Annotated in this window: 73 protein-coding genes, 1 pseudogene and 1 riboswitch (1 of these 75 only partly in view); of the genes and pseudogenes, 12 read left to right on the top strand and 62 right to left on the bottom strand. The window is 35.3% G+C overall.

Translation table 11 applies throughout. From position 1 onward, the window contains the following. Positions 1-481 precede the first annotated feature (481 nt). On the top strand, positions 482-847 hold the full coding sequence (locus Q5760_RS10395; protein WP_428912111.1) for a hypothetical protein: 366 nt from the start codon (positions 482-484) through the stop codon (positions 845-847). 794 nt (positions 848-1641) lie between these two features. Here Q5760_RS10395 and Q5760_RS10390 read toward each other — a convergent pair. The 3 genes from Q5760_RS10390 to Q5760_RS10380 all read right to left on the bottom strand — a co-directional run bounded on the left by Q5760_RS10390 (position 1642) and on the right by Q5760_RS10380 (position 2983). Then, a complete protein-coding gene (locus Q5760_RS10390; protein WP_428912110.1) occupies positions 1642-2067 on the bottom strand; it encodes an RND transporter in 426 nt (141 codons plus the stop codon). Between the two features lie 323 nt (positions 2068-2390). Continuing rightward, positions 2391-2765, bottom strand: a complete 375-nt coding sequence (locus Q5760_RS10385; RefSeq protein ID WP_428912109.1) for an ATP-binding protein — start codon at positions 2763-2765, stop codon at positions 2391-2393. Continuing rightward, a complete protein-coding gene (locus Q5760_RS10380) occupies positions 2726-2983 on the bottom strand; it encodes a histidine kinase dimerization/phospho-acceptor domain-containing protein (RefSeq protein WP_428912108.1) in 258 nt (85 codons plus the stop codon). The genes Q5760_RS10385 and Q5760_RS10380 overlap by 40 nt, the downstream gene beginning before the upstream one ends. A 1221-nt stretch (positions 2984-4204) precedes the next feature. Here Q5760_RS10380 and Q5760_RS10375 point away from each other — a divergent pair. After that, positions 4205-4810, top strand: a complete 606-nt coding sequence (locus Q5760_RS10375; protein WP_428912107.1) for a hypothetical protein — start codon at positions 4205-4207, stop codon at positions 4808-4810. Between the two features lie 166 nt (positions 4811-4976). Here Q5760_RS10375 and Q5760_RS10370 read toward each other — a convergent pair whose 3' ends face one another. The 9 genes from Q5760_RS10370 to Q5760_RS10330 all read right to left on the bottom strand — a co-directional run bounded on the left by Q5760_RS10370 (position 4977) and on the right by Q5760_RS10330 (position 13237). Continuing rightward, positions 4977-5084, bottom strand: coding sequence for a biotin/lipoyl-binding protein (locus Q5760_RS10370; RefSeq protein WP_428912106.1), 108 nt, complete (start codon positions 5082-5084; stop codon positions 4977-4979). Between the two features lie 45 nt (positions 5085-5129). After that, positions 5130-5342 (bottom strand): hypothetical protein, encoded by a 213-nt coding sequence (locus tag Q5760_RS10365; protein ID WP_428912105.1) that lies wholly within the window; start codon positions 5340-5342, stop codon positions 5130-5132. A 338-nt stretch (positions 5343-5680) separates the two neighbouring features. Next, positions 5681-6934, bottom strand: coding sequence for a Zn-dependent hydrolase (locus tag Q5760_RS10360; protein WP_428912104.1), 1254 nt, complete (start codon positions 6932-6934; stop codon positions 5681-5683). Continuing rightward, the gene (locus Q5760_RS10355) at positions 6927-8543 is read right to left on the bottom strand and encodes an amidohydrolase (RefSeq protein WP_428912103.1); all 1617 of its coding nucleotides are present in this window, start codon (positions 8541-8543) and stop codon (positions 6927-6929) included. The genes Q5760_RS10360 and Q5760_RS10355 overlap by 8 nt, the downstream gene beginning before the upstream one ends. 33 nt (positions 8544-8576) lie before the next feature. Further along, complete coding sequence (locus Q5760_RS10350; RefSeq protein WP_428912102.1) at positions 8577-9923, bottom strand: TRAP transporter large permease; 1347 nt, start codon at positions 9921-9923, stop codon at positions 8577-8579. A gap of 2 nt (positions 9924-9925) precedes the next feature. Beyond that, complete coding sequence (locus tag Q5760_RS10345; RefSeq protein WP_428912101.1) at positions 9926-10411, bottom strand: TRAP transporter small permease; 486 nt, start codon at positions 10409-10411, stop codon at positions 9926-9928. Between the two features lie 40 nt (positions 10412-10451). Beyond that, entirely contained in the window at positions 10452-11480 is a 1029-nt protein-coding gene (locus Q5760_RS10340; RefSeq protein ID WP_428912100.1) for a DctP family TRAP transporter solute-binding subunit, read from the bottom strand. Positions 11481-11497: 17 nt separating this feature from the next. After that, a complete protein-coding gene (locus Q5760_RS10335; protein ID WP_428912099.1) occupies positions 11498-12256 on the bottom strand; it encodes a class II aldolase/adducin family protein in 759 nt (252 codons plus the stop codon). Positions 12257-12280: 24 nt separating this feature from the next. Further along, entirely contained in the window at positions 12281-13237 is a 957-nt protein-coding gene (locus Q5760_RS10330; protein ID WP_428912098.1) for a D-2-hydroxyacid dehydrogenase, read from the bottom strand. A gap of 300 nt (positions 13238-13537) precedes the next feature. Between Q5760_RS10330 and Q5760_RS10325 the strand changes: the two genes are divergently transcribed. After that, positions 13538-14944: a sigma-54 interaction domain-containing protein gene (locus tag Q5760_RS10325; protein ID WP_428912097.1), complete on the top strand. Its 1407-nt coding sequence runs from the start codon at positions 13538-13540 to the stop codon at positions 14942-14944. Between the two features lie 184 nt (positions 14945-15128). Here Q5760_RS10325 and Q5760_RS10320 read toward each other — a convergent pair whose 3' ends face one another. The 10 genes and pseudogenes from Q5760_RS10320 to Q5760_RS10275 form a co-directional block, all read right to left on the bottom strand. Further along, positions 15129-16541, bottom strand: coding sequence for an amidase (locus tag Q5760_RS10320; RefSeq protein WP_428912096.1), 1413 nt, complete (start codon positions 16539-16541; stop codon positions 15129-15131). 94 nt (positions 16542-16635) lie between these two features. Next, positions 16636-17571: a cyclase family protein gene (locus tag Q5760_RS10315; protein ID WP_428912095.1), complete on the bottom strand. Its 936-nt coding sequence runs from the start codon at positions 17569-17571 to the stop codon at positions 16636-16638. Positions 17572-17758: 187 nt separating this feature from the next. Then, positions 17759-19765: a hydantoinase B/oxoprolinase family protein gene (locus Q5760_RS10310; RefSeq protein ID WP_428912094.1), complete on the bottom strand. Its 2007-nt coding sequence runs from the start codon at positions 19763-19765 to the stop codon at positions 17759-17761. 25 nt (positions 19766-19790) lie between these two features. Continuing rightward, a complete protein-coding gene (locus tag Q5760_RS10305; protein WP_428912093.1) occupies positions 19791-21824 on the bottom strand; it encodes a hydantoinase/oxoprolinase family protein in 2034 nt (677 codons plus the stop codon). 95 nt (positions 21825-21919) lie between these two features. Continuing rightward, the gene (locus Q5760_RS10300) at positions 21920-23440 is read right to left on the bottom strand and encodes an NCS1 family transporter (protein WP_428912092.1); all 1521 of its coding nucleotides are present in this window, start codon (positions 23438-23440) and stop codon (positions 21920-21922) included. A gap of 101 nt (positions 23441-23541) precedes the next feature. Continuing rightward, positions 23542-25014, bottom strand: coding sequence for an alpha-ketoglutaric semialdehyde dehydrogenase GucD (gene gucD, locus Q5760_RS10295; protein ID WP_428912091.1), 1473 nt, complete (start codon positions 25012-25014; stop codon positions 23542-23544). 281 nt (positions 25015-25295) lie between these two features. Further along, positions 25296-26429: an alanine dehydrogenase gene (ald, locus tag Q5760_RS10290; RefSeq protein WP_428912090.1), complete on the bottom strand. Its 1134-nt coding sequence runs from the start codon at positions 26427-26429 to the stop codon at positions 25296-25298. Between the two features lie 29 nt (positions 26430-26458). Continuing rightward, on the bottom strand, positions 26459-27841 hold the full coding sequence (locus Q5760_RS10285; RefSeq protein WP_428912089.1) for an aspartate aminotransferase family protein: 1383 nt from the start codon (positions 27839-27841) through the stop codon (positions 26459-26461). 448 nt (positions 27842-28289) lie between these two features. After that, positions 28290-28719: pseudogene (locus Q5760_RS10280) on the bottom strand (DDE-type integrase/transposase/recombinase); the annotation flags it as partial. Positions 28720-28759: 40 nt separating this feature from the next. Beyond that, positions 28760-28972 carry a hypothetical protein gene (locus Q5760_RS10275; protein ID WP_428912088.1) on the bottom strand — a complete coding sequence of 71 codons (213 nt, stop codon included), beginning with the start codon at positions 28970-28972 and terminating at the stop codon, positions 28760-28762. A gap of 149 nt (positions 28973-29121) precedes the next feature. On the opposite strand from Q5760_RS10275, the gene Q5760_RS10270 reads away from it, so the two are divergent. Continuing rightward, positions 29122-30540, top strand: a complete 1419-nt coding sequence (locus Q5760_RS10270; RefSeq protein WP_428912087.1) for a sigma-54 interaction domain-containing protein — start codon at positions 29122-29124, stop codon at positions 30538-30540. 253 nt (positions 30541-30793) lie between these two features. Here Q5760_RS10270 and Q5760_RS10265 read toward each other — a convergent pair whose 3' ends face one another. The 16 genes from Q5760_RS10265 to drmA form a co-directional block, all read right to left on the bottom strand. Then, positions 30794-32098 carry a (Fe-S)-binding protein gene (locus Q5760_RS10265; protein ID WP_428912086.1) on the bottom strand — a complete coding sequence of 435 codons (1305 nt, stop codon included), beginning with the start codon at positions 32096-32098 and terminating at the stop codon, positions 30794-30796. 1 nt (position 32099) lies between these two features. Further along, positions 32100-33443 (bottom strand): FAD-binding oxidoreductase, encoded by a 1344-nt coding sequence (locus Q5760_RS10260; RefSeq protein WP_428912543.1) that lies wholly within the window; start codon positions 33441-33443, stop codon positions 32100-32102. Between the two features lie 101 nt (positions 33444-33544). Beyond that, positions 33545-34246: a FadR/GntR family transcriptional regulator gene (locus tag Q5760_RS10255; RefSeq protein WP_428912085.1), complete on the bottom strand. Its 702-nt coding sequence runs from the start codon at positions 34244-34246 to the stop codon at positions 33545-33547. 271 nt (positions 34247-34517) lie between these two features. After that, positions 34518-39953, bottom strand: a complete 5436-nt coding sequence (locus tag Q5760_RS10250; RefSeq protein WP_428912084.1) for an ATP-binding protein — start codon at positions 39951-39953, stop codon at positions 34518-34520. 4 nt (positions 39954-39957) lie between these two features. Then, the gene (locus Q5760_RS10245; protein ID WP_428912083.1) at positions 39958-41520 is read right to left on the bottom strand and encodes a hypothetical protein; all 1563 of its coding nucleotides are present in this window, start codon (positions 41518-41520) and stop codon (positions 39958-39960) included. Further along, a complete protein-coding gene (locus tag Q5760_RS10240; protein WP_428912082.1) occupies positions 41495-45583 on the bottom strand; it encodes a protein kinase domain-containing protein in 4089 nt (1362 codons plus the stop codon). Before Q5760_RS10240 ends, Q5760_RS10245 begins: the two co-directional genes overlap by 26 nt. 3 nt (positions 45584-45586) lie before the next feature. Then, positions 45587-49519 carry a hypothetical protein gene (locus Q5760_RS10235; RefSeq protein ID WP_428912081.1) on the bottom strand — a complete coding sequence of 1311 codons (3933 nt, stop codon included), beginning with the start codon at positions 49517-49519 and terminating at the stop codon, positions 45587-45589. A gap of 17 nt (positions 49520-49536) precedes the next feature. Next, positions 49537-50307 (bottom strand): hypothetical protein, encoded by a 771-nt coding sequence (locus Q5760_RS10230; protein ID WP_428912080.1) that lies wholly within the window; start codon positions 50305-50307, stop codon positions 49537-49539. Positions 50308-50804: 497 nt separating this feature from the next. Continuing rightward, positions 50805-51038, bottom strand: a complete 234-nt coding sequence (locus Q5760_RS10225) for a hypothetical protein (protein WP_428912079.1) — start codon at positions 51036-51038, stop codon at positions 50805-50807. Positions 51039-51044: 6 nt separating this feature from the next. Further along, complete coding sequence (locus tag Q5760_RS10220) at positions 51045-51287, bottom strand: hypothetical protein (protein ID WP_428912078.1); 243 nt, start codon at positions 51285-51287, stop codon at positions 51045-51047. A gap of 1227 nt (positions 51288-52514) precedes the next feature. Next, on the bottom strand, positions 52515-53660 hold the full coding sequence (locus Q5760_RS10215; RefSeq protein WP_428912077.1) for a hypothetical protein: 1146 nt from the start codon (positions 53658-53660) through the stop codon (positions 52515-52517). Position 53661: 1 nt separating this feature from the next. Further along, positions 53662-55857 carry an ATP-binding protein gene (locus Q5760_RS10210; protein WP_428912076.1) on the bottom strand — a complete coding sequence of 732 codons (2196 nt, stop codon included), beginning with the start codon at positions 55855-55857 and terminating at the stop codon, positions 53662-53664. A gap of 438 nt (positions 55858-56295) precedes the next feature. Beyond that, the gene (locus Q5760_RS10205) at positions 56296-57741 is read right to left on the bottom strand and encodes a DNA cytosine methyltransferase (protein WP_428912075.1); all 1446 of its coding nucleotides are present in this window, start codon (positions 57739-57741) and stop codon (positions 56296-56298) included. A 71-nt stretch (positions 57742-57812) separates the two neighbouring features. Then, positions 57813-58595, bottom strand: a complete 783-nt coding sequence (locus Q5760_RS10200; protein WP_428912074.1) for a phospholipase D-like domain-containing protein — start codon at positions 58593-58595, stop codon at positions 57813-57815. After that, a complete protein-coding gene (gene drmB / locus Q5760_RS10195; protein WP_428912073.1) occupies positions 58588-60387 on the bottom strand; it encodes a DrmB family protein in 1800 nt (599 codons plus the stop codon). The genes Q5760_RS10200 and drmB overlap by 8 nt, the downstream gene beginning before the upstream one ends. A gap of 5 nt (positions 60388-60392) precedes the next feature. Then, positions 60393-63743, bottom strand: coding sequence for a DISARM system helicase DrmA (drmA, locus tag Q5760_RS10190; RefSeq protein ID WP_428912072.1), 3351 nt, complete (start codon positions 63741-63743; stop codon positions 60393-60395). A 129-nt stretch (positions 63744-63872) separates the two neighbouring features. On the opposite strand from drmA, the gene Q5760_RS10185 reads away from it, so the two are divergent. Next, positions 63873-65699, top strand: a complete 1827-nt coding sequence (locus tag Q5760_RS10185) for an ATP-dependent helicase (RefSeq protein WP_428912071.1) — start codon at positions 63873-63875, stop codon at positions 65697-65699. Next, a complete protein-coding gene (locus Q5760_RS10180) occupies positions 65590-67167 on the top strand; it encodes a 3'-5' exonuclease (protein WP_428912070.1) in 1578 nt (525 codons plus the stop codon). Before Q5760_RS10185 ends, Q5760_RS10180 begins: the two co-directional genes overlap by 110 nt. 352 nt (positions 67168-67519) lie before the next feature. Here Q5760_RS10180 and Q5760_RS10175 read toward each other — a convergent pair whose 3' ends face one another. The 14 genes from Q5760_RS10175 to Q5760_RS10110 all read right to left on the bottom strand — a co-directional run bounded on the left by Q5760_RS10175 (position 67520) and on the right by Q5760_RS10110 (position 95324). Then, positions 67520-70681 (bottom strand): DEAD/DEAH box helicase, encoded by a 3162-nt coding sequence (locus Q5760_RS10175; RefSeq protein ID WP_428912069.1) that lies wholly within the window; start codon positions 70679-70681, stop codon positions 67520-67522. Between the two features lie 57 nt (positions 70682-70738). Further along, on the bottom strand, positions 70739-73246 hold the full coding sequence (gene pglZ, locus Q5760_RS10170; protein ID WP_428912068.1) for a BREX-1 system phosphatase PglZ type A: 2508 nt from the start codon (positions 73244-73246) through the stop codon (positions 70739-70741). A 157-nt stretch (positions 73247-73403) separates the two neighbouring features. Further along, positions 73404-76892, bottom strand: a complete 3489-nt coding sequence (pglX, locus tag Q5760_RS10165; RefSeq protein ID WP_428912067.1) for a BREX-1 system adenine-specific DNA-methyltransferase PglX — start codon at positions 76890-76892, stop codon at positions 73404-73406. A gap of 87 nt (positions 76893-76979) precedes the next feature. Beyond that, positions 76980-79085, bottom strand: a complete 2106-nt coding sequence (gene pglX / locus Q5760_RS10160) for a BREX-1 system adenine-specific DNA-methyltransferase PglX (RefSeq protein WP_428912066.1) — start codon at positions 79083-79085, stop codon at positions 76980-76982. Further along, the gene (pglX, locus tag Q5760_RS10155) at positions 79082-80500 is read right to left on the bottom strand and encodes a BREX-1 system adenine-specific DNA-methyltransferase PglX (RefSeq protein WP_428912065.1); all 1419 of its coding nucleotides are present in this window, start codon (positions 80498-80500) and stop codon (positions 79082-79084) included. The genes pglX (Q5760_RS10160) and pglX (Q5760_RS10155) overlap by 4 nt, the downstream gene beginning before the upstream one ends. A 51-nt stretch (positions 80501-80551) precedes the next feature. Beyond that, positions 80552-84127, bottom strand: coding sequence for a BREX system P-loop protein BrxC (gene brxC / locus Q5760_RS10150; RefSeq protein WP_428912064.1), 3576 nt, complete (start codon positions 84125-84127; stop codon positions 80552-80554). A gap of 14 nt (positions 84128-84141) precedes the next feature. Further along, positions 84142-84687 carry a DUF1788 domain-containing protein gene (locus Q5760_RS10145; RefSeq protein WP_428912063.1) on the bottom strand — a complete coding sequence of 182 codons (546 nt, stop codon included), beginning with the start codon at positions 84685-84687 and terminating at the stop codon, positions 84142-84144. Positions 84688-84698: 11 nt separating this feature from the next. Next, positions 84699-85292, bottom strand: a complete 594-nt coding sequence (locus tag Q5760_RS10140; RefSeq protein ID WP_428912062.1) for a DUF1819 family protein — start codon at positions 85290-85292, stop codon at positions 84699-84701. Between the two features lie 351 nt (positions 85293-85643). Further along, positions 85644-87851 carry a Z1 domain-containing protein gene (locus tag Q5760_RS10135; RefSeq protein ID WP_428912061.1) on the bottom strand — a complete coding sequence of 736 codons (2208 nt, stop codon included), beginning with the start codon at positions 87849-87851 and terminating at the stop codon, positions 85644-85646. Between the two features lie 30 nt (positions 87852-87881). After that, positions 87882-88658, bottom strand: coding sequence for a hypothetical protein (locus tag Q5760_RS10130; protein ID WP_428912060.1), 777 nt, complete (start codon positions 88656-88658; stop codon positions 87882-87884). 155 nt (positions 88659-88813) lie between these two features. After that, entirely contained in the window at positions 88814-91507 is a 2694-nt protein-coding gene (locus Q5760_RS10125; RefSeq protein ID WP_428912059.1) for a DEAD/DEAH box helicase, read from the bottom strand. Between the two features lie 14 nt (positions 91508-91521). Further along, the gene (locus Q5760_RS10120; protein WP_428912058.1) at positions 91522-92715 is read right to left on the bottom strand and encodes an EH signature domain-containing protein; all 1194 of its coding nucleotides are present in this window, start codon (positions 92713-92715) and stop codon (positions 91522-91524) included. After that, positions 92708-93412, bottom strand: coding sequence for an OmpA family protein (locus Q5760_RS10115; RefSeq protein WP_428912057.1), 705 nt, complete (start codon positions 93410-93412; stop codon positions 92708-92710). Before Q5760_RS10115 ends, Q5760_RS10120 begins: the two co-directional genes overlap by 8 nt. Positions 93413-93431: 19 nt before the next feature. After that, the gene (locus Q5760_RS10110) at positions 93432-95324 is read right to left on the bottom strand and encodes a hypothetical protein (RefSeq protein ID WP_428912056.1); all 1893 of its coding nucleotides are present in this window, start codon (positions 95322-95324) and stop codon (positions 93432-93434) included. 916 nt (positions 95325-96240) lie between these two features. Here Q5760_RS10110 and Q5760_RS10105 point away from each other — a divergent pair. After that, positions 96241-98355, top strand: coding sequence for a zinc-ribbon domain-containing protein (locus Q5760_RS10105; RefSeq protein WP_428912055.1), 2115 nt, complete (start codon positions 96241-96243; stop codon positions 98353-98355). A 308-nt stretch (positions 98356-98663) separates the two neighbouring features. Here the strand turns inward: Q5760_RS10105 and Q5760_RS10100 are convergent, their stop codons facing one another. Next, positions 98664-102332 carry an AAA family ATPase gene (locus Q5760_RS10100; protein WP_428912054.1) on the bottom strand — a complete coding sequence of 1223 codons (3669 nt, stop codon included), beginning with the start codon at positions 102330-102332 and terminating at the stop codon, positions 98664-98666. 303 nt (positions 102333-102635) lie between these two features. Here Q5760_RS10100 and Q5760_RS10095 point away from each other — a divergent pair, with 303 nt between their 5' ends. Next, entirely contained in the window at positions 102636-102848 is a 213-nt protein-coding gene (locus tag Q5760_RS10095; protein ID WP_428912542.1) for a competence protein ComK, read from the top strand. Positions 102849-103313: 465 nt separating this feature from the next. On the opposite strand, the gene Q5760_RS10090 is transcribed toward Q5760_RS10095, so the two are convergent. The 6 genes from Q5760_RS10090 to Q5760_RS10065 all read right to left on the bottom strand — a co-directional run bounded on the left by Q5760_RS10090 (position 103314) and on the right by Q5760_RS10065 (position 108728). Then, positions 103314-104045, bottom strand: a complete 732-nt coding sequence (locus tag Q5760_RS10090; protein WP_428912053.1) for a hypothetical protein — start codon at positions 104043-104045, stop codon at positions 103314-103316. Between the two features lie 548 nt (positions 104046-104593). Beyond that, positions 104594-105814, bottom strand: coding sequence for a hypothetical protein (locus Q5760_RS10085; RefSeq protein WP_428912052.1), 1221 nt, complete (start codon positions 105812-105814; stop codon positions 104594-104596). 70 nt (positions 105815-105884) lie between these two features. Then, positions 105885-106085, bottom strand: coding sequence for a hypothetical protein (locus Q5760_RS10080; protein WP_428912051.1), 201 nt, complete (start codon positions 106083-106085; stop codon positions 105885-105887). Beyond that, a complete protein-coding gene (locus Q5760_RS10075; protein ID WP_428912050.1) occupies positions 106086-106937 on the bottom strand; it encodes a hypothetical protein in 852 nt (283 codons plus the stop codon). Positions 106938-107008: 71 nt separating this feature from the next. Then, positions 107009-107905, bottom strand: a complete 897-nt coding sequence (locus Q5760_RS10070) for an HNH endonuclease (protein ID WP_428912049.1) — start codon at positions 107903-107905, stop codon at positions 107009-107011. 188 nt (positions 107906-108093) lie between these two features. Beyond that, a riboswitch (cyclic di-GMP riboswitch) is annotated at positions 108094-108180 on the bottom strand. A gap of 155 nt (positions 108181-108335) precedes the next feature. Beyond that, positions 108336-108728 carry a hypothetical protein gene (locus tag Q5760_RS10065; protein WP_428912048.1) on the bottom strand — a complete coding sequence of 131 codons (393 nt, stop codon included), beginning with the start codon at positions 108726-108728 and terminating at the stop codon, positions 108336-108338. A gap of 202 nt (positions 108729-108930) precedes the next feature. Here Q5760_RS10065 and Q5760_RS10060 point away from each other — a divergent pair, with 202 nt between their 5' ends. From Q5760_RS10060 to Q5760_RS10050, 3 genes are all read left to right on the top strand, one after another. After that, entirely contained in the window at positions 108931-109350 is a 420-nt protein-coding gene (locus Q5760_RS10060) for a MarR family winged helix-turn-helix transcriptional regulator (RefSeq protein ID WP_428912047.1), read from the top strand. A gap of 290 nt (positions 109351-109640) precedes the next feature. After that, entirely contained in the window at positions 109641-110681 is a 1041-nt protein-coding gene (locus tag Q5760_RS10055; RefSeq protein WP_428912046.1) for an LLM class flavin-dependent oxidoreductase, read from the top strand. A gap of 32 nt (positions 110682-110713) precedes the next feature. Further along, positions 110714-112039, top strand: coding sequence for an NtaA/DmoA family FMN-dependent monooxygenase (locus Q5760_RS10050; RefSeq protein WP_428912045.1), 1326 nt, complete (start codon positions 110714-110716; stop codon positions 112037-112039). 254 nt (positions 112040-112293) lie between these two features. Here the strand turns inward: Q5760_RS10050 and Q5760_RS10045 are convergent, their stop codons facing one another. Further along, positions 112294-112593, bottom strand: a complete 300-nt coding sequence (locus Q5760_RS10045) for a hypothetical protein (protein ID WP_428912044.1) — start codon at positions 112591-112593, stop codon at positions 112294-112296. A gap of 142 nt (positions 112594-112735) precedes the next feature. Here Q5760_RS10045 and Q5760_RS10040 point away from each other — a divergent pair, with 142 nt between their 5' ends. Then, positions 112736-113512 carry an NERD domain-containing protein gene (locus Q5760_RS10040; RefSeq protein ID WP_428912043.1) on the top strand — a complete coding sequence of 259 codons (777 nt, stop codon included), beginning with the start codon at positions 112736-112738 and terminating at the stop codon, positions 113510-113512. Positions 113513-113769: 257 nt separating this feature from the next. Here the strand turns inward: Q5760_RS10040 and Q5760_RS10035 are convergent, their stop codons facing one another. After that, positions 113770-114765, bottom strand: coding sequence for a L,D-transpeptidase family protein (locus Q5760_RS10035; protein ID WP_428912042.1), 996 nt, complete (start codon positions 114763-114765; stop codon positions 113770-113772). Between the two features lie 472 nt (positions 114766-115237). Further along, positions 115238-115343, bottom strand: the 3' portion of a protein-coding gene (locus Q5760_RS10030) for an enoyl-CoA hydratase/isomerase family protein (protein ID WP_428912541.1). 956 nt of this gene lie beyond the right edge of the window; only the last 106 of its 1062 coding nucleotides appear in the window; the start codon falls outside the window, past its right edge; its stop codon occupies positions 115238-115240.

Here is a 115343-nt window from a genome sequence, read left to right as displayed (position 1 = left end):
TTAAAAACCTGATTCTGTATTGACTTTCACCGTAACATTTTCAATATGTAACGATACAACAACGTTTTAATATAATCTAGCTATGTATAACTTTTTTGCACTCTGGAAAAACACTGGTATTTATTTCTATGTTTATTTTGAAGTTAAAGCCATAAATGATCGTTAATGGAATTTTCTTAGGGTTCCTAATAGGTATTCTCTTATAAAAGAATATGGCCCTTAATGAAAACAGACGTTTTGTGCTAGGTTTGGCAAAAAAGCGGCGTAATAGGTTCTGTATGAGTATTACCCTCTTCCCTTATATTTTTTGAATAAATGGAATACTAGGTATCAGGGACTGATTAACAAATCAATGAAAATATACATTTTTGGCGTTTTGTTTGTTGGACTCTTTCCTCACATGACCATAAATAGGGATGATTTGTCCAATCCTTTAAATAAGGATGAGCATAATTTATCCAGGAAAGGGGGGAACGATAATATGGAAAAAGATAAAAGACAGAATCCAGTTTCAGAGCATGAATCGGACATGTTATCCACTTTTATGTTCAGGCATAAAAGACAGAGACGAGCACCGTTAAAAATAGAAGAAACAGAGGATAATCAAACGTCATCCATTATAAGACCTCAAAGACCCGACTGGATTTTAGGACATCGTAGAAAAGAACCGATACATCAAACGAAGGATCCCGAAAATCAAATTGAGCAGCTCCTTAACGGAGTAGACCAAAAATTACTTTTTGAAACCATAGATAGGGCCGCTGCTTTCATAAAAAATATGAAACCTTTGTTAGAAGAAATAAAGCCACATTTAAATTCAATGATGACCAAATTCACAAAGAAATAACTTATACAATTTAAACTTAAATATATTAGTTGAATGCATTGGAATCAACCGATTTAAAAAAAGAGGGGCATCCAACCTTAAGTATCGTTATAGGGGAGAAACACACGGAATAACAGAACTATTAGTAGACCGAATCACTATGATTAGGTCACTTTTTATTCCCTTTATATCAATATTTAGTGATTTAAACATATTTCAAAAATGCCCACTTATTCCCTATTTTCTGTATTTTTTCAGCTTTTTACGAGAGTTAAAATAGCGATTTTCAATGTTCAACAATTATTATAACTTAGAGAAATCCTGAAGAATATTATTCTGCTTCTTTCATAGGTGAAACGAATATGCTTAATCTATTTCTCCATAATCCCACATTTTATACCCAAGGAAATGTACCTTCTGGCAATTCAAATACTCTTTGTTCTAGAGGGCTAATTGGTTTACTTAATTCTTTACAACCTGTGAAAAAGTAGCTCGGTGTATGGTAACTGTTCTTCCTGTATCATTAAAGTAAATAAACTTCATGTCATTATCCCCTCCTTAAAGCAACCGATTGTTGAATAATAGTATGCACCACTCTTAAATTAACCTGCCCGTTAGTCGAATAAGAAAAAGGATTGCCGCGGCAACCCCATTTTTTAACATAAGCACCCGATAGTTTAAGTACATTTTTTCACAAACATTTAACAGGGATGCTACCCCGTTACTTTAATAAAAAGAATGCTGTATATGATAGCCTGGTTCGATAAATATTGCTACCCATTAGCAGAAGGTTGTTTTTAAAGTAATTCAAATGATTAACTCTTATTTGTAGTCTTGAGACGTTGTATAAGAAAAGAAATTGAATAAGAACTTATTAAAATCACCCCTATTAGGAAAGCGATAAAGAATCCAATCATCCCCTGTATACCAACCCATCCAATCGTAAATGTAAGAAAAAATAATACATAGCAAAAACCAACCAGAATGATAGTAATAGGAACGTTGAACGGGAATAATCGTTTCCAACCTATTGCTAAAAAAACAGAAATAATCAGTATGGCAATCGAGATAATAATATGGAGTGTCCCCCAACGGAATCCCACACGAGACTGCGCATCTTCACCAAAAGCAGGTGTATTGTATAGGTCGTATAATGTGACAATTGCAGTAATAACCGCCGTCAATACAACTATTATGAAAATACTCCAGTTTATAATTTTCAGGTTAGTTTTATTCTTCATTTAATCCCCTCTAACTCCCTCCCAATTGTCCTAACTACCAAAAAGTAATTGATTCATTTAATATAACTTCAACAAAAAAGGAACTTCTCCTTCTTCGAAAAAACTACCCTATAGTTTAAGTACAACCTTTCACAAACACCACACTAGCATTACCTTAAGTATTCAATTTTTCCTGAGTTCCTTCCTCCATTAAATGGTCCTATAGCTAAAGAAGGCGCATTTCTTTTTCCTTAAATGCACCCGATTATGGAGGATCTCTTTGTTGAATAGAAGCGTTGTACTTCCCAGTCAATGACTTTGTTCGTTAGTGGTGAGACTTTAAGTTAATTAAATGGAAGCGTGAGTGTAAAAAGGCTTCCTTCCCCTTTTTGACTTTCGACATGAATAGAACCTTGATGAGTTTTCATAATATAATTCATGATGGAAAGACCCAATCCTGATCCACTACTTTGTTTTTTAGTTCTTGACTTTTCACCGCGAAAAAAAGGATTAAAAATGTTTGAGATATTTTCCTCATCAATCCCTTGACCATCATCTTTCACTTTTACAATAAGATGGTTATTTGTTTGTTCGACTTCAATCAATTCAAGATTCGTCTCATTTCGAATCAAATCAAATTTCATTTTTTCCAACATCTCTTCAATGTAATATTTTACATTCACAACTTCTTTATGAAGGGGAAGTTCGTATATTTCCATTTTCGAGTATTCGAAATTAAATAATCTAAGTGATTTGATTTATCATGAATAACTCTCAGATACCTTTCACGCATTTCTTGATCCCTTGCTACCCCATCTAGTAAACCTTCAACATAGCCCTTTATTGAAGATAAAGGTGTTCGCAAGTCAAAAAATGGGGTCCGTCCCCCGCCACGGCAATCCTTTACTTCACCGTGGGACTGAGCCAATGGGCTCATATTTCTTATTTTATTAGGAGCTGGATGCAGAAACGTTACAGTCGATCACGATTCAAACTACTAGGATTCAAATCTAATTATTCGAATATGATTCAATTAGCTGATGGGTAATTTGGAGTGCTTACAAATAATTAGGACGATGCGTATCAAAAAATGAAAGTTTATTATTTCGATAAAGAAAAGAAAGAGGTTATCTATATCAATGAAAGAGTCCTAAACGTTATGGTTAGATAAGAATATGGTGGTTGTTTTTGCCCATCCCCCCGATAAGCTGGAATAAGGGATCTTTCCGAAAAGTTCATCCTCGTTAAATAAAGAATGGGCGCTATCTTATGCAAGAATAGCTCCCTTTTCTTGCATAACTAATGATTTAACTAGCTGACATTTTGGAAGGTCAAAGACTTATTAAAGCCTGAACACTTATTGAACATTAGCACCTGGCTTTAATAACAAATACGATTTAACATAAGTTTAGTGAATAGATTTAAAATGACCTAAGATACTCGATTGCCGTCTCAGCATATATCTCGGCAGATTCTACTAAGTCCTCCACTGAAACCCGCTCATCGTAACCCTTGTCTGCGACAATGTTTCCTTTGTTCCACCCTGGATGAAACCTGGATTGTAAGAGGGACGATAGAGTAAATGTGACAGTAAAGGATTTCCTAGACGATTAGATAGGAACCACTCCGTATTGTACAAAAGTTGACAAAGTTCCGCTGTTTCACTTTTAGTGCAAATCTTAGGAGATATGGTTTAAATGAGAAAAAATTGAAACTTTTTCCCTTTATTTAACTATCTATTTTATGGGGATCCCTTACCAACCCTACCCATTGTTCCAAAATGAAACACAAGAACCGTCCCCATGTTTCTAAAGATAGAAAAATTACTTCTTTCACTAACCTAATTTCATAATCAAGGCAATACTCCTCTAATATACAATTTGAGTTGGGATTTATCGTACTGTTATCAAAAGCCTGGGAACTTTATAAATCTGATAATTGGTAACTTTCCATAATAATAAATTAAAGCTAATTCTATTAATATATGAAAGATAGCAAAAAGAAAAAATTCGGCTTCTGCACCGCCTTCACCCGTTGTGTACATATGTATATCTTCTATATTTTCCCCAAGCGAACTATATTAGCGAACAAAGTGTCATAAATCTATGGTAATATAATTTTTGTTGCGATACTTACTTCTTAGGGGGAATAACACAAAATGAAACAATTTATAGGAATTATTCTTGCTGGGGCAATGTCTTTATCCATGGGGACACAAGCGTTTGCTGCTGGCACAAACAACGGAAATCATTACGGATGGGAGAAAGGCAAACACAACCCACACAAATCCGTGGTCACTTCCGGTTTAAACAATGGAAATCACTACGGGTGGGAGAAAGGTAAGCACAACCCACATAAATCCGACGTAACACCACCTGAAAATGTTGAAGAGACAGTTTCTTATGATCATCTAATTTTTGGAGTAACTGACGAGGCTATCTCTTTAGATAAGCATAGAGTAGATTTAATGGCTGATGAGTCCACTATTCAAGCCATTGAGGTAGACTTCAATAGTGGTTCAAACACTGCTTACTTAGATATTATTGGTATCCAAGTATTAGATGGACAGTTAGTTTATGTAGTCTCTAATGACATTAATCCCAATAACTTTCCAGCATCATCAGAAGCAGCTCATTTATTAGTAAATGCTTTAGGTTATGAGCAATTACACTTCATGTTACCTCAAGAATTTGAAATTTCTTCTCTATTCTATGTAGAAGGTGCTAGTGTTTTTATGTCTGACTATAAACAACCCTTATTATAAATTATGATACGTAGCAAAGGAGGGCAATTTCCCTCCTTTGATTCTTGTCGATATCAAGCCTTTGTTTCCTTATTTATTCCCTTTGTAAGATTTTTTTGCATGATGATCATATATAGATATAGCACACATTGAAATCTTTCAGGTATTCTATATAAATTAAACTAATTTAGTCATCAACTTTAATCACAAGAATCGGATCGCCTTTCTTCACCGCTTGACCATTAAGTACCAAAATATCCAAAATTTGACCCTTAGCCCCAGCTTTAATATTCATTAGGTCAAATACGAATCCACGATCTAATTTAGCAACGATTGAATTTTAAGAGACTATCTGACCGCTCTTTATAAACCATTTATCTTTTTGAATTGAGGGTGCAAACATACGAGGTTTAGGGTCCTCAATTAGAACGTATGCTTCATCTTCTGTTGCTCTTACAATGTGATAATTACCATTATAAGTCTTTACTCGGGCATTTGCCTCTGCTTTCACTAAAATATAAGCAAATTCCTCAGCTTTCTCTACTGTTGTCATAGATAGAATGGTAATAGGTGCCTGATCAACTAAAGTCTTTGCTTCCTTAAGTTTTATATCCTAAGATTTCACTAACAGCTTTTATTACATTTATTTTAGAATCTCCGCTACTTGTCTTCAATAAGAAAAAGCCATTCTCCTTTTTGAAGAATAGCACCCATAATCCTAGAAGGTCGTCAAGTGCCTTCCTTGACTGCCTTCTAGGGTTATGAAACACTTGTAGGATGATGAGAAGGAGAAAGAACTCAGTCCTTGTCAGCACTGAGTTCTTTAAGAAAATCCGAAAATATATTGTCTACTTTTGGGATCGTAACGCACTATGACAGAGAAATAATGATTTATATGTTAACATTACTAACCGTAGCTATTTTTTGAACTACATTCAAAAGAAGATTTGCTCCTTTTTCAATATATTCCGTTTTTGTATATTCCTCTTGGCAGTGGCTTTTCCCATCAACACTTGGGACAAAGATCATTGCTGTGTCCGTCATATCACTAATATATTTAGCATCATGACCTGCACCACTAACCATCTTTTTATATTGGTAACCCAATCGCTTTGCTTCCTCTGTTAAATGAATTATTAATTCATCTGAAAAATCAGTTGAATTCGTTTCCCAAATTTCCTTCATTTCAATCTGAACCTGTTCAATGATCGCTATTGTACTTAATCTTTGCCGGATCTCCGACATTAATTGCTTTCGGATTTGGTTATCTGGATGTCTTATATCAATGGAAAACGTAACCTCACCAGGTACACAATTGATTGAATTAGGGCTAATTGAGATGCAGCCAACCGTTATTGTTGATTCGTTGTCTTGTTCCAAAATAAGTCGATTGCTATCTGTGATCATTTTGGCAGCAGTCAATAATGCATCTTTTCTCATAGACATCGGGGTTGGGCCTGCATGATCCGATTGTCCAATAACCTTTACCTCCAACCAATTCATCCCCTGAATTCCTGTTACAATACCAATGTCCAAATTTTCCCGTTCGAGAACAGGACCCTGCTCAATATGCAATTCAATATAACAGAAAATATCCTTTAATCGATCTTTTTCGTTGCCTTCGTAGCCAATCCGTTTTAATTCTTGCTCAAAGGTCTTTCCATCCTTATCTTGACGACTGAAAATAAAGGACTTATCAAATATTCCCGAAAGACCACCAGACCCCATAATAGGAGGTGCAAAACGTGCGCCTTCCTCATTCGTAAATGAAACGATCTCCACTGGACGATTTAGTTCAATTTTATTATCATTTAAGGTTCGGATAACTTCTAATGCGGACAAAACACCAAGAATTCCATCATAACATCCGCCTTCTGGTTGAGTATCAAGATGGGAACCAATTAGAATAGGAGGTGCTTCAGGATTTTGTGCTTTTGTTCTTCCATAAATATTTCCAAAATCATCTATACGTACATGTAGATCTGATTGCTTCAACCATTCGACAAAAAGATCCCGCATTTGCTTATCTTCATCTGTTAGTGCTAAGCGACGAATTCCTCCTTTTGGAAGACTGCCGATCTTGGCACTTGCATCTATTGTTTGCATTAATCGATTCAAATTAATAGACAGCTTTTTATCACCCATGTTGAAACTTCCTTTCCCTTTGATAGACAACTTCCCCATTAATCATCGTCATCTCTACTTCTGTATTTTTTACTTCTTCAGCACTAAACTCCATAAAGTTCGCAGGCAATACGACTAAGTCTGCTAGTTTCCCAACCTCTAATGTACCTTTAATATTTTCATCGAATGCAGAAAATGCTGCAAAAACCGTATATGTTTCAACAGCTTCATATAAGCTGAGTCTTTGCTCAGGTAAATAAACGGATTTACTTTTTGTTTCTCTACTCATTGCCGCATAGATTCCCTCCAATGGAGAAAAATTAACAACAGGACTGTCTGAACTACCAGCTGGCTTAAGACCTGCATCATAAAACGATTTGCTTGCAAATACATGATCGTATATAGGTTTGTCTAGAATCTTCATGTAGGTATCTCCCATCTCATAGACTAATCCGTATTGAGGTACTGGGATTACACCAAGTGACTTCATTTTTTGAATAATTTTCTCATTGGTAATAGCAGCATGTTCAATTCGATGACGATGATCTCTACGAGGGTACATTTGCAATGCACTTTCAAAGATAGAAAGAACCTTTTCTATGGCAACATCCCCCATTGCATGAACTGCAACTTGATATCCTGCTTTGTGTGCTTCTAATATTTTCTTTTCGAGCTCATCATCAGAATATTTGTAAATCCCATAATTATCTTCTGAATGTAAGTACTTGACAGATACAGCCGCAGTTTGTCCGCCCATGGATCCATCACAAAATAGCTTAACTGATCCTACTTTTAAACCATCATTTCCAAAATTTCCTTGAAGTTTTATAGCATTTAGATGCTCAAAAAAGTCTGTTAGAATCATAGCGTATGTTCGAACGTTAATTTTTTTATTAGCATATAATTGTTGTAATACTTTAAACTCAACCAGTGTACCTGTAAAAAAGCCTAATCCTGCTTCATGTACACTTGTTATCCCTTTTTTGACGTACTCTCTATCAGCTATTAACGCCATATCTTCGAGCATTTTTTCTGTATAAGGAGGCATAACATTTTTAACAAGATCCAATGCCTTTTCTTTAATAACTCCTGTAAGTCTTCCTTGTTGATCTTTTTCTATAAGACCTCCTTCTACATAAGTATTTTCTGTAATCCCTGCCAGTTTTAAAGCTTTTTCATTGAGAACAGCCTCATGCAAACAGTATCTTCCGATATACACTGGATTTTCTATATCATTCAAATCCTTTTGACTTAATGGGTTATCATCGGAAAAGTTTGATTCATTGTAACCCCAACCAATGATCCAATCATTCGGTTTACTTTCGTTTACCCGTTTTTTAACAGCATCAAGTACTTCAGCTGATGTGGAAAAGCCACAGTTAATATTTAACAAATTAAAGCCCGTGTTAAAAATATGCTGATGCGCATCAATAAAGCCTGGGAGTACTGTTTTTCCTTCTAAATTAATGATTTCAGTATTTATTCCTTTGTAACCTGAAATGTATTTTTCGTTTCCTAATGCTAAGATTTTGCCATCTTTTAAGGCAATAGCCTCAAAAGTGCTTTTCTTATCGTCAATTGACACAATTAATCCATTATATAGAATTTTATCAGCAAATATATCTTTCATCTTCTGCTAAATCCTCCATCTTAAGAGTTATGATTAATTAGTCAAACCTGGTAAAAATGTAGAGAAAAATGGAACATAACTTAATATGAATAATACAAGTAACATGACAAGGAAAAATGGTATTGCTGCAACTGCTATTTTTTCAATCGAAATATTACCTATTGCTGAAGCGACAAACAAATTGACACCAACAGGTGGTGTAATAAATCCGATGGCAAGTGCAGTAACAAGAATAACACCAAAATGAACAGGGTCGATCCCAACTTGTGTAACGATTGGAAGTAAAATAGGAGTCAAAATTACGATAGCAGCTATTGTATCTAGGAAGGCTCCAACAACTAACAGGAACAAAATAATCAAGAATAGAATTACATATATATTCGATGAGAATCCAAGGATTAGATCAGCCACTTGTTGTGGGATTTGCTCTATATTTAATACATAAGCAAATGCAATGGATAAACCAATCATATATAATGTGGCACCTGTGACTTGGATCGTTTCTAGTGCACTATCATATATATCTCTCCAACTTAGTTCTTTGTGTATAAACTTTCCTACGATTAAACCGTACACAATGGCAATTGCTGCTGATTCTGTAGGTGTGAAAACGCCCCCATAAATACCACCTAAAATGATGATTGGTGTAAGTAGCGCCCACTTAGCTTCATAAGAGGTTTTTAGAACATGTTTGAAATCTATTCTTTTCATATTCATTTGTTCAATTGTTGCTGATGTTTCCTCAACCGTAATGGTTTGGTCTATGATACTCTCAGAATATTTTTTTACCTTTTTTCTAATGATAAAGTACGAAGCAATCATTAAGGAAAAACCTATCATTAATCCAGGAATAATCCCTGCTAGAAATAGACTTCCGATTGAAACACTACCAACAACTCCATATAAAACGAGCGGTATACTAGGAGGGATGATAACCCCAATCGCTCCTGCTGATGCGGTTAATGCAGCAGCAAAACCACGTCCGTACCTCTCTTTATCCATTGCAGGGATCATAAAAGAACCGATGGCAGCAACGGTTGCTGGACCAGAGCCTGAAATAGCTGCGAAAAACATACATGTCAAAACCGTTACCATAGCTAAACCGCCGACTATAAACCCTACTAATGAACTAGCAAAATCTAGTAATCTTTTGGAAACCCCACCTTTTCCCATTAAGATTCCTGCCATCATAAAAAATGGGATGGCCATGATTGGAAAAGAGTCTAGAGATGTAAATACTTTTTGGGTTAACGTCATTAAAGGGATACCATCCGTAAAGAAAATTGCAGTTATCAAGGTAGACAAACCAATAGCAATTCCAATGGGGACACTTAATGCAATAAGTAAGAAAAGCGATACAAATAGAGCAATTGTCGCCAACTCTACACCTCCCTTTCATCCGCATTAGGCTTAAAAATATAGATAGCTTGTTGAATTAATCTTAAGGCCATTAAGCTACCACCAATTGGCACTGCTAGATATACAATCCACATAGGAATTTCGTTAGAAGGACTTGTTTGCCCAGTTGCAAAAAGATTTGAGATTAACTCTGTGCCGTTCAGAACAAGAAATAATGCAAAGAGAAACCATATAAGTAATGTTATTAATTCTATGACCTTTTTTCCGGTTTCATTGACTATGTTTTTTACAAGTTCCACTCTTATGTGTTTTTGTGTTCGTACTGTGTACGCTGCACCGATCCAAGCTATCCAGATTAAAATATATCTGGATAGCTCTTCACTCCAACCAAAAGAGTAACTAATTACATACCTAGAAATCACTTGTAAGAAAACCAAAGTAACAATGAGTAATAATGAAGCAACCAAAATCCATTCTTCAATTTTTGCATCCCTAATTTTTTTACTCATTAACTGTCCTCCTGGTTAAACATTCTAAGGTCTGCCTCGATTATTCATCCACAGCTTCTACCGCTAAATCCATATACTCTTTACCAATTTTATCCGTATATTCATCATAAATTGGTTGTAGATGTTCTCTAAATTTCTGCTTGTCCTCTTTAGAAAGTACATTCACTTCAATTCCAGCTTCTTTCAATACTTCAAGCTTCTCTGTATCTTGTTGGAAGGCTAATTCCCTTTGAAGCTTGGACATTGCTTTTGCTTCAGCAACAAAAATTTCTTGTAAATCCGCTGGAATAGAATCAAATTTCTCTTTGTTAATAACCGTAATGAGCGGAGCATACGTTTGATCCCCAATTGTTAAATATTTTTGAACTTCATAGAATTTCATCGAATAAATTAACGAAATGGGGCTGTCCATTCCATCAAATGTGTTTTGCTGTAAGGCAGAGTATGTTTCTCCAAAGGCAAGAGGAGAAGAATTTGCACCCATTAAATCAAAAGCATCTTGATATAATTTATTTTCAATAACGCGAAACTTCAATCCTTCAAAGTCACTTGGTTCTTTAATTGGTCGAACATTGTTCGTATATTGGCGGAAACCATTTTCACCATACCCGAGCCCTACAAGTTTTTGGTCAGGTAATAATTCATCTAACTTATCGCCAAGCCCTCCGTCCAATGCTTTGTGTGCCTCATCTCTACTCGGAAAAAGAAATGGCAAATCAAATACCATAAACGCAGGCTCGAAGCTTGCTAATGTTGGTGTAGCTACCATTGTCATATCGATATTCCCTAACTGTGTCGCTTCTACCGCTTCACGATCAGAAGCATATAATTGTGCATTTGGAAATATTTGCAGCTCAATTTTACCATCTGTTTTCTCTGCTAATTTTTCTTTAAAATCTAACAATGCTAGATTTGATGCATGCTCTTCAGGAACAGCATGGGTTATTTTGAGAACCACTTTATCTGAAGTATCACCGCCAGATGTAGACTCTCCTGATGAACATGCTGTTAAAAATATTGCTAATAATAGGGAAAATGATAGAATCTTAACTATTTTAATAAGTTTCATAATATACACCTCTTCTATTAATTTAGTAAATCAGGTTCTTGCTTAAGGATTCTTTCCCACATTGGTTCAAAATTAATTTTTGCATATGTTGTGCCAACTTGCCCTCTCGTTTTAATGGCTTCTTGATGATCGATTTTTATTGGCTTTCCTGCTGCTTCAGCCAATAATTGTGCTTGACATGCGCGTTCCATTGAGATAAACCACCAAACTGCTTCTTCTACTGATTTCCCCACAGTTAGTAGCCCATGGTTTCGAAGGATAACGGCTTTATAATTTTTTAATGCTGATGCAATTCGATCTCCTTCTTCTGTATCTAAGACGACACCCGTATAGTCATCAAACAAACCATGGTCCTCGTAAAATGCACAAGCATCCTGTGTAATAGGTTCAAGTAGCCTTCCTAATGTTGAAAAGCTTTTTCCATAAATAGAGTGAGAATGGGCAGCAGCAATTACATCTGGCCGTGCTTCATGTATTCTTGAGTGAATGGCAAATGCAGCTCTATTGATCGGCTTATTTCCTTCGACTACTGTTCCTTTGTCATTTGCTAACACTAAATCTGAAACTTTAATTTGACTAAAATCCATCGCGTATGGATTAACCCAAAAATGATCTGGATATTCAGGGTCTCTTGCCGTTATATGACCAGCAACTCCCATATCAAAATCATATTTAGCAAAAAGACGGAAGGATGCCGCTAACCTCTCTTTCCTATACTGACGCTCTTCTTCAATTGTTCTTTGTTCTTTCGCTAGAGAAATGTTTTGGTTTTCCACTTGTTACATCTCCTTTACATAACATTAGAACCCTCTATCAAAATCAATATAATATGGGGGTTGTTCATTCTTTTGAAACGCACTAAAATTTAATAAAAATTTATCCATAGCTCTTTCATAATAATTTTTTGTTCGTGCTGCCATATGAGGAGTAAGAAGTAAATTTGGCGCACCCCATAATGGATTATCTTTTGGCAATGGTTCTTCATCGAAGACATCCAAAGCTGCTCCACTGATATCTCCATTTTCAAGACTGGTTATCAAATCTTCATTATTAATAAGGGGACCACGTCCTAAATTAATTAAATATGCACTTTTCTTCATGAGAGATAATTCATTTTTACTTATGCAATGATGCGTAGCTGGGGTTGCAGGTAGTAATAAGATGATATAGTCACTTTCTTTTAAAACCATTTCTTTATTATTCATTGAATACATTTCATCAAATGGTGGCTTTTGGATTCCATTTGTATTTATACCAATTACATGCATTCCGAAATCACGGCACCTTTCGGCAATTGCCACACCTACTGTACCTGCACCAAAGATCGAAACTGTTTTACCATACAACTCTTCATCATATCCAGTACGATCCCAAACTCTTTTGGCTTTATTTGTGTTATATTTCTGAATGTTTTTCGTGAAATATAACATCGTGCTTATTACATGTTCAGTCATCGGAATTCCATGAATCCCCTTAATATTAGTAAGCATTACATTTCTCTTTCTAAGTTCTTCTATCGGCACCTTCTCTGTACCTGATTGAAAAACTTGGATCCATTTTAATGAAGGCATTCTATTAAGAGCTTTTTCTGTAATATCAGACCCGTATGTGATCCATATTTCGACTTTTTCCAAAGGTAATCTATTTACAGGATTTAAGAAATCTTCCTCTACTAATACTTCCATGGGCTGGACAAATCTAGTAAGTTTAAGAAACTCTTTTTCAGGTAATTTGTCTGGTAGAGAAACTAAAAGCATGTATTCACCTCCTAAAGTATTTAATACTAGTAATGCAATTACTATGCCAATAATTTAGTGTGTTTTATTTAAAACAAGACCTATATTTAAGTGTTTTCATTTATTTTGATATCTAAATTACAACAATTGAACCGAAAACGATTCAAAAAAAATGCAAAAGAGACTCAAAAAAACCACTTCAAATGCACAATTTTCTGAATATTTTTATTTTGATTCTTTACCGACTCATATTTTATGCTAGAATGTTAATAGAATATTAAATTTATTATTTTATTTTTAATATGAAAGGAGATTGTAAGTTTGACAATAGAAAATATTCCCTTTTCACCCAAAAATTTTGAACGAATACTAAACTCGATTACTGATGGGATTCTTATCTCTGATGGAAAAGGAAAAGCTTTATGGGCTAATGAATATTGTTTGAATGCAATAAACAAAACTAAAGAGGAGATTATTGGCAAATACGCTGAGGAACTAGAGGAAAAAGGGATTTTTAAACCGTCTATAACGAATATGGTACTTACTGAAAAAGCCATGGTCAGTAGTGTGCAATTAACAGAGAATAACGGAAAATTCATGGTTTCTGGGCACCCCATTAAAAATCAACAGGGAGAAATTGATTTAGTTATCACGCATGCTCGAGATATAACGGGTACAGTCCGAACTACTACAAAATTAGAAGAGATGCAAGTACTGTTAAAAAAATATAGTATGGAAATTATGAAGATGAGAAATATTAGCAAAAAAGAGGAAACGAATAATTTCTTTATTGGGAAAAGTAAAACATTTCATTCAACATTTAATCTGATAAATAAAGCAGCTTTAGTAGATACGACTGTACTTATAACAGGAGAAACAGGAACTGGTAAGAGTGTGATTGCTGGAAGAATTCATCAATTGAGCGAACGAAATAATATGCCCTTTGTTGAGATTAACTGTAGCGCTTTACCAGAATCTTTGATCGAATCGGAACTATTTGGATATAAAAGAGGAGCATTTACTGGAGCCAACAAAGAAGGAAAAGTAGGCTTATTAAAAATGGCTGATAAAGGCACTTTATTTCTTGATGAGATTGGAGAACTTCCTATCCATTTACAGGCTAAATTTTTACAGTTTTTACAACAAAAGAAATTCACCCCTATTGGAGATACCACATCCTATTCAGTCGATATCAGGATTCTCGCAGCTACAAATAAAAATTTACATGAATTGGTACAAGAAGGTAAATTTCGTTCAGACTTATTTTACAGACTGAATGTACTACCAATAAATGTACCCTCTCTAAGAGATAGACAAGAAGATCTCTTTTACTTACTTCAACTTAACTTAGATAAATTCAATAAGAAACATAATTGCCACTGTAAACCAACTCATCAAGTCATTGAAGCCTTACAAAATTATGATTGGCCTGGTAATATTCGTGAACTTGAAAACCTTATAGAACGTTTAGTCATAACTACTTCAACCAACGAAATAACGATAGAACATCTTCCATCTTACATACTAAACACGCAAAAAAAATCTAACCATTTATTGGAACTAGGAAAAGGAAAAACTTTAACAAGTACACTCGATGAAATTGAGCGAAATATTATTGAGGAAACCTATAAAAAATATCAAACAACAAGAAGAACAGCCATTGAACTGGGGATTAGTCAATCTTTATTGATGAGACGACTTAAAAAATATAATTTAACAAAAATATAAGAAACAAACAGACTGCGGAAACATTCGATAAATTCGACCTCTCTGCAGTCTGATTGGTTTAAAATATAGTTTTAAAAACCTTGAAGCGATTGCCATGTTTCCGAAACACTTTTCTTTTTTACGGGATCAATTTTAAATACATTCTCCTACTAATGTTCGTTCTTCTCGTACACCATAATTATTTTTAGAGTGGTAGAAAGTTATACTTTTTCTCAAATGCAGATGCAAAACGGTACAATGTACTCTCATCAAACCATTTACCTATAAGTTGCAAACCAACGGGTAATCCTGATTTAGATATACCACAAGGAATGGATAGACCAGGTAAACCAAGTAAATTAAATGGACCTGTAAAACTATTTAGTACAAGACTTATATGAAGAATCGAACCATTTCTACTTACTTCCCGTTGTCCAATGTCCGTAGGCAATATTGGGACAGTTGGTGTAAGGAGTATATCTACCTTTGATAGAACTTTACGAAAATCTTTCATGGCTTGCTGTTTTACTTTTTGCGCTTCAATATATTGTACTGCATGAATGTCACTACCTGTAAGAAGCCGCGTTTTCACTTCATCATCCCATTCTTCAGGGAATTTTTGTAAATTCTCTTTGTGAACGGCATACGCTTCACTTTTTAAAGTGATCCTGAATGCTTCCAATATGGGATTCATATCTGGAATTTCAATTCTTTTAATATGCGCTCTCAACCTTTGAAAAGTTTGAATTGACTTTTCATAATGAAAATTAATTTCCTCATCCTCTGCTTGAAAAAAAGGTGTATCTGGAATGCCTATGTTTAAGCCTTCGATACCTTTCTCTAAATTTGCAGTAAAGTCTATTTTATCCGTGTATTGTGAGTGTGGATCAAGATCATCAAAACCTGATAAAGTATTCATCATGATTGCATTATCTTCCACAGTTTTTGTCATAGGTCCAACCGTATCCATTGTCCAACTAAGCGGATAGACTCCATGTTTGCTTACTCTTCCATATGTGGGTTTTAATCCTACAATGCCATTAAATGATGACGGAATCCGTACCGAACCCCCTGTATCGGTACCAAGGGCAGCAAAACATAGGGATGAAGCAACAGCAACTGCTGAACCACTACTTGAACCACCTGATATTTTTGACGGGTTGTAAACATTCTTAACAGGACCATAAAAGGAACGTTCACCTGTAGTTCCATAAGCAAATTGATGTGTATTCACTTTACCTAATATTACCGCTCCAGCCTCTTTCAATTTACTTACAACGGTTGCATTATAGGATGGTCGAAAGTTTTGGTAAATTTCAGATCCCATTGTTGTGATGATGTTTTCAGTATAAATTAAATCCTTTATAGCAATTGGGATACCGTGTAATGTACTTTTAAAATTACCTAACATAATTTCTTTTTCCGCCTGCTTTGCCTGTATAGGGGCCTCTTCCTTACAAATTGTAATATAAGCATTGATTTCTGGATTCTTCGACTCAATCCGGTCTAACAATTTTTGAGTTACTTCCACTGGAGAGACCTGTTTCTCTCGATAAGCAAGGGACACTGTTCTTAAGTCCTTAAACAATAAGTTATTGTTGTTTTCGTTTGTTTTCACTCAGATCTCTCCTATTTTCCTAATTATTTTATTCGAATTTTAGTCATGAAAAAAAAGGTGTTCTACAAATTGTTTCAACACCTTTCAAATGATTTTATTTTTTAATAGCAAACACAATAGGCTGTAATGGGGCACCTGTTGCACCTACAAGTGGCATGGCTTTTCCGATAAATCCAACCTCATATATCTGTTCTTTTGCTAGGTCTTCTAGCCATAACATTTCGATAATCGGAATTCCTACTTCAGAGAATAAATACGTATGAACTGGAAAATAATTGTCTTTTTCAGGTGATGGTGCTTGCTCTAACGCTATATTGTCACCACCGAGAATCATTGCCCCTAAACCAGCTAAATATTCTGCTCCTTCAATGTTTAGCCCTGGTGAGTTATTTGTAAACTTTTCACGATCAGGCCAAACATTCATTCTTCCTGTACGAATCATGACAATATCACCTTCTTGTATGGAAACCCCCTGTTTCTCCATTGTTTCAAGAAGATCATCTTGGCCAATTCCATAGCTATCAGGTAACATGTCAACACCTTTTGCACCAGCAACATCTAATAATACAGCTCTTGCAATAATTATCGGAAAATTTTCAGGGCCACACTTATTCCAATGTCTACTACCAAGGTGTTGTGCTTCGTTAAAACCATTCCAGATTTCTCCTCTATATCCAAAATGGTTAAATGTATCAATATGAGTACCGCAATGAGTGTACATGGAGATTGCGTCCCCTGAATAACCAATAAGCTCCTTCCCTTCTTGGGTGGCACTCATTAATTCATCATGGGTATTTCCTGAAGGATTATGTGTCATCCAAATTTGATAGGGAGGATCTCCCGCTGCTGTCCACGAAGGCATTCCCATAAAATAGTTGACTGTTAAATCAAACGTTCTCGACATGTCGATGGAGGACATTACTTTTTCGCGAGATTCAGGAGTGATTAAATTTAAACGACCGATCTCATCTTCGGGACCCCATGGACTAACACTAACTTTTAATTGGCGAGTATGAACAAATTCACACATAATTTATCACCCCTCATTAAATTTAGAAACGTTACATATTAGATTGTGGAAAACACAAAGCTTAGATCGAAGTAAGATAGTCTACAAAACCACTTTATTAACAAACTAAAGGTGCCAGCTGTCATACATTTTTGAGGACTGGGCTGACACCAATAGAATTGAAAGGTTCTAGATTAAGCGATTGTTATTATTCCCAGTGAGCTAATGTTCTTTTACGCATCATTTCACGGTTTTGTTCGGTTGACTTTCTTAAAATAGTGTTCGTTTTTAAATCTAAGACAATTCCATAACGACGAATTAAATCTAAATGGTCTACTTCACCTTTTAAATACATCTCATATACTTTATCTACATCTTCTTTTAACCATTGCTTTCTATGCTTTCGAATGTATTCACGAGCTTCTTTTGTTGCTTCTAAATCGATTTCAAATTGATCTAGGTCACGATCAATTTCTTTAATTACAACACCATAGTCTTTTCTAGCTCTTTCAATCGAAACATATTCATCGATAACATCCTCCAACACATCTTGAATATCTCTTTTAAGAGGATCACCCAAACCTCCACCTCCAGCAGATGGACGGGTAAACATATCACCATCTTTTAATTTGACATTGGAGAAGACGGTGCCCAAAAATTGCTTTTCTTCATCCTTTGGGTGTAGCCATACACCATGTGGAATAGATGGAAGTCCTCCGAAGATCCCCCATGTTACAGAACGAGAACGGTCACAACAATAAGACATAACCGTATTTTCTATATTCTGTAATACACCTCCTTTTTCGACACCACAGCCTCCACGGTATTGTCCTGGACCTGCAGAGTCTGTTAATATCTCTAATTTTGTTGTCGAAACAGGACTTAATCTTTCTTGCCCTTCACTTGGCTGAATCATCATTCCTAAACCAAATACAGCTGTTAAAGCGTTCGCGCCATCCCGATCAATTCTGCCTCCATGTCCACCAGGCATCCAATCATACCACATGAAATATTGATCATTATATCCTTCTCGCTTGTCATTTCCACCTACTAGTAAGTATTCTAAATTAAAGGAACATGCTAAAGCTCTTTCAGGCATGATATAGGACCATAGTTCAAAGCAGGAGTTCATGATCTTTTCATATGCACCTGAACAAAATCCCGTCACCGCGATTGGCCATGGGGCATTTACCACCGAGTTTTCTGGTAAATACGTATGAACCACTCGATAAAAACCTGAATTTAACGGGATATCTGGAAAGAATGTTTTTGTCCCTGCATATGTCGCGGAAAGGGCTGCACCAAAACCTGAATTTAAAAAGATACTAATATATGGATGGGATCCACTTAAATCATAAAAAATCTCATCATCTTTTATCGTCATTTTAACCTTAATTGGAATTAATCCATCCCCTATTTCTGGATCCATGTCAATGAAGTCTGTTGTTTCCCATGTACCATTAGGAAGCTTTTTGACTTTTTCCCTTGCCATAAATTCTACATAATCTTGCACTTCATCAAAAGCAGTTAAAATGGTATCAATGCCATATTTCTCCACTAACTGTAAAAGTTGAGTTTCTCCTACTTTTGTAGCTACCGCTTGTGAACGTAAATCCCCTAAACGTTCTTCTGGAATACGCATATTGGCAACAAGCATATTGGCAACATCTTTCAAATACACTCCTCGACTCCAGATTCTTACTGGTGGAATACGCATACCTTCCCCGTAATGATCTTTAGAATTTACATCAAAAGAGCCTGGAACTGATCCACCCATATCCGCCCAGTGTCCATTTGCTTGCATAAAAGAAATTACTTTCCCATTGTAGAATACAGGACGAATGACACGAACATCATTAAAATGGGTACCACCACGATATGGGTCGTTGACTAGAAAGACATCTCCGGGATGGATGTCATCACCAAAATCTTCAATTACGGCCTTCGCAGTTAAGTGTAGAGTACCAACATGGACAGAGATATCCTGAGTTCCCTGCATAATCGTATTTCCATCTGCATCACACATTGCGCAGCTAAAATCACGATTAAAAATAACAAATGAATAACAAGTCCGAAGAATTTGTTCCGCCATTTGATCCACTAGATTAATAAAACCGTTTTTTAATACTTCAAATGTAACTGGATCTAATTTACTACTATGGTTGACCTTTAAGCCTATAGAATTATCAGATTGACCATTTAGAGTATGACTCATATTTTGCAACACTCCTTTAGTTTAATTATTTTTGATAGGTCATAATAATGTTTTTATACTCATCCACTTCAGCTGTAAATTGTGGTGGAATCACAACGGTGGAGTCTAACTGATCGAGTATGGCTGGTCCTTGGAGCATAGATAAAGCTGGTATTTTCTTACGGTCATAAATTGGAGTATCTACAAAACCGCCAACTTCCTCGAAAAATACTTGGCGATAACTCTTTAAAGAATCTTCTAAACTACCTACTGGGCTTTCCTTCACCATTTCTGGTTTTGGTACAACTCCAACTGCTTCCACACGTAATCCATAAATCTCGACTTTTTGATCCGGATTAGAGAATGCATAAGCCCTCTCATGTTCTTGATGGAAAGTGTTAATCGCAGCTTCAAATGAATCGATCGGTCTGCCAATCGGTGTCGATAAAGTTCTCCATTGTCCCGTATATCTCATTTCAATGTATCGAACTAAATTCATATGCTCTTCTGCAATACCTTCTTGTCTTAACAGATTGGTAGCTTCTAATTCTAAGGACATAAATTCACGTTCTAGTTCATTTCCATCCGTATCTTCTATGTTTTTAACAAATGTTTTTGATACGTCATGCCTTACGTCAACTAATAAGCATCCCATTGCTGCTGCCACACCTGGGTGAGCAGGTACGATCACATTCGGGATATCAATTTCCTTTGCTAAATATGCACTATGTAGAGCACCTGCTCCTCCAAACGCAACCAGAGCAAAATCGCGAGGATCATAACCCTTTCGAACAGAAATTAATCGTAAGGCATCACACATATTCGCATTCGCTACTTTTAAAATTGCGTCTGCTGCTGCTTCATCGGAATATCCGAATTGTTCACCGATCTTTCGAACTGCTTTTCTAGAAGCTTCTAAATCTAACAACATCTGACCGTCGAGTAACTCTGTACTTAATCGGCCAAGTACTAAGTTTGCATCTGTATTTGTAGGTTCTTCTCCACCACGTCGATAACAAGCGGGGCCAGGATCAGCACCAGCACTTTGAGGGCCATTTCGCAAACTCCTTCCTTCATCGATCCATGCTAAACTCCCACCTCCTGCACCAATGGTGAGAATTTCAATACTTGGAAATCCAATTGGATACCCGTATTCTATTGACCAATCTTTCGTAATTTTTAATTGACCATCGTAAACAAGTGAAATATCAGTGCTTGTCCCACCCATATCAAGTCCAATTGCGTTTTTAAATCCACATAGATTAGCGATATATTTACTTGCTATTGCACCCGCGGCGATACCAGAACTAGCAAGACGCGCAGCATATTTTGGTACGGTTTCTGAAGTCATCACTCCGCCTCCAGAGTGCAGGACTAAAATATCCCCATCATACCCTTTTCCCTTAATTTTCTGTTCTAAAGAATGGATATAATGACTTACTTTTGGTCCCAAAACGGCATTAATAATCGTTGTACTCATTCTTTCATGTTCAAATATTTCTGGCAGAATACTACTAGACGAACAAATATAAACACTTGGTAGTTCTTCTTTTAAAATTTTAAATGTTTTTTCTTCGTTAGAGCCATTCACATAAGAGTTCATGAAACAAATGGCGATGGATTCAACATTACGCTTCTTTAACTTTTGTGCTAAAGCACGAATTTCCTCTTCCTGTACTTCTATTAATACATTTCCTGCGTAGTCAACTCGCTCCGTTAATTCAAAACGATCTCTTCTTTTAATATAGGGGGGAGCCACATCTTGATAAGCATCCCAAAGATCTTGCTTTGTGCCACGACGAATTTCGGGAACGTCACGAAATCCTTTCGTTGTAATAAGGGCTGTTTTAGGTAGTTTCCTTTCGATTAATGCATTAGTTCCAACCGTTGTCCCATGCGAAAACATGGAGATATCTTGACCAGAGATATTGGCTTTTTCAATACCATTTAATATTCCAATCTCTGGATTCGATGGTGTAGATGAGGTTTTTGTAACGGAGATTCCACCCGTTTTTTCATCAAAAACAAATACATCTGTAAAAGTTCCTCCAACATCAACAGCTACCCTGTAATTACTCATAGTTTTCCTCCTTTTGATATTTTAATTATTTTGAAAATTCACGGTATACTTCACATATACCGTGAGTCGCACACATAATTAACAAAGCTACTAGTTTATACGTCTTCAATATGATGAGGTGTAATTGATGAACCTATCCCCTTTTTATCTAGTGTTGTTCTATTACGATTAAAAGAAGGAACAATTGCATTTTGTTCTTCATTTAATACCCAATCTGTACCATTTGTCACACCTAAAAGTCGATCAGGATAATTTTCCTCAATTTCTGCTTGTTTGTATTTAATAAACCACCATTTTTTTGCTAAGAAATAGTAGGCAATAAAACTCACAACAAATCCAACTAGGAAGGCATAAGAACTAAACACAGAGGCGACGGCCATTCCCAGGATGAGAGAGATGATTCCTGCCAGATTCCAACCATGAGCATATGCAAATTGTCCATTCTTTTTATAAAGTTCAGGTATATTCAATCTGCGTTTTCTTAATAAATAATAATCTGAAAATAATATTCCTACAATCGCTGAGTATACAGAGCTCATTACATTTAGAAAATCTGTCAATACCTCCATTAAAGCCCATGGTTGTATAACAGACCCTACAATGGCAGTCAAGATAACCCCGCCTACATATCCAATTTTCGGAAAGACCTCAGCAAAGACAGTAGCTGGCGTTAATAGATTCGATGCAGCGTTTGTTGACCATTGGGCAAACACAACCATGACTAGTAACACAATTAATATGATTCCTGATGCTGTTGATTGAATTGCCTCAACTGGATTCCAGTTGTTAACCGCAATCATAGCAACCCCACCAATCACAATCATGGCGGATTGAGTAAGTGGCAATGCAACTAAATGTCCTAATAGTGTATTTTTATTACGTTTAAACCAACTTTTCTCGAATTGTTGGGTTTTAACATATCTTGTTAGATTTTGAGAATCGGATGCAGCTGTAGACCAAAAAGCCATATTCACAAAGAATAAAATAATAAATGTATTCCAAACAAAACCAGAGCTCTCTGAGCCTAATACTGTATTCCATACATTATTACCCGCCGCTGAAGCTACACCTTCAAGTCTAAAATACATCCAAACTGAAATAATGATAATACAAGGTGCTGCAATACTAGAAAACCTTTCTATTGCTTTGAAACCAAAGGCTGTATTAATTACCTGTGCAATAGTAAAGACAATATACCAAAATAACCAATTATCAAAACCGAAGAAATTCATGAAAATATAGTTGATTGCTAGAGCTCCAAAGTATGTTTGGATCCCAAACCAAAAAGCTCCTAGAACTGCTCTAATTAACATTGGAATATAGGAGCCTATCACACCAAAAGGCGCACGCATATAAACGGGAAAGTTAATTCCATGCTCAATTCCAATATCACCAGTAATGGATATAAATGCTCCAAGTACGATATTGGCTAATAAACAAGCCAGTAATACCCATCCTAATTTCATGTCCTGCACACCGTCTCCACCAAGAGCGAATGTAGCAATAATGACTGCAATTCCGACCCAAACAAATGAATAACCAAGTAATCCTACATTCCGCCCAGCGAAAGCAATCGGAATATTATCCTTCTTGATTAAATTGTTTCGTTTCTGCATTAATCAACCACCTCGGAAACTTTTGGATTTGTCTTCTCATTTCAACCAGTAAGATTCAAAAGATGAAATAGCAAATACAATAACCATTAAAACGTCACGAATTAACCATTTGAAGGAACAGGTGTAATTGTAATCGTTTTCATTGTTGTATAAAACTCCTTAGCAGCTTGACCTTGTTCTCTTGATTGTGAACTTGAATCTTTCATACCCCCGAATGGAGCTTGTGGCTCAGCGCCTCCTGTCTCCCCATTAATTTGAACAAGTCCTGTCTCTATGTCGTTAATAAATGTAAAAGCTCGTGTAATATCATTCGTAAAAATAGAAGCACTTAGTCCATATTTCGTATCATTCGCCATTTCAATTGCTTCTTCTATGCTATTTATTTTCATTAACGCAAGAACGGGACCAAATATTTCTTCTTTAGCTATCGTCATATCCTGAGTCACATTTTCAAAAATCGTTGGTGGAACAAAATACCCTTTTTCGAGATCTCCCTTTAATGACTCCCCTCCACAAAGTAGGGTAGCCCCCTCTTCTAAACCTTTCTCTATATAACCAACAACTGTGTTCATTTGTTGCTTTGAGGCAAGCGGTCCGAAATCAACATTTTGATCAAAACCGTTCCCCACTTTTAATAGCGATGCCTTTTGAAGGACTATTTTTTTAAATTCGTCATATATCGATTCATGGATATAAGCGCGACTAGTTGCTGTACATCTTTGACCTGTTTGTTTCATCGCTCCTTGTACAGTTAGCTCTGCCGCATGCTCTAAGTCAGCATCATCCATAATTATAACTGGATTTTTACCGCCCATTTCTAACTGAAATTTTGCACCGTGTTTTAAAGCGCTAGCGGCAACCTGATTTCCAACAGAATTCGATCCAGTAAACGAAATAGCTTGAACATCAGGATGGTCTGATAACCCTTGGCCAATTACGCTTCCTCTACCATTTACTAAGTTTACTACTCCAGCTGGAAAACCTGCATCATGAAATGCTTGAATGATTTTAGCTGCTGTAATTCCGGTTTCTGACGCTGGTTTAAAAACAATTGTATTTCCGTAAATTAATGCAGGTGCCATTTTCCATATTGGAATCGCAATCGGAAAATTCCAAGGAGATATTATTCCGACAACTCCTACTGGTACACGTTTTGTAATTAATAGATTTGACTTATGACTTGATGGGAGCACTTCACCCATTTGTCTCATACCTTCTTGAGCATAATAACGGAGAATGGCTACTCCTCTTAGCACTTCACCCTTTGTATCTCGGAAAATTTTCCCCATTTCCTTTGTTGCGATCTCTGCTATTTCGTCCGCTCTTTCTTCCAAAATATCCGCTGTCTTATGGAGAAAGTTTCCTCTATCCACTGAAGAAATGTTTTTCCAAATTTGTAACGTTTCTTTTGCAATCGCAACTGCTTCCTCTAAATCTTCTAAATTAGAGGCTTGCACTCTTCCAACCACTTCATCTCTATTAGCTGGATTAAAAACTTCAATAGTAGAGCCGCTTCTTGAAGGTTGCCATTTTCCGTTTACAAAATTTAAATACTCATTATTGTTAGTTAACATATATTCTGATTCTCCTAACTTTTAGTATTCTATTAATTCATATCATGTTCGTGTATAGAAATATTTTTTTAAAAAAAGATATCATTTTTATAATATTCTGTTATTTTTGTTTATTGTACTAATAACTAATGACATCGACAAGGTAGCTTCTTATATTTTTTACATATTAATAAATCAAAGCTATTAATTTAGCAAGTCAAGATGCAAATAATCAAATGTTAATTGCATCTTGACTACCAGCAATAATCTAATTGTACGAACCAAGATTACTTATTGTTTTTTTATCCATTAGTCACTTTTTGCTTAACAATTTCCTGAATGGGCGTACACTCATAATGAAGACTTTTCGCAACAGCAGGGCAAGTTATATAGCCATTAGCTACGTTAACTCCTTTCGAAATCGAAAGGTTTTCGGTTATCGCTTTTTCAAACCCTTTATTACAAATTTCTAATGCATAAGGTATCGTTACATTTGTCAGGGCTACAGTTGAAGTTCTGGGTACTGCCCCTGGCATATTTGCAACAGCATAGTGTAAGACACCATATTTTTCAAAGGTCGGGTGATCATGAGTGGTAATACGATCTACTGTTTCAAAAATGCCACCTTGATCTACCGCCACATCTACAATGACTGAGCCAGGCTTCATTTCTTTTACCATTTCTTTTGTGACAAGTTTTGGTGCTTTCGATCCTGGTATTAAAACGGCTCCAATGACTAGATCAGCTTCTTTCACTGCATGCGCAATATTATAGTGATTGGATTTTAGGGTTTGGATATGATTCCCAAAAATATCATCAAGCTGTCTAAGTCGTTCAGAACTAAGATCTAATATTGTAACTTGAGCACCTAAGCCCACTGCCATTTTGGCCGCATTAGTTCCCACCACACCACCGCCAATGATTGTAACTTTGCCTCGTGCTACACCTGGAACACCTGCTAATAGAATACCTAATCCACCATTTGTTTTTTGTAAAAATTGTGTCCCGATTTGCGTTGCCATCCGACCTGCTACTTCACTCATAGGCGTTAAGAGAGGCAGAGTATTGTTCTTTTCGACAGTCTCATATCCGATAGCAATAACTCCCTTATTAACTAATGCCTCTGTTAGCTCAGGCTCTGCAGCCAAGTGTAGGTAAGTAAAAAGGATCAGATTTTGTCTAAAATACTCATACTCGGATGGTAAGGGTTCTTTTACTTTTAATATCATATGGACATTATCCCAAACATCTTTTGCTTTTTCTGAAACGATGGCACCAGCTTCAATATATTCTTCATCCTGGAAACCACTTCCTTTACCTGCTCCAGTTTCGATGATCACTTGGTGACCAGCCTTCTTTAAAATGGCTACCCCAGCAGGTGTTATGGCCACACGGTTTTCATTATTTTTTATTTCTCTTGGTACCCCGACAATCACGTGCTTCTCACCCCATTTTTTTATTGATACTATAGAGTCTTCTCTATGGCTTTAATCGCATCAGAAAAAATCGAAATCATGGTTTCAATCTGATTTTTTGTTATCACTAATGGTGGCGACATGGCAATGACATTTCTTCCACCATATGTCACTGGGCGAACAATTAATTTACGTTTAAAACATTCTTCTACGAAATTAGGTGCAACCATTTTCTCAGGTGCAAACTGAATGCCATTTTCTCTATCTTTCAACAATTCAAATGCTGCTAATAATCCTTTTGTTCTAGACTTTCCAACTATTGAATGCTTCTCTTCCAGGTATTTAAAGCCTTCTGCGAAAACACTTTCCATCTTTTTTGTATGGTCAACTAAGTTTTCTGTTTCAATAATCTCAAGATTCTTTAAGGCTACTGCACAAGCCGTTGGGTGGCCGCTATAAGTAAAACCATGGAAAAGAACCCCATCAGAGATTTGTGCAAGTTCATCTCTTAAACGCTCTGTAATCCCAACAGCCCCTAGCTGTATATAGCCACTTGTAATTCCTTTTGCCATTGACATTACATCTGGTACTACATCCCAATTATCAACCCCGAACATTTTGCCTGTTCGTGCAAAACCACAAATAACTTCATCAGCAATCATTAGGATTCCATATTCATCACACAATTGTCGAACCGCCTTTAAGTAACCATCAGGGGGAATATTTATTCCTCCAGCTCCTTGTATCGGTTCCACAATCACTCCTGCAATAGTCTCTACACCTTCTCGCTCAATGATCCCGCGGATACTTCTAGCATAATCCGGGTCATTTTTATCACCCAATTCACAATTGGTTTTATGAGCAGCTGCGTGAAGAAAGTCTGGTGCTTTACCAGGTGCCATATCTTGGAATTGTGAGATACCTGTTGCACTAGATGCAGCAACTGTTACCCCGTGATAACCTTGTTCTAAACCGATAATCTTTTTCTTTTCTGGTTTCCCCTTTAATTTCCAAAAGTGTCTTACTAGTTTAAAGGCAGTATCATTGGATTCTGAACCACCAGAAGTATAAAAGAAGACATTTAAATCACCAGGTGTCATACTAGCAAGTTTTTCAGATAATTGAATCACTGGTTCGTGTGAGAGATTATTAAAAGAAGAACTGTAAGCAAGTCTTCCCATTTGTTGACTAGCTACTTCTCCAAGTTCCCTTCTACCATGACCGATGTTGACATTCCAAAGCGAAGCAAGTGCATCAATATACTGATCTCCATATACATCCGTTAAATAGACACCGTTTCCTTCTGTAAAAATATACTTAGGGCCCTGTTCCTGTTGCTGCTTTAGTGAAGATGTTGGATGTAAATAATGTTTCTTATCTAGTTCCTGTAGTTTTTTAATTTCTTGTTCACCTAATACATTTAATGAATTCATGTTTAGTCCTCCCCTACTTTTTTATTCGTATAATTAATATGCAATTTCCATGCCAACAGCCTTTTGACCTTGTAGTGATAAGTTTCTGAATAATCTTTCCAAAATACATGCAAGTGCACATTGGGCAAAAATGCATTCGCGCATTAAATTGGTAATTTTCTAAATTTACTAAAAACAATCTGTGTGCTATGATTCATATTAAGAGGAATTTCCAGATTGGTAGTGTCAAAAGTTCTATGAAAACTTCCGAGGTGTTTAGCTTACCTTCCATTTATTGGGTTGGAGGCCGACTCAATCGGTATTGACAAACAAGCCATTTAGTTTGTAGTTAACAAGGGCGAAGGGAACATAAGTAGGCATGACAAATAAGCCCTTGATTGGCAAGTTCGGTTTGTCAAGAGTTCGCTTCACCGATTGCTAAATCGATTAAGGGCTCAGCTAAAAAAAATTAGGTTGATCTTTTCCCAGCAATACATTCTAGAGATAACCCAATTAGTTTTGTCCAACGTACTGGCGTTGGAAGTCCTTGTAGTTTTGGGTCACGACAGGAACTTTTTCTTCTAGATTGGCATGTGGGCGTAGAAAGTTAAAGTAAGTCACATACAGTGTTACAAAAAAATAGAACCCTTTTCTGATTCGAAGCCATGGGTTGAGCGATAATTACCCTTAAATGTACGATTAAGTCTCTCAATTATTTGCTTCAGCGGCCTGTATTCGGTTAAAACAGCATCATCATTTGTAAGACCAATAACTTGTTTCACATCAAATGAAAATGTCATTCTGTGCGAAGAAATGTTGGTCTAAAAGATAGGATTTCCGTCTACTACAGAGGTAAGGTTCTCCAGAATCTCTTTCATCTTTAGTAAGACTTCATCAATGAGGTTTTCCGTGTTTTTCAAGAAACTCATTGAGAAGTATTCAATAGTCGAGTTTTTCTGGTACTACAATGATCGGTAGATCTTCTACATGAAGTTTCCGATTAGGTTTATTAACCGGCTGTTCTGTTGGTTTATCAAACATGTTTTTACCAATTAATAAGGTAAGCAATGATGTACTTATGATCTGATCTAAATAATTTATATCAGTTAATAAAAAGGTTATAATTTGAGGGTACAAAATTGTCACTTCCATTCTAGGTTTTTGGGTGTGTGGTAACCTCAATTATCCTTAGAATTCAGGGGGTGGCTATTTTTTGCTTATAAAGCTCTCTATAAAGACATTCTATAGCTTATTTAATGTAAAAGTTTTGACAATACGTCCAGAGTAGGAGGGGTGAATAAATGGAATCAAGTCTATTACATGACTATGAAATACTAAATAAACAATTAGAAACCATTATTAATTCTTCATTCGACGAAATATTTGTAACTAATGGAAAAGGAACTGTTTTACGTGTAAATCCTGCTAGCGAAGCATTATATGGAAAGACGGCAAAGGATCTTGTCGGAAAAAACGCTGAAGACCTTGCTCAAATCGGATTATATTCACCTACCCTCTATCCTATTATAAAACAGAGAAAAGAAAGAGTATCCATGATTCAAAGAACTAAAAGTGGTCGAACCGTTCACGTAATTGGAAATCCTGTCTTCGATGATAAAGGTGAAATTGAAATTATTATTTTCACCTCAAGGGATCTTACTGAGATTAGAGAACTTCGAGATAAAATGGAACGCACCGAATCTTTACTAGAAAGTTACCAGGAGGAATTGTCACAACTGAGAAAATTCCAAAACAAGGAAACAGAAGATTTTATATCCGTTTCATCCAATATGCGTAACATTGTTAGAATGATTGATAAAATCGCAAAAGTTGATTCTACCGTTCTTGTCACAGGAAAGTCAGGAGTTGGAAAAGGTGTAATTGTAGAAAACATCCATAAGAAAAGCCCTCGAAAGGAAAAACCCCTTATTCACGTAAACTGCGGAGCAATCCCTGAAAACCTCATAGAAACTGAACTATTTGGATATGAGCCAGGTACATTTACGGGTGGGCAAAAACATGGGAAGAGAGGTTTATTTGAAGAGGCCGATGGGGGTACCTTATTTTTAGATGAGATTGGAGAAATGCCACTTAATCTTCAAGTAAAGCTATTAAAAGCTCTACAGGAAAATACGATACAACGAGTTGGCGGGACAAAATCAATTGAAATTGATGTTAGAATTATCGCTGCTACCAATAAAGACCTAGAAAAAATGGTTGATGATGCTACATTTAGAGAGGACCTGTACTATCGCTTAAACGTCATTCCAATTCATATTCCCCCTCTAAGGACAAGACAAGAAGATATACCGTATCTCATCGATCACTTTCTAAACAAGTTTAACTTAAAATACCAATCGAATACCATTTTATCATTAGAGGTAGAAAATGCTTTATGCCATTATGATTGGCCAGGTAATGTAAGGGAGCTTGAAAATCTAATAGAGCGCTTAGTGGTGATGGCAGATGATAAAGAAGTTCAATTAAATGACTTACCACAAAAAATCTCCCGTTTTGGGAATGATCGTTCACAATACTTTGTCCACTTATACGATGTATGTACGTTAAAGCAAGCTCAAGAGGAAGTGGAGGAGCAATTAATTAAACGAGCATACGAAAAATATAAAAGTTCATATAAAGTGGGAGAAATACTTGGAATCAATCAATCAACGGCTTTTAGAAAAATCAAAAAGTATATTAAAAACGAAAGTGTTTATTAAAGTTTCAGTTCAGTACTATTTATTGCAAAATAAAAGTGCAGAGCTTTGCAACATAAAAATGCAGAGTCCTGCACTTTATTTAATGAGTACATAAAAAAAAGACTTGCCAGTCACCCCAAGTCCCACTACATTAATTGTGTCGAGCAATTTAGTAGTGGAGGTAGAAAGGATGCTAGCAATGTCTAATATTAATTGTATCAAACACTTACGTAATAAGATTAGTTAACAACCTTTTTGAAAAATCCAAAGATCTCTATGAGATACCTGCACTTTCTGCCAAATATTCAATGAGATGTAGCGCGCGTGTCGTATGAGAGAGCCCCTCGCGTTCGATTCCGAGTTTCATTTGCATCAGACATCCTGGATTGGTGGTAATAATAACAGATGAATTTGCCTCCTGTGTGTGTTTCATTTTTTCATCAAGAACTTGCATCGAGGCATCATAGTTCACAATATTATAAATACCCGCTGATCCACAGCACATATCGGCTTGTTCCATTTCGATAAATTGTAATCCTGGTATACTTTTTATTAATTCTAAGGGTTCTTTTGTTACTTTCTGGACATTCGTCATATGGCATGAAGGTTGGTACGTCACCCTTTCACCATTTCGGGACTGACGATGGCGTAATCCCCCACATGAAACGAGAACTTGACTAATATCTCTTGATTTTGCGGAGAAAGCAGCTGCCCTTTCTGCCCACTCCGGATCATTTGAGAGTAAATGTCCATACTCATAAAGCATGGCACCACAGCCTCCTGCATTGTTGACAATAAAATCTGCCTTAATTTGTTCGAAAGCAAGGATATTTTGCTTCGCAAGATGACGTGCTTCGGTCATTTCCCCAGCATGCGCTTGTAGTGCACCACAGCATGTTTGGTTAGGAAACACCACTACTTGACAGCCGACCTCTGAAAGCAACTTCATTGATAATTGGTTGATACGGTGAAACATCGCATCCATAATACAACCGGTAAAAAAGGCAACGGTATATTTGGCTTGCCCTTTTGCTTTTATTTCCGTAGGTGCTTGGCCTCTTTCCAAAGGAGAAACAGCAGACGGTATTGCTTTTTCAAAAGTACCCAAATGATAAGGAAGTTTTTTCATGATTCCAGACTTTTGTGCAACTTTTTTTAAGCCGCTTTTTTCGTATATCCAAATAGAATGACCCGTGAAATTCATCATTTTACTGCTTGGAACTACTTTTTTCAATAAAGCTTTGCGTAGGAGTCGTACTGGGACAGAAAAAGTTCTGCGTTTTACTAATGCTTCACGTGTAGCCTCAAGGATTGAGCCATATTCAACGCCTGTGGGACAGGCTGTTTCACAAGCCCTGCAGCCTAAACATAAATTGAACGGTTCTTCAAGAACAGTTAAATCTGTAATTTTACCTTCCCCGACCATCTTTACAAGATTAATTCTCCCTCGAGGTGAATGAGTTTCTTTACCAAATGTCGTATAGGTTGGACATACAGGCAAACAGTATCCACATTGAACACATTGATTGGTTTTGTCGTATTGAAGTTCTTCTCGTAATTCTGTAAGTGATCCCTTCACTTTACCTCAACTCCAATTTCTGTCCTGGTTCCGGGAATATTTTCCCTGGATTCATGATATTGTTCGGGTCCCAAACCTTTTTAATTCGTTTCATCATATCAAGACCAACTGCCCCTAGTTCCATTTCCATAAACGGAGCTTTCATCGTTCCGATTCCATGTTCACCTGAAAGTGTTCCCCCAAGTTCCACAGCTGTGGTGAATATTTCCGCAACTGCTTGTTCAACACGGTCCATTTCTTCTAAATCATTTTTATCACATATAATATTTGGATGAAGATTTCCATCTCCTGCATGACCAAACACCACTAGATGAATCCCATATCGATCTCGTATCTCTTGCAACCTTTTGCACATTTCAGGTATTTTGCTACGTGGAACTGTAGCATCCTCAGAGATTTTTGTCGGCTTAATCCGTACAATTGCTGGTGATACTAGCTTACGTGCTTTCCAAAGTTCAGCCTCTTCCCCTTTATTCCTCGGGATGCGCACTTCTCGTGCTCCCACCGTCTGACACATTAAAGCCGCTTGTTCCATTTCCTCTTTTAATGAAAGTGGGTGACCATCAAATTCTATTAAAATGAGTGCAGCTGCATCAACGGGTAATCCAAGAGGTTCGAATTGCTCAACTGCCACAATAGATGCTTGGTCCATCAACTCCATTTTCGATGGTAAGATACCAGACGAAAGGATTTTTGAAATCGCACTACCTGCATCCACAAGGGACTCAAAAATAGCCATGATGGTTCCAGAGGCTTGAGGCTTGGGTATAAGTCTTAATATTGCTTTCGTGATAATACCAAGTGTCCCTTCAGATCCAACCACTAGTTTTGTTAAATCATAACCAGTCACATTCTTTACGGTTCTGCCACCAGTATGGATAATTTCTCCTTCGGGCGTAATGACTTCAAGACCAATTACATAATCTTTCGTTACTCCATATTTCAGTCCTTTTGGACCACCGGAATTCTCCGCCAAATTTCCACCAATCGTAGAAACATGGGAACTACTCGGATCGGGCGGATACATAAGCCCTTTTTGTTTAGCGGCTTTATGAATCTCAGACGTCAATATACCTGGAGAAACAATTGCTACGAGATCCTCTTCATGAATTTCAAGAATATGATTCATGACAGATAAATCGAAAACCATGCCTCCTTTAACCGGAAGTGGTCCTCCACTTAAACTAGTTGCTTGACCCCGCGGATAGATTGGAATCTTTTCACGGTTAGCCAATTTCACTAGTGCCGCTAGTTCTTCTACACTTTTGGTTTGAATGATGATATCGGGCAAATAAGTTCCAAAGGAACCATCAAAGGAATAACTAAATCGATCACTTTCATCCATCAAGACTCTGCCTGTTTTTACAATATCTTGTATTTCTTGAATATGTCGGTCATTTACTGCTTTCAATCCATCCACTCCTTACTATCTCTATCTCCATATCATTAGTAATCTTTTAAAAATAGACTTAATTTCTCTTCTGCATTTCTTAAATGAATTTGAGATAAGAGTTTTGCCAAATCAGGCTCTTCTGCCTCAATTGCCAGTAGGATATCCAAATGTTCTTTATAGACAGCTTTCCGCTTTATTTCTAATTCCATATTTGGACGGAGAGTAATTTGTAATGTTTTTTCATAAAGGGAAGCAAGATTTACTTGAGTTTGGATCATAATTGGATTTTGAGTCGCCTCTATGATCGCGCGATGAAACGCTATATCTTCCTCTCTTGCAGATGACGCTTTTTCGATCGACTCATTTTCCATGCTTTTCACTATTTTTTTCATATTTTCAATTTGTTTTGAGGTACGTCGAAGAGCAGCTAAATAAGCTGCCTCAGGCTCTAAAATTTTCCTCATTTCAAATAGATACTTAATATTTTCAATATCATCATTTTCAACACGTATCTGATGGAGCCGTGTTGAATTTGTAGATTCTTCTACATAACTTCCTCCGCCTTGACGTGAATAAATGACCCCCGCAGCGCGCAACATACTTAGGGCTTCACGGATTGGCATTCTACTAACTCCGAATTGAGACGATAATTGCATTTCAGTCGGAAGCTTGGAACCAGGTGGAAGTTCTCCCGTTTTTATTAAATTTAGCAATTCACGAGCAATTGTCTGTGAAACCTTTTCCTTTTGAGACACAGTTGTCATTCCCCATTCAAACAAATTTGTATAATAAGTTGATAAATGTATTACAAGTTATTATATTTTTCTGAATTTTACAAGTATTATGTGACTAATAATAAACAATTTCATTAAATATTGCAATAGTTGTTATACAAGTTTTGTATTACAAATTTAGACATTTGCTGTTTTTTGTGAAAATGAATGAGAAACGTTAGAACCATCTCCCTACTTCCTGAATACAAAAAAGACAGCCACCTCATTTAAATGAGATGACTGCCCTTCCCTTTTATTCCGTAGCCCTCTTCGTAGCCCCACCATGCAACGTGATCCTTGGTCTTAACAACACCTTTTGCGGTTCTTTCTCAAACATGGAATGAGTCGACTTGCTAGCCCAAATATAGGCTTCTCCCGCTTTTAGTTGATTTAGCTTGGCTGGTGTTAACTCTGCCGTAGCGGTTAATGTTTTTTGAATATGTTTTAACCACAGTGGTGCATTAAATTTATGCAGCACGACGAGGTTCGATAATTCGATAATTTCATTTGGCACGGAAGGAGGATTTTGCGATGCGATAATCATTGACACTCCTTTATGGCGCATTTCTCGAATCACTTCGACGACGTTTTTCATTAACGCTGGATCGTTCATGTATTTGTGTGCTTCATCAAAGACGATCATTTTGTTAAAGGAACGGTCCTCATACTTCACATCAGAGAAAATCCGTAGAAGAACCATAAACAGACCCAGTGCCTCGTTTTCTTCAATAAATTCATCACGAATATCGACAATTACGACTTTCCCTGGTTTTAAGGTTTCGCCGATCCGAATGCCATCATTAATATAATCTTCCACGAACCCTAGTCTTCTTTCAAGCAACTTTCGTGAACGATCATCAAAATCTTCTTCTTCAATGCCACGACGAATATTGGACAGGGTTAAATTTCTTCGATAGACACGAAGAACGGATTTTAACTGTCGTAAATACATGGCTGAATTTCCCTCTGAATTCATAAGGAATTGCCAATCCTCTACATTTAATTCATCTGTACTGAATTGAAGTGGCAGCACTTCAATACTTGGAAAATCTCGTTTTCGATCTTCCACACGATCGACTGGCGTGATGATCACTATATCCTCGATCCCTTCAGGCTCAATGCCATATTCGGCACGCAGCTTTTCCACTTCACGCTCATTTTGATTTGGTTCTCGGATCGAAGTGAACTCCGGTTCGTAAGCATCGGAACGACTATAGTGGAAGACGACACTTCCTAATGGAGCTGGAAGACTGTTCGCATTAGCAAAATGCTTGGTCGCCATTTCTAAAATCGAACCAACCGTATAACTTTTTCCACTTCCTTGAACCCCAAACAAACTAATCGTTAACGTTCCATCCAAATCGATCCCAATCGTATCGCCATTTGCAGCTAATTTTCCAAGTATTCCATACTGATTACTGATCGCATGGTCACCAAGAAAGATCGCTGGTGGTGGACAAGTTTGCTCTTCTTCTTCCCTGACTGTTTCTGCCGACTCGGTCGAATCGTTGCCGTCAAGATCCAGATCCGTCCACTCTTCTTGATCACCATCAAGATCATCATCAAGATCAAGATCAAGCTCAATTTCCACACCCGTTTCGTTATCGTTTTCACCATCTAAATCCAGATCGATATCGATCAAATCGTCTTCACCATTTGCACCATCCTGATCAGGAATGTTCTCTTCTCCTCCAGATAGAGGCTCTTCCCCATCCTTTTCAGAATCAGGAGTCTCTGTTTCTTGAACAGCATTCGGTACGAGTTCCGTGAAAAAGAAGGAAGCACGACGTCGGAGTTCTTCTTTCGATAGTTCTCCAAAATATTCGGTGTCTTGATCAAACTCATTTTCAGCACGCTGGAAATAATGTTCTACCTTGTCTTTTCCAATGACATGATAGCCAACTCCTTCTAATGTGCGGCTGTCGATTCCTTGTTGGTCCATGGCGAAGATAAAGGCATGTTTCTTAAAGGTTAACTGATACGGTTGGGTAAAATCATCCAGCTTTAAAAGGAACGATTTATTTTTCAAGTACGCATCACTCGTGACACTTTTAAAGCGATAGGAACGATCAAGATAATAAAATAAGATATTGGCGAGTTCCTTTGCCTGTTGAAGATAAACAGGCTCACTTTTTTCAGCGCTGCTAAATTTTTTCCGCAGCAATTGCTCACTGTTATCGAGCTGTTCCACGATATTATCGCGAAGCTCTGTTGCGCTCACAATATCTCCACCTGGAAGGGTATTTCGCCATTTCACTTCAATTAAGTTAAAGGCAATCTCCTTTTTGGATGGCTCACAGGCTACTGCCAAAATGTCGGTCATTTTTTGACTAGACAATGATTTTCGCTCTTTTACAAACCAACTTTTATGGGCGTCTAATGGGATGACGATCAGTTGGAGATCATCACTTGCTTGGTTAAATTCTCTAAAATACAAACGAGCTAAGGCCATTCCAAGTGCCCCTTTAACTTGTGACGAACTGGATGTCAACTTCATCACAAGTTGGCCAGAGATCGCATTTAAGCTATCAATCACCGCTCGATCAGTATGCTCACCCATATTCAATCCAATTGACTGAGCGACTGGCTTCACCATGTTCTCAATCTCAGAAACCTTATTTGTGGAAACATACACTTGATTGCGCTCCAAGCTTTCGTCAGGAGCAAAGTCAATTAAGTGATAACGATCCCGACCTGAAGCAGGTCGATCCAAGAAATCCACGCCCAAGTATTCATCAATTAGAATCACCCAATCAGACACTTGATGAATATTTTCTAGGTGCTTTTTCAAATCTGCATCCATATTAATCATCAACCCAGGCAAATTCCCAGTCTCGTCGGTTTCATCAAACATCATCAGAGTTGAATAACTCTCAAGCAGTCCTAGCATGGCTTCAGCGTTTTTGTTTCCTGGATAATTCGCTTTAGTCGAGATGAATTTTTTCCAATACGACATCTGGTCATTCCCATTTTTTCCGCCTGTATGGGAAACCAGCTCATAGCTTAAGCCATTAAAATAGGACGAACGATATTGGCTTGCCTCTTGATCGGTGAAGAAACCAACTTCAGCTTTCAACAATTGACTTAGTATCGATAGATTGGCTTCAAATTGAATTGGATCCTTCGTAAAATCACTCGTTAAATGCTTTGAGTACGAAAACACTGGGAACAATGGATTTTGGGCTTCCATCGTAATTCGCTCTTGGAATTCATCAACCATTTTCCCCTCACCGGAGGTCATGATCTCATCGATTGCTTTCCCTAAACTATTCAGCAAGTCCTCGTGATCCGTAAACAATCTCAGATTAATGCGTAGGTCTTGGAAGATTCGATATTTGCTATCTTGGAACGACTTAAACAGTTGTTTAAATAGTGAGAGAATCTCAGTTCCATCATCTGGTTCAAACACATTGATCGTCAAAACGGAAAGATACGGGCGTTTCTCGAGATATTGGAGAATCTTTTCCTTGATCCGCTGATACGGAAACTTGCTTTTACGTTTGTAATTTCGATCAATTTGTAAGACCTCATTAATATGTTCAAGAAATGCATCATCTGTGATTTTGGAAACCGGAACAAATATCCCCCAATTGTTTCCCACCGTATCGACATTCACATACCAGGAATTATGACGATCCTTCACCATGAACGGGTAATAAATACTCGTTTGTTCAGATAAAAGCGTAGAAATATCGCGTAGACGTCGATTCCGTTCGGAAAGTCGAGCTGCTTCATTCGTCCACTTCTCACTGACCTCCTCATATTGTAAAGACCATGCTAATTTTAATGGATGTGAAGGAGTCATGAGATAAAACACGGAACCATCAAACTGGACTTCGATAAGATCCGTCATCCGCAGGCGGTTCATGAGTATGATGCTTTCTTCTGAACTTTGTTCCTGCAGTTCTTCTAGTAATGCTTTATAGGCATCCAGATATTTTTCTGCTTTTTCGACTAAAAAGCTTTCTTCAAAGCTTAAAATTTGTTCCCAATGATAAGGACCTAGATCGGTAACGGCTTTGAAGAACCGTTTTCGTTGCCGAAGAAATCGTTTATAGGCCTCTGAATCATAATCCATTTCATCAAATTGCTGTTCAAATTTCAAAGCAACCGTAAAGTCTTCGCTCGCTGCCTGTTCTTCATGCTTATAGGTTAACGTACCAAGGATCTCTGGATGCTTTAACCACATGCTATGACACTGATGGAGTAAATAGTTGGTCGATAAATGATAGACGGTATTTTGCTGCTTGCTATAAAGCGAGAGCTGTGCCTGCATCGGAACGGGTTGTTCTTCTGCTACTCCCCAGTTTAATTCGAATTCATTCGCATCAAAATGAAAAGGTTCATCTTCTTTCATCGTTGAAATCCGAGCCGCACGAAAGACCTCCTGACTGGATCCGACAATTTCCTTCTTCTCCTCCGGCTCATCCTCTGCTGCCTGTTTTCCTTGAATATAGAAAACTTCTGGGGCCACAGATTCTTTCAGGATAAACCCATCATGGGAAATCGCTTGAATCCCGATCGTATAGCGACCTGGATCAATATCAGAAAGTCGGGAAAGCTGGATAGCCGTCACATTCTGCGTTTGCGCGACTTTATTGGCTGCCTTTTTCTTCGAAGTCGAAATGGTTTGGACAATCGTATAGGCTTCTTCTGCCTCGGCATCAATTAAATGAACATGAACACGCGCCCAATCCTCACATAATGGCGGTGCCGGTTCACTGCGATAATCGATTTTAAAATCCTTTTTCCCGTCCAGTTTCAGCTCTAACCCATTTTGTCCGTGAACAAGGGCAGAGCCTTTGATCTTTTCAATCTTTAACTCCTCTAGATTGTCCATGACCTTTTCAACGCCCCATTGTTGAAAATCAAGCGTTTCCCGTAAGGAATCATTGGTTAATGTTTCTTTCACCCATTGATCAAAGTCGACACGATGAGAATAATTTCTTAACAAGCGTAGAAGCTTCTTCTTTATGTTTTTATCCTTTGTATGTAATTCATCCACGCGGTTTTGAATCGACTTGGTCACATTACGTAGTGTTTCGATCGCCTTAATGTTTTCTAGGATCCGCGTGTTTTGATTGGTTGCTGAAAGAATTTCTTCATCCGGTAAAAGATAAAGATACGGAAGACTGTTCCCGATGCTTTCAGTGGTTCCTTTATTTTCAATAATGGAAAGGTAAAACAGACACCAATCCATGGCACCAGGAAGCTTCCAATTCTTTTCAATCAAATTCGAAATATTATCAAGGGACAGGATTCGATCTTGATCCAACATCACTTGTTCCGCTTCAATCTTTAATCTTTTTTTCATCTCGAGATACACATGATCAAAGGAGATCCATTCAAACGTCGCAATATCAAACGAATCCTCTGCAGCCGTCCGTAAGTTAGGTGGGATGAACAACACAATGACCTTTTGTTCCAGATTACGTCGTTCCACCAGTTTCGTCGCATGAATTTCAAAAGGCTTTTGATGGCGGTTATCATTTGAAGTCAATACATAGGCTTCAAATCGCCCCGCTCCATGTAACAGAATTTCCTCACATGATTTTTCCATGACATGGGGGGAGAGATCGGTTATTTGTGCACAGTGCCCAGGCTCTTTGTTGATGAGCTTTTCTATCAGCTCTGTCGCCACGTAGGAACCAACCTTTTGATCGAGTGCGTTCCGTTCGATTATGTTCATGTAATCAATCCTCCCCTTTTACCTCATATCTTGCAATTAACCATTGAGTATTATAGGCATCACTCAACGCTTGGTAATAACCGATTTCCTGTAATTTATTTGAAAAATAACGTTCATTGCTCCGTAGCGCTTGGTAGGATTCATCATTTTCAAAGCCTGGAATCAGTTGATTGATATAAAACCCATATCTCTCTTGGATCCATTCCATAAACTGATCCAACCGAAGCACTTTTGTTTCATACTGTCCGTTTTTTCCCCGTTTTAACATCCCCAGATGGATCAAGGTATCTAAGAGCTTAGATCCGAGGCTGTATTTTTTATAACGTGACGCCTGCTGGAGAATGCCACTCTCTGTATTTTTGGAAAAAGTAGAAGAAATGAGTCGTTTGTAGAAGTCTAACACATATCCATTGTAGGATTTATTCAGCAACTCAATATATTCTTCAAAGGGTTCTTCCACTTCGTCCACATTCACTGAAACAAATTCAGAGAGATCGGTCATTTTTTTAATAAAATATTCATTTACTCTTTCCCGGATACTTGGATCGTGTTCATTAAAAGTGATGACCTGATCCAACGTATAAGCATTCCGATCCAACAATCCCTCGTCAGTCATAAAATTAATCTTTTTTCTTAAGTAATACAGGGATTCTATTAGCGTCGAAAGCTGTTGCTCATGCAGCAAAACATTTCGACCGGAAATCTGAGCTAATGAATGACTAAAGCCTTGTTTTAGATCGATCTGGAAGACCGGTTTAGAATCCATCAAACCTTCCACATCCATCGTTTTCTTTTCGATCATTTCAGGGAGAAGGCGAGCTACTCGAAGGACATACAAACCTAAATGAAGCATAAAAATTTGACTCAAGGCTTCAAGAATGGACGATCTCGACATGTAATGCTCATAGGATAGAATACGTTCCACATCATCTGCTAGTAAAAGCGCCTGATCCAAACTGACTAATGGATCGATCGTATCGACTTTACTGCCCATTTCATCGATGTCGTTGGCAATATGGTTCGTAATACTCGCCACAAGCCAAGTGGATAGCTCTAAATCATCTGAGTAGATAATCGAATCCGTTTGAGCTTCGTAGTTATAGGCAAGAAAATCCCTCAACTTTTTGATTACAGATGTCTGACCTAAACGATCTCGTTCTTCATCCGCTTTGACCAGTAAATGCCAAATTTGCTCACTCGCCTGATAATCATCGCTATTCTTTTTTTCGGTTGCCTTATAGGCGTTTAAGGATATGGGTAAAAGCGAAACAAATTTTGGATGTTTGTTAGGATGATTCTTATAGAGCATATCGACATAATCATTTTGAATCCATTTTTTCACCAAGGATTGATGTTCAGAAAATCCCTCGAAATCATTCTCATGCTGAAACACAATATCCCAGATTTCATTTAACCGATGGACAGAGGGCTTTGGAGCCCGATGTCCATTAAATTTAATTAACGGTAAAAAGTTGATTAATAACCGGTCCTTTGCAATGGTTTTTGCCTCTATACGGAGAGCTTTTCGTACCGAATATTCCTTATGATTCTTTTCTGTATTCTTCAAGCTGCTCTCCTCCTTCCAGGGCAAATAAACTTAATTTCCCATCTGCTTTTTTCACCTTATAAAGGTCTTTATTTTTTTCAATTAAAACAAGTTCATTATACGTTTGACTTAAGAGCTGGGTTTTAAAAATCGTTAAATTCATAAAACCGCCCCGCAATTCATAAGTGGATGGCACATACCCGTTTTTCACCTTTTGCAAGAGCTCATACAAATCGAGCGTTAAATCAAGCATGATTCGTTTTCCTTGCTCCGAAGAATGATAACGAAGCTGGATCATATCTGGTGAATACTCAATAAATTGGGTTTCCTGACCTAAATCCTGAATCTTCAGGGTGAAATTCTCACGCGGAAAAATTCGTAGACTAATAAAATCAGCGCGATTCCATTTGCTTTCCTTAAGGGCCAATTTATCCTTCGTATAGGCATGATGAACCCCTTCTGACGTTGAAATGGCTTGAAGAACCTCTGATAGCTCTGATTCAGGATTGACCTTGCCCTCCAATAAACGTTTAAACCGTTTTAACGATGGATATGGAAGCAGAATATACGGATCATTATCAAGACTCTCAAAATAATATTTCCGCTTACTGATGGAAACAAAGGCTTTAAAGGCTTCGACTTTATCAACTTCCATCAGCTCCGTTGGCTGTATCGGACGTTGTTGGAACAAGACGTCTAGAAGATCGGTATCCTTTGGGTGGTAGGATAAATCTTTGATCGCATATAGCTCCTGATCGCTGCTACTTTGACTAGCGAGCGTATTTTCAATATGCGGGACAGACACTTCCGAAACATCGACTTTTCCTAATTCCATCATTAATCGATCCACACTATTGCCCATGTTAAAGATCGCGTTATAGTAATAACCGGTTAATAATTTACGACTGTTATCAACGGAAGCATAGCGTCCGAGCTTTTCAATATCACGACAGTTCATCGTTCCATATAAAATATAAGATAAGGATGATCGAATATCTCTCATCGTGATATGTAGCTTCTTCCTGAAATGAACCGTTTCAACCACTTTCCGGATATTTTCTTTAATCTGTGGTCCCACTGCTTCATCCTGTAAGGAGGTTAAATTATAATAAATCGGGCAGATTTCCTTCGATTTACACGTACCACACTGCTCCGTAATTTGTGGATCTGAAAATTTATCAATCAACTTTTCTAAAATAGATGGGGATAGTTCATCCCGTGCTACGACACTTCGCCAATTTAGATTCACCAGTGAAAATTCTGTTTCCTCATTCTCTCTTAAGCGAAGGTAGGACTCAATTCGTTGTAACAGTACTCTATATTTCTCATCATGAGAGCTTAAGAATTCCATTAATCTTCCTTCATTAATCGCAATTAATCGGACTTCTTTACGATCTCCCGATTGTGGAGAGAATGGATTTTCTCCAGCGAACGCATCAAAGAATTCATCCAGCACATCTTCATTCAGTTTATCGCCTTCGTCTTGTGAGCCATCATAGTTGGTGATCAAGCGGATTCCACGGAAATCAATGACCTTTCCATTATCCTTATCTTCAATGAGCTTGCCTTCCTTATCTAGCAGCTGATATTCGAGATTTTGAATAAAAGCCGTTTTTCCGTCCCCGGCATTTCCGGTAATAATCACTAATTGGAAGCTACCGTCTGCGATTTTTTGTAGCAAGGTGTTTTCGAGCTTCGTTTCCACATAGTTGATTTTCGCAAATGGATCTAAGCCGCGAGTCCCTTTATTACTAATGGGACTTTGACTGTAAAGGCTTTGGAAGTGAGGGATTAAATAGTTATCATATTGACTATTGATCTGCTCAGGATATGGCTTGATTGCCGAAAAATCATAGGTTGGCAGCTTCACTTTTATTTCACTGTAATAGGATTCGATCGTATCGAGTGCCTCTAACATTTCCTGTGGTGTTTTAAAGCGGTCATTGTGATAAGGCTGACATGCTTTTTCGACCCACTGGGAAAGAGCTTCAGAAACAGTCGGGCGGAATTCTCTGAGGAGTTTCGGTGAATCTCCCAAATCAGGCATCGAATCCTCAAATGGATATTCCCCGTTACTTAATAACTCATATAAGACAATCCCCAATGAAAATGTATCAAGACTTGGTTTCGCCCCGATTTCATGAACGTCTGGAGCCAGATAACGTGTCGTACCGCCAATAATCGTGCTTTGATCGGCATCTCTACTAATATTAAAGTCAATCAACAGCGTTTTTCCATCACGAACCATAATATTGGCTGGTTTGATATCGGCATGGATAATCGGGATTTCTAGGTTTTGCAAATAGATTAATGCATCCAGTAATTCTCGTGCCCATTTAATCACCTGCAAAATCGAAAAACTGTTTTGTTCATCAAACAATTGCTGCATCGATTTTCCTTCAATATATTCCATTTTCAGCAAATACTGTTGCCCTTGATGAACCGAGTCTACATCATAAACCTTCGCAATATGAGGATGATTAATGGTTCGAAGACGTTGATATTCTTTTCGAACGACATTAATATTACTAATCTGGCTGTTTTTCATGACCTTGATCGCAAAGGTTTCTTCAGTAGGTACATAAAAAGCTTGGTAGACGTTGCTTGTACCGCCCTGTCCAAGGCGTTTCAAAATCTTATACCGCGAATCAATCTCACTGCCAACTTCATAGATTTCAGGTGTTTCCATCACCTGCTTTTCTTCTTGTGAAGGTTCTTCTTCTTTTTGCTCTTCTAACATGTCTAAAATTTCATCCGCAGACTCGTACCATTCTTTCACATGATGGTGACACATCTTGGTGATCACGTTCATTAATTCCTCATCGGCTACCCCTTGAATGGCTGGCAATCTCCCATTTTCACGTTCTGGATTATTTTGATCATTGCCTGCTAAGAGATCATAATAAATCCGTCCAATCGAATAAAGGTCACTAGCCGGGGAAGCCAGATTATGAGAAGTAAGGACTTTTCCCGGTGTATACCGACGATCGAGCCCCTCTGAAAGAGCTTCGGTCATAATCGTTGTCTGACTGGACGGGTCGACTAATCTTGAAAACTCAAAATTTTGCAGGATGACCTGTTCCCGCTGATCCACGAGAATATTACTTGGCGTTAAATTCCGATGGATAATGCCTTCGCGGTGGACTTCGCCTAGTATTTTAACAGTTTTCAAAAACAGATCCTTCACTTTTTCAGTTGAAAGCTGTTTCTCCTCAAGGAAGTATTCCATTAAGGATTTCCCGTCAATCTTTTGGTAAACCACGCAAAAACGACTGTTATCTCCATCTGGAATAAAGGCGGTAATCGGCTTTACGACACCCTTAACGTCATTCATGCCCTCGAGCTTTTTAAAATCATTGCGCAGTAAGTGCATTTGCTTCTCTTGTTCTTCCCTTGAAAGGTAAGGATCCATAAAGAACTCTTTTAACACATATTCCTTATCACTGCCAACATCTTTATTAATGACGATGTACTCGTTATAAAGCTCCGTTTGCTTTTCTAGATAAATTTCCTCGTAATTGTGGAAACGTTTCTTTTTCTCTGGAATCGGTTGAAAGGTTTGCATTTCTTCGAGCACGAGATTCTTTAATTGATCGAATGGAATTCTGATCCTTGATCGATCTGTATGTACACGATCCTGCTGGATATAATGAGAGATCGTTTTTAATGTCGTCATTTTACTGCGACTGTTTCCTTTTACGGCTATCTCCACATCTCGTCCGCTGAAGTTAATCACATCTTCAATCCAGACTTGCCGTAACAACGGGTTTTTACTTTGTAAATAATTCTTTAACACCTTCGCTTGTCGGGACACCTGCTGCAGGGGATTGCTTTCTGTTTTACTGCTTAATACGATGCGGCTATCGTTCCCCTTGATTACTCCATGCCAATACTTGTCTTCAATCACATAAATGGCATGCGGGGCCACAACCACCACATCATATTCAAAAAACTGTCCGTTCCCAGATGGAATTTCGAAATTATGATACACAATATAGTCATTAGAGAGCGTCGATTGAAGCTCTCTAATTAACAAACGCTCTCCTTCTGAAGCAGGCTGTCCAACGCGGTGGACAATGGCCATATGCTATTCCCCTCCTTTTTCAATTTTTATATTGATATGGTTTTTCTTAAAGAGATTGGTTGCTACGCGTAAAACCTCTTCTAGTTCAAATTTATCCGTTTGATCGGCTATTTTTAAAATCAAATCTTCCAGTGTACAAGACTTCCCTTCGATCGCCGAAAGAACCTCAGCTTCCTGCTCCGTCAATTCGCCTTTTTTCACGGCATTGCTTACAAGACTTTTCGCTTTAGTAATACGGGTTGGCAGCATTTTGATCTTTTTGACCTCGTCTGTTTGAATACCGGACTCAAAGTTCGTTTTAGCCTGTAACAGCCTATTGGTGATATCAAATACTTCGTTTTCGATCTCTTCTACATCTAGCTCCAGCACGTCTGTATAATAACGAAGTCGTTGTTCTAAATAATCTGTAGCGTCAAGCCACTGATCGATTTGCTTCATAATACTCGATTCAAATTCGGTTTGCAGGTCTTGATAACTACTTGATTGCTCATCTTCTTTAAATTGAGTATGCAGCTGTCCACGGATAGAAAGATTCTTTAAGATCTGTTGATACTTCTGCTTTTCCTCTTCAAATTGCTTTCGCGACTTTTGCAGCTCCTGCGTGATCTCTTCGCGAACTTCCCTCAAGCGTTTCATCCATTGAGCATAGGAAGGAAGCCCATCCCCTTCCCATTCTTGATCAATCTCAGCATCAAGATTTTCGATTTTTTCAATAAGGTGTGTAAGCCCCATTGATTGTAATCGGTCTAATAAATCGCCAAGTCCTTTTCTTTCCTGGTAATAGCCTTCCCACTTCGACCATTCATCCACAGCGGCTTCTAATTCTTTCCGCTTCGGCTTTAAATCGTCCCATTGACGGTTGATCCTTTCAATCTTCGATGTCATATCAACGAAAAAGTTCACGCCGTCATTGGTCTCGCTAAAATCATGCATTGATGTTTTGTGCAGTGCCGCTTTTTCCGTCGTTATGTCTGCATATTGATCTTGTAAATCCTTAAACAGCGTATCTAGATTAGTTTTGTATTGAAACCATTTCTCTTTTTCTGCGTATTCTACGGATTGTATGCCTGAAAGCGTTCCGTCTAGCTTAGAAAGAACCTGTCCTGACTTCTTCAGCTTTTCTTCAATGATATCAATCGATCGATTCACAAACAGGCTCATTTTCTTTTGAAGGCTATACAGAACATCCCTTAATACGCTCGAGAGTCGCTCATAGGTTTCTTCATCCTGAAGTTTTTCAATTTGCGCTTGGATCGGTTCCAAATGAACAGTCTCATTTTGCCCTTGTAATTCCAGTTCTGTTTTAAGGCTATCAATGTATTGAACTTGACCGTCCAAATTAGCACGCCATTCTTCAATCGTAAGAGGCTTCATATAAAGCTTATCTCTGTTACCGTTTTTGAAGAAAAGCTTACGAAGCTCCGCAAATTCAAACAATTGATCTCGTTCTGGCTTTGTATAGCCTAGCTCTACTAACGCTTCTGATACCTTGGTAAAATCAACGGCTCTCGCCTTTTTTCTTAGAACCGTAATTTCTTCTGTACTTTCCTCAATCATCTCTACCACAAGATGCTCTGCCGGATGAGTGTTTACATATAAATGATCGTCATCATGAATGCTGATTAAGCTTGGAAAATCAGTCATTAAGGTTTCAAATGGGGCAACACTTCCTAATGTAAACATAGCCGCAATATCCTTCTTTTGTTTGGCTGTCATTCTTGGATACTGCTTGGCTAGCGGTTCAATTCCCCTTTTTTGGGAAAGTGAGATTTTTTCACTTTCAAACACAGCCTTGAAATAGGCCATTTTCGATTTCCAACGACCGACCATAATCGTTTTATATTCAGGAAAACGCGCTTCACACATTTTCTCGAAAAGTTCGATCAGGATGTTTCTTCCATGGTTTCGTAATTGCCAATCCGATCCATGGATTTGTTTCATGTTTACATCAAATAAGGCGGCAATTACTTCATTAATCATTTCTCCCTTTACAAAATTTAACTCATCTTGTTCACTAGTCGGGATATTACTCGTTTTCGTTAAATAGTGAAGGAGATTTAACAATAACTGTACATCGGTTTGTTCAAACGGGATTAAATCAGAAAGGAGTGGGATTTCCACTTCAATTTTCGTCTTGACATTCAAATTAAAGACGAAGAAATACGGATCACTTGATTGCCGAACCACTTTATTGTCTCGTTTTCCTTCTAGATCAAGAAGGAAGACCCACTTCCCGGTATACACATAGTTTGGATCGTAATCCTGTATTTTCGGTACTTTTTTATCAGCTAACGTACTTGTTGTCACGAGTTGCAGATGACGATTCGGGTAACGATCCTTTACCTTAAAATAAGTACCGCCTAAATCCGTCGCGTAAACTCCCCGTGAGAATGATTTAAATTCAATTGGATCTTCTGTACTTTGATCAAACAAACATCTCCAATCTAAGTCACCACGCTCAGTTAAAAGATCTGGAACAATCACTCCATTAAAGGAGTGAACGGCATTTTCCATTGCGCTCATTTCATTCGCCTGATAATATCGTAAAAAGTCTTTAATTGCCTGTTCAATAAAGCTTTGTGGGGCCGTTTGAATCTGATCCATGGCAACCAGCTTATAGCCTTCAATCAAACTCTGGCGGATTTCAACCCCGATCCATTCTTTTAAAAGCGTTTCCGATTTAGGGTTGAGCAGCTCATAGTGCGATAATACTTCCGGCTTACAGCCTTGTGGAAATGCAGCAAGGGCATAAATCAGTTTCACATACGCCTCATCTTTGCCTACTTTTTCAATCAAGGATTGCACGATCGAAATAAAGTTTGAACGCTCCCCTAGCAAAATCTCTTCCTTCATACAATCCTCAACCAGGTTTAGAACGGTGTAGGTTTGTTTCGTCTCTTGATAGTGCTTGACAATCGCATTGAAAGCCGAAATAACCGAACGTGGACCGTTCCCAATATCCTTTCGCGAGCTGTCTGTCAGCTGTCCTAATGCTTTGACTGCAAAAGAATCGATGATTTCGTTTTTATAGGCTTCAAATCCAAAGTAAGTGGCATAGCGATCCCAAAGCTGAACCGCAAAGTCAGAGGTGTAAATTTTGGATAAATCGATCAGCATTTTTTGTGACTGGAAACGATCCAGGGCATCGGATTTTACCTGTTGCATTTGCACAAATGAATTCAGCGGCAAGCCCATCATGATGCCGTAACGACCTTCCCGATTCAACGTACTGTTGGATAGTTCAAATAAATATTGGAATACCTTCTCCGGAGCCAACTCGTTTAAGGTAATTTGCAACTCATCGGTAAAGACCATAAGACCGGAATAGCCACATTCGTCCACTAAGAAGTTCGTGATCCGATCACAAAATTGAAGAAACTCCGCAATCGTTCGTTCTAAACGGTAGTTTCCTTCCTTTATTTTATTTTCTAGAAAAGCTTGGGCATTTTCTGCAGTCATTCCACTGGATACAAGCAGCTTAATTTCACTTTTCATGCCACGTTTCTGGAACTGCGAGGCGATCTCTTCAAATTCTTCTCTTTCACTTATGCTCTTCTTATCCAGACGATAAGAAACCCAAGCTTGGATTCCTGTAAAAAGTTCGTCCAGGCTTCGCCAGCTAAACGGTGGGACGGCCATCATGCCTTGTTCCTCTGCTTTATGCCAAAGGTTCACTAGCATACTTGTTTTTCCTAATCCAAAATCTCCAGTGACCAACCCAGAAAAGACCTTTTGCTGCTTGACTAACCGATTAACCATTCGGCTTTCATAGTCCTGAGCATCGCCTAAGGACATATGAGTCATGGTGTGCTTTCGATAGTTTCGCTCGATGCTCTCAGGTGATGCCGTTAGCTCCTCCCATGTCGCTGTATTAATAATTGGATCCTTTTTTAATATCTTTTCTAATTCCCCTAGTTCATTCATCATTGTAGACATTCTGATCCCCCCAATTGCTATTGTAATGGAACGTTTTTCGTTGCTTGTAAAATCATTCCTCTAGATGCATATCGAATCGTAAAGGCTCGTTTATATCGGATTGACTTATTAATCATGTCTTCGATTTTTGTTTTATCTAAAAGAAATAACGTTGAAAGCTCTTGTTTTTCTTTCTCTGCTATTAACAAGCTGCCCATTTCTTGCTTCGTTTTCTTCTCAATATACTTTTGGAGCCCATATGTAAACAAATTCGGGTCGACAAATTCAAGGCGATCAAAGCTTTCATTTAACACCTCTTGAATGAAGACAACCCCCTTGCCAATCGTCGTATTGTCCATACCCGTAATCGATTCATCATCAGAATATGTTTCTTCTAACATTTTGACGACAGTATTATACTGATTAGAAGATACTTCTTTCTCTTCCAAGATCGTTTCAATGACAAATCGATAGGTCGTAAAATAACGCGGACTAGTTTCTTCAAAGGATTTTAAAACATGAATCATATGTAAAAGGTAAGGAATTTTTTCGCGGTTCTTAATATAGAGAAGTTGAACGGACTCACCGAAAGGCGTAAATTCCACATAGCTTCCCGTTTTATCTCTTTGTTTAGTAAGGATATCTAAATCCACGAGACGATTAAACACATCCCGCCGTTCCCCAAATTCGACCCCTTCTTCTTTTGATATTTCGACAATTTCTTCAATCGACATTTTCCCCGACAATATTGAAAAAATTTGATAAATCCATTCCATGTTAATACGGTCAATTAAGTATTTATGTTTCATCTTAACACTCCATTTGGCATAGTTTCTTCTATGTTAATAGTATAGCTTATTTTTCGACATTTTTGACATCATATGAGTTTTTTATATAGGCAAAAAAGCATATTAGGATGTTGACTTAATATGCCTATCATCATATATGAACAAATTAGTAAAATTGAGAATAGAATTGAGATTGAACATATGTATGAAGTAGTGCTGGTATGAAAATGTGATCGGTATGCAAAAAAGGACCACCATTTTTAATGTAATGAGTTAGTCCTATGATTTATTACTATTTAAAATAACCCCTATTTTTTCATTTATAAATCCGCTCTTCATGTATTATGCCTCAAGTCCTACTTCGTGGTTCTTCCTTATCACCATCATACATTGGGTGTAGATGAACATGCAAATGAAAAGCCATTGGATCAACTGTTTTAACACCTTCAACTATTAAATACTGTATTCATTAAGCTGATTTTATTTTTCCATAAAAAAATAACGCGCCCTATGGAACGTTATGAGCAACTACTATGATCAAACCTTTCATCTTCACACATCGCCTCTTCTTGCATTTCTTTCATGGCTTCTACTCGTTTCTTGGCATTTTCTTCTGCTATTTCAGCACGTTGATGAAGTTCTTCGTCGTATGTAGCCATCATGATCATCTGATACATCACAACTAGTAGGATCATAACGGTAGCTACGGTCAAGCTTGAGAAAATAGCAATTTTCTTAACATTATGTTTCAAGCGATTTCACACTCCATACGGCAATAATTCTCTATTAATTTCTTCAATCCATTCGGGCTCAGTCCTATTGCTCTCGTACCAATGAGTTAGATTAATGATTATGGTTTCGTATACCTTAAAAGGTATTTCTTGAAATTCCGCAACATCATCAATCGTATAATGGAATGTTTCTCCTGTTATGTCATCAAAAGCCATTTTGTTTTCCAATCGCAAAGCCTTGTTTCGTCCCATGTCGAATACGTATCTCATATTTATTATCTCCCCTTTGTATAAATCTGTTCATTTAATCATAAGGTATGATTCGGAGTAATACTAGGAAAATGCAAGAAAAATATAAATTACCGGTCACAAAATTAACTACTTCTTATAAAAATGGGATTTTATCAAGGAGTAATTTAAAATACTCGCTTCACAAGAATAACCCTCCGCCACTTGGATCCCCTATATCACCTTGAACATGCACACAAAAAACAGTCTGTCAAGCAACCTTCCCACAATTAACTCTAATATTATATCCATCATGCTGAACCTGTTCATCCAACATGTCCTTCCTTTGAAACAGAAGTTTATCAATCGACTTGCTACGTTAAGTCAAAATACCTGCTCAACATGTCGTTCGGAATGTTGAGCAGGTATCCTTTGTTTACTGGGTATTTATCAAAAAAGGCTATAGCCTATTCGTTTTCCAATACAATTTCTCTAATCTGGCAAAATATACAAGTCATAGCAAAAGCTCGTTACTTTAAATTTATCTATTTTCTCTTCTCTCAAAATATTGCTGAAGTCGGTATTCACAAATTTCTTTCGTCCAGTTGTAAAATAATTCCTGATCCTCAATCCCTATACAAGTTATTGGAGAGTATAATCGGTTTCATCATATACTCCAACATAATGGAATGGAGCCAGCCATTATCTTTGAATCGCTTCTAAAAAATCAATGAGGTAAGCAACATTTCCATTTCAAAGCGCAAACACATCTTTATTATCGTACCGATCTGGAGTAGAGGTAATACACAGTAAAAACTTTGGTTTAAAATAACCTAGTACTCACTGGTATGTATTTGCAGCTGCATGATAAAATGCATCAATGATAATTAAAAATGCAAAAATGCTTTTAGCGTCTGCAACTTTCATTTGCCATTGTAAATGCCACTTGTTCGATCTGGCATTGTAAGATTAAACGACTTTAGTTCTTTATAAAAAATCTCCTTAAAATTAGCGATCAACAAGGCTCGTGTTAATTCCTTTTTCAATATTATAAAACAAATTTTCGAGGACTTTTTACACATTTAAATTATAGTAATTTTTATACTGGTATGTACTTAATAAAAAGAGGCTATCTTAAAAGCAAAGGTGCCAGACACATTATGAGATATCCCTTTTATTATTTAGTTGATTTATTATAATTTAAAGTGTAGTAAACCATCATGAGATATTTTTTTAGTAATTAAATATTTTATTAGAGTTATGTTACAATTAAACACTCTCTGTTTCAAGTTTAATAGAATTAATTATTATTTGTGAATTTAAATTTGGCTGCCCCTGTCTAGCATAATATGATGTAAATCTAGAGGAAATATCTTTAGCAAATTGATTTGTAACTGTAGCTACTTTACTAAAATTAAAATTATCAGCTCTTGGATCAACCGATAGTATATCTTGAAAATCGATAAAACCGCCTCTAAAATTTGAATATGGAGGTAAAAAATGGTAACCTGAGCTCTCCTGGTGTCCATTTCTAAACCATTTCTCTAGTGAAGACTTTTTATTTTGACTTTCAGGTTTTTCAATATAATTATCTCTAGCTCTAACAAAACCTTCAACTTCTTCTTGCTTTAATATTTTCGAGAGAAGAATTTTTTTGTACTTTTCTTGTGCCATTTCACATGATGGTGTTAATATAAAATAATAGTTATCTTGAGTATCCTTTAATATATCACCAAAGAATAATTCATTTTTTACAGGCGGTTTGATATATACTTCAGCCGGATGAAAAAATTCAAAATCACCAGATTCTCCATCAATTTCCAAATAATTACTAAGAACATTAACTATGTACCTTAAAAGGGATTTTTCTTGTTTAGAAAAACTAATATCTTCTATGTCCCATTCATTAAAATTATCTGAAATATGTTTCCAAAACAATTCATTCAAATATTGTTCTAATATTCCTTTTGTACCTAGAGTAGTAGAAAACCCAAGAGTATACCATTTAACAATTTGATCAATTATTAATTCAACTGATTCATCCTTACTATAGATTTTAATAAAACTATTCTTTTCACTTATTTTTTCGGAAGAAAATTGAGTTGGATATCCAGTTCTTATAATAATCGGGATTCTAAATTTATTTACAATAATATCTACTATCCTATTTCCATCTAAATCATTTGGTTCAGTCTTCGTTTGATCAAGATTTAAATCAATTATTGCAGCATCAAAATTCTCTTGTAGTAATATATTTATACCATCATTATAGTTATTTACCGAATCACTAGATATTTTATTTTCTTTATTATCATCGTTAAAATCATCAATCGCGTCATTAATTAATTGAATTTGATTTTCTTCATCTTCTATTATTAATACAGATATTTTATTTTCTTTTATAACTTCTGACAACCTAATCTTCCCCCAAAACTTTTCTAATTTCTATTCTAAAATGAGCCCCTTTTTCAGAATATATTGCTTTTAATTCACCATTGTTTCTATTTATTGCTTCTCCTGCGATGGCTAATCCCAAACCAGTTCCACTACTCTCACTTTTACCACTAAATCCTGGGATAAAAATCACATCATTTTCAATGAATTCTTTCTCTATTCCTGGACCATTGTCTATTACCTCAATAACGGTATAAGCATCATCTTCTATTATCTTAATAAATATCTTTTTATTTTCAATAGATTCCTTTTTTAACCAATAAATACTATTCTCAATTAAGTTTGTTAAACTCATTAAAAAATCTTCTTTTACTCCAAACAATTTTGTATTTCCATAAGATTTAACTTCAAACATTATATTACTGTATTTTAATTCGTTTTCAAAAATTTCATAAACATGATTAGTTATTTCTTTTAAATTAATTATATTAGGTTTCGATCTTCTATTTATTGTTAAAGGATCTAATTTATTAAATAGCTTACGCAGTGAATTGGATTCATTTTCAGTTGTAATTAATCTATCTATTATTTTTGATAATAAGGGATTAGTAAGATTTTCTTCCTCCCCTAATTTTTTGGACCATTTTATAATTCTAGGTAATTGATTACTGAACCATCCTAATGATTTTCTACCTTCATGTAAAATTACCGATACTATTTTTCCTAATGTAGCTTGACCTTGATAAATAGCTATTATTTCCTTAATTTGTTCATATTCTTTACTTTTCTGTTTTTCTAAGGATTGTATTTTAAGTTCAACAGTTTTTTTCATTTCATTTGTGTATTCTTCAACTTTAAGTGGATTGTTCTTAATCTTATCTAAACCCATATTAAGACTCTTATTAATTTCAGAATGAAATTCTTTAAAGTCAAATAGAGTTTGAATAGTACCTTTTGCAGTAGTATCGATTTTATTTTTATCATTATTCTTTCTATACTCAAATCTTTGTTGTTCAAGAAGAGAAAGAGACTTTTGTATTAAGGAAATTAATCCATTATAATACCGCGATTCTTTTAAACCATCTCTAGCACTTTTTTCTTCAAGGAAAGAATTTTCTTCAGATTCAATAGCCACAAAACCAGCAATTGAATCTAAACCTATCCGCATGGAAGGATTCTGAACACGTCTATTATCTAAGTTTAACCAATCAAATCCAGGGTCTCCATGTGGTCTAATTCTAAAACCATTTCTATAGATTCCCACTCCTGTTGATTCTTTTAACAATTGCCTTACAAAACGTCTTCCAATGTTTTCTTCCTGAAAATTTTTATGCATTTTATCAATTAAAAAATCGATACTTGAATCATCTTTATCAAAAACCCTAAAATCTAACTTAATATTTCCACAATATGCCTCATTTGCATTTAACGTAAACTTCTTATTAAACTCTATTATTTCCGGTGGATTTTTATATGCATTTTCATATTTTAGAATTGCTTCCCCATTTTCTGATATATGTCCTTCTAATCTATAATTATATAATTCTAAAATTGGGAAAGGTTCGATCAACATCTTTGTATTCTTTATCTGGTCCTCATAAAAGTTTTCAAATTGTACAAAGATTTTAAAACTATCATCAATATTATTTTCTAATGGCGATACCAATTTTCTTAATTCTCTAATAATGTTTTTTATTTCTTTTTCAGTTAATACATTAAGAGAATCAAGTCCACCTTTAATTATAAGTTTTGTACCATTTGATAATTTTGTTTCTTTTGTTTCTACAGAAACTTTAACATCCTTTAAATACTGTTTAGTTTCAAACTCATTCCAATCAATTTTTGCAATGGTTTTAACACCATTTTGTATTGATTTTAGTTCTAATTCATTTCCTAATATAGCTGCAGCATATCTCCCGATACCCTTTCGTCCTTGAAATGGTCTCTTTTTTGGACTTTTCTTATTTAGTAGTTTGTAATCTGTTCCAGGAACAAGCCACGTTCCAATTATTGTATCCTTATCCATACCATGACCGTCATCATTAAATACAATTTTCAAATTATCATCAATTCTAGAGAACACAATTTCTATAAATGATGCATCTGCATCATAAGAATTCTTAACTAACTCCACTACAGCAGCAGGGATATCTTTAATTAGATCTCTTCCAATAGCCGTTATTATCCTTGCTGCAGGTTCAATGCTGTGCAATGTCAAAGTAAACCCCTCCTTATTAAACCCTAATAATAATGAGATCAATAAAAATATAATTTTGAAATAAATTATTATCAGTTAATTCTATATAATAACTTTTAATTATTATATCACTTATTTTAAAAATTATATGGTCAATAAGTAAGTTTGACTAATAACTACTTATTTATCCCATATTATAAATAGTTTCATCCTAAAATATTCAGATAATTCATATACTTTTTATATTTTCAGTGTCCTTTGTATAAAATTAATTATTTAGAATTTCACTTATAACTAAACTTTTATTTAATGTATGGATATATGTCATAATTAATAGTTTTTAGAGAACTAGAATTGTTGCAAAGAATTTATGCAATACTACATTCCCAAAGTATCTCTCTATACTCAGCAGATGTGATAATTATTTAACGTTATATAAACCTTAAAAGACGTATGAATTTAAACCAATTCATACGTCTTATTTTTTTCAGTAATTATTGAATTCTCTTGAATTACTTTTAATATTGCCGTTCCAATTGCTTCTGCCATTTTTGGTGGGACGGCATTTCCTATTTGTCTATATTGTGCGTTTCTATTTCCACTAAAAGAGTAGTCTTTAGGAAATGATTGTAATAAAGCTGCTTCATAAGGCGTAAAAGTACGAGGTTGTTCTGGATGAATAAATTTCAACCCATCTTTTTCCATATGCGCTAGAATTGTGTTTGACGGTTTATCCCACGAATGTTTTACATAGGTGTCTTTATGTTTATTTCGTGCGTAAGGATAAAGTTTATCTAAAATTTCCGTATAATCTTTATACTGAGGATTCATAAACCTAGCAGAATTACTGCCTTGTTTCATGAGAGAAAATATAACAATATCCCTAAAATTATGTTCCCTCGATTGATGAGATATATTTATATTTGTTTCACCATAATTATTAATACCTAGAACTTCAATAAGTGAATTATATTTTACAATAAAATCATTAATCCCTTTTAACTTATATGTCCTTTTATACCTAATCTTTTGGTAAAATTCATTGAGCTCATTGTATAACTCCGTTAGACCTTGTTGTTCTGCATCAAAACCTCTGTTTTGTGTTAAGGATAAAATTTGATCCATAAAAGCTGATAAACTTTCTTCATAATATTTTTTTAATATATCTATATTTTTCAAAGAATTCATTCGGCTTGTATTAATTTTTGGCAGTCTAACAGGTAAATGGCCTATAGCGCTTCTAATATTTTCATATTTTTTTAGATGACTTTTCTCTGGAACAGGATTATTAACATTAAATCGATTTGCGATTATAATAATCCTTTTTCTAAATTGTGGAGTTCCATAATTAACAGCATTTAGCACCTGATATCTCTCAACTAGATTACTTTCAATATTTGTATGATATCCTAGCGATTCTAATTCATCACATATAAGTTCAATTACTTGTTGATGTTTTTGACTTAAATCTGTATCAACTTTTTTTGACACCATTCCTTCAACATTTTCAAATACAACGAAAGGGGGTTTTATAGCATCAACAATTTCTAAAAAGTGTTTATATAAAGTATTTCTGGGATCGTTTTTTAAGCGTTCCCTCATTTCTTTTGATCCTGATCTTGCCGGACCTGCCAGCGAAAAGGTTTGACAAGGAGGACCCCCAATTATAATGTCAACGTCTTTAGCTTCCTTTAACACTCGATCCTTAACTTCTTGTTTAGTAATATCCCCTTGAATTACTTTATTAGAACCATATCTACTCTTAAGTGTGTTACATGCATCTTCGTCTAACTCAAGTGCACGTATTAATTCATATTTTAAATCTCCATATGACGATTTTAAAAATCCGGCAGAAAAACCTCCTCCGCCGGCAAAAAGATCCAGTAATTTAATTGGAGTTTGCATTTTACGACTTCCCTTTAATCCATATAATAATTAATTGTACCAGGTTTATTACATTAATGAAATCCCTGATTTTAATAATATTTTTCCATTTGATTATTCCGCATCAATAATTGATACTGATTTCTAATATCTTTAACTACCCGATGATTCTCTAATAAAACTCCGGTTTCAATATTTTTCCTGAAACCATGATAGGAAAAGTTAGATGATGTTAAAAGCATTTTATCCTGATCAATAATTATTAATTTGGCATGCAAGCTTGTATATTCCTCACAGCTTACCCCCTTCCAATAATATATATTTAAATAAAATCGTTCATGTCCCCAATTTTCAATAATTTCTTTTAGATTTTTTTCTTTTTTATTTACAATAAAATTTATTCTACAATTTCTTACAGCAGCTTTTTCTATTCTAATAAGTAAGTCCTGAATCTCTTTCTCTTTGAAAGAAAAATTATATCCTACTATAAAAACTTCTTCTTTTGCAGAATCGATAAGATTTTTTACGGTTTCATAAGTTTTATAAATTATTTCACCCTGATCCTTAATAGGTCCTGTCCAAACCGGAGTAATTCTTGGTTGTGATTCTATTTGTTTTATTGCCATCTTATATATAATTTCTAGATCTTCTAACAGTCGTCTTGAATTAATATTATTTTTATGTGCAGATTGCAACAATTCATATACAATATATTCCAAATCAAAAGGGAATTTTAATTTAGATATTATTTCACTATATCCATCATTAACTTTATGGACCTTTAATAGCCCAATAAATCTATTATATAGATGATGATTACTAAACTTTGTACATAAAAAAACAAATTGAATAAGTTTATCTTGATAATTATTCAATATGGAAAAACTCCCGTTTAGCATTCGCAACTGTTTCTACTAGAAGAGAACGATCCAAATATCGATTGGACTTTTCACAAGAAGTTTCTGAAATAAGCATACAGCTATGACATGCTGCACCATTCACATCTGAAAAGTGTTCAGCATCATGTTCTGCACATTGAGGGTCACCTGAACAGTATCTTGCAGCAGCTAAAGCTCTAGCTAATATCATTTCAAATTTATCCCTCCTACCTAACTCGACTAATCCACCAAGACTCCCTTCTGAATCAACTGTTGAAGTATAAATTAATATTCCCGCCATTCCATTCTCTGGATCTGAATATATCCTCTCTTTTAGGGCAGATGACGAATAACCTGAATGTAAAGTAAACTCTCTAATTAATGCATGGGAAAGTGTATGAAGTAAAGCATAACGTATTCCTGGAAATGCTGGAATAGCTTCATCAGGAAAATCTCTTTCTTTATAGATCTTCTTATGTGCTACTTCCATCCCAATTTCATATTGACGACGTTTGCTTTCCCAATCTTCTAATAGATCATTATTTATTGTTATAAAGATACCTTCTCCGTACGTTTCTACTCCTAGTAACCAATCCAATTTTACATTACTAATCGGAGCTATTTCTACTACGTCCTTACGAGGTTTATCCTCATTATTATTAGATGCTTGGTCCGAGAGTATAGATGTAACATCAGGTAGCGGTTGAATTCTTGTAAATCCTTTTAACACCATTACCTCTTTTAAGCGCTTAACTCTAATTAAATTAGTTATTAAATGATTGTAACGCTCAGGGACTGATTCTTTTTCAGTTTGAAAATTAATATCATCGTAATTATTATGTTCAGTTAATAAAGCTTGGTACTCAGGTGTTCGTAGATCATAATCAGAATTTATTTTATTTTTAATACGTTGAACAATTGCCCATGCTTTATCAATACCTATTCTTTGTATATCAGGGTCACGCTTCATAACCGTATCAAAGACTCTTTTATCACTTATTAATTCTTCATCTTCAAAATTTATATGGTCCTTAATAAATTCATCAATATTTTCTGCGTTGCTAGGAATTAATAAAGAACTTTCTATGGATGAAAAATATATATTCGACGCACCTCTTAGAAGTAGTTCATTATCCTCTTCACACATATCCTCTTTATCTCTTAACCAAGGTCTTGATCCAGAACATTTACCAAGTATCTTATTATTATATAAAGCTTCACTTATTGAGCGTTCCTTACCGCAGGTAGAACAAGACACAACCAAGTCTTTTAATGATCCTGTTTTTCCTTCATCGATTAAATACAATTTACACTTTTTGAAATCATATTTTTCACCTTTGTGAACATAGAAAAGCCAAGGAAAATCACTTATATGTCCGTTTTTACAAGCCGTAATAAAACGCACAGGATGGGTCTTTACTTTTGGACAAGGTCCTTTTTCGTTATCTGGGTTTTTACAATATAATACGCCTTCCTCTTCAAAAAAATCATGACCATCACGTTTACCTAATTTTCTACAATTAGGGCAAACATGATATTCTGGAAATCGATATGCCGGGATAGTCCCAAACTCATCCTTATCATTAATTGGAATAGATTTTATCTGTTTTATTTTTAACTTTTTCATTACCCTAGGTTCTTCGATCGTTTGGGCTTTTGAAACATCTAAACTATCCCATTTATCAATTCCTCCTATAATTACGGAGTAATCAGGGAGATCTACGATTGCACCCGGACCAAAAGTTGTGATAAATTGACTTGGTCTTAATTCCCCTACCTTTTTACTCATTTCCATCAATCCTTTCTTATGTAGATCCCTGCTGTTGGTTCTACATCTCTCATGGAGTTTGGAGTTTTATATATACCTTCAGATTTTTCTTTTCCAAGTGGATATAAGAGATTTGTTTCATCTTGTGGTTTAAATTTGTTATAGTTTAATTTGCTTTTTCCAACAGTATCATTCCACTCCTCTAACAATTGCTGTAGATGTCTCTCTACTTCTTCTTTTGAAACATGCATAGCCTCCGCTCTATCTAGAAAAATATTTATTATTTCTTCAGATGATTCATTTATTCTTTCAATAGCGTTAGCTGCAGAATTTTGGGTTAGTTCTGGATTACCTAATCTCAACATTGAAACTAGAACAGCTGCTAGTCCACGGTCTCTTGCCCTTGAAGAGAATGGTGTTACACTTATAGGTTCCACATAGCGATATATCGCAGAATGATAGGCATAAAACTCTTCGTAATGTGAGATATCTCTCGGTCTTGCCCAGTTGTAAGATGTAACGATTAGTCCAGGGTCTCGTCTTCCAACCCGGCTAGTGGATTGGATGTATTCTGCTGTAGTTTTAGGTTGTCCATTCACAACCATTAATCCAAGTCGAGAAACATCAACACCAACAGAAATCATATTACTTGCTAGTAAAACATCTACCGGTGTTATATCTCCACTCTGATGATAAACCTGCTGCAAACGATCTAAAAGTTCAGGGATTTTTCCAGAATCAATACGACTTGTTAATTCAGGAACATCACGATCTAACTCTCGATAAATGAATTGAAATTTACTATTTTCATCAAATTGATTTTCGAGTGTTTTCATACGAGCAGGAACGTCATCTTCAATTAAACGTACAGCCCCTCCTAACTCCCTTAAGCTATTAAAATAACCTACAATGGTTTGATAAGGATCTAAATGCTCCAATTCATAATCTTTTTCCATCGCTGTAATACTAGATAATTGATTAGCTAGTATTCGAAGTAAGGTTGTTTTCATACTTCTTCCTGGTGAAAATACTCCAACATACATTCGTCCTGGCTTATCATTCAGAGACCTTTGTTTAGCAAAAAATGAATCCGTATGCTCCAATCCAGGGCTTGGGAAAATTTGTGGAACTCTTGTATAGAGCCCTTCAATCTGTTTTTTTGCATTTTTTATTGTAGCTGTTGATGCCACAATTTTAGGTCCTATAACTTTTCCTTCTATTTTTACAGATGACAAATAATCAACTGCTGTTTCATATAGACCTACCATTGTCCCCAAAGGTCCGGAGATTAAATGGAGTTCATCTTGTATGATTAGATTAGGTGGATATACTTGATCACTATTGTTGATTATTAAATTACCTGCTACGTTTTTTACATTATTTTGTTCGTTTTTATTGTTTCCATTTGATAAAAAACCCCAACCTTTAACTTCCCCTTTTACTCTTCCAAACAAATTTTGCACCTCAGGTTGCCATGGCATTCTAGCAAATTTATCAACAGTTCCAATCACCAAGTCAGGTAGTAAGCGATAAATTTCTTCATCTGTCACTAAAACTGGTAACCCTTCTCTTTCTGAATTATTTTTATGAAATGAACAATCCCTGTTTGGACAAGAAATAATAATTCTTCTTTTTTTATCTGATGCTTTGTAAGAATTTAAAAATGCTTTTGGATTTTCTTTATCAACTAGCTTTGTTCCACACCAAGGACAGGTAACTAATTGTATAGGCGTACCCTTAATACTACCGGTGTAACTATCGTTAGTTTTTCTTATAATTGAATCTTCTTTGGCTTTAATAACGGTCTTTGCATCATCAAATTTATTAGGTACACTATTATCTCCAACCCATAAACCAATCCGGAACCTTGTATTCCCCCATATTTCTGGTGATTCCTTCCTAATTTCTTCGCAAGCACATATCATTGTAGTTGCACGTTGAAATTGTTGAATCGTTAACAAACGAAGAGTATATCTCATAATAACTGAAACCCCAACATCAGTACGATAGTCTGAGATATTAAGCAGGCGTCTATATCCAATAGTAAAAGCAGCTAAACCTAAATAGGCTTCTGTTTTACCTCCACCAGTAGGGAACCAGAGTAAATCAGCAATTTTACGATCGTTTGAAGAAGGATCAACTATACCTTCAATATTTTGTAGAAAAAACGCGATTTGGAATGGTCTCCAGATTGCTTGTACGTTTTCTGGAGATTTTTTCTTTTCAATCGCTTCACTATGAGCTCTTTGTTTAGCCATTACTCTATTAGCGAAAATAAAAGCCTTGAATACCTTATCATCATTAGGATCTGTAACTTTTTTTAAACCATTTTTCATCCTGTTTAGAGATTCTCTACAAGACCTAATATGATCATTTGCAGTAACAATATATTGTGATTCTAAATTATGTATTTCTTCTTCCCTTTCATCAATCCATTCTTTATATTTACTAATAAGGGGTTGCAAAGCTTCATTGACTTGAGATGGACTTTTCATTTTAGCAAGTTTATTCATATCCAATGTTCCACCTTCATTCCAATCTGGAGGAATAACCATTGGTATTTCAAGAGCAGGAATAATCTCCGTCTCTAAAACTCCTGCACGAATATCATCTTTCTCTCGATAAACTTTTTCCCATTTAACGGAGATACTATGTCCAACTCCAAAAACATGTTCATTTCGATACAAAAGTTCATTTGATTTAGTATCATCATCCTGAAAACCCTTTTCATTAGCCGAAAATGCATTACGAACCATAAATGATTCATTTTGTTTACTTTTTAGAATAATTTTAGGCTGAAATACACATTTATAATCAATATCATGTTCATCTACTTCTTGTACATATCGATTTACTAAAAACAAACTAACTGCATAGCTTTCTTTATAATTCCTAACAATCCATTCTATTTGTACCCGATCTTTTAAATCTACATTTTTTCCATCTTTCCTTAATATCTTCTTTGTTTGCTTTCTGCCTATATTGTGTGAAAGATCAATAGAGAAATTAATTAATTCATAAGGGATTCTGCTCCAATAATTTTCTCCAACATCTTCATACATTCCAAAATTAACATTTACAACAATTTCTGGATATTTTTTATCAACCAGAAAAGATAATCCTACCGAAGAAGGATTCATTGCTTTGGCTAAAGATGCAATAGACTCAATTGCTTCATTTGAAGTTTTTTTTCCATGAATTAATTCAACTTCATCTTCAAATGCAGCAACACTAGATTTCATCGGCCATAAAATACCTGTTAAATATTTTTGTAATGGTTTTATTTTAATTGTTTCTTGTTCTGTTTCTGGACCAACTAATTCATATTGCAGTCGTTCTAATAACTCTTCACGAGCTTTTCTAATTGATGAACCCATCACATTCACCTCATTTATTAATTTCAATACATATATATTACCATTTATTATTTATTAAAATACATTCAATTAGTCCTATTAATTTGGTAAAATAGTATTATTATAAAATTATATAAAAGGGTTTGTTATATGGATAAAATATTTAAACTATTAAATACTGAGCAAAAGTCAGCAGTGACTTCACCTTTAAAATATTTACTTATTAATGCTGGACCAGGAACGGGAAAAACCACCACAATAGCAGCCAAAATACTCTATTTAATTGGAGAAAAAGGGATAAGTTCCGACCGGATCTTAGGCATATCTTTTTCAAGAGCCGCAAAAGGACATTTAGTAAATAAACTGGATGAATTATCAGATCTGCTAGGCTATGGTGGAAAACCTAGAATTTTAACATTTCATAGTCTTGCTTATCGAACTATAAGATATGGCATTCATTTTGAAGAAACTCGTTATAGAGAGGGATTCAAACTGGTTAATACTGAAGACTTTCAAAAACTTGATCCTTCTATTTTGAAAGGATTATGTAATGAATACTCTAATAGAGAAATTGTAAATATTGCATTAGCAACTGCCTATAATCGAGTTAGACAAGGCAATGATATAGAACAGAACCCTCTTAACCATTGGAGTAAAATATCTCAAAATAAAACATATCATATTAATACTATTAACGATGGTAGAATATTGATTAGTGGAAAAGACCTGCAAATTTATTGGGAACGTGTCCATAAAATTGAAAAGATTAAGAATGTAACAGATTACCAAGGTATGATAACTGAAGCCATCAGATTATTAAAATTAAAATCAAATACTTATAAAGAACTCTCATCAAATTTTGAATATATATTTGTTGACGAATTTCAAGATACATCACTTGCTCAAGAGCAATTTTTGCTTTCGCTACTTCATGAAGAACATTATGTAACTGTTGTAGGTGATAAAAACCAAACTATTTATACTTTTAATGGATCAAATAGTAAAAATTTAGATCGATTTCTTACTTTTTTTACTCAAAGGGATCATCAGAACACTGGATTTATCACTTTAAGAAAAAATTATCGTTCAACGGGTGAAATTGTTAAGCTCTCTAATGATCTAATTTCAGAAAATGTTATTGATTCTGTGAAAGGAGCTTCAGGTACTATTCCAACAATTGTTGAAACTCAATCTATATTTTTAGCAGGAGGATATATTGCTAAGACGATAAAAAAACTTTTAGAAGACCAATACTCACCTTCTGATATTTGCATCTTGTACAGAAAAAATTCTGAATATAGCCCTCAGAAAGATCATGTTATCGAACAGCTAAACCAATTAAATATTAAGTATAGTCTTATCGAAAGAGCTAAAGAAAATATTACTCATTCTATAAATACACAAGTATTAAAAATTAGAGAAATGTATGAAGATGAACTTCTTGACGATGTCCTTTCCATTTTAGAAAAAAAAGGCGAAAGCAAAGAACTTATTAACTTTGTGAAAGATGTCATTAATCAAGGTGCTACGTACACCGATGATTTAATTGATTATCTTATGGAAATTGATGAACCATTGTATGATTATGATGATGATTCTGTAACTATTAAGACAATACATGATTCAAAAGGACTTGAATACCCTGTTGTTTTCATTCTTTTTTTAGGTGATCGAGATTTTCCTCATAGTAGTCAACCAGATATTGATGAAGAGAAAAGGTTGTTATATGTTGCAATTACTCGAGCTTCAGAACGACTATACATTTTAGGAAAAAAAGGTTTCGAGTTTGAGAGTTTTCTGGATCTTTGTCTTCATTCAGATGTCAGACATGAAAAATACCATAGCATAGTAAAGGAAGAGACTACTAATGGATTTAATTCCAAAGATAAAGAGATTATTGATAGAACCACGGAAGACATTGAAGAACGAGAAAAAAGAGAAAAAGAAGAATTACGGAGACTCATGGAACTCTTCTAGTATTGAGAGGGATAATATGGCTGTATCAGCAATTAAATTAACTGAGATTCAACAAAATTGTGTGACACATAAACCTGAAGGTGATTTACTTATTCAAGGTATACCAGGTAGTGGAAAATCCACTATTTTACTAGCTAGAGCTGATTACTTAAAAGAAAAAAATCCTAATGATTCTGTTTTGTTCATAACATTTAGTAAAGCTCTTACTAATTACTCTCGTCAATTATCAGCAAAGTTGTATTCAAATAACCTAGAAGTTAAAAACTTTCATCAATGGGGAATAGAATTACTGAAACAAACTAATTATCCCCACACTAGATTAGTTGTGGGTGACTATAGAATTGAGGCTATTAATTTTGCAAAAAATATTGTCAATGCTCATTCTAAAAATGTTCATTTCCCAAATTTAACGGATAATAAAAGAAAAACCTCTACACTTTTATCTTTTCTTTGTGATGAAATTGAATGGATAAAGGGTTTAGGTATAAATACTAGAGAGGAATATCTTTCAATAAAACGAGCTGGACGAGGTAACGATGTAAAAGTTTTGAAAACCCATCGACAGACTATTTATGATGTACTTGAAAAATATAATGAACTATTAAAAAAACACAAAAAATATCAAGGAATTGACGGGGATGATCTTGCAAATATATTAATAGAAAACGCAGATCAAATTCCAGATCAGATTAAACCGGATCATATACTAATAGATGAAGCTCAAGATCTGAACACGATGCAAATAAAAGCAATAAGAAAAATTGCAAAAAAAAGTCTTACTATAGGTGCCGATAAAGGACAACAAATATATAGAAGAACTTTTACTTGGAAACAAGCTGGAGTCGACATAACAGGTAATAGAAGTAAATTTTTAGAACAGACTTTCCGCTCTACTCGTCAAATTATTCGATTAGCTAATCAATTTCAAGAACAAGACAAACTCTATATAAAAGATGTAGACTATCAGAAAGCTCAAGAGCCAGATATTGAGGGGAAAATACCTCAATTATGCTTTTGCCAAGATATACAAATGGAAGACCAACATATTTTAGAATATGTTCAAAGAATCAGAGGTTCTTACCCTAAAGATACTATTGGGATTATTGCTGTTTCTCACATGAGACTTGATAGCATTAAAATGAAACTCAATTTAAAAGGAATTCCTGTTTTCAAAATTAAAGATAATGAAACAGACTTTATTTCCCCAGGGGTAAAGTTAATTACTTATCATTCATCTAAAGGGTTGGAATTTGATCACGTAATTGTAACTGATTTACAAAAAGGTAAATTGCCCTATTCAAAACCCGCACCTGGCGAGGATGAAAACGAATTTCTATCACGTGAGAGGAAGAAACTTTATGTTGCGATGACTCGTGCTAAAAAAACATTAATGCTGATAGCAACAAAAGAATATTCACCTTTTATTGATGATTTGAATAAGGATTTGTACGAAATTATATCAAAATAGAATTTTAGGGTATAAACAAATGAAATTCATTATTATTGTTTATACCCTTTTTAAATTAAAAGTTCATCTTCTTGAATCGCTTTAAACTTTAAGCTTTAATTACTTACACTATCGATTAATTTCTTGAAATTCAATTATATTTTTATATAATAAGTAAATCTAGTTCTCGCATTTATATTTTTCCCGAAAATGCCATATGGCTAGACATGAGCCTTCGTGGATATAATTTTCTTGCCAAGAAGTTAGCTTTTACTAAGTCCAGCTTCATCGAAAAAGTCTATCTTGCCTACCTCCACATGATAAGCCAGTACTCCCGAACATGAACAGTTACATCAACACACGAATCGATCAGTTATAGTAATTTTAATGAATTTTCTTCTCTTATTTCATTGTTTTCAATCACATATATATAAACTAGTTTTTCAATGCCAAGATAATCTTCGTGACGGAGGTTTTGTAAAAGCTCTGGTAAAGAATCCGTTACAATAATAAAACGTGTTTCACCCTTCGTACCTTCACTGGTAAAATCAACAAGTCCAAAAGCATCTCTCTTTTGGATATTGAGTCTCCCATGTTGATATTCATATTCTTTTACTAGTTTAAATACATCATCAGGGATTATTCTGCCTATCTGTGCAATAGGCTCTAGGATCATTTGGGCGATTTGCTTAATTGGTTGTAATTGTATACTGCGCTCTCGTTCAATATCATCTAAACGCTCACGGCTTCGTTCCTCTAGGTCTTCAATTTGAGTATAAGTTTGATTAATTAAAGCACTGTTTTTGTAATCGATATTGGTTTGTTCATACTGAAATAAACGATTCTGAAGAGTAATCATTTGTTCATCAAAAGATTTTCGTAAATACACACTCTTTTTGTTCACATAATCATCTCTCTTCATTTGAACCCCTTGCAATAGTCGCCGAGCTTGCATAATGGCCTCTCTTTTGAAGGTTGAATCTTCTGTACCATCTGTGTCTATCACTTCAAATGGCTCAGTAAACAAACAGTATGGATCAATTTGAATCCATTCCCCTGATTCCCGTTTTCCTAAAAGCATGAGAGAACGCTCCAGTTCCCTTCCCGTACCATCCACTATACTGACTTGATCTAATTCAACAGTCACTCGCTCGTTTACATTCGCTTTAACACGGCAAACAGGAATGGAAACTTGCTGAATTTCGGTTCCACCCAATTCTAAAGCTAGTTTATAAAGTGGGTGATCATTTTGTAATAATGGTGTTTCTTCTGTTTCTTTCCGGGGATCTAAGGCAAAGCGTATCGACTCATCCATTTTCAATGGGATCCGTCGCTTTTTTGTTAATTCGCGGATATTTTTCGGAAAACGGTCAATTCTCCCTGTTGTCTCATCAGATGAAAGATGGAGACGGATTCGCGTTTCTTCAAACTGAGTAACGACAAATTCACCATATACTCTTGATGGCAAACTATTAATGGATAGCTCTTGGTATGCTCTTCTCATTCCCGGTAAGTCAAAACTTTGCTCATCCATCCTCTCCTGATTGGCTAATTCCAATAGCCTTTTATGTTCTTCTGAGAGCGTTTTATCCATACGCGCAATGAGTTCATCTAAGTGCTCCCTACCACTTACCGCTTCCTCCATTAAGTCTGAGAGATCCACACCTTGTTCCTTTAATACATCTCCAATAAAGTCATATACTTGCTCTTGCCCTAAATCATTTCGCATCAGTTCCATTTTCTCAAGTAGGCGAACCAATACATCTCCTTCTCGTGTATTGGAGGCAACTAAGTTAAAAATAAACACTTCATTTTTCTGTCCAATCCGATGGATACGGCCCATTCTTTGTTCCAGTCGGTTTGGATTCCAAGGGATATCATAATTAATCATCTGGTTACAAAACTGCAAGTTGATTGATTCCCCACCAGCATCTGTAGCCAACATAATTTGTAGGTCATTACGAAACTTTTCTACCTCCATGCGCCGCTGATCCATCGAGAAGTTTCCGACTATTTTAGCTACCTCTGGTACGAATGCCAGTAGCTTCTTTTCTAAGTAATACAGAGTATCCTTTGATTCGGTAAAAATTAAGATCTTTTCTCCTTTTGCTAAAAGCCCGTTTCTTCCAAAAAGAGTTTGTTCGAGTTCAATGTATTTTCGTTCTACATCTTGCTGACGGATCCCATTTGCTTTCTCTACTAAACGGCCTAGTACATCAATTTCAAGCTGCAACTCTTCTAAATTAAGTGTGTCTGTTTCCCCTTCTAACTGCATTTCCAGCTCTTCTTGTTCATCTGCAGATAGTTCTTCGAAATCATCAGTTTCAACTTGCTGAATTTGTTGCTGATTTAATAATACATCCTCAAGTTTCTCTTTTCGACGTACTAGTGAAAGATAAATAGCGTCCAATGACGAACTTAAACGGCGTTGCAAAATCATCATTGCAAAAGCTACATTTGGTTTATTATTCTGTTTGGCTCGATTAAAATGTTCTCGAACATATTCAGTGACTTCTTCATACAATTCCTGCTCTTCAACACTCAATTCAAATGAAATGGTTTTAGTCGTACGTTTAGGAAAGAGTGGCGTTCCATCAAAATTCAACATAGACTCTTTTAACCTACGAATCACAAAAGGATTACTCTTCTCATACATAGAGTCCCCACTATTGAGACGAGAAAAGATATCATGATCGACCAAACTCATTAAATGGCGAAAGTTCTCCTTATCCCCTTTATGTGGGGTCGCTGTGAGTAATAAACAATGATCTGTATGTCGCAATAGGGCCTCGCCTAGTTGATACATCTTTGTACGCTGAATCTTTTTCTTTTTTACACCATGAGTATAAGCTGCCATTTTATGAGCCTCATCCACAATGACAAGATCAAATTGAGATTTTAAAATGAGTGATTTAATTTCTTCTCTTGATGCCCAATAAACAGAAGCAATGATTTTATCATAAGCCTCGAACGGATTAATTTCATTGGAAGTGTTCAAGACAGATCGAGTTACAATCGTAAAGTCTTCACCAAATTTTTCTTTTAACTCTTCCTGCCATTGCTTTAATACAAGGGGTGGAACAAGGATAAGAATCCGTTCTGCACTCTGTCTTGCCAATAATTCTCGAATCAACATCCCGGACATAATGGTCTTACCCGCTCCCGGATCATCAGCTAGTAAGAATCGCACCTGTGGAGATTGAAGCATCCGACTATAAACCGCTTCAATTTGATGGGGCAACGGGATGATCTTTTTATTCCCTCTTGCTCTTGATTGTGAATACCTCTCATCTGTTTTCAAAATATAGTACTGAAGATAATGTTGCAGGCGTTCCTGATTAAAAGAAGAACCCTCCTGCTGAATCTTTTCTAGTTGCTCTAACTGGTATTGCTCTAGATAGCGATCATAGTATTTATTTGTATTCCTACCGATTGATTCAACTAAATATAGATCATCATCAATTTGCTCACAATTTTTAATTTCAATTATTTCAGGCCAAAAAGGTCCTTTTATGATTTCTCCTACTTTTAACATCTATTTGCCTCCTTCCTAAAAAACCTGCCAAGCTCTTTTGCAAGACAGGTTCTCTCTTTAAAACAATGCTTCGTACATTCGAATCGTAAATGTTTCTTCTTTATAAAAGTCTATACTCTTTTCTTGTACAGTTTCAATCTTTAACGTACAAACTTGTCCCATCGTGTAATAGGCTTCTGCTAGATTAAAGATAAGCTTTTCTGTACGGTCCGAATTCTCTCCTGTTAAGTTAAAAGTATAGTCAATTTCATTTGAAATCCGTTCGTTGTCTATATAAAAAGCTGCCTTAATTTTACGTGGAAGGTACTCATTAGAAATACTTTCTTCTTGATAAAAAGTGACAGGCACACGGAAATTTGTGATGACTTTATCTAACATAGCAACACTTACACCTACTATTTCGGCTCGATCCGTACGGCGATAATCAATAAGTGGGATGATTCTTTCTTGTGGCATAGCACCACCGTGGATAAATTGTAATCCGCCACCGCCAGTAAAACGGTTAATTCCTTTTGCTAATACCGTTTCTACTTCTGTTAATTCTGATTGTGCTTCACTTAGTTTAACAGCCCCTTCTGGAATAGAGAGACCTTGTCCCAATGCAAATCGGCGGTTACTGTCAATGATGTTTCCTGTTACGGCTTCAATTTTTACATCAGCCTCTATTTTAGGGTATTGGAACAAGAAACCATGATCAGCTGTGATAAAGATTCGTTTTGCCTGCAATCGTGAAAGTCGATCAATCGTCCGTTCTAAATCCTGTATTGCTTTCTCCGCTGCTGCATACGTATCTCGCTCTGATTTCTTTGAATCCCCTACAGCATCAATCACATCATGATATAAATACACAAGTCGTTTCCCTTTAAACTTTGCATCCGCCTCTGTTTGAGTCCAATTATCAAATTCTTCCCAACGATAAGCAATCGCATCTTGATTGACCTTTTGTAAAATCTTTATCCGGTTTGCTGTACCGTTTGTCGGTTCACCATCCGCATAGACTATTTTATTTTCACCTAGAGTCAAGTTACGATGTGGTAGTAAAGAAGCCATTCCTAACTGGGTGTACGTCGGAAGACTAGCAAGCATTGGTGAAATGCTAGCTTCACCGTTAATCCGTCCATTTAGGCGCTCACAAAGCTCAAAACCAACCTCATACCGAAGTGCGTCTGAAATGATGACAAATATCCTTGTCGATTCCTTATCTAAGATGGGTTGTATCGTTCTTTTAAAGAAGCTACTCTGTAAAGGAATCTTTGATTGCTGCTCGTTAGCAAGAACATAATTTGTTTCATCAGCTATTTTTCGTAAATAGACATTTTCATACCAATTCGTAAGAACTTCTGCTATCGGCTCTACACATTCTCTTTGCTGGAGTCTCGTATAGGCTTGCATAAAGTGACGATAAGTCTGATCAATACAATGAAGACTGGCTATATATTGTCCATACAATTCTTCACGTGTATCATATTGAGTTAAGAATTCTTTGTAATCAGTTAATCGTACAGCTTCCAATAATGTACGATACAACCCGGCTATTTTGGGTTTACCTCCCCAGTGAGTGCTTAATCGATTAGAAATCCTTTCTATCCAAGCTTCAAAATGAATGGTCTTATGCTGTAATTCATCTGTTACTTTTTCAATATGTAACAGATCAATAAGTGGAAATGTTGTTACTTTATCAAACTGCTCCACAGATATTTCCTGTAAATGAGATCTTAAATTAAAACTATTTTCCAAGTTTCTTATGTATTCTTCCACTACTTCAACTTCGTCTGCATTCCCACGCATCCAGTCATCAATAAATAAAGCACAAATATTTGCCCGTACAGTCGAATACTTTTCATCCAATGCTTTAATATTAACTGCTGCATCCCTAGAAAAATGAGCATATAAAAATTGTTCCATTAAGTATCGTAGTTTTCTCTGTTCATCTGAAAGACGCAATCCAAAATACTGTTCTAATAACTCCCACATCCGCTCAATTGAGAACAACTTACTAATTTTCCTATAAGTACTATTTTGATCCTCTTCCAAACCATCAAGCAAGAGGTGCTTTGTAATATGAGAAATATTGGAGGATGGAGCGCTTGTTAGAACAGCAAGTAATGCCGTTTCAATTTCTTCCTCTTTAGGCGAAGGGTTAACTACTTTCTTTAACCTTTCTCTCCGTTCCTTGCTATTAAAAAACGCTGGGTAACGGTTAACGACTGTACGTAATATAATATCTTTTACTCCTAATTGTTCAGACCATATGGCAATTTGATCTGCTTTAAATTCAGATCCGTATAAAAGAATATCTAATAAAAAATTCTCTTCATCAGAAGGCCTTGAAAAAGGGGCATACAATAAATAAGACCTTTTAGGATACTCGATTTCTATTTCAATTTTCAACTTAAAGAAATTATCCTCCGTTATCTCACGTACCGTTACATCCTCATCTACTAATAATTCCGTTAACGACTCTACCGTTTCTTGTCCAGATGAATCATACCAAAAAACAATAGCACGTTCTTTCTTATTTTTCTCCTCGCAAATCCGCTCACGGACCATTTCAATTACATCCATTTTTTCACCTCGGTTAAACTGCGGCTATCACATTTCTAAATATAAGTCTATTCTACCAAATCAAAAGTCATTTGCCGAAAAATATAAAATACCCACCGTCATCCGCATCGTAAAAGCGACGGTGAGTACTGATCTTCTGAAAGTAATAAGTAACCTTTTATTTAATCTTTGCCAGCACTTTATCAAATTTTGCGTAATTTACCTTCACACCATCATCCAAGTCAATGTCAATCTGGGCATTGGCATATTCAGCCAGTTTTTTATCAAAATCAAGCAATTCATCCAAACGTTTTTGGAAGGCAGTTTTCCGTTTTTCAAGATCACGCTTCTCAGTAGCACTTAAATTTGGATTCACAATACGCAAATCAATGGCTGCAATTTCATTGTTATACTTTTCTTGGATTTCTTGAAGATGTTCAAAACGAATAGTTGCCATTGTATCAGGTTGATAACGGTGCATGTAAATAAGTGTACGTAATCCTTTTTGTTTTCCTGAATCAACAAGCCAATATATAGGACGTTTTTGATATAATTGACAATGGTCTTTATAAAACTCATCCATGAAATATCTACGTAAACGTTCTTCTGCTGTTTCATTTCGTTTTAATTCAAGGGATTCAGCAAGCCATTGTAAGTTTTCTTCAACAGTTTCTTCTCCAAATGTTACAGATAAGAATTCGCGCAAACGAGCTATAATGTCATTTTCAAAATAATGTTCATCGGATAATTGAATTAATCCAAATTTATTGGGAATAAATGCCTTATATTTCGAATCATCCCAGCTACCACCTGCATAAACAATACCATCTATATCTAACGAATAACGTCCCATTAAGTTACCAATAAAATAGGACAAGAATGATTTTATATCAGTTTTCCTATCAGATTTGTTTAAAGTAATAGCTTCATCAGCTACATAAGGATTCATTTCTTCATTCATCCCATAAAGATTAATAAAAATAGCATTCAGTGTCTCTTCATTCTTTTTCATATTTATGAATTGTCTATTCACAATTTCACACCAGTTATTATATGACTGTTCTATAGTATAAAAGTTATTTTTATTCAGTAATATAAAATGTTTTTTAAAGTTCCAAGAAAACTCAGAAGAATCCCAGTCAATTTTACTAATCAATATGTTCTCTTCCACTATCCTTCTAATATTAGATATTTCTTCTTTATCCTTTGGTAGTATTATCGGTAATTTTTTCATATCGCCAACCAAATAATGAAAGGATTGGTTAATTAAAGAAAAAATAAAATCAGTTAATTTAGTATTTAATAAACCGAGTAATAATAAATTATCATCGATATTGAAAACAGTAGGTGCCTCAACATTAAATATAAAGCCTTTTGGGAGTATCCTACAACCAAAACTAAGATTTGAAGTATGTGACCAAGTAATCCCTTCTTTAAAGTATAAATGGGGACTCTTAATAATACCTGTTCCTTCATAATTTCTAATTGCTTCCCCGTTATTTAAGAAATTAACAACATAATCAAAATTTCCATACCACTTTCTAAATGCCCCTCCTTTAACTTGAGGGAACCACTTATAATTTGTTTCACTTGCTTCTTCTACACTATTAAAGTTAAATCCAATATTTTTAAAATCAACTTCATACCAATATCGTAAGAAAAGATCATTATTTCCAGTTTGGAGGCCACTTCTAGCTTCACCTATTTCTGATAAAGGTGTCCCTGTGGAAAAAACGGTAATTAATTGATTGCTTATCCAATAAGAAATTGGCGTTCCTGGTATTAATTTAAAATCTTCCTGTTTTCTTATTATATTTCTTCTACTTTCAAAAAACTTCCTTTCTTTTTCAGCTACACTTTCTACTTCCCCTTGTTTATCAATCAATCTTTTATAAGTAGCAAGGTAATTACTGACGTGGGAATTCCTAAGAACAAATGCTACTGTTCCAAAATCTGATCCAAAGACTCCCCTTCCAAAGTGAACCAGGTTCTGTATTTGAGTGTTAGATAGTAGATAATCTCTCAATGATTCATAACGAACTAAGAACATCCATGCAGGAATATTAATCATAGAAATATAACCATTACTTTTTGTTAGATTTAATGACCGTTCCATTAAAATCGTACTTAAATCACCTTTAGAATTAGGATATTTACTTTTCACAAACTTAGTAAGAACATTATTCATTCCTTTATTACCCATATAAGGTGGATTTGTTATTGTAACATCGTACTTGGAAGATAATACCTTTGCTTGCCTTAGTAAATACTGAAAAGTAGGCATTTGGTCATATATTCTAAAGTTCTCTAAAGATAACTGTGTATCCTCTATCTGTTCTATGCGATTTAAATATCTATCATAATTAACCTGTGGTAGTTGAAGAATTGCCCCAAAATTTTTCGCATCAATAAACGTATCAAGAATTTGTTTTACTTCTGTTTTTTCTGTATCATTTTTTCCAAGTAACTCTACAATTCCTTCTTTTTCAAATAGATTAGATTCTTGAATTGAATATATATTGATAGATACCTTTTTTCGGAAAATACGCCTTGATTTTTCCCGCGCTTTCATTAATATAGCAAATGATGCAAGTTGAGCCGCACGATCATCAATATCAAGTCCAAATAAATTATTCTCCAAAATTAACTGTGGTATGTCTGTACTAGAATACCCCGCCTCTTCATACATTTGATACAATAAGTCAAACGCATAAACAAGAATATGACCAGATCCAACGCATGGATCAATTATTGTAATTTCCTCTAAATTTACATTTTTATAACGAATCTCTTCTAATTTTTGTTTTACCTCTTTATTTTGTTCAGCAGGTTCAATATAATACCGCATTGATTCTTTTAACGAGGAATTAGGATTTGACTCAAGCCAGATTTTCCCCAACGAATTCTCTACCATGTATTGAACAATCCACTTTGGTGTAAATAGCTGCGTTGCTGCAGGAATGTCATATTTCTCTATCTTTTTATTCTTTTTTAAATTTGCGAACACTATATCTTTAGGCTCTGAATTGTAAAATTGATAAAGCCAACCGATAACTTCTACTTCTCTAAAACTATCTGTTAATTCCTCATTTGAAACTAAATTATTGATTACTGACTCAGTGTCTAATAAAAAATCCGGAAGTAATAATTCTGTATAGTCATGAATTTTTTCAAACATAAATGGTAAAATGTTATTAAGTGCGTTACATTGAGCTATAAACAGTTTTCTGTAAGCTTCTTCTGTTTCTCCTTGACGAATTAAATCTTTTATTGCTGCCAAGTCAATGTCTAAATCCATAGTTTCGAATTCGGACAAAATATCTGGCTCAACCTTACCTGTACTACTTGATAACACATTTACTCGCTCTGGCATATATTCGTTTACTTCCATAAAGCGTATAGCGATAATTCGGTTAAACCATGTATAAGCTACTTCCTCAATTAATTGTTCATAGCTTTTAATTTCTAATTGTTTTTTTAATGCCAGAAAAGCTGATTTTTTATCGAGTGAATATTGTTCACCATTTATAGCTAGTTGACCAAACTTTTCTTCTATTGTTAGTCCATTATTCTCATCAATGCCAAAGATTTTTGCTCGTAAAGCAACTTTTTCGAGTAAACCTCTACGAGCAGAAACAGCAAAGTTTTTTAACTCCGTTTTATTCATTTTTAATACCTCTCTTCAATAACTAAAGAAACATAAGTGTACTTGATATCTATCCTATTTAAATAAACAGGCCATAAGATCAAGCATTTACTTGATCTTTGCCAGCACTTTATCAAATTTTGCGTAATTCACTTTGACACCATCATCCAAATCAATCTCAATCTGTGCATTAGCATATTCAGCTAACTTTTTATCAAATTCAAGCAATTCATCTAAACGTTTTTGAAAAGCCGTTTTCCGCTTTTCAAGATCACGTTTCTCCGTTGCAGTTAAATTTGGATTCACTATACGTAAATCAATTGCAGAAATTTCATTGTTATACTTTGCTTGGATTTCTTGCAGATGTTCAAAACGAATCGTTGCCATTGTATCTGGTTGATAACGATGCATATATATAAGTGTACGCAATCCTTTTTGCTTTCCAGAATCAACGAGCCAATAAATTGGACGCTTTTGATACACTTGGCAGTGATCTTTAAAGAAATCGTCTAAGAAATAACGCCGTAAACGCTCTTCGGCTGATTCATTTCGTTTCAATTCAAGTGATTCAGCAAGCCATATTAAGTTTTCCTCAACGGTTTCTTTTCCAAATGTCACCGATAAGAATTCTCGTAAACGAGCTATAATATCATCTTCGAAATAGTGCTCGTCTGTTAATTGAATCAATCCAATTTTATTCGGTATAAATGTTTTATACTTCCAATCATCCCATTCCCCACCTGCATAAGCTAACCCTTTTATGTCTAATGTATAACGCCCTATTACACAACCAATAAAGTATGATAAAAATGATTTTGTATCACGTACTCGTTCCCCTCTATGGATAGTAATTTCTTCATCTGGTACTTCTGGTGATAATTCATCTTGTAATCCATATAAATCAATAAAAATACTATTTAACTCTATTTCATTGTTTTTTAATCGATTAAATTGAGTGTCTGTATTAACTAACCATCTATCAAAAGCGCTTGATAACAAATTACTATCTTCTCGATTATTTATAAGGGGGTGACCTTCAAAATCCCAAGAACTTTCAAAAGAATTCCAATCGCTTCTCGAAATACTTATACACTCTCTTGATAATTCAAGAATCTTGGGATTCTCAATATAAATAAATGGTAACTTTTTCATCACTCCAGAACTAAAGTTTAAAGTAGGATTGATGATATTGGTTAAGTGATTAGAAACCTTTGAATTTAATAAACCTAAGTATAATAATATTTCATGTTCAGAATTCACAAATATACTAGGAGCGCTAATATCAAATATAGTTCCTTTATCAAAGTATCTGGTACTTATTTTCATACTAGAAATTAAGGACCAAGAGATGTGTGGTCTAAAATAATACTCAGCATTCGGAGCAACCCCCATAGTAGATGCTTTAATGGTATTAATATACTCACTATATTCTCTTATTTCTTGACCATCATTTTGCCAATTTACAACATATTCTTTATTACCATACCATTTCCTATATGAACCGCCTTTGTTATAAGGAAACCATTTTAAATTGGATACTTTAGCTTTTGTCCTTGAATCAAAGTTGAAACCTATTTTACTAAAATCAGTTTCAAACCATAGTTTAAGAAATCTATTGTTATCTGAACTTTGTAGTCCAGATTTTATATCTACTATTTCTCCTAAAGACTTTGATAGTCTAAAAAGATCGAAAATCTTTTTAGAGGTCCAATAGGCTATAGGCATACCAGGTAAATCTTTGAAGTAGTTTGTTCCCGGAAAAAGAAAATGATTTTCTCTATTAAAGAATTGTGCCTCTTTCTCCCACCTCTTTGAATCATAATAATCAACCAATCGAATCCCTTTAAATTTCATGTCTAAAATGGATGATTTCCTTAATGAAACAGCAACTGTTTGTACTACTTTACCTATGATTCCTTCAAATGCTTCCATTCCAAGATGTAACACTGAATAGAAAGATAGTGTATTTAATAATTCTTTTCTAAGTGATTCATAAGAAGATAAAAACATCCAAGAATGCATAGTTACGTGCGAAATAAAACCGTTTTCCTTTGTAAAAGAATTGCATCTTTCGATAAAAACTGCGAATAGATCCGACTTAGAATTAGGAAACAATTTTTTTAAACGTTTTGTTAAATTGTTATTTAGTCCTTTTGTACCCATATATGGTGGATTCGTAATTGCAACATCATAGAGAGTAGTTAGTATAATCATTGTTTTAATAAATATTCGACTTCAGGCATTTGATGGTACACATAGTATGATTCAGTAGTTAATTGTTCTTCTCCAAGTGTTTGTATCTTTTCTAAGTATTTTTGATAATCTATATTTTTTGGGGGTTGAAGAATTGAACCAAAACTTCTCGCATCAATAAATGTCTCAAGAATCAATTGTATCTCTTTACGCTCTTCTTCATTCTTTCCTAGTAACTTAGAAATCCCCTCATTATCTAAATGATTAGATTCTCGAATCGAGAAAATATTCAACTTAAGTTTCTTGCGAAAAATTCGCCGTGATTTTTCCCGTGCTTTCATCATTAAAGCAAATGAAGCCAACTGTGTAGCTCGATTATCAATATCTAACCCAAATAAATTTCTTTCCAAAATAATTTGAGGTATATCACCACTAGGATACCCTATTTCTTCATACATTTGATATAGCAAGTCAAACGCATAAACAAGAATGTGACCAGATCCAACGCATGGATCAATTATTGTGATTTCCTCTAAGTTTACATTTTTATAACGAATTTCTTCTAATTTTTGTTTTGGCTCTTCGTCTTGCTCAGCAGGTTCTATGTAATATTTCATTAATTCTTTTATAGTTGACTCAGGATTTGCTTCTAACCATAACTGCCCCAACGAATTTTCTACCATATACTGGACAATCCATTTTGGTGTGAAAAGTTGTGTTGCTGCAGGAATATCATACTTCTCAATCTTTTTATTTTTTTTCAAGTTAGCAAATACTTCGTCTTTCGGCTCAGTGTTATAAAATTGATAAAGCCAACCGATGACTTCAACTTCTCTAAAGCTATCTGTTAAATCATTATTTGAAACTAATTTAGTAATAACTGACTCACTATCCAATAGAAAATCCGGAAGTAATAATTCAATATAGTCATGAATTTTTTCAAACATAAAAGGCAAGATTTCGTTTAGTGCATTACATTGAGCTATAAACAACTTTCGATAGGCATCCTCTGAATCTCCTTGACGAATTAAATCCTTAATCTTTGCTGAATCAATATCTAAACCCATCGTTTCAAATTCCGATAAAATATCAGGTTCAACTTTTCCAGTAGTACTCGATAATACATTTACTCTCTCAGGTAGATATTCGTTTACTTCCATATAACGTATGGCAATGATTCGGTTAAACCACGTATAAGCTACCTCTTCAACTAATTGTTCGTAGCCTTTTATTTCTAATTGTTTTTTTAATGCCAAAAATGCCGGTTTTTTATCGTTTGAATATGTTTCACCATTAATAGCTAGTTGACCAAACTTTTCTTCTATTATTAGACCGTTCTTCTCGTCAATACCAAAGATTTTTGCTCGTAAGGCCACTTTTTCGAGTAAATCCCTTCTAGCAGAAACCGCAAAGTTCCTTAACTCTGTTTTGTTCATCTTACTTAACTCCTTTATTAAGAGAAGCAGGCCTTACAGACCCGCTTCTGTTCAGTCAATTTCCAACTCCAACGTGTGGTCTTTTAATTCTTTTAATAAAGCAGAACGTAATTGATTAAGAGCATCATCTAAATCTTGTTGAGTCTCTATTTTATTTCGACCATTAAAAAACAACCGATACAAATCATTTGATCCAATACGCTTGCTTGACTTTTCCCTGATTACGACAGGTGGTTTTTTATCATCAGGTTTAACAAATGGTGGCTTTCTAAGCTCTTCCTCCAGATCTTTAGCTCTTTTTTCAATACGTGACGCAACTTCATTTAATTGTTGTAAAAGCGCACGAATGGTTACTAAGCTGCCTTCTGTTAAAATACTCGATTTGATTTGATCGAATGTATGATATTCCGTTTCAATATAATCCACAATGGACGGCATATTTTGATAATAGTCTTTTAGCTCAGTTAGGTTTGTTTCCATTTTCCCTACTTGTACCCCAATAGCCTGTCTTTGCTCATTTACCTCATTTTTAACACTTTCTTCTAACTGACTAGCTAATTGTGGAAGTCTTGGTATATCACGATATGGTTCTTGCTTCGTTAAAATGTCCGAAATTTGCTTTTTAATGAACTGAACATCTGTATTTTGGATAAGAGATAAATCTCTCTGATATCTTTCTAATATTTCAACCGCTTCATCAAAAACCGTAATGGGTGTTTTGTTGTAAAACCCTGTTAACTTCTCTAAAACTCCAAACCACTCATCAATATCATCTTCAGCATGAATGAATTCTGTAACCATCTGTTCGGGATCACGTATTTGTAAAAGCTTTTGGATCCCCATCGAAAGAGCGTTTATTTCTCTTTCTCCTGGATAAGGATAATTACGTGAATGTGAATTTTGGCGTTTTAAACGAATTTCTTCAAGGGGTGTTTGAAAACGTTCTTTCAACTCTGCCTCAATCGCATTTGCAAAATCTTGATACGTTTCTCCCGCTTCTGAGCGGCCAAAAAAGTCCCTCATCAATGAGATGAACTCTCTTCGTACCTTTGGATCTACATCAATTTCCGGGATCACTCGGATTTTTTCTCGTTCAGATACGCGAGCTAAACGGTCATAGAAATTAGAGTTCTCAGGAGTAAACTTATCATCCCCAAGATGCAGATTCACTTTTCCGGCATTCATATGAGCTAAAATTAAGCCGATAATGTCATACTCGCTCCAACCGTATGGCACAGCATGATACTTTTCAATAATCGCTTTGATTGATGGTTTTTCATGCATTCGAGCAACATCTTCAAAATAATCTTTCAGTTCATCAAAAGCTTTAATATTACCTGTCATTTGTAATAGGTCATTGCCAATCCCTTGTTCTGCAAGCCTTTTCCAATCCTCTTTATACGTCTTAAATGCAATTGGAACATCAATATAATCTAAGTATTTATACGTATTACTAATCAGCATGTCAAAAGCGCTATTTACTTGGTTCTCGAAGGAGCCTTTAAAAGAACGCTGTTGGCCTTGAATATAAAAATACGCTTTTTCACAAGCCTTTTTCAGTAATTCTTCCGCTTTTTGTTCAAATTCATCGACAGCAGCCAGCTTCGCATCATAAATACGATGTTGTGTTTGGGTCGTACTGTTATTCCGCTTTAGATTGACGTAGCGTTGTACTTGTTCAGAATACTTAATCGCATCCTCTGCTTCCGCTACTAATTCTTCATCCAAACAAATGACCATTTGTCCCGAATTGGCTTTTAAGGCTGCTTCCATATCAGACATATAAACCGAGAAAACTTGCATGGTTAATGGATGGGCCATATTTCCTTTTGAATAATTATCAAAGCGTTTATTAAAATCAAACTGGTCTTTTCGATAATTATATTTTGGTTTCGGATACATTTTTGTGAAGAATAAATCTCCCAATTGCTCTTTTATCTTTGTTGGGTTTACTTCAACACTTCTGATTTCTTTGTTAATTTCTTGTTCTTCATCAGATAAAAACGAATAGGTGCCATCTGCATGTTTTTCGATAAACATTGCTTGTTCAAGACGATTTAACGATTCTTTGATAGGGAGATCATTTTGATCATCATTTATCGTTTCTAAAAGAAGCGTAGCAATATTATTCGGTGTTGACTTGATTTCATCAATTCCTTTAATTAAATAAAGAACTTTTAACACAGAGATATCTTCAGGTAAAATATTTTCATTATTTCGCGCCCGATCCTCTGCCCTGCTGATTGTTCTTGTAATGGATGTTTCCAAGAAATGACGAATCGAAGGAAAGAACTCTGCCAATGTAACAAGATTCCCAATTTGTTCTTCCGCATTTAACTTTGCAGCTTCTTGGAACGCTTTTAGTAAAGAACGTTCACCATGAGCTAAGCTCGTTCCACCTTCACCATGTATCCGAATTTTGTTAAATACCTTTTGCAATAAATCAACTTGATAAGGAACAAATGGATAGAGAGCAGAAAATTCTTCCGCAGATCGATAACCTGAACGAAACTGTGTTGTATTCGGATCAAAAGATAAACGGTTTCGAACTAGTTGTTCAATCGGTTCATACGTCATTTTCAGTGTTTTATCAGCGGTATCTGTTTTTTCTAAGATACGTCGCTTAATAACCTCATCCGTATTTGCACTTGATAAGTTAATACGTGTAGCAAAACGTCCTTGAATTTTCGAAAAATCATTCGTACTGTGAATATTTGCAACGGCTTTAATCTTCTCTTGTGAAGTAACAATCACCCATGCTTGGCCCTTTGTCGCTCCACCAATATCTTCAACGACTGTCTGTAAATTAAGCATTAAGTTCACATCAGTTCCAATATACTGTCCGACTTCATCGACTAAAAAAATGAGACGATATTCTTTTCCACGATTGTTACAATACTCCGCAATTAATTGTGATAGTTTTTCCGAAGTCATGCTAAAAGTATTTTTACTAATTTCAAAAAAGCTATTAGCCGTTTCTTCATCATATCCAGTTTCAACAAGGGCTTGTACAATTTTCTTTCGACGTATGACAGCCTTTAACCGAAAATCTTCCCACTCTGAATTATATAGGCGCTGAATGTTGCTTTTGAATTCTTCATATTTTCCTTCTTCATCTAACTGACGTTCCATATCTGCTAGCCATAATGTATCCGAATAACCTAAATGGCGGTTAAATACACGTAGAAACACTTCTACAATACGTTCCTTGTTGGTTGCTCCCGAAGAAGACATCGAGTCAATGTTGAATAAGATAGCATCAGAATCTTTTCCATCCACTTCTTTCATCATTGAAATGAGCTTTCGATTATCCGTTTTGTCGATAAAGTACTCATACGGCTTTTTTCCATCCACTTCTTTGCCGTCAAGTAAGTAAGATAGGATTTTTAGAAAGTGTGACTTACCTGATCCAAAGAAGCCGCTTAGCCAAACCCCAATATCTTTAGTTGGAGTGTTGTAGACCGCCGAATAATTCTCATAAAACTTTTGAAAATACTCTGTTACCTCTTCTGTCATGACATACTCTTCAAGCTCAGTTTTAATCGTCTCATGATCAAGCTGACCTGCTTGAACGACGCCGTTGATTGGTCTAAATATATCTTTTTTGAATATATCTTTTACTTGCATCTCGTACTCCCCCTTTACGAAATTCTTGATAATTGATATTGATCTTCATTATGTAAAATGCCAAATAGTCTTAATTCTAAACCAGTAAAGTAACCAGGATAAAAAAGAACGATAGGTTTACGAAAAGCATGATTGGATAACTTTTTCAATAGCTGGCTAGATCTTAAAAGCGGATGTGCATTACCTACACCTGTAATAAAAACAATCTCTGCTTCATCTACTTGATCAATAAAAGACTCTACAATAACGTCTTGATCCTCTAAAACGGTTTGTAAAGCATGGACTAACTCTCTATAACCCTCTTCTTCACTAATTTCAATTAGTTCATCTAAGTCGTCTTCAAAAAGGCTGAGTAAGAATCGAAACAAATGAATTTCTTTAATATTTATGGTTGATCGTTTCAAAACACCTTCTACGTAGGTTCGAACGACTAATTCATCCTCCGCTGGATAATCGAATACATAATGCGGGATTTCACTGCCAATCCCTGTTGGTGTCGTAAATCCTTCCTCATTCACTCTTCTTTCCATTTGTTTTAAGCGTTCATATGTATCACTCATATCTTTTTCACCTACCTTAATTCGCTTAATACATAAAGTAGCGGATCATGTTCCTTTGCATAATTCTTTAGTTTATTGCTTATATGTAAGGGATTAATTTGAAATGTGTCTGTTCTTTCTTCCTGTAGCATTCCACTCTCTCTAAAGAACATTAAAATAGAACTTCGTAACCTTTTTTTGGTCTCCGACCGCCATCCTGCCACTTTTTCAGATTCTCCTTCTTTTCGTTCAATAAAAAATGTGACATCTATGTTTTGAATAAAAGGCTTGTTATTTTGAAAATTGTACAAAACAACCTCATTAAAAAATTCATACGGCAAACGGAAACATTTTAAATAGCTGTATAAAAGCAGTGCTTTTTGATCCAAACGGGAGCCATTCACATATAGTTTTGCCAAATCTGTACTAAAGGTCTCTGAACGGCGGTACACCATTTGAAATCGTTTCTTAATACTCGTTTCATTTCTCAATTGAAATAAATTCTTTTCAATAATTCTTTCAAGAATTTCACTTTTTGATAAGCCTTCAATCTTTAATGGAAGAACAATATTTATTTCATTTTGAAACCAGCCTTCGCTTGTAAAACTCGCTGAGTATTCAATCATTTAGTTTTCATGACTCCTTCCATTATTGGTGCATAATCACGTTGAAACATCTTAATATAGTTAATATAGGTAAATATTCTCATTATAAATTATAACAGTTAATGCAAAACAAAAGAAGGAAAGACTTGACATAAAAAAGCCCCCGATGATCGGAGACATAATGTTGAAAGTATTAATTTTTAAAGGAATAAATAAAATCAACAATTAGCTGATTGTAGTTCATTGTCAATCCAGAAATAACTTTACCGAACTATTCATCATTAACGACACGTTTGAAACATCTTTAAATCCATGCCCTATTGTATTCTGCTGCTATTCATATAAATAGAAACAATAACAGTTAATGAATTACTACTTAATAGTTTTTTTGGCAAATACTGTAGGAGATGTTTGACTTTGAGCAACAATAACCGGCCACCAAAATGGTGTTCCCATCCAGCCATTTTCTTTTTCACCATTTTGCCTTAAGAGAATTAGTGCTGGTATATCCTGCGCCAGTTTTCGCGCTACTTTAAGTTCACCCTTTTCTCCCTTTGGAGTATCTGGTGAATTTTCAAATCTATTATTTGAATCTATTCTCTTAATGTTCCTGTTTATTCTAGCAACTACCCAAACAAATCCTTTGTGACTGGACTCTTCGACTTCATTACTAAGATAATCTAAAATAGAAAAATATTCTTCTAAATCCCATTCATAATCATCTTCCATGATAAATGTACTGTGAATTAATCGTAATATTTCCTTTGCATTATTTACTGATATCAAAAAGGCACCCTCGTCCTCTAAGATTTGTGGAGCAGTCTCTTTTAAATCAGCTAAGATTATATCAATCTGATTAATAGTTTTAGATATATTCGTTTTGTAACCTGTTTGAAATCCGACAGGTAAAATCCTTTTATGCGGTTTTAACATAGTCAGATCAGATAGTAAGATTTTATTAGGACTACAAGGAATGATTTGATTTAGGCTATCCTTTTGTATAAAAACAACACCTTGAGAATGCCCGCCTTTTTCAAAGGCTCTACGGAGTTCTGTATCAAACTCGTGAATACGTTTCATAACATCGTAGATTTTCTGAGTCGTATAAAACCTTGTAACAGCTATATCCTCCATTGGTCGAGCACCATACATACGAGAATGTTGTAAAACAGTATCCTGCTGAAAAGATTTAGGATTACGACCATAAAAGAAGCCTATTAAATTCCCTATGGTAATTCCTCTATCTAAGATTTGTCCCCCAATAAAAATATTCATTGGTGCTCTTAGACGTAATTGCCCTGTCTCATCAAGAAGTTCATTGACATCCTTCTCGGAATTAACGATAGAACTTATTAAATATTCATCTAGTAACGCTTCTTTAGCAGCATTAAAAATATTTTCAAAACTTGGTTGTGGTAAATCAAGTTTTGATACAGAACTTATTAAATCCATATATGATTCTAATATTAATTCTCTAAAAATGGGATGATTATTAATTGCAGCTTCTCGTAATTGTTGCTCAACCTCTTGTATCATAGCTTCTTGCCAAGCATGAGCAGCTTTTCCTCTTTCCGTATGAATAATACAAGAATACTTTTGTTGATCTTGGCCTTGTTCTGCTTGCTGCCATCTACGTATACAGCTACCTACTATAAAATTAATGATTGCCTGAAGTATATTTTTAATACTATCTTGTTGCAAAAGATTATCCATCTTAATACGACGTTTGTCTAACTTTTTCATTATCTCTATTTCTTTTTCACTAACCTCATGAAATAAATATGAAGCTATATGTCCCTCCTCTTCAGATTTTTCGAAGTACATTTCTCCTCCTATATACTTATCATGAATCGGAACTAATTGAGTAAAAGCAGGGCGAATTGGCTGGAATACCTTGTATTCATTTATTTTTAAGTCATCAGGTTGTAAATATAGAGAGTATGGTGTTGCAGTAACCTGTAAAAAAGATGAATTTGTCAAAAGTTTACGTAAATTATCAATTTTACTAGATATAACACGCATTTCCATAATTTCTGATTCATTATTTTTCTGATAGGCAACACTTGCAAAGTCAGCTTCATCGTCAATAAATATAATATGTTTATTGGCTAGATCTGGATAAGTTTCAAACAGAGCTTTGTACAGACGATCCATGTTCTTTGTTTCTTTTTTTACAACAATTGCTATCTTTTGTGATAATTCATACTTTCTTAAATTACTAGGTAAAGCCATAATATCAAAAACTCTCATTTTATCTCTTTCAATCATGTTTTCAAACTCATAATTTAATCGAGCCAATGTCTGTTTCGCTAAAGCATTAGTTCCTTTTGTTAGTAATATAACTATATCAACACTATTATCATAAGATAGTCCCATAATCCCAAGAAAAGTTCGAGTTTTCCCCGATTGTATTTTCCCTAGTAACATTCCTGGTTTATTTGCTGAAGTATGCTGTTTCCTTAATTTTTGAACTGTTTCCTCTATACATTTTTTTGTTTCATTATTATATTGATTTCTTTTGCATAAATAATTATAAAATTCTCCTGACGTATTAATCTCCTGTTGAACAATTAAAGACATCATAACTCCCCCATTCTATAAAAATTACAATTATTTTAACCTACCTATATGGTATTCTAGGTTTCTTTTTCCTCGTTCTTTATTTTCTTCACGTAAGTTGTACTCCATTTTTCGTAGACGATAGGTTTCTTCTGAAGGTAGATTTTTCAGTTGTACTGTACCCTCATTTAAAACCATCATTAGTTCAGCTTCAGACGAAATTAAATCAACATCTATCAACGATCTGCTTGTGTTTTTATAAGAACGAACAGTGAACGTATATTTTTGAAACTCCCCGTTTATGAATACCACTTTTTTATTTAACGCTTTTGTATTAGGCCAGTCATGTCCCCCTGCTTTTGAATTATATGAGAATTCAAAAGCCTCTCCTTCTCCATATTGTAAAGAAAGCGGCTTATCTTTTTGTCCATTACGTGCAATAGCAATAATTAAAAAATAAGGTAAACGCAAATAATCGGCTGCAGCGCAATCTCCATTACTTGGATCTGCCCAATTTTCAAATGGTTCATCGTACGGATGACTATGGTAGGTTGCTATGCAATTTGAAGTTGAAAATAATTCTTTAGCTGATTTGACTGCTTGATCTACCTTCGAATCAGGTAATACAGAAATATCATCACGATTTGCTACACTGCCTACAGGAAAAGCATAATCACATTCCACAGATCTCTCCTTATCAATCCCAAAGATTAACCCATGTGCTTCGGAATGCACTTTTTTCTTATTTTGCGGAAAAAATTGTACAGCATCTAAAATAATAGTGGATAAAACATGTTGTATGAATTCAACTGGTTTATGATTTGTCATTTATCATTTCCTTCTTTCCAATAGCTGGGGTCTATTAATTACAAATTTTAGGTTTTTAAGTTGCATCTCATGAACAATAAGAAAAACAACTAAGTCGATTAGATGGTTGTTCGTCATGAAAAAATTCAAACTAAAGAATATTATCTAATATAATATTAGTGTAGTTGCAATTGCTTTAAAAGCTCATTTTCAATATCAATATTTCTGCTTGGAACAATTACATTTTCAGCTAGTTCATTTTTTCTAGAAAGTAATGCGTCAACAACTTCTTCAACCGTTTGTCCGCCTTTATTCCCTTGAATAATTGGATAATATACATGTACTTCTTTTTCCTGCCCTATTCGATAAACTCTATCAGTTGCCTGGTTTTCAACAGCTGGATTCCACCACCTTGTATAGTGAATTACATGGTTTGCACCTGTTATCGTCAAACCTGTTCCTGCTGCCTTTGGTGACAAGATTAAAACCCCAAAGCCGTCCGAATTGTTAAATTCATCTACAATTTCTTGTCTTGAATTGGTTTCTCCATTTATAATCATTGGATTTGTTTCAAAAATATTAATGATATTTTTTTTTAATATCGCTTGCATTTTACGATACTCACTAAAAATCAAAACCTTTTCTTTCTTCTCTTTTACCTCATTTAATATCTGCATCGTTTTATCTAATTTAGGAACTTTCTTGTAATTTAAATTACTTAAAGGAGGTTGTATCAGCCCTGGGTGTGAGCAAAGCATTTTAAGATTCATAATTCCTTGTAATGCTTGAACTTCTTTGCTCTTAGTTTTTCTAATAATATCCAAGTAAATTTTCTCTTGTTCCTTTCCCATTGCAACAGGTACTTTGTGTTCGTATTTAACTGGTAATTGATCTTTTAATTCACCAGATTTTGTTCTTCTTTTATAGATAAATTTCAGCTTTTCTTCAATTGAATTTCTAATGGTATCATAAGAATTTTGATCACTATTTGTTGTTTCATATTGTTTCTTAAAGTCTTTTAAACTACCAAGAATTCCTGGTTGTACAAAATCAACAATTGACCATAATTCTGACAGGTTATTCTCAACAGGAGTGCCTGTTAACGCTAACCTTCCTTTATTTTTTAAGGCTTTTACTACAACGGATGAACTAGTTGTTGGATTTTTGATCGCTTGCGCCTCATCACATATTACAAATTGCCAATCTATTCGGCCCAAAAAGAGTTGATCTCTTACCAAAGTTTGATAGGTAGTTAGGACAATGTCGTATTTCGATATCTCTTCAGACTTTTTTGACCTTTCAGGACCTGTATGGACATAATGATTTTTAGTTAAAACTGGAGCGAACTTTTCCATTTCATTTACCCAGTTTTGTATAAGTGATTTTGGCAGTACTAACAATGAAGGACCTAACCGATTCATTTCTTTTAAATATGTAAGAAAAGCAATTACTTGAATCGTTTTACCCAACCCCATATCATCAGCAAGTAATCCACCTACTCCTTTATAACGTAATGTTTTCATCCAAATAAAACCATCTTCTTGGAATGGTTTTAATATTGCCTTAAATGTCGAAGGAGGAGTAATCTCAAATACCTGTTGATTCTTTAATTCTTCTCTAAGGTCAAGTAACGGCTGATTGTACTCGACATTACTTATATTTTCAAAAATTTCCAGAATATAGTTCGATAGATCAAGTTTGTTAGAGCGATTCCGAACTGCTTCTACCTTAAGATCCTTTGATAATTTTTTAAATTCCGCAACATTATCAGGTACCTCAATATAGGTATTTTCATCTACTTGCTTAAAATCTAATTCTTCATCTTGAAAGTAAGATTCAGTTTCCTTTGATATTGAATTTCCTTCATTATCTTTTAATACAAATCCTGTTTCATATTCAAACCACCCATTCTCAGAGCGATTAGCATTAACAAATGGTTGAGCTTTATACACTCGTATTCCCAAACTTTTTACTCGATCACTGAAATCATCCAGAGATATTTCTATTTCTTCAGGAATAAATCCGATTGGATTCTGGACAAATTTAGGAATGTCCTTTCCCTCAATTGTTTTTAGCTTTTTAATTTTATCTCCATTTTCTCTAGCTTTTTTATCTACAAAGATTCTTTTACTATCTTTTTTTGCATACCAATTGTTCGTTTCATTAAAGATATTTAATTCATCTTCTTCTAAATATTCATGTTGAAATGTAGGGGATAGTTCTATCCCCTGGTCCGTTTTCTTAACCGCAATATCTACTTCATCTATAAACTCATAATTTTCTCTTTCGATATGCTGACTAACAGGAATTCCTAATGATTTAGCATGTTTTTTTACCCTTGCAATATACAAGAAAAGATCATTATCATTTATTGGTTCATTCTCAACATCCTTAAGGAATTGATAATGACTTTCGTCAAGCATTATTATTTCTTTAGAAGGTAGCTCTATAAAAGGTCCCTTTCTTTGTCCGATCCGGTGCAAATTTACGTATTTATCAGAATGAATTTTAGGGATAAATTTAAATGTTCTTGAACCAACAAAACTATCATTATCCAATTCTACGTTTGTATAGGTAATATTTGGAGGTAAGTTTAATAATTCTCTTTCTTCAGGAGTTATTTTATATACTTCTTCATAAGAGAGAAGGTATTTTCCTACTTCAACTTGAATTATTTTATTATCCAAAAATAAATCCTCAACAAGTTGAAGTAAATCAATATTATTAATTTTTTTTAATTCAGATATGGTTAATCTAACAGGAAGACTAACTAACTCCTTATTTAAGAATATCGAAAGCAAAATACCGTCAGATTGTAAAGTTCTATTTATTTCTAAGGTAAATTCCGATTTTCTTTTAAAAAAGGCCATTTTTATTTACTCCTTTAATGTCTATACCAGAAATGTCCGTTGAAGTAATGGATCATGTAATCATCAAACCTTGAGTGCCAATGACCAGCATGATTTAATTTGTTAATAAAGTAATCTGCATGCCTATCTTTTAAATAGGATTCAGGAATAAATGTTTTTAATCTAGGTTCAATGTGTTTCTTAAAGCCGTCAACCTCATAAAAGTAAGCAGCATTCCCTATGTTGGCAAATTCCAAGACAACAAAATTATTAAAGTACATAGCAGCTACAGGAGGATCTGTAATCATGTTTATATCATTGACCTTACGAAGATATTGCTCCCAATAATTAAATCTATCATAATCAAGAAAATTAAAGAGTTCTTGTTTAAATAGCCACGTTTTTACTTTATTAATCGTTTCATCGGAAATTCCATTCCATCGGTGAAGATTATCTCTAGGGTCTCCCATACGATTAATAACCTGTCGTAATAAATTAGAATGATATTCGGTAAAATCAAAATGAGTTAAATAATTATTGATTATCTTTTTATAGGTTTCAAATGGCAAATTCTCTAATTTCTCTTCAATTAAATTTGTGCCCTGAATATTTATGAACCATTCCTCATTGATAAATAATTCTAGAATCGTGAGCCAAAGTTCAAAAGCCAATCTACTTTCTAATTTGATTTTCCAGTCTGCAAAACTTTCGTAAATCTTTCGTTTTTCATTTGCTATTTCAATTGCCATATTTACAATAAGACTTGATGATTGAGAGAATAATTTCTGATATTTATCTCGTATCGATGGCTGAAGTCCTAGAAAATTTTCATTTTCATTGGTAAAGGCAAAATTTAAGATGTTAATTATATATGGATCATAAGGATTTAATAGAAAGTGAATCCAAAACCTCCTTCCAACTATCCGATAATATCTTTCTTGCAAAATAATGATAATTTTTCGTGTTGTTGATTTATTTTCTTTTTCATATGGATACTCCGTTGCAAGTATATTTATATCTAGCTTTTTTAATTTCTTGGCAAATCTTATAATTTCATCCCTGTCATCTGCTAATGCGCGAATTTCCGCAAGTAATTTAGGCAGTTTTACTCTAGTAAGATTTTCTGATATTTTGTCAGCTTGTTTATATTTTTTTGCAAGTGACTTAACCTCTTCATTTAGTTCTTTCGGGAAAAAGTGAAAGTTTGGAAAAACATATCGGTTACTCATTATTATTCACCATTTTTTGAATTTCTTGAATGACCTCTTCATCTTTTAATCGAAACTTAAATTCAACCCTTCTCGATTTATCGCTGTTTATTTCACCGTTATCATTATGAATAGGATCTGTAAACGATCTACCATTTGCTGTAATTAATTTTCTTAGATCTTCCTTTTCCTTAAAATCTGGAAAATCATCCGAGAAAATCCCCTCAACTACAGCTATAGATCTATTCTGAGATAATCTCAAATTATATATATATGAACCTTGTTCATCCGTGTGTCCTTCTATAATAATTTGAGATATATCATCTTTAAATTCCTCAGATAATAAGATACTTAAATATTGTGGGACAAAACTCTCTAAATTTTTTCTTCCCGCTTCTGAAATTTCTGCACTATTATATTCAAAAAATACTCCGCTTGAAAAGCGTATAGCACCTGTCTGGGGGTCAATATCCATCTCTAGATTCGAATCTTTAAAAGCTTTGCTAAGTTCTTCGATAATTCTTGTCTTGACACCTAAAACTTCTTCAATCTTTTGATCTTTCGCTTGCATCTCAGTCTGATTCCCAAAAATATTGATCATTAATAACAATGCAAATATGAGAAGAAGTGCACTCATCAAATCAGAATAAGACATCCAGTAATGATTATCTTCTCCATAAGACCTTTTTTTAGCTGCTCTTCTGTTAACTCTAGCCATGACTACTCATCCTCATAATTTAACTTCCCATTTCAACCGTTGTTGTTACCTTTTCCAATACTTTATGAAACCTTGATATTTGTCCATCTACATTATCAATATCTTGCTCCATTGACTCAACAACCTGTTGAATTCCGTTAACACCACGTTCTAAATATTGCACCGCTCTTTTAAGTTCTTTGTCAAATTGTTCAAAAGTTCCTTGTACTCCTCTATGCATATGATCAGCAAAATCATTCATAGATTGATTTAACATATTATTTAATTCACCGAGCTGATTACTATTATTGAATAGAGCTTCACTATTATTGTCCCAATAGGTTTTTAATTCAGCCATACTGTTATTTAATAAATCAATTTGTTCTTGTTTCATATTATCTAATTTATCTCTTTCTTCATGAATTCTTGTGAATAAGAATTCCATCTTTTCTTGCATCGCTTCATTTAATTCCATATTTTGTACAGTTTGTTCTAGTAATGATTGTGTTTTTTCGCTCCATTGGTTTGATTTCTCGTGTTGTTTCAATAATGCATCGTTTAAGTTCATATTATTCTCAGCATTTTGATCCATAATGTTTGTTATATTAGTTAAAGTTCCAATGGTGGATTTTAATTCCTCAAACTGATTATTTAAGACTATACCCGCGTCTGAAATATTTTCTAATGTAGTATTCAAATGTTTGTTTTTCTCTATTAAAATATCTTGCTCTTCTCTATTCCGCTCATTAATTTCAGTCATTAATGTACGCATTTGGTCTAGTAAGCTAGTATTTTGTACTGTTATAGAATTTAATTCCTCTGTTGAATTATTTAACTTTTCCTGGTATTCGGTTAATGTGATTGTATAGCTGTTCATTTTTTCACTTAATTCGGTAGTGTTTTTAGCCATTTCAGCTTGCTGGACTGCTACATTTGTTAATTCATTTACCAAGGCTCCCATATTTTCAGTAACCTTTTCTTGCCATTCTACCGTTTTTTGAAGAGCAATTCCTAAATCACGCATATGGTCACCGGATATTTCACTAAGAGATTGGACAAAGTAATTAACCATTTCGTTTAACTTTTCCCCTTGGGCATCAATGGTATTTTGAGCTACCTTCTCCATAATTTCGTTACTTTTTTCAAGGTGAGGATTTATTGATTGCGCCATTGTGTCTGTTAGACCTGATGTTAGCTTTGTAACGAATTCATCAGCAAAAAATGACTTTAAATCTTGAAGTTGTTCTTGCTGGTTCTTTTCAATAGCATTGAGGAATATATCTTCAGTTTTAAATGGGATTGTTTTATCCAGCTCATCCAATAATAAATCATACTCATTTATTAATTTTCGATGAAGAACTATTCGGTCAAAAAGTTGAAAAATCAATGAAATAGAAATACCAACAATTGATGTATAAAAGGCCGTTTTCATACCTTCCAAAAGTGTATTAATTCCATCTTGCATTGTTTCTAAATCAGCTTGAGTATTTATGTCTGAAATTCCAGCCGTAATCCCGTAAAATGTACCTAATATACCTAAAGAAACAAAAATAGGAGGTATTAATTCTAGTACTTTACGATGTCCCCCCTTATTTACAAGTTGCTCCTCTGTAAAGTACTCGAATGGATCGGGTACTACTTCCCCTTTATTTGCATTGTATTCTTCATAATATCGATTCCAAGATTTTTTTATAGATTTTGGAAAAGACTTGTTGTTTCTGACGTTTTCATTTACCTGAAATAATACATTTTCTAGATTCATTCCATTATTATTATTTCGTACATCCGTTAGTAAATTAATAAATTTTTTTATACCAACATTTATATAAATATAATAATAAACTGTTGAAGAAATTAATAATATGACTCCTAAAATAACTATAAATCTAACAAAAGAGTCAGTTAGCATATCACCAATATAATTAATTAACATTTTGCCCTCCAAGTAATTAAATCTATTTACTAAACTAGTAAAATTGTATCATAAAAAATCTAAGAATATTTATATATTTAACATTTATAACCTAGTAGATTTTGTATAATAATCTTAATATGAGTATGAGATAATGTATCTACTGTTTAAAACAATTTTAATACCATTTTTGGATATATTACCCTAAATACAGACATTAGTTGTCCCTATAATTCTATTGATTCCTCTTCTCTTTTCGAATAGTTGGATTAATATATATTCCTCAGACATACAGCTCTAATATAATAATCTCTGCAATAAAAACACCTAAAAATGTTGGTTCTACCAATATTTTAGGTGTTTTTTCATTTTCAAATTGAAATGCATTGTGCCTTTAACAACACAGATATACCTTATTTCTCAAATTTTGTATTATAAAAATCGGGGAGTTTCTACTGTTTGACAAATATATAGCATATTATTTGAATTGAAAATAATTAGTGAAACACAAGAAGCGCCTCGCTGTTTCGCAAAATCTCTTCTTAAAAAGACAATCTGATTTCGTAAAAACATTGCGGGGTATAAGAGTTTTTCTATTTTTTATGCAGTTATTAGAACGAAAGAAATTTCCTAATATATCTACCTACCTTCTAACAAATTTTCCCATCTTCTATTTTAAAATACAATAAATATATAAGCTCAGTGAACGATTAGGACACAGCAATATCGAAACCACTTGTAAGTACTATTCCCACTTACTTAAGGAAATGTGGGAGTTAGAAGAGAAACAGACAAAGATACCTTTGAGAATTTGGAAAGCTTGGAGTCTAACTTTGAGCCTTAATATCAATAAGCTATTATCTTTAAAATAGGAATTATCACACAATGTATATTATTAACAATACATGTCTATCCTCTTGAAAAGGAGGTATAAATGGTGCAAAAAAAACTTAAAGATAAACTAATTAAAGAATGGAATTGGGAAAAGAATATTGGGTTGGATCCGCATAATCTAGATGTACTAGCAAAAGCAAAATTATGGTGGAAATGCCAAGAAGGTCATGAATGGGAGGCAAGACTAGATCATAGGCAAAGAGGTTCAAATTGCCCATATTGCTCTGGTATGCTTTTAGCTCCCGAAAATAGCCTAGCATTTAAGCATCCTGAGGTTGCAAAAGAATGGAATTATGAGCGAAATAAAGTAAAACCAGAAGAAGTTTCAAGAGCAACTACTAAAATCTATTGGTGGATTTGTAAAAAGAAGCATGAATGGAGAACCAGCGTTTCAAACCGGACAAGAAGAGGCGATCAATGCCCCTATTGCTCGGGAAAAAAAGCTACAGAAGAAACTTGCTTAAATACCTTAAGACCTGACCTAGTAAAAGAATGGAATTTTAAGAAGAATGGTTCATTAACCCCCAATGATGTCACCTTAATGTCTAATCAGGAAGTTTGGTGGATTTGTAAAAAAGGCTGTGAGTGGAAAGACAAAGTGTGCGCTAGAGTTAATGGCAACAGGTGTAGCGTTTGTTATCCAAGAGTTCCACAGCAAAAGGTATCCGAGGAGTATAACTTTAAAGTCCTGAATCCCGAGCTTATGGTTGAGTGGCATCCTCAGAAAAACCAATCCATTAATCCAAGTGAAATTTCTCCTGTTTCCGGAAAAAAAGTATGGTGGAAGTGCCAGTTATGTGCACATGAATGGGAAACTGGTATCGATAATCGAAAAAAAGGAACAGGCTGCCCTGAATGCAACTATGGGTATGGTACATCCTTTCAAGAACAATGCTTTTTTTACTACCTATCAAAAGCTTTTCCGGACTTAAAAAACAAATATAAAATGCTGATAGATGGGGATTCAATTGAATTAGATATCTATTTATATAATAAATTTGCAATAGAATATGATGGATACTTAAGTCACTTGAAAAGGGGAGAAAAGGATGAGCAAAAAAATAAAAAGCTTCAAAATAAAATCAAGCTTATCCGTATTCGTGAAAATAATGGACCCCATAAGAGATTACCTAAAATTAATCAGTATGGTTCTATTGAGTTTCAATGCAATGTTTATAAGCATACAGATATAGCGAAGGTACTTAGGCAAATTTTAGTAGCAATAGGTGTAGAAGATGTAGAAGCTACTATAGAGCAAATGGACATTGATGTAAAAAGGGATACACTTACCATACAGGCTTTAACTAGGAAACAGCATAAAGAAAGAAGTATAGCTCATCTTTATGAAAATATCGCCAAGGAATGGCATGAGGAAAAGAATGGGGATTTATCTCCTTGGAATATATTACCTGGTTCAAATTTACGTGTACACTGGAAATGCAATATTTGTTCTGAAGATTGGGAAGCTATAGTAAGCAAAAGGGTAAAAGGTCAAAAATGCCCCTACTGTTCTGGAAATAAAGCGGGGCATGTTCGATCACTTAAAAGTGTAAATCCAGTTATGGCATTAATGTGGCATCCAACTAAAAATGGACTCCTTACTCCTGATCGAGTCTTACCAGGATCTACTAAAGAAGCTTGGTGGTTGTGTTCTAAGTGTAATCAGGAATGGAAAGAACCAATCGGTCGTCGAACGAGCAAAAAGGGATGTCCTTACTGTTATGGCTCACGTGTCTATGAAGGAAATTGCTTAGCAACCATTAGACCTGATATTGCAAAACTATGGGATCCAAATAAAAATGAGCTTTCACCTCAAGAAGTTACAGCTTTTTCCGGAAAAAGCGCTCATTGGTGTTGCTCGATTTGTAAACAGACATGGCAGGAGCCTGTATATCGTATGGCAAAGAAAAAAGGATGCCCATACTGTTATAATTTTCGAGCATATAAAGGAAATAGCTTGGCAGCAAATCAACCAGATATAGCATCGTTATGGCATCCAACCAAAAATAACCAATTAACTCCGAATGATGTGACCATAACATCTACGCGAAAGGTTTGGTGGTTATGTACATGTGCAAGAGAATTTGAACAAAAAATAAATAAAATGAATTCTTCTTCCTGCTCATGTGGAAATTTGGGAATTAAAAAAGTTATATAAAGTGAAATGCCTAGCTACATATCAAATTTCAGTACTATAAGATGGCGTGAAACATAAAACATTTTAACACGTCATCTTTTAATTCTTCGGTGCCTGTCACAATCCGAAGAATCTTGTTTCACAAAATTGTTCCACACGAATATTATTAGGTAGTAAAAAGAGCCGATTCCTTCAATGAATACGACTCTTTAAGGTTAATTCCTTACAAGCTGCGCTCCACACTCCGTATGAATCGAGTTGAAATAGATAACAGGTTTGAGAGAACTTAGCAAGTTATCTAATTTTGTATGTTGATTGGTGGGTATAAATCAACGATTTTTTATCCTTGTTTGGATTTTACTCTCTATTAAGGCTGCATCCAAACCCCCGTCTAATCCATCTTTTGTAACGATCAAATTTCCAAGAGTTTCTGAGATTCCCACACTTTCATAATTTGCTCTTTTCTTGTCCCATTGCTTTTTATAAGATTTTTTCCTTAGCATTCCAAGATGCTCTAAATAAGCAGTTTTGCCTTGGTAGCGTAGAGTAAAATCAGGAATATAGGTTTTACCATTAACATCTAATGGTTCTTCATAGGAATACTCAATAATCATTTTATCGAGAATGTTAGCCACAATTACTTCGGACTTTGATCTTACCATTTCACCACGAATCGTTTTATGGATCAATTTTCCTTCAAAGTACCGTTTTTGTTTACTAGACTCTATCTCAATGATGTTTGGAACTTCAAATAAGTCTGTATATCGTTGTTTGGTATCTGAATACCAGTCATTCGAATACTGAATTAATTCTTGTATTGATAAATCACTTAAAATAATTAGTTTTTCTTTTTGACGAGAAAATGCAGTATACAAAAGTTCCTTTGTAATAAATGAACTTTTGCCATTTATGACTACTATCGTTTTGCCAAAGCTAGAACCCTGTGATTTGTGAACTGTAAGAGCATAAGCAAGTTCTAACTTAGAATCACTATTATCATTACCAAAATCAGATTTAGTATATGAAAAAACTTTTCCTTCAAATGAGCCAAAACGGAATTTATACCAACTAGTATTCTTATCATTTTTGCCATAGTGGCTTGGGTAATCAACCATGATACCAATTTCACCATTTGCAATATATTCTTTTCCAGATGAACCATCCCAGTAATCCTTCTCACCATTTACATTAGATATGACTTTATCTCCGTAAACGATATTTTGAACAGATTGAGGACTGTTATTTGACCATCGATATGCATTCCACTTCTCGACCATGTCTTGACGATATTTTTGATGAAGTTGATTATTCAAATAATAGCTTCCTGCACCAATAAATTTAGTTGGGGATAGAATTTGCCAGTCTTCTATATGTTTACTAGTTGGATAATTTGTATATTGGTCTACAGTAGCTCCCAAACTTTTGTTGAAACCATCAATATCATCTTTATTTGTCATATTTGCAATTTCCACTAATTCTTCAAAGAACACTTTCTCTAACTCATCTAAATCGGTGTATTGAATATATTTAAGACGTTCATCTGTTTCATTATTTTGAATACGGTAAATGACATCTTTATCGACCGAATCCGAATTAGAGAATATTTGAGCAAATGATAAATCATCACCACCTGAACCCTGTCTCATCTCAGTTTTCAAAGTTGCGACCTTTTCAGGATGTTCAATCTCTAAATAATTGATCAAATCGACAAACGGGCGCCCTGCTCCTATGGGTGGTAATTGATTTGGATCTCCTATAAAGATTATTCTTTCAGCATGAGAATCAACAAGTTTTAGTATGCCAGCAAACATATCTTCAGTCAGCATCGAACTTTCATCGATAATAACTGTTTTGGCAATACTCGAACTAGGTTTGGTTGGCATCTTATAAGCCATTGTGTTCCAACTGAAACCTTTAGAACGAATTAAAAATTGTGCCACTGTCATAAACTCAGCTTCAACACTATTCTTCTTAAATGAATTCTCAAGCTGAACTCTTGCTTTCCCAGTAGGGGTTAATGCTAATACCCCACCAGCTTTAATTTTTTTTGAAGAAGCAAAAATCCCCAACGCTGATGTTTTACCCGTCCCAGCTCTTCCCAATAGGACAGATATCTTAGATGATTCTAGAATCCTTAACGCTGTCGCCTTTTCAGCACGAGCCAATTCATCGTTTTCTTCATTATTTTTTTGAAGTTCTTTAAATTGGTCGTCAATAATTTTTCTCCAGTTTTGTTCACTTGATAAACTAGTTCCTAAACGGCTATTTACGATATCGACTACCACCTGTTTATATTCTTGATATACTATCAGTTTGATGTAAGTATTTTCTACATCAACGTGCAAATCACCTTCCTGCAGGAACTCTAGAACACCTTCAATCTTTTCTGTTTGAAAATCCGTTTTTTTATCTAATGGTAATTTGTTAATTTCTTCAACAATTTGATCATAGCTGAGTAAAGTATGGCCTCGATTCGCGGCTTGAACTAAAACAAATATCACCATAGCTCTAAATCGACGTTTATCACTTTCAGTTCTCATTTTGGTTGGTTTCTTAAGAGGATACTTATTATCCACCAACGGATTCACAAACATGGCATTGTCGATTTGAGAAATAGTAACTTGATAAATGTCCTTTTCTTTTCGTGTAAGTTCGTATAACAGATATGGGTTTTCAATAATTTCAGCCGCATAATTTTTCAGGTTGCCCCAAGCAAAAATAGCTTGTTCAACAGAAAGATTCAAGCGAGACAAAAGTTCAAAGAATCGAGTTTTGTTTTCATCTCTTAGTAAACCAGAAAACTCATCCTCTTTGTCGGCTAAGCTGTCATCCAATTTTTCGTTTCCAGTTTCTTTATCACCTGAAAAGTATAGCTTCAATTCAGAAATCAGGTCGTTTTCAGAAGGATCAACATGTTTTGCAACATCGAAACCATATCTAACACCGAAAGCTGATAAAATCGAACCTAATCCTGGGAATATACCACGTTGATTCCAAACGCTTTTTAATTGATTATCGATATATTCAAGTTGAACATTAACCCATTCATGATTGGCTTCTTTTAGATTGAGTTTAGCTATATTTTTCAATGCCATTTTCGCTTGATTTAGCACATCAATAGCCGCATCGTAGCTGACCCATTCAGCTGCATATGAAAATTCCGATCTAAAACCTGCTGGTTCAAACAATGTAACACTCGCTACATCAAAATCAGGATGCTTTTTAGCATACTCGGAAATTTCAAGATAGGGCATTAAAAAGCCCTCTTTGCCATCAACTCTTATTGAATGAGATGCATTTGTCTCCCAAATGTAGTTTTTTTCGTTACTGCTTCCATCAGACTCATACTCACGAAGTTCTACATTTGATACTATATTTCCTATTCCTGCAATTACACGCCTATTGTCATCGATAAACGGAACTTGTTTGTAATATGGAAATATCAATGAATTGTGGGGTTTAATTCCGGAAAAGAAGTAATCGAAAATCCCTTTTTGAGATTCTCCATGCGATACCCACGAACTTGACCAATTCAGCATTTGTTCTGTTTTATCTAAGTCAAAATAAAAATTATAATACTTTTGTTTCTCATTTGCGTTATCCTTTAGAGTCCATGAAAAAGGGCGCAACAAGAATGAATAGGGTTCCAACTTAAAAGTTGTTTCTTCGAAATGATTGAACTTAGGATTTCCTTTTTTATATGGATGGTTCATTTTAAGTTCAAGTTCGGTATCACTCATGAACGCAGCGTTCTCTGTAATCCAGCTTTGCATTCTTACTGACCCTACTTGTTCGTAACTTTTACCTTTATTCGTTTCCTCAAACTCCAAGTCCCGTGTCGATGCAATGTTGGGGATTACTTGAGCTGCAACATTATACCTAGGATTATTGTCAATGCGCCCAGTGTAATCGTTATCCTTCCACGGAATTCTTGTTGAAAAGTGTTGTACATAGTTTGTTTGTGATTTATCTTTCATTTCTTTATCAATCGGAATCATAGGCCCACTCCTCCTAAACCTGTATCATAGAACTAGCCCTTATCGTAGATTAGAAACTCAATATACCTTTTAATATTATAATCTCTTTCTCTTTTAAAGATCCTGTTAGTTAAAACACGTAGGAATCTTAACCACACTATTTTTTTCGACGAGTAATTAGTTTTAATTGTATCCAGGTTTAAACTAATAATTCGTAGGAAGGTCTTTATATTGAGTAAATTTATGTTGTATGACTATTCCTATATCTCCCAGGTAATGGATCATTTATTTTTCCCTTCCAACTAAATCTTCAAAGTTATATAGATTATTTTTCCTTATAAAGCCATGAACCGTAAAGATACGATTTGGTTTAATTCCAATCTGCTTGACACGGCACTCCCCTCTGGAAAATTGACCAATGTTATCTTTGATGGTGGAAATAGCCTTATCGTGGATAATAGTTATCGATTCTTTAACTTAAAATTGTTAACCGTTGATCAATTACGAAAAGTGAATCATAAACGCTATTCGTTATAGTTTCAGGATCGCTTCATAAAAAACGTTACAACTGTATCTCTACTTTTGGATCAAATCAAAGAAGGCTCTTAAACGTGATTCCTGATATATGATGGTGAATGGAAAAAACGCTTAAAATTCTTGTTTGGTTTAATCCTGTCGTCATAATAAATACGGTCAGACCTCCACTATTTCATTTGTTGCAATTAGTAGGTCAGACCCTTTATATTAATGTTTCCATTTAACAATGTTCAATCAAGTGATATGTATCGCAATTATCTTGATGATATACTTTCGCTTCATGTATAGAATTAAATTTTAACCAACCACCATCTCTCTTTAACTCTAGTATTCCTTTATAATTCGTTTCCGACTTTTTATCTAAAAAGGAACAGTTTGAATGAATTGTACATTTCTTTATTGGTTTATCAATGTTCATCCATACCTCATTTGAGTTTTTCTTAAAAAGGAACACAGTAATCCTCATTAACCTTGATTATTTGTAAAATACTCATTTAAGCAATTTTCAGCTTCCTGTAACCAACTCCTTGGAGTACCGCCACGTCCTCTTTGCAAAGGATGCTTAAACTTTAAATAATCTTCTCCAGCTATACCTAAAACTACTTTATCCTGAGGCAATGTGGAAATACATTTTTCTGCTAGCAGTTTAAATGGTTCACAATCAATAATGTCTCTTCCCCACGCTAAAAATACAAAAGCATCATCGGCTAAAGAAGAATATATGTTAGTTAGTTCTTGTTCTCGACTCTCTGAAAATATGCTATGAAGGTCCGAAATTTCTGACTCTAGATCAACTGCGAAGCTACCACTTTGGGTATCTCTAATATCTGAAATATTTATTACTCGGCTATGTTTGATTTCTAGCCCATTCATCATTCTCATAACCTGGTATTGAGTTCGATCCGGCTTAGCTGGAATAGGATCTAAACAATGTTTCCTCATAATAACCTTTTCCCTAGTAAAAAGAGGAATTCGATAATTACTGAATAACGGAGTCGACTCACCAGGATTCATCATGATAGCTAATAACTCAATAGGTTGTGATAAACCATGCTGATCAAAACACTCCTTATCAATAATGTGCAAATCATTTCTATACTTTTTACAACTGCCTTCATGTTCTACATTATAAAAGTTTCCATAGACATTGTATTTTCTTTTTAAATCATCTGCAGGAATAAAACTAAATGAGACCAATATATCAACTCCTCTTATTTAATTATATTTTACATGATAGGCAATTGAATGTACCATCTCTAGTAATACTTTTGTTTTAATCTTTTAAACTTTCAAACAGAAACCATCTTATTGAATCGTGCTTGTCCTACCCCGAAAAATCTTGTCCACAGGATGTTTCACAAATGAGAATTGCATTAACTGCCCGTAAAAAGGTACCGTCATCAATGTCATGGGTGTCATTGTTTATATGACACATACAACAACTACTTTAGTTAACTCTTCTGCTTTTTTCCTGACATCATCATGATAGATCCTTTTTTGCAACAGCCATTATAAAAAACGGGTTTCATGAGTTGTGTAACAATGTCTTGAACTGATTTATGTATATACATCTGCTTCAATATATGAAAAAAAGGAGAGCCTCATTGAGAGACACCCCCACTCATTTGCTACTGCGATTCCACCGCATTTAAATTTGCCTCTATCAGTCTTGTAATAAAATTCTGCCAAGTTTACCGCCCATTTCGCAGTATGTTCTTTATGAATCCATCTTGTGTATAAAACTGTCAACCTAAGATGAATGCATCTAAATCATTATCACTTCTTAAAATTTTATGTTCATCTACACCTATTCCGACTGCTAAATTTTCGGAAGCAGCAGCTAAAACTGCTGTATTTGCATGAACATCAAACGCTGCATCAATTAGCGAATAATAACCAGAGTACGTTGCATTGATTTTAGAAATAATGTCCTCATAAGCCTTATCTACCTTTGCTAAAATAGATTCTGTATAGGCATCTAACATTTTCTTTAATTCTTGCTCTCTCACACCTAATTTATCTTTTGCAAATCCCCAAACTAAATTTGCAGTAACCGTACCAATAATAGAACCTAGGACTGGAATCGGAATTAACATCTGTCCTATTGCCCCACCTGTAGCTGCAATGCCTGCTTCAATACAAAGTACTTGACCTTGTGTAACAAATTCATCCATAGAAATCTGATTTTTATTCAAATCTGCAAGTAAAGATGATAATCCCATCGCTGCACTTGTAACAGCACCTGCGAATGGAGCTGACATAGAGGTTAGATTAGTTAAAGCATAGATACTCCCGGCAGTAACGCCACCTTTAGTACCTGCCTTTACAGAACTTATCCCTATTTCTCCCCAATCTTCTTTATCAAAATCCTGAATTTTTTTCCCGTTTTTCACTTTAGTATAGATTACTGTAATCGTATTTAACGAGGCTGCTACGGCTGCTGCTGCACCAGCAACTTTAACCCCTTCGCCTATTGAAGGTCCTTTTTTAGCTTCAACGTATTTTGTTTTTTCTCGTGCATCTTTTTGAATCCCATCTTGTATTCTTTGATTTTCATCAACTATTTGGTCTTGATGTTTTGATACTGTTTCTCCAACCTTACCTAGTTGAACTTCATCATAATTTGAAATAGATGGTTTTACAATTTCTTGAAAACTTCGGCCTGTCTGACGTTCTATTTCATCTATTTTTTGGAGAATAGCACGAATCGATTTATCATTTAAATTACTAGGGGCTTGTCCTAATCTTATGGCCTCAATAATCTCATATTGATCTTTTGGTATAGAGTAATTCATAGAACTATCTTGATACTTACCAAAATGATCAAGTACATGTTTAAGTGTATTGTTTGTGCCATTTATAAATTTTGATTGATACTTAATTCCATCTTGTATGAAGTCTTCTGGTGCTGTACGAGCCACACCATCAAATGTAGCAACTTCACTTTGACCCTTTAAGACTGCCAAAGCATTTCGTACATTGACTTCTAGATGTTCCGCTACTTCGCCATGTTTTGTTTGCTCTGAACCTAGTATATTATTTGGCTTTCGAAAGAAATTGACGCATTTTTATCATATGTTTTAAGGCATTTTCAAAATTCACATCTTGCTGTTGTTGATTCTGAAGTTTTTCTTTAACAATTTGGTCTAGTTGTTTCGCAATGGATTTACTTTTCCATTCATTAAACCCATTTACTCCAGATGCAATAATTTGACCCTTCCACACACTTGTCGGCATCTATTTTCCAACTTCTTTCATAAATAATGCCGATAAACTTTCTGTGTTATTAATCATAGCCCTCAACAAATTCCTCTCATCCTGTGAAAAATCAGTAAAGGATTTTATATTCCTAGTATTACTAATAAATGAAATTAAACTCTGCTCTAATTTAGTAGCAAACGTTTGAGTCGTAGATTTTAAATTATTAATCTCAATAGATGTAGCATCCAGAACTCTCATTGCTTTCACAATTTCAACTCGTTCTTTATCCGCTTTAATAGCAGCCTCTTTATTCTTTTTACTTGCAAAAAAGCCACCTGCTGCTAAACTGGCTGCACCGATTCCCCAACCAATAGGGCCAGCTAATGCAAGCAAGGCACTTCCCCCTGCCATACCGCCACCCCCTGCTGCCAAAGCGCCGCCACCTAACCAAGCTAAAGCTGCGTTTGTTGCAGCTGCTCCTGATAAACCTGAAATAGCTGCCCCTGTTGATGCAGTTCCAAAAGTAGTAGCAATTGCCATAGCTGCTGTTGGGGCAAATGCAGCCGTTGCAACTCCTGCTGCAACTCCTGCTGCTGTACCTCCCCCTGCCAACTTAATCATTTCCTTTTCATCATATGAAATTTCACTAAGTGCCTTAAAGCTTGCAAGGTTCACTTTAACTTCTTCGAAGGTCTTTTCAAATTCTTTTGGAGTATTAGCCAAAGTATTTATATAATCTTCAACTTTTTGAATTACATCCTCAGCATAAGTTCTTATATTATGCAGTTTAATCGCATTGTTTTGTAAGTCTTTAGAAGACTTCTCGTATTGATATACAGCATTTTGTAGTTTTCTTACTGCTTCTTTTTTTAATGAGCTATTTAACATAGTTAAGTTCTCCCTTTTTAATTTATATTGTCCTTATATCAAAGGATTTCATAGATACCAATAAAAATTATTTAACGATATTCACTCCCACCACCCCAAATGGCACGACCACCTGTATGAGCTGTTTGAGCATGAGTTGTTTCATCTACTAACTGCAAAACACCCGGCTCTTCATGATGATGCCAAGTATATCCTTCCGGCGTTTCTCCATTTTCAAGAGCCTGAACATCACTTTGGGATAAGCCTAATTCATGCACAATACTTGGATCAGCTTGAATAGATTGATGCAGCGTATCATTTGCTAGATTAAAATGAACAGCGTCACTTTCTACATATAGTTCTTCCGCTATAACCACTTTAAACGGAGATTCAAATAAAGGGAATGTTCCTTCATATACTTGGTCATCCGATACGACGACTTCTTTTTCAACAAACGGTACACCTGTTTCTGGATGTTCTAAACCTGCTAAACTAGAATTTCTTGTATCGATTTCTTCTGCTTCTGCTAGATCAGCTCCATCTAATAAATCTACGACACCAATAGCAAGGCCAGAAACAGCAACGACTTTTCCGATATTCTTTAATCCTTCAATAGCTTGTTGATTATCCCCTTTTCTAAATCCTGTATAGGCAGTTCCAGCGCTGTTAGCGGTATATTTAATAGCTGAACCGATCCCTTTTACTGTCCTGCTCGTGGAATCCTTTAGATCCGAAAATCCCTTTTGTTTATAATACTCCTCCTGTTTAACCAACCCATATGTCCCTTGAACCGCTCCATCTACAAACTGGCCAGCGCTATCTAAGGCATTTTTAGAAGCTGATTGAACACTATCTCCAATTTCCTCTATCCATTCACCAGTACCTTTCCACTTGCTCCCTACAACTTTTCCTGCTACTTTAACAGTACCACCGATAAGTCCACCACCAACAGTTCCTACACCTTTTCCAATCGTGCGAAATATTTCCATATTGTATTCCTCCAAAAACCAATATACATTTAATTTCTAATGGCAATAACTTAATGACTTTCTACTAATCTAATCAGCATTTCAATCTTTTAAATAAAAAAAATTAATCAGATTTATAATTCCACACTTCTCTTTAGAAAAATAAAAGCTACCCAATAAATTGGGCAGCCAAATAAGCATTACTATTGCTTGGCAACCCGACTATCATTATCCAGTAGGATTTTAGACTCGTAGCTTTGCGTCCTTACCTTTCAATAAGTTTGCCTTTATCAATTAAATTATAGACATGACAATATTCACATTACTATATTACTACAATTAACGATAAAGAGTATGACTATTTTTTGTCGATTTATTAAGTTTTTTGCTTATTTAAAAGCCAATATTATCCAAACTATTACTTTTCAGTTCTGTTTCTCATTAATTTTACTTATAAGCGTTGAGCCTCCTCGTGTTTTGTTGGGGTAAATTGGTTATAGACATAGAGATTACTATTTTGAGAGCCATTCTCTCTGACTGTTGTATGAACCGTTATCAATCCTCTTGCTTTTGCTTTTCGAAGCATTCGTTTAAACGTATCTCTTGAGAGGTTGATTTCTTGATTCTCTTGGATTGCATTTAACAACGTGTGGATTTTTTGATAACAGACGCCAGGAAATTGTTGGGATGACTGTAACAGCAGTTGAAAACAGATAGACTCCCCTTTTGTAAAATCAACCTGTGTAGCTTGTAACCACATCTGTATACTTTCTTCAAATTCTTGTAAGGATTGAAACTGTGAAAACGAAAGTAATTGTTGTTGTGTGTCGTTTAGTAAATTCAAGTGGCACCACCCTTTCCACTCTTGTTATATGTCTTTTTTTCATAAAAACTTTCTATGAGATTTCCTATTTTGGTACAGAATTTTGAACAGTAGATTCATAGAAAGAGAGTTAAGGAACCCGTCCCCCTGACTCTTATATTTGATTTAAAAATAAGGGGTTGATATACTTAGCTTGCTAATTAAAAAGATAGGAGCCATCTATATGATTATTGAAGATGAAATTCGAGAACTTCTTGATAGAATATCATCTCAAATGCGACGAGACTACAACCATTTGTTACAAGATGTAAACCTTCATGTTGGACAGGATAATTTGTTATGCAAACTATGGACACAGGATGGAGTTACACAAGTTGAATTATGTGAACAATTGAAGTGTGAACCACCCACTGTAACAAACATGGTAAAAGCCCTTGAACTAAAAGGATTAGTTTATCGCCAAAAAGATGAAAAAGATAAAAGAGTAACGAGGATTTTTTTAACGACTGAAGGTTTAAATTTGAAAGGCCCCGTTCACGAAAGATGGAGAGAACAACAAGATAAGTTGTTAGCAGGGATTTTACCAGAGGAGCGTTTGTTATTAAGAAGACTTATGAAACAGATGGAGGAGAACCTTTATTAAGCTTTTCCTTCTTAATTATTTAATTAGCAAGCTAACTAAAATTGAGTTAAAGAACAATATTATACAGCGTTTAACGGTGTTATTATGGGAATCGAAAAACAATTAACTAGAAAGAAAATTGGTATTGGCATTAATTAAAGGTTCTTAAAATACAGGAATGACACATGTTTGTTCATTTTCTTAGCAAGCTAAGTAAATAGCGAAACAATTTGTTTACATACCCACACTCAAACGTTTAGTTAACTAACTAAATGAGAACTTTAATAGAATCAAAAGGAGGACGATGAGATATGTCGATTAACGATAAGGACATTAAACTTTCTATTTTAGACATTGGTACAAAATTGCAAGGAAATACTGCGAGAGAGACCCTGAAAGATTCAATTGAACGCATCCAACTAGCAGATGAATTAGGTTATACACGCTATTGGTTTGCAGAACATCATAATACGGCAAACCAAGTTAGTACATCTCCAGAATTAATGATAGCTCATGGTGCTGCCCATACAAAGCGTATACGCGTAGGTGCGGGAGGCATTATGATGCCAAATCATAGTCCTTTAAAAGTCGTAGAAAACTTTTCCTTATTAGAGGGGCTGCATCCAAACAGAATTGATTTGGGAATCGGCAGAGCAACTGGAACGGACCATTTAACTGCCTATGCGTTAAGACGATCTCGAGAAGCTGTAATGTCTTATGATTTTCCAGAACAATTTAATGAATTGTTATCGTTTTTTCAAAGGAATTTTCCTGCTGATCACCCATATAGTAAGATCATTCCTATTCCGGATGAACCGGATCATTCGTTAATACCGGATATGTATATGTTAGGATCCAGTACAGGAGGAGTAGAATTTGCGATAAATGAAGGTCTTGGCTTCGCTTTTGCTTCCCATTTAGCACCGCATTTAGCCATTCCAGTATTACGTGCTTATCGCAATAACTTTAAACCTTCGACCTTACTATCAAAACCAAAAAGTATTTTAACGACCATATTAATAACGGCTGAAACAGACGAAGAGGCGGAGTTTTTGGCGGGCCCAGTTGAATTATCTTGGGCTAGACTACATACCGGTGATATTTATTCCCCATTCCCGACATTAGAAGAAGCTAGTCAGCATATTTACTCAGCAAATGAGAACGCGGCAAGGGTACAAAATAAAGATCGATTTATAATTGGTGGTATTCAGACGGTTGCACAGAAACTAAGGTATTTAGCAAAAGAAACAATGGTAGATGAAATAATGATTATGGAATATTACGCCGACAAAGGAGCTAGTCAAAAATCTTATCGAATGCTCGCAAAAGAATTTAATTTAAAAGGATCATAACATGATTAAAATTTAAGGGAGTTAGAGACAGGATGGATAACAAACGAAAAATGCAATTAGTGATGCAAATGGGCTCAGGTTATGGTTTAGATCAAGGTGCTTGGCGTATGCCTAATGCCGTTACAGATGCTTATACAAATATAGATGTGCAGGTTGAGTTAGCAAAAATAGCAGAGCGAGGAAAAATACAAATGCTTTTCTTCGCTGATACACCGGCTTTAACGAGCGATATCAGTAATCAACCACCTCAGTCTCCGATGGATCCCATTGTTTTATTGACAGCATTGGCTAGAGAGACCGAACGAATTGGGTTGCTTACAACCATCTCTACTACTTTCAACCATCCATATAATGTTGCACGTCAGCTTAAAGCATTGGATGTTGTTAGTAATGGTCGAATCGGGGTAAACTTTGTTACGACTTCCAACCCTACGGCAGCTATGAATTTTGGAGACAAAGTACCTAGTCGCCAAGAAAGATACGAACAGGCCCATGAATTTATTCAAATTGTTCAGGGGTTATGGGGAAGTTGGGAAGAAGATGCACTGCTGCTTGATGTTGAAAATGGTAAATTTGCTGATATGGACAAAATTCAACCAGTTAACTTAGCTGGAAATTATGTGCAGTCAAGAGGCCCTTTACCGATTCCACCTTCAAAGCAAGGTCAACCTGTTATTTTTACAGCAGGAGGATCCGAAGAAACGATTAAAATTCTTGGTCGCTATGCCAATGGTCTTTATACCAACCCGTATGATATGGAGACTGCAATTGTATACAGAAGGATTTTTCGGGAAGGTGCCAAAAAATTCGGACGTGACCCAAATGAAATAAAAGTATTTCCGGGAATTATTCCATCCATTGCAACTACTAAAGAAGAAGCGTTAGAACGCCGAAGACAACTTGATCGTCATGGAGATTTGAGAGGAAGGGTTCACTATTTGGGGTCGATGATTGGGGTACCTTTATCATACGAACAAATTGATCAACCGGTTCCTGAGCAAATGCTCGAGTCTGCTTTTGCGAACCCACATGATCCCCGTTCCCCACGAGCATTAGAACTTGTTAAGACAGGCATGACCATTAGGGATGTATTGGCACATGGGGTTATTAACTATCACCCTGTTATTGTTGGTACAGCTGAAGACGTGGCTGATTTTATGGAAGAATGGTTTGTGAACGGAGCGTGTGATGGGTTTGCCATTCAACCAGATGTAAGTTTTGATGGGATTCGTGATTTCGTTGATGGAGTGATTCCGATTTTACAAGAACGTGGACTATTTCATGAGGATTACGAAGGCACGACGTTAAGAGAACATATGGGTGTACCTTATCAATATGGGGGTATGGAGAATGAGTGATGGGGACAGATTTTTGTCTTTGCTTGTTCTGTACATTCGTAATGGGACCTGTCCCTCTGAACTAGAAAAATGACGCGATTAGCAAATAATCGCGGTAGAATTTCGCCGGATACAGAAAAAGTGCTGCGATTCCCCGTTTGATTGAGTCGGACCTCCCTGGAAATTCTTGTTCCATGAATGGACCAGGAGGTGGTCAGGTCCATCGACTTCTGAGTGAGTCAATGGACCTGTGCCCCCAACTCTATTCCAAAGTTTCAATCAAAACGCTTCGTTTCAACGCCATCCAAAATATCCTCTAATTCCATGAGAAAATTGAGTTGTACAGGTGCAGGGATTCGCTCCATCCACTTCTGTATCTCCGGCAACTGCTCTGCATCCTCTACAGAAGTTGGTTTTGGCGAAAGCGTTTCCCACCATTTTTTCAATTCATCGATGAATTCATAAAAGTAACGTTCAAATCTTTCTGCCCACTCCGCCCCTTCAGCACCAGAAGTCTTTTGCATCATATCCCAAGCTTCCATTGCAGTTTCAAAATATTCATCTATTCTCTTCATGCGAATTCCCCCTTCAGCACCTTTTGAACATATTCACTCTTACTACTTTATCATTAATAAGGCGGATTCTTCTATTCTCCACCCTAAAATACCAAATTGTGTTATTCTGAAAATAGGTATTTTTACACAGGAGGTATTCTCTATGTATTTTCTTTTCTATTCATTGATATTTTTATTATTCATGATGATCCTTACATTTTGGGTTGGATTTAATTTTGCAAGTTTAAAAGGTTCATATGGAGAAAAGCAGGTTTCTAAACTCCTGCATTCATTAGATCCCGATCGTTATACTCTTCTTAATGATCTATATATTCCCCGAAAAAATGGGACGACCACACAAATTGATCATGTTCTCATTTCCGATAAAGGCTTGTTTGTGATTGAAACAAAGAACTTCAATGGGTGGATTTTTGGTTCGCAAAACAGTAAATATTGGACACAAGTTATTTATAAACGGAAAGAAAAATTCTACAATCCCATTTGGCAAAATTCCGGGCATATGAAAGAACTGCGTCATTTTCTTGGTGATTCCTTTAGCGACATTCCGATGTACTCGATGGTCGTATTCGGTAGACAAGCTACGTTAAAATTTAACGAACCCTTTCATCAGGTGAACGTCATTAAAATGCGTGATTTAATAATGACAATTGAATATACCCCTAAGGAATATACGCTTTCTCCTTTTACTAGAAAGAAAATTCACCTATTGCTTTCGTCCACCTATAAAAAGGATAAAAAAGAGAAAAAGGTTCAGAAGAAGGAACATATCGCTACCATTAAACAAGATATAAAGAAGCAAAATCATAAGGTTGTTTCAGATATTTGTCCTCAATGTGGAGGAAAACTTGTAACAAGAAAAGGAAAGTATGGGGAGTTTAAGGGGTGTAGTAATTATCCGAAGTGTAGGTTTACGGGGTGAAATACCAGGGCTAGGGACACTGTGCCTTTATCCAATTTACATTTGTGATATCCCCTTTTCAATAACTATAAAACAACTTCTCACAAGTTAAAATTTACCATAATAATCTAATGGTTAGCTCAAAAATAAATTTACTAAAACTGATCCCCAATATAAAAAACTCATTGTTTTATTAAAAAAGCATCCATCTAAAGCCTATAAGTAAGCTTTAGATGGACTGCATAAACTCTATTAAGAATGAAGAAATATAGTTATCATTAACTTCCAAGTGCTTTTTTCGTTGCGTTACCAACAATACCATCCACAGCTAGACCACGTGCCTTTTGGAATTGGCGGACTGCCTGATCCGTTCTTGAACCAAATATTCCGTCAACCCCTTTTGTATTAAATCCTTTTTCAGTAAGGAGACGTTGAAGCTCTGTAACAGCAGCACCTTTATTTCCTTTTTTAAGGATACTGCTTTTATTTAGAGATGAGGATGGAGAAGGAGATGTTGGCTTCGTTGTTGTCGTTTGTCCAAGTGCATTTTTCGTTGCATTTCCAACAATACCATCTACAACTAGACCTCGAGACTTCTGAAATTGGCGAACTGCCTGATCCGTATTTGAACCAAATACTCCATCAATCCCCTTTGTGCTAAACCCCAAAGAAGTAAGCGTTTGCTGAATCTCCTTAACAGCAGGACCTCTACTTCCTTTTTTAAGAATTGATCCATTTACGACAGTAGACACGGGGCTAGCCTCTACTTTAAATCCGTTTGAAGCCGCGATTGCATCAAATGAGTTTCCTGAAGTCGTGATAATAACAGGTGTATTGACAGGAACTTGATTAAACAGCCATTCTATCTCGCTGTCATGCATTCGCACACAACCGCTACTCACATATCCACCGATTGAATTAGGGTTGTTGTTACCGTGAATCGCATAGGTTGTTCCCCATGTTCCATTTGCATTCAGTCCAAGCCATCGGTCACCAAGAGGGTTGCGTGGGTCTCCACCTGGAATATTACCTGAATAATAAGGTCGATTCTTGATCTTGTTCACAATTTTAAAGGTGCCTTCAGGAGTTAGTGATTGACTTCTGCCTGTCCCTACTGAAAACACTTTTTTCAGTTGACTGTTTTCATAATAAGCAAGCTGATTGTTTGATTTATTAATGATAATGAGTTGGCTTCCTGCTGCATAAACGGAAGATATCCCTACACAAAGAAACGTCAAAATTACCATAACAAAAAGAAGAACCCATTTTCTCATCGCCTTTCCCCCCTTTATTTTATACAATCTATAAAAATTAATAGATTTAATGTTTTCTAAGTATTCTGAAAATAATCAATATCATGTAATCTAAAACTAATCTATCTATATAAGGTATTCTATATAAAGGTAGTTAAATCCTCCTAAGTCTTTCGATAATAATAAAGTTCTGGATCATGCATCCGTTACTTTAAGTGCATTTTTTACTAGTTATTTAGAAATAGCCTTTTACCTAATAAACTACCGGGAAACATGGGGAAGGTTCCCTTGTTTTCCCAATTTTCACCAAATCTAACTAAAAGTATCGTTTTCTATTGTTTAAGGAAATAGGAAACTGACTGTATAAGAAAACTTATAACAAGAAAAGGGAGTATGGGGAGTTTAAGGGGTGCAGCAATTATCTGTAGTGTAGATTTACGGCTTGAAATGCCGCGGCCAGGGACACAGTACCGTCCCTTTGACCCACAGCTTTTTACTTGATAGGATGTGAATCATTAATAGTGTGATGAAAATAGCTTTCAACATCCTCTGGACTTACCTCGGCGAAAGTTTTAGGGTCCCATTGTGGGTTGCGATCC

Origin of the sequence: Niallia sp. Kr1 (genome assembly GCF_050389805.1) — a bacterium.
GTDB lineage: Bacteria > Bacillota > Bacilli > Bacillales > Cytobacillaceae > Bacillus_BD.
Note: the sequence above shows the minus strand (reverse complement) of the source record. Positions and strands in the feature narration are given on the sequence as shown.

Bases quoted from the DNA above. Each gene is read 5' to 3' on its own strand.
- Q5760_RS10055 (WP_428912046.1), top strand. From the start codon at position 109,641: ATGTCGATTAACGATAAGGACATTAAACTTTCTATTTTAGACATTGGT.
- Q5760_RS10250 (WP_428912084.1), bottom strand. From the start codon at position 39,953: ATGAACATAATCGAACGGAACGCACTCGATCAAAAGGTTGGTTCCTAC.
- Q5760_RS10035 (WP_428912042.1), bottom strand. From the start codon at position 114,765: ATGAGAAAATGGGTTCTTCTTTTTGTTATGGTAATTTTGACGTTTCTT.
- Q5760_RS10370 (WP_428912106.1), bottom strand. From the start codon at position 5,084: ATGAATATTAAAGCTGGGGCTAAGGGTCAAATTTTGGATATTTTGGTA.
- Q5760_RS10145 (WP_428912063.1), bottom strand. From the start codon at position 84,687: ATGAGTGATACATATGAACGCTTAAAACAAATGGAAAGAAGAGTGAAT.
- Q5760_RS10330 (WP_428912098.1), bottom strand. From the start codon at position 13,237: ATGCTTTTAGTTTCTCTACCAGACAAATTACCTGAAAAAGAGTTTCTT.
- Q5760_RS10355 (WP_428912103.1), bottom strand. From the start codon at position 8,543: ATGAAAGATATATTTGCTGATAAAATTCTATATAATGGATTAATTGTG.
- drmB (WP_428912073.1), bottom strand. From the start codon at position 60,387: ATGAGTAAAAAGGTAGGGGAATTAAGACCAAGTCAATTTATCACAACT.
- Q5760_RS10310 (WP_428912094.1), bottom strand. From the start codon at position 19,765: ATGAGTCATACTCTAAATGGTCAATCTGATAATTCTATAGGCTTAAAG.
- Q5760_RS10050 (WP_428912045.1), top strand. From the start codon at position 110,714: ATGGATAACAAACGAAAAATGCAATTAGTGATGCAAATGGGCTCAGGT.
- Q5760_RS10075 (WP_428912050.1), bottom strand. From the start codon at position 106,937: ATGTTAAATAGCTCATTAAAAAAAGAAGCAGTAAGAAAACTACAAAAT.
- Q5760_RS10385 (WP_428912109.1), bottom strand. From the start codon at position 2,765: ATGGAAATATACGAACTTCCCCTTCATAAAGAAGTTGTGAATGTAAAA.
- Q5760_RS10115 (WP_428912057.1), bottom strand. From the start codon at position 93,412: ATGGCTAGAGTTAACAGAAGAGCAGCTAAAAAAAGGTCTTATGGAGAA.
- Q5760_RS10345 (WP_428912101.1), bottom strand. From the start codon at position 10,411: ATGAGTAAAAAAATTAGGGATGCAAAAATTGAAGAATGGATTTTGGTT.
- pglZ (WP_428912068.1), bottom strand. From the start codon at position 73,246: ATGGATGTAATTGAAATGGTCCGTGAGCGGATTTGCGAGGAGAAAAAT.
- Q5760_RS10305 (WP_428912093.1), bottom strand. From the start codon at position 21,824: ATGAGTAATTACAGGGTAGCTGTTGATGTTGGAGGAACTTTTACAGAT.
- pglX (WP_428912066.1), bottom strand. From the start codon at position 79,085: ATGATTATACTAACTACTCTCTATGATGTTGCAATTACGAATCCACCA.
- brxC (WP_428912064.1), bottom strand. From the start codon at position 84,127: ATGCAAGTAAAAGATATATTCAAAAAAGATATATTTAGACCAATCAAC.
- Q5760_RS10315 (WP_428912095.1), bottom strand. From the start codon at position 17,571: ATGTGTGAATTTGTTCATACTCGCCAATTAAAAGTTAGTGTTAGTCCA.
- Q5760_RS10185 (WP_428912071.1), top strand. From the start codon at position 63,873: ATGGATAAAATATTTAAACTATTAAATACTGAGCAAAAGTCAGCAGTG.
- Q5760_RS10220 (WP_428912078.1), bottom strand. From the start codon at position 51,287: ATGAGATACGTATTCGACATGGGACGAAACAAGGCTTTGCGATTGGAA.
- Q5760_RS10180 (WP_428912070.1), top strand. From the start codon at position 65,590: ATGGATTTAATTCCAAAGATAAAGAGATTATTGATAGAACCACGGAAG.
- Q5760_RS10110 (WP_428912056.1), bottom strand. From the start codon at position 95,324: ATGTTAATTAATTATATTGGTGATATGCTAACTGACTCTTTTGTTAGA.
- Q5760_RS10270 (WP_428912087.1), top strand. From the start codon at position 29,122: ATGGAATCAAGTCTATTACATGACTATGAAATACTAAATAAACAATTA.
- Q5760_RS10230 (WP_428912080.1), bottom strand. From the start codon at position 50,307: ATGAAACATAAATACTTAATTGACCGTATTAACATGGAATGGATTTAT.
- Q5760_RS10360 (WP_428912104.1), bottom strand. From the start codon at position 6,934: ATGGGTGATAAAAAGCTGTCTATTAATTTGAATCGATTAATGCAAACA.
- Q5760_RS10375 (WP_428912107.1), top strand. From the start codon at position 4,205: ATGAAACAATTTATAGGAATTATTCTTGCTGGGGCAATGTCTTTATCC.
- Q5760_RS10275 (WP_428912088.1), bottom strand. From the start codon at position 28,972: ATGGAAGTGACAATTTTGTACCCTCAAATTATAACCTTTTTATTAACT.
- Q5760_RS10140 (WP_428912062.1), bottom strand. From the start codon at position 85,292: ATGATTGAATACTCAGCGAGTTTTACAAGCGAAGGCTGGTTTCAAAAT.
- Q5760_RS10240 (WP_428912082.1), bottom strand. From the start codon at position 45,583: ATGGCCATTGTCCACCGCGTTGGACAGCCTGCTTCAGAAGGAGAGCGT.
- Q5760_RS10060 (WP_428912047.1), top strand. From the start codon at position 108,931: ATGATTATTGAAGATGAAATTCGAGAACTTCTTGATAGAATATCATCT.
- Q5760_RS10365 (WP_428912105.1), bottom strand. From the start codon at position 5,342: ATGACAACAGTAGAGAAAGCTGAGGAATTTGCTTATATTTTAGTGAAA.
- pglX (WP_428912065.1), bottom strand. From the start codon at position 80,500: ATGAACAAAACAGAGTTAAGGAACTTTGCGGTTTCTGCTAGAAGGGAT.
- drmA (WP_428912072.1), bottom strand. From the start codon at position 63,743: ATGGGTTCATCAATTAGAAAAGCTCGTGAAGAGTTATTAGAACGACTG.
- Q5760_RS10040 (WP_428912043.1), top strand. From the start codon at position 112,736: ATGTATTTTCTTTTCTATTCATTGATATTTTTATTATTCATGATGATC.
- Q5760_RS10205 (WP_428912075.1), bottom strand. From the start codon at position 57,741: ATGCAAACTCCAATTAAATTACTGGATCTTTTTGCCGGCGGAGGAGGT.
- Q5760_RS10125 (WP_428912059.1), bottom strand. From the start codon at position 91,507: ATGGCCTTTTTTAAAAGAAAATCGGAATTTACCTTAGAAATAAATAGA.
- Q5760_RS10070 (WP_428912049.1), bottom strand. From the start codon at position 107,905: ATGGAAATATTTCGCACGATTGGAAAAGGTGTAGGAACTGTTGGTGGT.
- Q5760_RS10130 (WP_428912060.1), bottom strand. From the start codon at position 88,658: ATGACAAATCATAAACCAGTTGAATTCATACAACATGTTTTATCCACT.
- Q5760_RS10045 (WP_428912044.1), bottom strand. From the start codon at position 112,593: ATGAAGAGAATAGATGAATATTTTGAAACTGCAATGGAAGCTTGGGAT.
- Q5760_RS10395 (WP_428912111.1), top strand. From the start codon at position 482: ATGGAAAAAGATAAAAGACAGAATCCAGTTTCAGAGCATGAATCGGAC.
- Q5760_RS10135 (WP_428912061.1), bottom strand. From the start codon at position 87,851: ATGTCTTTAATTGTTCAACAGGAGATTAATACGTCAGGAGAATTTTAT.
- Q5760_RS10100 (WP_428912054.1), bottom strand. From the start codon at position 102,332: ATGATTCCGATTGATAAAGAAATGAAAGATAAATCACAAACAAACTAT.
- Q5760_RS10285 (WP_428912089.1), bottom strand. From the start codon at position 27,841: ATGAATTCATTAAATGTATTAGGTGAACAAGAAATTAAAAAACTACAG.
- Q5760_RS10235 (WP_428912081.1), bottom strand. From the start codon at position 49,519: ATGTCTACAATGATGAATGAACTAGGGGAATTAGAAAAGATATTAAAA.
- Q5760_RS10380 (WP_428912108.1), bottom strand. From the start codon at position 2,983: ATGAGCCCATTGGCTCAGTCCCACGGTGAAGTAAAGGATTGCCGTGGC.
- Q5760_RS10390 (WP_428912110.1), bottom strand. From the start codon at position 2,067: ATGAAGAATAAAACTAACCTGAAAATTATAAACTGGAGTATTTTCATA.
- Q5760_RS10300 (WP_428912092.1), bottom strand. From the start codon at position 23,440: ATGCAGAAACGAAACAATTTAATCAAGAAGGATAATATTCCGATTGCT.
- Q5760_RS10340 (WP_428912100.1), bottom strand. From the start codon at position 11,480: ATGAAACTTATTAAAATAGTTAAGATTCTATCATTTTCCCTATTATTA.
- Q5760_RS10175 (WP_428912069.1), bottom strand. From the start codon at position 70,681: ATGTTAAAAGTAGGAGAAATCATAAAAGGACCTTTTTGGCCTGAAATA.
- Q5760_RS10120 (WP_428912058.1), bottom strand. From the start codon at position 92,715: ATGAGTAACCGATATGTTTTTCCAAACTTTCACTTTTTCCCGAAAGAA.
- Q5760_RS10260 (WP_428912543.1), bottom strand. From the start codon at position 33,443: ATGGATGAAAGTGATCGATTTAGTTATTCCTTTGATGGTTCCTTTGGA.
- Q5760_RS10080 (WP_428912051.1), bottom strand. From the start codon at position 106,085: ATGCCGACAAGTGTGTGGAAGGGTCAAATTATTGCATCTGGAGTAAAT.
- gucD (WP_428912091.1), bottom strand. From the start codon at position 25,014: ATGTTAACTAACAATAATGAGTATTTAAATTTTGTAAACGGAAAATGG.
- pglX (WP_428912067.1), bottom strand. From the start codon at position 76,892: ATGAATAAAACGGAGTTAAAAAACTTTGCTGTTTCTGCTCGTAGAGGT.